Raw genomic sequence first — 115,343 nt, forward strand, 5'->3', positions numbered from 1 at the left:
ACTGCTATATCATCCGTTAAAATTTGCCATCAAAATAATGGCATCAACAAATAAACACGCTATTGAGATATCAAACAACACGCACACATCGTCATCCCACCGCGGTAGCGGCGTGAGTCAGAGGCTCGGATGCGCCGGTCGGTAGTAACCGTCCTGCGACTTCGTACTTCGTCGGTCCGGCGCGAGTCACCACTCTAGCAGTTCTTCGCGACCCTGTCCAACTCCGCAGTCCGTGTCCTGCGTCTCGTGCAGATCGCCAGGCGATCGTTCCGGTGACGTGGTCACGGCCGGTCATGCGGTCTCCCGCACTCTCGGGTCCTCAGCTCTTCCGCATCCACTCCGTGCCGCTGCTCCCGGGGGAACCTCTCGGCCTTTCGTGTCTGCGTCCTCGCTGCTGACAAGAAAGAACATTACGCACTGCGAGGAGGTCTGGCAAACCGGCGAATTCAGGTCCCGTTCACCTCGAGTTGGGACCATACCTGCAGGTCAGAGGTGCTTTTCCGGGTTTCGGAAAGCGCTCATCGGGGCAACTGTGACCCACGTCTGAGAGTGGGGTCACGAGGAGTTGCTGCACCAGACGATGCCATGGCAGTGCCTCGGCACGGCCCGCTCCAGGCACGGCCGCTGCCTGCTCGACCTGCCCCGGGGGCGAACCTCGCCTGCCCTGGGGGGCACCTCGGAACGCCGAACGCCCCGACCCCTCCGGACAGGAGGGATCGGGGCGTTCGGGTGGGAAAAGGTGTCAGCCGGCCAGGCGCACCATCGCGGCGTTCTTCCGTCCGCGGCGCAGCAGCAGATGACGACCGGGCAGCAGCTGGACATCTCCGATCTCCTGGGCGAGGGCATCGGCAGAGACCTTCTCGCCGTTCACGGACAATCCGCCTTCGTCGGCCCCGCGCCGTGCTGCTCCCTTGGACGGGACGATGCCGGTCTCGACGAAGGCATCGATCAACGGAGTCGTCGCAGCGAGCTCGGCACTCGGGAGCTCCCGGGCGATCGAGACGACGGTGGCCTCGTCCAGCTCGCGCACATCCCCGCGTCCGAAGAGCACTGCCGCCGCGGCCGTGGCCTGGTCCGTCGCCTGCTGACCGTGGACCATGGTGGTGAGCTCGTCGGCCAGTGCACGCTGCGCGGCCCGCTTGTGCGAGGCCTCCTGCGTGGCCTGCTCGAGCTCGGCGATCTCTTCCCGGGTACGGAAGGTGAAGTACTTCAGGTAGTTCACGACATCCGCGTCGGCCGCGTTGAGCCAGAACTGGTGGAAGGCGTACGGACTGGTGAGCTCGGGGTCGAGCCAGATCGCGCCGCCCTCGCTCTTCCCGAACTTGGTGCCGTCCGCCTTGGTGACCAGCGGCGTGGTCAACGCATGGGCGTCGTGGCCCTCGACCTTGTGGATCAGCTCGACGCCCGAGAGCAGGTTGCCCCACTGATCGTTGCCGCCGAACTGGAGGCTGACCCCGTGCCTCCGGTGCAGCTCGAGGAAGTCGATGCCCTGGAGCACCTGGTAGCTGAACTCTGTGTAGCTGATCCCCTCATCGCTCTGCAGGCGGCGCTGAACGGTCTCCTTGCCGAGCATCGTGCCCATCCGGAAGTGCTTGCCCATGTCCCTCAGGAAGTCGAGCGCGCTCATCTGCCCGATCCAGTCGAGGTTGTTCACCATGGTCACGGCGAACTCCCCGTCCAGATCGAGGAAGCGGGAGATCTGGCCGCGCAGGCTGTCCACCCAGGTCCCCACGAGCTCGGCGTCGTTGAGCACGCGCTCCCCGGACATCCGAGGATCCCCGATCAGGCCGGTCGCCCCACCCACGAGGGCGTAGGGGTGGTGACCCGCCAGCTGCAGTCGACGCATCGTGAGCACCTGGGTCAGGTGCCCCACGTGGAGCGAGGCAGCGGTCGGGTCGAAGCCGCAATACAGGCTGATCGGTCCGTCCGCCAGAGCGCTGCCGAGCGCGTTGCGCCCGGTGGTCTGTACGACGAGTCCTCGCCAGGCGAGCTCGTCCAGGACGGAATGCATCGATCGGTTCCTCTCGGTGGGGCACGGGATGTGCCGCGTGATGTGGCGGTGCAGCGCAGTGAGGCCGACGAGGACCGTCGGCCCGTGCTCCGGACCATCGACGCCCTGAGGGCGCCAGCCTCCAGTATCCCAGATGCGCGCCCGGAGCGACCGGTCCGGCCAGGAGAGCAGCGTGGAGGACCGGCCGCAGGCAGGTCTCATGGTGCTGGGGACGCTCGCAGAACGACGCAGCGGGCGGGGGGCNGTCCCGAAGTCCCGGAATCACGGAGCCTCGGAGCCTCGGAGCCTCGGAGCCTCGGAGCCTCGGAGCCTCGAGGCTCAGCGTCCCCGGGTGAACTCCCGCAGGGAGGTGAGCGCGTCGGCGACGGCCTGCTCCTGCTCGGCGACGCGCACCGGGGCGGTCCCGCCCTTGGCGTCGCGGGATCCGATGGAGCCCTCCACGGAGAGGACCTCGCGCACAGAGGAGTCCAGGTGCTCGGAGATCTCGGCGAACTCGTCGTCCGTGAGGTCCCACAGCTCCTTGTCCTGCTCCTCGGCCATCTTCACGCAGGCGCCCGAGATCTCATGGGCGCTGCGGAAGGGCACCCCGCCACGCACCAGGTGATCGGCGATGTCGGTGGCCAGGGAGAAGCCCTGCGGCGCCAGCTCCGCCATCCGCTCGGTGTGGAAGGTGAGCGTGGCCATCATCCCGGTGAACGCCGGGAGCACCAGGCCCAGGGAGTCGACCTGGTCGAAGACCGGCTCCTTGTCCTCCTGGAGATCACGGTTGTACGCCAGGGGCAGCGCCTTGAGCGTGGTCAGCAGACCGACCAGGTCGCCGACGATGCGTCCCGCCTTGCCGCGTGCGAGCTCGGCGATGTCCGGGTTCTTCTTCTGCGGCATGATCGAGGAGCCGGTGGAGAAGGAATCGTCCAGCGTGATGAACGAGAACTCCTTGGTGTTCCACAGGATGACCTCCTCCGCCAGGCGCGAGAGATCGATGCCGATCATCGCGAGCACGAAGGAGAACTCCGCGGTCAGGTCGCGCGAGGCGGTCCCGTCGATCGAGTTCCACACCGAGTCGGAGAACCCGAGCTCGGCGGCGACGGCCTGGGGATCCAGGCCGAGGCTCGAGCCGGCGAGCGCGCCGGAGCCGTACGGCGAGCTGTCCGCGCGACGATCCAGATCCCGCAGGCGCTCCACATCGCGCAGCAGCGGCCAGGCGTGGGCCAGCAGATGATGGCTCAGCAGCAGCGGCTGGGCGTGCTGGAGATGCGTGCGTCCGGGCATCGGCACACCATGCACCTCAAGGGCGCGTGCGAGCAGCACGTCGACCAGGTCCAGCACCTGGTCGCCGACGACACGCGCCTGGTCCCGGATGAACAGCCGGATCAGGGTGGCGATCTGGTCGTTGCGGGAGCGGCCGGCGCGCAGCTTGCCACCCACCTCTCCCCCGGCCCGCTCGATGAGGCCGCGCTCGAGGGCCGTGTGCACATCCTCGTCATCCGGTGCCGCGACGAACTCCCCGGAGGCCACGTCGGCGGCGAGCTGATCCAGCGCGCCCTGCATCGTGGCGAGCTCGTCATCGCTCAGCAGGCCCGCGGTGTGCAGGACGTTCGCGTGGGCCTTGGACCCCCGCAGGTCGTACTGCGCCAGGCGCCAGTCGAAATGCGTGGACACCGACAGCGCGGCGAGCGCCGCCGCCGGGCCGGAGCCGAAGCGGCCGCCCCACAGGGAGGCACGCTCCTGCGCGGCCGACGGATCCCCGGCAGCCGAGAGGTTCGCGGCAGCGGACGGGTTCCCGGCAGGGGCGACGTGCCCCGAGGAGGGCGTCCCCGCCGAGCTGATCCCGTCCGAGCTCATGCCATCCGAGCTCATGCGTCGGCCTCGTCGGTGGTGAGGTCCTCCCCGTTGCCGAAGGCGACGTCGCGGGCCGCGGCCTGCTTGGCGGCCAGGCCGTAGATGTCGATGAAGCCGCGGGCGCTGCCCTGGTCGAAGGTGTCGCCCTCGTCGTAGGTGGCGAGGTTGAAGTCGTACAGGCCGGTCTCGCTGCGGCGACCGGTCACGGTGGCGCGGCCGCCGTGCAGGGTCATGCGGATGTCGCCGTTCACGTAGCGCTGGGTCTCGTCGATGAAGGCGTCCAGGGACTTCTTCAGCGGGGAGAACCACTGGCCGTCGTAGACCATCTCGGTCCAGCGATCGCCCACGGTGCGCTTGAAGCGGGCCTGCTCGCGCTCGAGGGTCACCCGCTCCAGCTCCTGGTGCGCGGTGATCAGGGCCATCGCGCCGGGAGCCTCGTAGACCTCTCGCGACTTGATGCCCACGAGGCGGTCCTCGACGATGTCGATGCGGCCGATGCCCTGGGCGCCGGCACGACGGTTCAGCTCCTGGATGGCCTCCAACGGGGTGACCTTCCGGCCGTCGATCGCGACGGGGATGCCGCGCTCGAAGGAGATGACGACCTCGTCGGCGACCGGCGGGAAGGCCGGGTCGTCGGTGTAGCTGAAGATGTCCTTGGTGGGCTCGTTCCAGATGTCCTCGAGGAAGCCGGTCTCGATGGCGCGGCCCCACACGTTCTGATCGATCGAGAACGGGTTGTGCTTCGTGGTCTCGATCGGCAGGCCCTTGCGCTCCGCGTACTGGATCGCCTTGTCGCGGGTCAGCGCGAGGTCGCGCACCGGGGCGATGCACTTGAGCTCGGGGGCGAGCGACGTGATCGAGACCTCGAAGCGCACCTGGTCGTTGCCCTTGCCGGTGCAGCCGTGGGCGACGGTGGTCGCGCCGAACTTCTTGGCGGCCTTCACGAGGTGCTTGGTGATCACCGGGCGGGAGATCGCCGAGACGTTCGGGTAGGCGTCCATGTACAGCGAGTTGGCCTTGAGGGCCTGCATGCAGTACTCCTCCGCGAACTCGTCGCGGGCGTCGGCCACGTAGGCCTCGACGGCGCCGCAGTCCAGGGCGCGCTGGCGGATGACCTCGAGATCCTCGCCGCCCTGGCCCACGTCCACCGCACAGGCGATGACGTCGGCGCCGGTGGCGTCGTGGATCCAGCCGATGGCCACGGAGGTGTCGAGGCCACCGGAGTAGGCGAGGACGATGCGTTCGGTCACGGGAATGCTCCTAATCGAGTTCTGCTAAGCACGTTCTATGTCTTGGGGTCTTGCTGGTCTTGCGGTGCTGCGGGTCTATCGGGTCTATCGGGTCTATCGGGTCTTCGGGATCGTGTGCTGCGGATCGGCGCGGTGCCGGCGCTCGGGGGCGGGTTCCGGCGGATCGGAGGCGTCCCGTCGGCCTTCGGCCAGATCGAGCAGGCGGGCGGCGAGCCGATCCCCGCCGTCGGGATCCCGGGCGATCAGCAGCACGGTGTCGTCACCGGCGATCGTACCCAGGACGTCGGGCATGACCGACCTGTCCAGGGCCGAGGCGAGATACTGCGCACCCCCGGGCGGGGTCCGCACGACGACGAGGTTGCCGCTCGCCTCGGCGGAGACCAGCAGGCCCTCCGCGAGGCGGGGCAGGCGGGCCTCGAGCAGCTCGTTCTCGGCCGGGGGTCCTGCCGGCCGATTCGTGCCGCCCTCCGGGGGGAGCCGGTAGACGAGGCTCCCGGCCGAGCCGCGGACCTTCTCCGCCTGCAGCTCGACGAGATCGCGCGAGAGCGTCGCCTGGGTGACCTCGGTCCCTTCGGCGGTCAGCAGCTGCGCGAGCTGGGACTGCGAGGAGACCTCCTGGTGCGTCAGCAGCTGCACGATCCGCTGCTGGCGCGAGGTCTTGGTCTGGGCCAGGGCCCGCCGCTGCTCGCTCATCGTCGCTCGCCCCGGGGCAGAGCGTGCTCCGCGGTCTCGTCGTCGGGGTGGGTGAGGAGCCAGGTGAGCAGGGCCTTCTGCGCATGCAGGCGGTTCTCCGCCTCATCCCACACCACCGAGGCGGGGCCGTCGATCACCGAGGCGGCGACCTCCTTGCCGCGGTAGGCGGGCAGGCAGTGCAGGAAGATGCCGCCGGAGAGCTCCATGAGCTCCTCGGTCACCTGGTACGGGGCGAAGGTCTCCTCGCCACGGCCGCCCTCGCCCTCCTGGCCCATCGACACCCAGGTGTCGGTGAGGACGGCGGTCGCGCCCGCCACGGCGTCGCGCGGGTCCGCGGTGACGGTGACCGCTCCCCCTGTGGTCGCGGCGATCTCCCTGGCGCGCGCCAGGATCTCGGGATCGGGCTGGTGAGTGGCGGGCGCGCCGATCCGTACATCCATGCCGGCGGTCACCCCGCCCAGCAGGTAGGAATGGGACATGTTGTTCGCGCCATCGCCGAGGTAGGCCAGCGAGCGCCCGGCCAGGGCCGCGTCGCCGTCGGCGAGACCGCCGGTGTGCTGGGCGATGGTCTGCAGGTCGGCGAGGATCTGGCAGGGATGGAACTCATCGGTCAGCGCGTTGACGACGGGGACTGTCGAGACCGACGCCATCTCCTCGATCCGCTCCTGGCCGAAGGTGCGCCACACGATGGCGGAGACCATGCGGGTGAGCACCTGGGTGGTGTCCGCGATGGACTCGCCCCGGCCCAGCTGGCTGTTTCCCGCCTCGATGACCAGCGGGCTGCCGCCGAGCTCGGCGACGCCGGTCGCGAACGAGATGCGGGTCCGGGTCGAGGACTTGTCGAACAGGATCGCGACCGTGCGGGGGCCCTCGAGCGGGCGCTGGGCGAAGCGGTCGCCGGCGAGCTCGAGCGCGAGGGCCAGGACCTCCTTCTGCTCGGCGGAGTTGAGGTCGTCGTCGCGCAGGAAGTGGCGGGGCATGTCAGTTCTCTCCTTCGGGGGCCGCGGTCTTGAGCAGTCCGGGCAGGGCGGCGACGAACTCGTCGAGGTCCGCCTGCGTGATGATGAGCGGTGGCGCGAGGCGCAGCGTGGTCGGGTTCGGCGCATTCACGATGAATCCGGCCTGCAGGGCCGCCGCGGCGAGCTGCGGGGCGATCGGGGCCGTGAGCCCGATCCCGAGCAGGAGCCCGGCTCCGCGCACCTCGGAGATCAGCGGGTCGCCGAGGGCGAGCACGTCGGCCGTGAAGCGGGCGCCGACGGTGCGCACGTGCGCGAGCACGTCGTCCTCGAGGAGGGTTCCGAGCACGGCGAGCGCCACGGCGCAGGCGAGCGGGTTGCCACCGAAGGTGGTGCCGTGCTGGCCCGGCTGGAGGAGGTCGTGGACCTCCGGGCCGTAGGTGATCACGGCTCCGATCGGGAACCCGCCGCCGAGGCCCTTGGCCAGCGTCATGACGTCGGGCTGGAGACCCTCGACCGCCTGATGCGCGAACCAGTGGCCGCTGCGGCCGATCCCGGTCTGGACCTCGTCGAGGACCAGAAGGGTGCCGTGCTCGCGGGTGAGGCGACGCAGAGCCAGCAGGTAGTCGCGGCTGAGCGGCTGCACCCCGGCCTCGCCCTGGACGGGCTCGGCGAAGACAGCGGCGACGTCCCCCGGCGCGAGCGCGTCGGCGAGGGCCTGCTCATCGCCCGCCGGGAGGAACTCGACCCCGCCCGGGAGCGGCTCGAAGGGAGCTCGGTAGGCCTCCTTCGAGGTGAGCGCGAGGGCACCCATGGTGCGGCCGTGGAAGGAGTTCGACAGCGCCAGGACGCGGGGGCGGCCGGTGCGGCGGGCGATCTTGAACGCCGCCTCGTTCGCCTCGGAGCCGGAGTTCGCGAAGAACACGGCGGACCCCTCCGGGGCCTCGGCGAGCGCGAGCAGCTTCTCGGCGAGCTCGATCTGCGGGGCGCTCGCGAAGAAGTTCGAGACGTGGCCGAGAGTGCCGGCCTGCTTGGTCAGCGCTGCGAGGATCGACGGGTGAGCATGACCCAGGGTGTTCACGGCGATCCCGGCCAGCAGGTCGAGGTACTCCGTCCCGTCGGTGTCCCAGACGCGCACACCCTCGCCGCGGGCGAGCACCTTCTGCGGGGTGCCGAACACGGGCAGCAGGGCGTCGCGATAGCGCTCCTCGAAGGTCTCCCCGGCGGCACCGTCCGCTGTCGTCGTGTCGGTTGTCGTCGTGCCGCTTGTCGTCGTGCCCGTCATCTCGTCCTCAGACATAGTCGTCCCTCCTCACCATCGTGCCCACACCCTTGGTCGTGAAGACCTCCAGCAGCACCGCGTGCTCGATCCGGCCGTCGATCATGGCGGCGGTGCGCACCCCGGCGTCGACCGCGCCCAGCAGCGCCTCCGCCTTCGGGATCATCCCGGCGGTGAGGGAGGGCAGCATCTCGCGCAGCTCGGTCGCGGAGATCTCGGGGATCAGCGAGCTGCGGTCGGGCCAGTCGCGGTACAGCCCCTCGACGTCGGTGAGCATCACGAGCTTCTCGGCGTCCAGACCCTCGGCGAGGGCCGCGGCCGCGAGGTCGGCGTTGATGTTCAGCACCTCCCCGGTGGGGTTACCGTCGGCGTCGACCTCGGGGGCGATCGAGGAGATCACCGGGATCCGGCCGCTGGCCAGGAGGTCGCTGATGCCGTCGATGTTGACGCCGTTGACGGCGCCCACGTGCCCGAGGTCCACGTCCTCGCCGTCCACGACGGTGCCGCGACGGGTGGCGGTGAACAGCCGTGCGTCCTCACCGGACATCCCGACCGCGAACGGCCCGTGATGGTTGATGAGGCCCACGAGCTGCCGGCCCACCTGGCCCACCAGGACCATGCGCACCACGTCCATCGTGTCGGTGTCGGTGACGCGCAGCCCGCCCTGGAAGGTGGAGTCGATGCCGACGCGCTCGAGCATCGTGTTGATCTGGGGGCCGCCGCCGTGGACGACGACGACGTGGATGCCGGCCAGCCGCATGAAGACCATGTCCGCCGCGAAACCGCGACGCAGCTCGTCATCGACCATGGCGTTGCCGCCGTACTTGACCACGACGATCTTCCCGCGGAAGCGCTGCATCCAGGGCATCGCCTCGATGAGCACCTCGGACTTCTCGCGCGCCTCGGTGCGGGCGGCGTCGAGCTGCGCGAGCGGGTTCTTGCCGACCAGCTGGCCCTCGGCGGTGTCGGCCTCGGGCCCTGCGGCGGGCTGGGGAGTGTTCTGCGGAGAGGTCATGAGGAGTAGGCGCTGTTCTCTTCGACGTAGTCGTGGGTGAGGTCGTTGGTCCAGATGTCACCGGTGGCCTCCCCGGCGCCGAGATCGACCTCGATGAGGGTCTCGCGCGGGGTCATGTCCACCTCGGAGCGGTCGCGGTGGGCCCCGCCGCCACGGCACACCTCGATCCCGTTGACGGTGACGCTGAGATCGGCGACGTCGAAGGGTGCGACCGCCTCGGGCACGCAGCCGGCCGCGGAGACGATCCGGCCCCAGTTGGGGTCGTTGCCGAAGATCGCGGCCTTGACCAGGTTGGAGCGGGCGATCTCGCGGGCCACCGCGAGGGCGGACTGCTCGGAGGTCGCCGAGCGGACCACGACGTGGACGTCATGGCTCGCGCCCTCGGCGTCCGCCACCAGCTGCCGGGCGAGGTCCGCGCTGACGGCCCGGATCGCCTCGGTGAGCTCGTCGGCCGCGACCATCACGCCGCTGGCCCCGGAGGCGAGCAGGATGACGGTGTCGTTGGTGGACATGCAGGCGTCGGAATCCACCCGGTCGAAGGTGGTCGAGGTGGCCGCCTTCAGGGCCTCCTGCGCGATGGTGGCGTCGACGTCCGCATCGGTGGTGAGCACCACGAGCATCGTCGCGAGCTGCGGGGCGAGCATGCCCGCCCCCTTCGCCATGCCGCCGACGATCGCTCCGGACGCAGTCGTGACCTCTGCGGTCTTCGGCACCGAGTCGGTGGTCATGATCGCGCGGGAGGCGGCCGCATCCGAGTCCGCCCCGGCGGCGAGCTGCTCGCTGGCGGCGGCGACGCCGGCCAGCAGTGGCTCCATCGGCAGCCGCTCCCCGATCAGTCCGGTCGAGCAGACCAGCACGTCCTGGGCGGAGACGTCGAGCAGGCTCGCGAGGTGCTCCGCGGTGCGATGGGTGTCGGCGAAGCCCTCGGGCCCGGTGCAGGCGTTCGCGCCGCCGGAGTTCAGCACGACCGCGCGGGCGCGGCCGTCGGCCACGGCCTCGCGGGACCAGAGGACAGGGGCGGCCTGGACCCGGTTCGAGGTGAACACGGCGGCGGCGACGTCACGCGGGCCGTCGTTGACGACGAGGGCGAGATCGGCGGCGCCGGTGGACTTGATGCCGGCGGCGAGTCCGGCTGCGCGGAAGCCGCGAGGGCGGGTGATCGTCATGAGGAACTCCTCGGGGAGGGTCGAGAACGGGAGGGGCCGACGGGACCGGGCCGACGGCGGGGGGCACGGTCGGGCCGGACGCGTGCGGTGCGGACGGCCGGCCCTCAGGGGGCGAGTGCGGTGCGGGTGAGGCCGGTGGCCTCGGGCAGGCCGAGCGCGAGGTTGAGCGACTGGATCGCCGCACCCGCGGTGCCCTTGACCAGGTTGTCGATCGCGGCGATCACGGTGGCCTGGCCGCTGCGATGGTCCACGGCGGCACCCAGACGGATCGTGTTGGCCCCGGTGACCTCGCCGGTCGTGGGGAAGACGCCCTCGGGCAGCACGGTCACGAAATGCTCGTGCGCATAGTCGGCGGTCAGGGCGGCGAGGAGGTCCGCCGTGGTGGCGGATCCCGTGACCGGGGCGTTGAGCACCGCGAGGATGCCGCGGCTCATCGGCACCAGCACCGGAGTGAAGGTGAGTCGCAGGCCGTCCTTCCCGGAGGAGCGACGGAGGTTCTGCAGCACCTCGGGCACGTGGCGGTGACTGCCTCCGACGGCGTACGGTGCGGCGCTGCCGGAGGCTTCTGCGAACATCAGGTGCTGCTTGGCCGAGCGGCCGGCCCCGGAGTAGCCCACGGGCAGAACGGCGCTGAGCTGGGTGTGGTCGATCAGGCCGGCGCGCACGAGCGGTGCCAGCGCGAGGGATACGGCCGTCGCGTTGCAGCCGGGCACGGCGATCTCTCGGGCGCCGACGATCTGATCGCGCTGCCGGGTGCCGTCGGCCAGCGGCAGCTCGGGCATGCCGTAGGTCCAGGTGCCGGAGTGCTCGGACCGGTAGTACTCGGCCCAGTCCTCGGCGCTCTCGAGCCGATGATCGGCGCCGAGATCCAGCACCAGCACGTCCGGATCCTTCTCGCGCAGTGCGGCCGCGATCTGCCCGGACTGGCCGTGAGGCAGTGCGAGGACGACGACGTCGTGACCGCTGAGCGACTCGACGGAGGTCTCCGTTAGGACCGGGTCATGACCGAGGTCGATGTGCGGCGCGACCTCGCTCAGCCGCTTGCCCGCACTTGAATGCGCGGCGACCGTCGCGATCTCGACCCCGGGATGCACGGACAGCAGTCGCAGCGTCTCTCCCCCGGCGTACCCGGAAGCGCCGACGACGGCGACGCGCGGCAGGCGCGCCGACGCGTCGCGAGGCGCAGCAGAGACAGGGGAAGCAGAGGCGGGGGTGCCCGATGCGGAAGTCATACCGGAAGTATATACAGCAGAGTGCATGAACAGCCAATCGAGTTCACACGCTCGATCCGACCCTCTCGACCCCTGGGCGAGACGACCAGCGGAGCGCCCCCACCTGCACCGGCATGCCCTGCGCGCAGTCTCTGCCGGTCACGAAAACGACACGATGCCCATCTGTTGACCGATTCACTGCTGGAGCGGTTAAGCTCAGGTTCAGCGCTTAAGCGACACGGGTCACACAGGCATGGTGACCCCTTCCCGTCGATGTGCCACCGTCGGTGCACCACCAGGAGAAGAAGTGACAAGCAGTACGACACAGGAGTCGACCTCGGGAGAGACTCCCGGGCACGACAGCTCGACACACGCACCTCGGCCCTCCGGCCCGCGGCTGCCACCGAACCTGGTGTACCTGGCCAAACGGGCAGGTACCTACTTGGTGGTGTTCCTCGTGTCCCTCGTGCTCAACTTCGCGCTGCCTCGGTTGATGCCCAACGATCCGGCGCAGTCGATGATCCGCGACATCTACGAGAAGACGGGCCAGCGTCCGTCGGAATACCAGATGTCGATCATCCACAACATGTACGGGGACCCGGACACTCCTGTCTGGGAGCAGTTCTGGAACTACCTGGTCCAGCTGGCGCATCTCGATCTCGGGCGCTCGATCATGTATTACCCGATGAAGGTCACCGACCTCATCCTCCAGGCCCTGCCCTGGACGGTCTACCTGGGGCTGGTCTCCACCCTGCTCGGGTGGCTGATCGGCACCTACCTCGGTGCCCGTCTCGGCTGGAAGCCGGGTCGCCTGCTGGACTCGATCATCACGCCCTTCGCGATGTTCTTCTCCTCCATCCCTCCGTTCTGGCTCGGGCTCCTGGCGGTCTGGTACCTCTCCTACAGCAAGGGACTCTTCCCTGCCCAGGGCGCGGTCAACCAGCGCATGCAACCGGCATCGCTGACGAATTCGGACTGGGTGCTGAGCGTTCTGTACCACTCCGTGCTGCCCCTCATCGCCTTGACTGTCGTGGGGTTCACGAGCTGGCTCTTCAGCATGAGGAACATGATGATCACGACCGTCAACGAGGACTACGTGCATCTTGCCCGCGCCAAGGGACTCTCCCCCGAACGGGTGCGGAACTCCTATGCGGCCCGGAACGCCCTGCTCCCCAACATCACCGGCCTGGCGATGTCGATGGGCGGCATCCTCATGGCGGTGGTGCTCGCCGAGGCGGTCTTCATCTATCCCGGTCTCGGCGGTCTGATCGGAGCATCGACCGCTGTGCGCGACTACCCGCTGATGCAGGCTCTTCTGCTGATCGTCATCGTGCTGAGCCTGATCTTCAACTTCATCGCGGACAGCGTCTACGTGCTGCTGGATCCCCGGACCAGAGAGGGGAGCTGAGCGATGATCCGTCGTTTCCTGTCCAATCCGAAGGTCATCATCGGCCTCTCCATCATCGGCTTCTTCACGCTCGTAGCCGTCCTCGGAAAGCCGTTCTCGACCCATGTGCTGGGTCGGACACCGCAGTCGATCTTCCCGGAGGCGATGGGGGTCGGTCCGTCCTGGTCCCATCCGCTCGGGACGACCGTCTCGGGTCAGGACGTCCTGACCTGGATGATGCACGGAACTTACAACTCGATGTTCGTCGGGTTCGCGTCCGCCATCATCGCGTCCTTCATCGCCATCGCGATGGGAACGGCCGCCGGGTTCCTCGGCGGAATCACGGATCGTCTGCTCAACGGACTGATCCTGATCTTCCAGAACCTCCCCTCGTTCCCCGTCCTGATCATCGCGGCGACCTTCTGGCGCGAGATGCCTCTGATCGTCGTCTCCCTCCTGATCGGACTCTTCGAGTGGACCGGCGGCGCGAGACGCATCCGGGCCCAGGCGCTCAGCCTGCGCGGGCGCGACTTCACCACGGCCCTGCGAACGGTCGGCGAGTCCAAGCTCCGCATCGTCTTCGTCGAGGTGATGCCCCACATGTTCGGGATCATCTCTCCGATCTTCCTCACCCTCATCGCGGCAGGCGTCGGGATGCAGGCCTCCATGGCGATGCTCGGGATCGGCAGCGCCGCCGAGCCCAGCTGGGGGCTGATCATCAACTATGCCTTCGGCATGAACGCGCTCTTCCGCGGCATGTGGTGGTGGTTCGTGCCGCCGGGGCTGTGCCTCGCACTCCTCGGATTCGCGACCACGATGGTGAATTTCGGGCTGGATGAGATCACCAATCCGACCCTCAGCTCGAAGCGGCTGTCCCTCATGCGCAAGTTCCTCAAGCGCAACCGCCGCCGTTCCACACCGAGCACGCCCGACAAGGTCCCCGCGGGAGCTACCTCATGAGCATCACTGCCAGCACACTCAGCGGACCCGAGGTCCTCGGGGCATCCCAGGTCCCGGTCGAGACCACGGCGCAGATCGCCCGGCGGCTCGAGGAGTCGCCTCTGCTCCTCGAAGCCAAGGGACTGGACGTCACCTACGTGACCGAGAGCGGGGAGGTGCCGGCCTGCCGGGACATCGACATCCAGCTGCGCCGCGGGGAGATCCTCGGTATCGCCGGAGAATCCGCCTCGGGGAAGTCGACTCTGCTGAATGCCCTGTCACGCCTCCAGCGAGCCCCAGCCGTCACCAGCGCCGGCACCGTCACCTTCCATCCCGACGTCGGCAGCCCCGTCGACCTGACCGCGCTGTCCGAGGACGAGCTGCGCAGCTACAGGTGGACGTCGCTCTCCATCGTCATGCAGTCCGCGATGGCGTCCCTCAACCCGGTCATGAGGCTCGAGACCCAGTTCATCGACGTGATCCTGGAGCACGATCGATCGGCGACGAAGGCCTCTGCAACGGCGCGAGCCGGAGAGCTGCTCGAGATGGTCGGGATCCCGTCGGCCCGATTGCAGTCGTACTCCTACCAGCTCTCCGGCGGGATGCAGCAGCGTGCGCTGATCGCGCTCTCCCTCGCCTCGGACCCCGAGATCGTGTTCATGGACGAGCCGACCACTGCGGTGGATGTCGTCATGCAGCGTCAGATCCTCACGCAGATCCTCCAGCTGCAGGCCACTCTGGGTTTCGCCATCGTGTTCGTCACCCATGACCTCTCTCTGCTGCTCGAGATCTCCGACCGCATCGCGATCATGTACGGGGGTCGCATCGTGGAGATCGGGATGCCCGAACAGCTCTACGAGGACGCCCAGCACCCGTACACACGCGGGCTGCGGGCATCGTTCCCACCCCTGTCCGAGCCCGTCCGGCGCATGTCCGGAATTCCCGGGACTCCGCCTGACCTGCTCAACCTGCCCCAGGGATGCTCATTCGTCTCTCGCTGCCCGCTCGCACTCGACATCTGCCGCACCGAGCGGCCTGAGCTGGAACCCACCGAGACCGGCGTCGCGGCCTGTCATCGGTCAGGAAGCAGCAACCGCGACTCCGCCGCGGACCCTAAGGAGCCGATCTCATGAGCACGAACCACGACCTCGACCAGAACCAGGGGCCCGATCAGGGATCAGACTCCCGCGCCCCGGTTTTCGAGACCCGGGACCTCTCGGTGCACTTCCGCGTCGACAGCCCCGAGGGGAAGGTGACGGTACGCGCACTCGACGGCATCGACTTCACGCTGCATCCCGGGGAGATCGCCGCCCTCGTCGGCGAATCCGGATCAGGCAAGACCACCCTCGCACGCGTGTTCTCCCTGATCTATCCGCCGACGGGCGGCGAAGTCCTGGTGGGCGGGGTCCCGCTGGCCCGCGCCGCGAAGGATGAGCGTCGTTACTACCGCGATACGCAACTGATCTTCCAGGACCCCTTCGCCTCCCTGAACGCGCTGAAGAAGATCCGGCACATCGTCGAGCGCCCTCTGCGCATCCACCGCATCGTCAAGAGCCGCCGCGCCGTCGCCGACAAGGTCATCGAGCTCCTCGAACGGGTCAACCTCACGCCCGCCTCGCGATATATCGACCAGTACCCCACGGATCTCTCAGGAGGGCAGCGACAACGAGTGGCGATCGCCAAGTCGCTGGCCGTGAACCCGAAGGTGCTGCTGGCCGACGAACCGACCTCGATGCTCGACGCCTCCATCCGACTAGAGGTGCTGAACCTCCTGGCTGATCTGAGGGACTCCGAGGGACTCGCGGTCCTCTACATCACCCATGACATCGCCAGCGCGCGGTACCTGTCGGATCGGATCAACGTCATGTACGGCGGTCGGATCATCGAATCCGGGCCCACCGAGAAGATCGTCAGCGACCCGGTTCATCCCTATACACGGCTGCTCCTCGACGCGGCGCCCGACCCGGCGCACTTCAAGGGCTCCGGACATTCCGCCGCGTTGGATACCTCCACCGCGGCCCCCGTCGACAACTCGGTCGAGGTCCTCGGCTGCCGATTCGCGAACCGGTGCCCGCTCGCACGTCCCGAGTGCACCAGCGCCCCCATCCCGCGCTACACCAGCCCTGACGGACGAGACGTCCTGTGCGTCCTGGCCGATCAGCGATCCGACTTCACCCCCACCACCCCCACCCCCGCCGTCACCTCGGCACGTTGAGAAAGAGCGATCAATGAAGATCTCACCCCAGTTCACCCGCCGCAGCGCACTCGGCGCACTCGGCATCGGTTCGATCGCCGCCACGGCGGCAGCGTGCTCCAGCGGCAGCGGCAGCGGCGGCGGGCCCGACAGCGGAGGCGGCGGCGGCGCCGGCGCCTTGTTCGTCGTCGGCACGATGGTCACGGCGACCAATCAGTTCGCCAAGAACTTCAACCGGTACGGCGGAGGTGACACCGCACCCGGCCTCGACCTCGTCTACGAACCGCTCTTCCGCCTCTCCTCCAAGGACGGCGGCCAGCTCCTGCCGATGCTCGCCGAATCCGCCGATCACTCGGAGGACGGCAAGGAAGTCACCTACCACCTGCGCAAGGACGTGACCTGGTCCGATGGCGAGCCCTTCACCGCGAAGGACGTGCTGTTCACCCTGGGCTCGATCTACGGGACCCCGAACCCCGAACCGGCGGAGGACGAGTTCGTGTGGCTCTCGGCCCCGATCGAGACCCCGGACGACCATACGGTGACGGTGAAGTACAACGACGACCAGCGCCAGCAGGAGGTGAACCTCGCGCTCTACTACCCGATCGTCCCGTCGCACATCTATCAGGACGGCGACAAGCTCGAGTTCCCTCAGGACATCATGGACGATCCGATCGGCACCGGGCCGGCAAGTCTGAAGGCCTTCGACACGCAGCTGGTCACCTACGCGATGCGGGACGACTACTGGGGCGGGACGTCCGAGGTCGGGGAGGTGCAGTTCGTGCCCTCCGGTCAGGCTGGCAACATCGAGACCCAGATCTCACAGGGCAACGTCGACTTCGCCGAGGGTGGGGCGCCGGGCGTCGTCAAGGGCTTCGTGGGCATGGCAGAGACGAACCATTACTCGTGGATCGCCGACGGCGCGTCGGAGGGCATCGCCTTCATGACCGCGAATCCCGACTCCCCGATGGCCGACGCGAATATCCGCAAGGCATTCCGCGCCGCGATCGACTACAGCGCTGTGATGGAGGCCTCCGGCATTGCGTACACGCTGCCGAATGCCGCCGGTGTGGACCCGGTGCTCAACGAGTCGTTGCAGCAGCCCGAGTTCAATGAGCCGATGGCGATGGACACCGACGCCGCCACGAAAGCCCTCGAGGCGTCCGACTGGTCCGTCAACGCTGCCGGCAACCTCGAGAAGGATGGCAAGGAGCACCCTCTGAGCCTGCAGATCCAGAACGACAACGCGACGTTCATGGTGACCATGCCGATCGTCGTCTCGACCTGGGAGAAGAACCTCGGGGTCACGGTCACCTTCGACCCGAAGCCGAAGGATGTCATGGACACCATCCTCTCGACCGGGGAGTTCGACGTGGTCGCCACCGGCCTGGGCTACCCCGGCTCCCCCTGGTCGAACTACACGATGTACGACCAGCCCATCCTGCCTCTCGAGGAAGAGACCAACAACGGCAACTGGGGACGGTGGGCATGGGGCGACGAAGCCGAGGAGAAGATGCAGATCCTCGTCTCCACGCTCAATACCCCGGAGACCCAGGATCAGATCGCGGAGGGGGTCCAAGGGGTGCAGCAGGCCTTCCTCGAGCAGGCGCCGCACGCACCCGTGCAAGGAGGCGGTACGGGCATCATGTACACCGAACTCAACTGGACCGGCATCCCGGACCCTGCTGATGTCGACTACTTCCCGAGGATCAATGGGATGGGCAACATGACCCAGCTGCTCATGGCCATCGAACCGGCCTGATCCGATCGTCCGGGAGGCGCCTCGCTGTCCACCGGCACCAGACCGCGACGGCCAACGGGCCCGGTTCCTGAGCTCTCCCGCCCAGGATCCGGGCCCGTCGGCCTTTCCTCACCGCCACGGCCGCGCCACGGTCCCCAGAGCGCTGCGGGGAACTGCATTGCATTGCGCTGCGCTGCGTTGCGTTGCAGAAGGTTCACGCGTCCCCGCGGTGCAGACGCTCCGAAAGACGGTTCACGCGTCGCCGCGGTGCAGACGCTCCGAAAGGCGGCGAGTCCAGGTGTAGCCCGTTTCCGTGATCCTGTCGTCGAGGAACTCCACTCCGTCGCGGTCGACCGCGTAGGAGAACACCCCCGCCTTGGTGGCGCCGTCCGGCTGCCAGTCCGCATAGTCGACTGCCCGTGACGTCTCGAAGGGTTCCGAGGTGTCGTCCCACCGGTTGAGGTCAAACTCCTCGTAGAAGGAGAACCCGATGAGGTAGCGCTCCGCCGGGATCAGCGGAGCAAAACTGTCCCAGGTCTCCTGCAGGCTCTCGACCGTGCGACCGTAGGACTGCACCAGGACGTAGTCGTAGAGATCAGCGGTGTGCTGGAAGACCTGCTCGTCACCGCCGAGATTCGTGTCGTAGATCAGCAGGGAGTCCGTTCCGGACTCCTTGCCGACGAGCCGCGCCAGCTCGTGGAAGACGCCCGCGGCGCGTTCGGCCTGCTCCGCATCGAGATAGCTCTCCATGTCGATATCCAGTCCATCGAGACCGTGCTCGTGGACCAGCTCGGTCACGAGCTTCTCCGCCAGGTCCCGGTGGCCGGTCGCGGTGTCGGGGAAGGACGGATCGAGCAGGGCGCTGATGTCGGTCGTGCGCACGACACGAGTCCCTCTCTCATGCAGCGCCGGCACATACTCCTCGCGCAGAGTGCGCCAGAAAGGGTTCTGCGGCGGGGTGAAATCCGGGAAGACGAAGGCGACATCCACCTCGGCCGGGATGTCTCCGAAGCTGTTGGGCTTCGTCGGGTCAGCGACCCTGTCATGCCATGTCCTGAAATACGCCATCTGCAGGGCGGTACGCGGATAAGGGCTGGCGACCACGATGTCTCCTCGGTACTCAATCGGTTGAGCGCCCATCGTTCCATGCCTCGGAGCTCTCTGCCAGGCCAGTGGCCGCCATGATCCGCGCGAAGGGCACGATCCAGGTGTCGAGGCGCTCCAGGAGCTCCCGCTCCCCCATCACGTCCGGGGCGTCGCACCACACGGACAGGGACGCCCCGAGCACGGGGTCGGGCGTTCCCGCGGAAACGGCTGGGACCTCGAGATGCACGTCCTCAGCAGCGAGGCCCATGAACCGTCGGGGCGAGAAGGTGTCGGTGAGCAGGCCGAAACGCCGCGCACCATGGGGCGCGAAGGGCCCGTCCTCGGAGAGCACGGCGTAGAGCTGGTCGCCGTGGGAGTTGATCACCCGATACCCGGAACGCAGGTAATCCTCGACCGACGGGGTCCAGTCCCGCCAGCGGATCCACACGTCGAGCACCACGTCGGTGCTGATCGGCGCGAGGGGTTCGTCGGAGGCAGGCACCACATGGTCGTTCCACAGCAGCGGAGTGCGGCCGAGCTCGATCGCTCGAGCTGCGAGGGTGTTGACGAAGAGGGCGTAGGAGTCCAGAGCCGTCGCCGCCGGCCCCACGAGTGACCGGGCGTGCGCGAGAAGGCTCGGGAAGCGCTCGGGGTTCTGGGCGTCCTCGTCCTCCCAGGGCGCCGCGAAGAACTCGTCCCCTCCCAGGTGGATCGCGTCGCCGGGGAACAGTCCGGCGACGGCCTCCATCAGGTCGAGAGCGAGCTCGAGGGCCTCGGGCCGGGAGATGTCGAGGCGGTCCTCGTGGACGTGGCCGTGGCGATCCACGAGCTGGAGATGCTCCCGCCCCACGAGCAGTGCCGCGGCGTGGGAGGGCAGATCGATCTCGGGCAGGAGCGCGATGCCGGCCGCCTCGGCCGCGGCCACGATCTGCGCCACGTCCTCCGTGCCCCAGGCGTCGTCGGCCGCGAGCTCCTCGAAGCCCGGGAGCCGCACCCCCACACGATGGGTCTCGGTGAGATGGAGGTGCAGGGCGGTGAAGCCCAGCTCACCGAGCCGGCCGATGAGCTGCACGACGGCGTCGGCGGTGAAGGACTTGCGCCCGACGTCGAGGCTCAGGCCGCGGTAGTCCGCGGCCCCGAGCCCGCTGGGCGCCGTCGGCCCCGACGCAGACGGCACGGGCCGCCGGTCCGTCGGGAGCCGGCGGCCCGCGCCGCTGTCGGAGGAGGTCACGCGCGCAGCACGCCGCCCACGGCCGAATCGACCGCCGCGATGCAGCGCGAGCGCGCCGCGCCGATCTGCTCCGCGGTCAGGGTGGCCTCGGCGGACCGCAGACGCACCGCGAACGCGAGCGACTTCTTGCCCTCACCGATCTGCTCACCGGTGAAGACATCGAACAGGTGGACGCTCTCGGCGAGGTCGCCGATGCCCACCACGATCGCCGCCTCGACGGCCGCGGCCGGCACGCTCTGGTCGACCACGAAGGCGAAGTCCTCCTTCGCCACCGGGTACGTCGGCACCGGCGCCGCCGCGATCACTGCCGGGGCGGAGGCGATCAGCGCCTCGAGGTCGAGCTCGAGGGCGCTGGTGCGCGCGGGCAGCCCGAACTCCGTGACCACGGCGGGGTGCAGCTCACCGGCGTGGCCGATGACCGTGCTCGTCCCGTCGGCCGCGGTGACCCGCAGCTCGCCGGCGCGACCGGGGTGGAAGGGCGCGCGCTCGGTCTGTCGCACCTCGAGATCCGCGCCGACGGCGGCGGCCGCGCGACGGGCCAGGTCGAAGGCATCGGCCCAGCCCCACGGGGCGACCTCGCCTTGCCACGATCCCGGACCGGACGCGCCGCCGACCACGGCTGCCAGGGTGCGGGTCTGGAGCGGGAGCGCCCCCAGGATGGCCTCGAGCTCGGCGTCGGAGGGTCGCTGCGCAGCGGCGGGGACCGGCGAGCGGGAGCCCTCTCCGCGGGAGAGGGACGTGGTGCCGAGCTGGAAGATCGCCACCGATTCCTCGCCGCGGCCGAGGTTGCGTCGCGCCACGGGCAGCAGGGTCTGCAGCAGCGACGTGCGCAGCAGGGGTTCGTCGTCGGCCAGCGGGTTCAGCAGGCGCACCGCGCCACGGCGGGCATCGTCTTGCGCGTACCGCAGGGCGTCGAAGATGCCCTCGCCGACGAACGGGTACGAGGTGACCTCGACGAGCCCGGCCTCGGCGAGTGCACGGTTCGCGGCGCGGCGAGCTCTCTGAGCGCGCGTGAGGCCGCGACCACCGGGGGCTGTGGGCAGCACGGAGGGGATGGTCTCGTAGCCGACCAGGCGGGCGATCTCCTCGATCAGGTCCTCGCGGATGACGAGGTCCGGGCGCCAGGACGGCGGGGTGACGGCGAGCGTGCCCTCGGCACCGTCGCCCGTCCCGTCCTCCACGGTGCAGCCGATCATCTCGAGGCTGCTGCGCACCTGCTGCGGGGTGTAGGCGATGCCGACCACGCGCTCGGCGTCGCCGAGCGGCAGCGCGATCGGTGCGGCCGCGGGCCCCGCGATGCCGCCCTCGTCGGTGATGCGGGACGCGATCTCACCGCCGCCGTACTCCACGATCAGCTGGGCGGCCCGGTAGGCGGCCACGCGGGGCAGCTGCGGGTCCACGCCGCGCTCGAAGCGCTTGGAGGCCTCCGAGGGGAGACGGTGGCGTCGCGCGGAGCGGGCCACCGAGATCGGGTGGAAGGTCGCCGCCTCGAGCACGATGTTCGCGGTGCCCTCGGAGACCTCGGTGGACTCCCCGCCCATCACGCCGGCGATGCCGAGCACGCGAGCGCCCTCGCCGCCCTCGCTGTCGGTGATCAGCAGGTCCTCGGCGTCGAGCGTGCGGGTGACGTCGTCCAGGGTGGTGAGCTTCTCGCCCTTCTGGGCGCGGCGCACCACGATCGGGGCGACGACCTCGTCCGCATCGTACGCATGCAGCGGCTGGCCGAGGTCGAGCATCACGTAGTTGGTGACATCCACGATCAGCGAGATCGGGCGCATGCCGGCCAGGGTCAGCCGACGCGCCATCCAGCGCGGGGTCTGCGCAGCGGGGTCCACGCCGCGGACCTCGAGAGCCACGAAGCGCGAGCAGCCCTCGACGTCCCGGATGGGGGCGTCGTCGCGCAGCCGGACGGCGAGCCCGCCGTCCTCGGCGGAGGGGATCTCGACGGTGGAGGCCGGATCGGTGTAGGCGACACCGGTGGCGTGGGAGTACTCCCGGGCCACGCCGCGCATCGAGAAGCAGTATCCGCGGTCCGGGGTCACGTTGATCTCGACGACCTCGTCGGCCAGGCCGAGCAGGGCGATCGCGTCGTCACCGGGCTCGCCGGTCAGGCCCTCGGCGTGGCCGCGGCCCAGCACGATGATGCCGTCCTCGCCGGTGGGGTCCTCGCCCAGGCCCAGCTCGTCGCCGGAGCAGATCATGCCGTCGGAGACGTGGCCGTAGGTCTTGCGGGCAGCGATCGCGAAGTCGCCGGGCAGCACGGTGCCGGGCAGGGAGACGACGACGAGATCTCCCTCGACGAAGTTGTGCGCGCCGCAGATGATGCCGCGGCTGGGTCGCTCCTCGCCGGGCTGCGGGTCCTTGGGGTTGTCGAGGTCCTCGTTGTGCTCGGGGCCGACGTCCACGCGCACCCAGTTGATCGTCTTGCCGTTCTTCTGGGGCTCCTTGACGAGCTCCAGCACGCGGCCGACGACGAGCGGTCCGGTCACCTGGGCGCCGAAGATCGCCTCCTCCTCGAGGCCGACGCGGGAGAGGTCGGTGGCGACCTGCAGGGCGGAGGTTCCGGCGGGCAGCTCGGTGTGCTCGGCGAGCCAGGTCAGGGGAATGCGGGGCATCTCAGATCTCCGTACCGTAGTGCTGGGAGAAGCGGACGTCGCCCTCCACGATGTCGCGCATGTCCGACACTCCGTTGCGGAGCATGAGGATGCGCTCGATCCCGAGGCCGAAGGCGAAGCCCTGGTACTCCTCGGGGTCCACCCCGGCCGCGCGCAGCACGTTCGGGTGGACCATGCCGCAGCCGCCCATCTCGATCCAGCCGGTGCCGCCGCACACCCGGCAGTTCGGGTCCGCGTCGTGGTCGAGCCCCTCGCGGGCCCCGCAGCTGAAGCAGCGGAAGTCCATCTCGGCGCTGGGCTCGGTGAAGGGGAAGTGGTTGGGGCGCAGGCGCGTGATCGGCGCCCCGCCGAAGATGTGCGCGGCGAAGGCGTCCAGGGTGCCCACGAGGTTCGCCATGGTCAGGCCCTTGTCGATGGCGAGGCCCTCGACCTGGGTGAACATCGGCGAGTGCGTCGCGTCGATCTCGTCGGCGCGGTACACGGTGCCGGGGCAGGCGACGTACAGCGGGGCGCCGCGCTCGAGCATCGAGCGGATCTGCACCGGGGAGGTCTGCGTGCGCAGCAGCATCCCCGAGCCCTCGGGCGCCACGTACAGGGTGTCCTGCAGGGAGCGGGAGGGATGCTCGGGGTCGGCGTTGAGCGCGTCGAAGTTCAGCCATTGGGACTCGATCTCCGGGCCCTCGGCGATCTCCCAGCCGATCCCGACGAAGAAGTCGTTGATGCGGTCCTGGAGCACGGTCAGCGGGTGGGAGGCGCCGCGGGGTCGCAGGTCGGTGGGGAGGGTGACGTCGACGGTCTCCGCGGCGAGCGCTGCCTCCTCCTCGGCGGCGGCGAGCTCGCCCTGGCGTGCGGCCAGTGCCTTCTGGACCCGGCCCTTGCCCTGGCCCACGAGCTTCCCGGCGGCGGCCTTCTGGTCCTTGGGGAGGTCCTTGATGGCGCGGTTCGCGGAGGTCAGCACGCTCGCATCGCCCACGTGCTCGATGCGCACCTGCTTCAGCGCGGCGGTATCGGGGGCAGCGGCGATCGCAGCGAGCGCGGCATCGATCGCCGCGGTGATCGCCGCCTCGTCGATCGAGGGCGCCTCGGGCGCAGGGGATGTGTCGGACACGGGTATCGCTTTCGTCCTGAGAAGTCCTGAGTGGTCACGGGCGCCGCGCCGGAGCGACGTCCGGAGCGGGGGCACCGCGGACCATTCTAGGAGGGATCGGCGACGGACCTCCGCACGAGGCAATCCACGCCACATCGCTTAGCCTGGAGGGGACAACGTCTACCCTCGCCCCGAGGAGTCAGGAGGCCCCCATGTCCACGACGGTCCAGGGTGTCGTCGCCCGTGCCGCCAGGCAGCCCGCCGAGCTCGTCGACATCGTGATCCCCGATCCGGGTCCGCACGACGTCATCGTCGACATCGAGGCCACCGGTGTGTGCCACACCGACCTCGCGTACCGCGACGGCGACATCAACGATGACTTCCCCTTCCTGCTGGGTCACGAGTCCGCCGGTCGCGTCTCCGTGATCGGCGAGTCCGTCACCCATGTGGAGGTCGGCGACTACGTGGTGCTGAACTGGCGTGCCGTGTGCGGTGAGTGCCGCGCCTGCACGAAGGGCGTCCAGCAGTACTGCTTCGACACCCACAACGCCTCGAAGCCCATGACCCTCAGCGACGGCACCGAGCTGACCGCCGCGCTCGGCATCGGCTCCTTCGCGGAGAAGACCCTGGTCCACGAAGGCCAGTGCACGAAGGTCTCCGAGGAGGCCCCGGCCGAGGTCGCCGGGCTGCTGGGCTGCGGCGTCATGGCCGGCATCGGCGCCGCGATCAACACCGGCGCGGTGCAGCGCGGCGAATCCGTCGCTGTGATCGGCCTGGGCGGCGTGGGCTGCGCGGCGATCGCCGGCGCGAAGCTCGCCGGCGCGACCACCATCATCGGCCTCGACGTCGACGAGAAGAAGCTCGCCGCCGCTCAGGAGCTCGGGGCCACCCACACCCTCGCGACGAAGGGTCTTTCCCCGCAGGAGGTCGCCGAGAAGGTCCAGGAGCTCACCGGCGGTTTCGGAGCGGATCTGGTCGTCGACGCGGTCGGGATCCCCCAGACCTACGAGACGGCGTTCTACGCCCGTGACCTCGCCGGTCGCGTGGTGCTGGTGGGGGTCCCCCGCCCGGACGTCGAGCTCACGCTGCCGATGCTGGACATCTTCGGCCGGGGCGGCTCGCTGAAGTCCTCCTGGTACGGCGACTGCCTGCCCGAACGGGACTTCCCCTATCTCATCGACCTGTTCCTCCAGGGTCGCCTCCCGCTGGACCGGTTCGTCACCGGGCGCACCGATCTCGCCGGGGTCGACGGGGCGCTGGACGCCCTGCACGACGGGAACACCCTGCGCACCGTGGCGGAGGTCGGCCGATGACCGCGCGACTCGCCCACGCCGTCACGGCGGGCACCTTCAGCCTCGACGGCGAGACCCACGAGGTCGAGAACAACGTGTGGGTGCTCGGTGACGAGGAGCAGTGCGTCGTGTTCGACGCACCGCACGATGTGAAGACCGTGCTGGAGCTGGTGGGTGATCGGGAGTGCGTCGGCATCCTGCTCACCCATGCCCATGACGACCACGTGCGCATGGCCCCCGAGCTCTCCGAGAAGCTCGAGGCGCCCATCCTGCTCAACCCTGCGGACCGCGAGGTCTGGCAGCTCACCCACGGTGACCTGCCCTGGGACGACGATGTGCAGGACGGCGACATGTTCACGATCGCCGGCGTGGACCTCGAGGCGCTCCACACCCCGGGCCACTCCCCCGGGGCGACCTGCTACTACGTCGAGGATCTCGGCGCCGTGTTCAGCGGCGACACGCTGTTCCAGGGCGGTCCGGGGGCGACCGGTCGCTCGTTCTCCTCGCGGGAGACCATCGAGGAGTCGATCAGGGAGCGTCTGTTCGCGCTGCCGGACGACACCGTCGTGCATACCGGCCACGGCCCGGACACCACGATCGGGACCGAGAAGGCGGCAGCTCGCGGCGACTGGCTGTGAGCGGCCCGGGGTCGGGTCCCGAGGGATCCGACCCCGCGAGCTCGTCGCCTCGTCAGGTCGGCGGCGGCGACTCGTCCTCGCGCGGGGACGCCCCCTGCGCGGGCTCCTCGTCGGCCGCTCCCGAGACTGAGGGAGCGGCCGACGGCGCGCCGGCCCTGCCCTGCAGGCTGGCGAGGTAGGCGTTGTACGCCTCGAGCTCGGCACCGCCGTCGCGCTCGGCCTTGCGGTCGTACTGGCGGGCCCGGCGGTCGTCGGACTTCATCCACATCGCGGCGACGATGATCGCGTAGCCGACGGTGGGGACCTCGGAGATCGCCCACATGATCGTGCCGCCGCGCACCTGGATCAGCATCAGCTGCTCATCGGTGTACATCGCCAGCTGGTGGTACCAGTCCGGGGCGATCAGCCAGGTCGCCGAGACCATCGCGACGCCGAAGAAGGCGTGGAAGGCGAGCGTCACCAGCAGGGTGATCAGCTTCAGGATCGGGTTGATCGGCTTCGTCGAGGGGTCCACCCCGATCAGCACCCAGGCGAAGAGGTAGCCCGAGGCCAGGAAGTGCACCGTCATGAGCACGTGCCCGAGGTGGGAGTACATCGCGGCCTCGAAGAGGGGCGAGAAGTAGAAGATCACCAGGGAGCCGGCGAAGATCAGGCCCGCGAGCGGCGGGGAGGAGAGGATCTGCGCGTACCGGGAGTGCAGCGCGGCGAGCACCCATTCGCGGATCCCCCGGGACCCGTCGGTGCGCGGGGCGACGGCGCGGGAGAGCAGCGTGACCGGCCCGCCCAGCACCCACAGCGGCGGCGCGATCATCATCATCGCCATGTGCTGGACCATGTGGGCGTCGAAGCGGAACCGGCCCCAGGCCGCCGCTCCCCCGCTGAGCACCCAGGCGAAGGCCACGCAGCCGGCCAGGAAGGCGAGCGTGCGGATCCACGGCCAGGTGTCCCCACGTCGCACCAGGCGCACGACGCCCGTCACGTAGAGCGCGGCCATCGCCGCAGCCAGCAGGAGCGCGATCCAGTCGGGCTGGATCACCGTGAACATGGTTCCCGGGCCGAAGGCCTTCGCGGGCGGCAGGTAGCCGACCAGCGAGAGGGTCTTCAGATCGCCGACGGCGGGGACCACCTGCGGCACGGGCGGGGCGGACCTGCCCAGGGCGATCGAGGCGCCGATCACGGCGGCCATCACGATCCCCTCGGTCGCGGCCAGGTGCCGGAAGCGCAGCCGGTCCCCGAGCCGTCGACGCTGGGCGGCACCGATCCCGGCCAGGACCAGCAGCCCCACGGCCTTCACGAGCACGACGCGGCCGTACCCGGTGGTGAGCAGGTCGCTCCAGCCCGAGAGGCGGATGACGGCGCTCAGCACCCCGCTGACCGCGAGCGACGCCACGGCCGCCAGGGCCCAGGGCGAGAAGCGGCGCACGGTCGTGGCGAGCTGCGCGTCCTCCAGGCGTGGAGCGATCAGTGCGATCACCAGCAGGCCGCCGGCCCAGACCGACACGGCCACGAGGTGCAGCGCCATCGCGTTGACCGCGTTCGTGTGGTCCAGGCTCGCCCCGGCGTGGCCGGCCAGACCGAGGGCGCCCACCCCGATCCCGGCGAAGGCGAGCCCCCAGCAGGCCAGAGTGGTGGACCGCGCGAGCGCATAGGCCAGCGCCGAGATCGTCGCGGCGATCCCCACGGAGAGCTGGAGCTTGCCGAGATCGGTGCCGAGCGCGATGTCCCAGACATTCAGTCCGGAGCCCGATCCCGCGGCCTCCAGCCCTCCCAGCGGGATCTGGGCGATCGCGGCGACGGCCCACAGCAGAGCACCGACGGCGCCGAGGCGGACGGTGGCGCGTCGCGCAGGATCCAGCGTCGTGACCTCGCGCCGGGACGGGCCGGGCTGGAGGAGCACGGCGGTGCCGCCGGCTCCGATCGCGAGCAGCAGCCCCAGATGGTGCAGGGCTCGGACGACGGGCAGACCCCAGGTGACCAGCGGTGACGCGGGCACCAGGGTCGCCGGGGTGGCGGCGCCGGTGGCGAGCAGCCCGACCAGCGCGGAGGCGACGGTGAGAACCAGCAGCATCGGCACGACGGCCGCCCCGATGCGCAGGGCACGTGAGGTCATTCCCGGGCCTGCCTGCGGCGGAGCGTCTCGAACAGGCATACCGTCGCGGCGGTGTGGACGTTCAGGGATTCGGCGTGCCCGGCCAGGGGGATGCGCACCGCCAGGGGCGCCGCCTCGAGGGTGTGCTCGTCCAGTCCGTGCGCCTCGTTCCCGAGGATCCACGCGATCCGGGAGGGCAGCTCCGCCGTGAACAGCTCCGCCTCCGCGTAGCCGCTGGTCGCGGCGGCGGTGACCTGCGCGCCGTGCAGAGCCTCCAGCACGTCGTCGATCTCGGCGCCGGTGACGACCGGCAGATGGAAGAGGCTTCCCACGGAGGCACGCACGGCCTTCGGGGCATAGGGATCGGCGCAGGTGCGGGTGAGCACGACCAGGTCCGCTCCGGCGGCGTCGGCCGTACGGATCAGCGTGCCCACGTTGCCGGGGTCACGCACTTCGTGCAGGACGACCACCGTGACCGGCTGCTGCTGCGGCAGGGCGGCGATCGCCGCGACGGCGGCCGACGGGTCCTCCGCGGGCAGATGTCCGAGGGCCAGCACGCCTTGAGGGCTCGTCAGGGTGCCGCTGGCCGCGCCGTCCGGCTGCGCGCCGTCAGGGCTCGGCCCGGTGGCGTCCTCGCGCACCATGGCGCGGATGATCTGGTCCTCCACCTCGTGCACCGTGATCCCGGCCTCGCGGGCAAGGTCCGCCAGCTCGGGATGGGCGGCGTCGGCTCGGGCGGTGGTGAACACCTCGCGCGCGAGATCGGCGCGATGGGCGAGCAGCGAACGGATCGACTGCGGCCCCTCCACGCGGAACATCTGCTGCTTGCGACGAGCAGAGCGCCCGGCCAGTGCCGCCACCTTCCGCACCCGCTCGGAGCGGGGGGAGGTGATCGGGGACTGATCCGGGCGCTCGGTCATCGCGTCGTGTGGCGCGATGTCAGGCTGCCGGGGCGTTGACGTCCTCGGGGAGGGCGTTCTTGGCGATCTCGACGAGCGCGGCGAAGGCCGGGGCGTCGTTGACCGCGAGCTCGGCGAGCATGCGGCGATCGACCTCGACGCCGGCCAGGCCGAGGCCCTGGATGAGGCGGTTGTAGGTCAGGCCGTTGGCGCGGGATGCCGCGTTGATGCGCTGGATCCAGAGCTGACGGAAGGAACCCTGGCGCTTCTTGCGGTCGCGGAAGTTGTAGGTCTGCGAGTGCAGGACCTGCTCCTTCGCCTTGCGGTACAGACGCGAGCGCTGGCCGCGGTAGCCGCTGGCCTGCTCAAGGATTTCCCGACGCTTCTTATGGGCGTTTACCGCCCGCTTCACGCGTGCCACGTGATACTCCTTCGATCGTAAATTCAGGGGCGCGGGAGCAGGGCTCCCACGTGGGCGATCAGCGGCCCAGCAGCTTCTTCATGCGCTTGACGTCGGCCTTGGCGACAGTGGTGTCGGTGCCGAGGCGGCGCTTGCGGGTGGAGGACTTGTGCTCCAGGAGGTGGCGAGCGTTCGCCTTCTCCCGCATGAGCTTGCCCGACCCGGTCACCCGGATGCGCTTCTTGGTCCCCGAATGGGTCTTGTTCTTCGGCATGGTGCCTGTTCTCCTTCGTACGTTCTCAGGACTCGGAGCCGGGCTCGGCGTCGGCCTCGGGCTGGGACGACTCGTCCCCGCCACGGGCAACAGCCTTCTCGGCGTCAGTCTTGCGCTTGCGGGCCTCGGCCATGGCCTGGGCCTTCTTCTTGTGCGGTCCGAAGACCATCACCATGTTGCGACCGTCCTGTCGCGGGTGCGACTCGACGAAGCCGTACTCGGCGACGTCCTCGGCCATACGACCGAGAAGCTTGACGCCCCTCTCGGGACGGGACTGCTCACGACCACGGAAGCGGATGATGACCTTGACCTTGTCGCCACCATCGAGGAACTTCTCCACGTTGCGACGCTTGGTCTCGTAGTCGTGCACGTCGATCTTCAGGCCCATACGGATTTCCTTCTGGACCGTATTCGCCTGGTTCTTCCGCGCCTCACGGGCCTTCAGGTTGGCTTCGTACTTGTACTTGCCGTAATCCATGAGACGCGCGACCGGCGGGTTCGCGCCGGGTGCGACCTCGACAAGATCGAGATCGGCTTCCGCGGCGAGACGCAGTGCGTCCTCGACACGGACCTCACCGACCTGCTCGCCGGCGGGCCCGACCAGAAGGACCTTCGGGACCCTGATCTGACCATTGATGCGCTGTTCGCTGATGTTGGCTCCTCACCTTGGTTCGAGTCGGACAAGACGAAAGGCCCCCGCTTCATGCGGAGGCCCCAAGGTGCGCGACGCCGGAGCGCCTGCCGGGCATTGCGGCCCGACGATCGGGCGTTGCCGCCCGACTGCGATACTGACCTGGCAACGGTTCGCGCCGAGCTCGAGAGCTGCGGGCTGTTTGCTACGAGGTGGGAAGGGACTCCACTTGAGGAACGATGTGACGAGGGTTTCGACCTGTTCCGATCCCCTATCCTAGCAGGAGCGCTCGCGCAGTCCAGGTGATGTGCGTCGCGTCCCTGACCAGTGATGAACGAGGAGTTCCGTGGAGAGCGACCGCAGCCCTGTCGGAGACCCTGAGCGCGAGGGCGACGCCCCTCCCGGCAGCACCCCTCCTGATCCGCGGCGCAGACGGGACATCATCATCTCACTGGTGGTCGTCGCGGTCCTGGTGCTGGTGGTCGCCATCGGCGGCAGCATCCTGGCCTATCGCGCACTGCGCCCCGAGCCCGGTGCAGCAGTGGGTGCGATCATCGAGGAGAGCACGATCCTGGAGACTGCAGGAGGGACGATCCACGACCCTCTCGCGGACGCCGCGGCGCGATGCGCTGCGGGCCCGGACCGCTCCGCCCGCACTCTCGACCCCCTGGTCGCCACCGACGACCTTGCCCCCTCCACGACGAAGGACAACACCCTGTGAACGACAACCAGACCCCCGCACCTGCCCCCGCGGACGAGAGCTCCGACGATGCGCTGCGCGACATCTCCGAGGTCGCCGCGGTCGAGATCATCACGTCGGCCTGCGTGCATCTCATGAGCGCCGCCGCCGTGAAGGTGGGGCTCGCGGAGGACGAGGCGACCGGGCAGTACCAGGACCTCGCCGAGGCGCGGAAGCTGATCACTGCCCTGGCCGGCCTGGTGACCGCCTCGGCTCCGGAGATCGGCAACGAGCATGCCCGGTCCCTGCGTGACGGCCTGCGCTCGCTGCAGCTGGCCTTCGCCGAGGCGCTGCCGTTCCCCGATGGCCCGGGCGAGGCCCCGGGCGAGAAGTACACCGGCCGCGTCTCCTGAGGACCGAGCGGCTCATGAGTGCCGTACGGCTCATCCGGGCCGCACGGCTCCCGCAGCTCGACCGGCTCCCGCAGCTCGTACGGTCAGGACCCCAGCACGAGACGCAGTGAGCTGATCCGCTCGGCGACGAGCGTCTCCGCGCCGAGACGGGCGGAGACCTCGTCGACCACCGCGCGCACCTGAGGCGCCGTGAGTCCGGGGCGCAGCTGCAGATGGAGGTCGACCTCGCTGCGCTGCCCTGCACGCGCCGAGAGGCCCTCGACCTGATCCGTCGCGTCCGCGACGGCGTCCAGGACGGCGGAGAGCTCCGGATCCAGATGCGGAGGGACCCATTCGCGTCCCTGGGCGAGCGCCCAGAGCACTGATCGCGGGAGCAGGATCGGCCCGCCCACGTCCGGCGAGGTCGCCGCGTCCACCAGCAGTGCGGTGCAGCCTTCCTGCACCGCGGCCTGTGCGGCCTGCGGGGCCACCACGGGGACCGGGCGGGCGTCGGACCGCCAGGCGCTCAGGGCATCGGCGGCGGTGAAGATCGGCAGCACCCGGATGCCGTCGGGCGCGGTGATCGACACCATCGCCATATCGGCGCCGTTGTCACCGGTCAGCCCGTGCGCGGTGGTGCCGGTCTCGGTGGCGACCGCCATGATCGGCACCAGCACGCGGCTCCGCGCCAAGGCCGCCACGAACGCCTGACGGTGAGGATCCTGACCGGCACGGTGGGCCGTCAGCGCACGGCCGAGCTCCTCCGGGATCGCCCCGGAATCCTCCGGGAAGGGGCTGACGGTGTAGTCGCGCCCTTCCCACGAGACACCCGCGGTGTCCGTGAGCGGTGACTTCTCGCGGAAGTGCGCGGGCAGCGCCTTCGCGACCGCCTCCGCACGGGTCTCGTGAGCGTCGGCGGGCCGCCGTTCCGAGGGGTCCGGGGTCTCTGGTGCCCCTGTCATCGGCGACCTGCGACGTCCAGCGCCTCACCCATCGTGAACGCCTGGGCGTAGAGGGCCTTGCCCACGATCGCGCCCTCGACCCCGGCGGGGACCAGCTCGCGCAGGGCACGCAGGTCCTCGAGCGAGGAGATGCCGCCGGAGGCGACGACGGCGGCGTCGGTACGGGAGCAGACGTCGCGCAGGAGGTCGACGTTGGGACCGCGCAGGGTGCCGTCCTTCGTGACGTCGGTGACGACGTAGCGCTGGCAGCCGGCTTCGTCGAGGCGCTCGAGGGTCTCCCACAGGTCGCCTCCCTCGCGGGTCCAGCCGCGGGCGGCGAGGGTCGTGCCGCGCACGTCGAGGCCGACGGCGATGCGGTCGCCGTGCTCGGCGAGGATCTCCGCGGTCCACTCGGGGTTCTCGAGGGCGGCCGTGCCGAGGTTGACACGGCGGCAGCCCGTGGCGAGCGCGGCGGCGAGGGAGTCGTCGTCACGGATGCCGCCGGAGAGCTCCACGTTCATGTCGACCGCGGCGACGACCTCGGCGAGCAGGGCGGCGTTGCTGCCGCGCCCGAAGGCCGCGTCGAGGTCCACCAGGTGCAGCCACTGCGCACCGCCCTCCTGGAAGGCGAGGGCGGCGTCCAGCGGGGCGCCGTAGGAGGTCTCGGAGCCGGCTTCACCCTGCACGAGACGGACTGCCTGGCCGGACTGCACATCGACGGCGGGCAGCAGCTCGAGGATCGGAGCGGTCATAGGGGTGCCTCCTGGAAGCGGGTTGTCTCGGGGTCGTCGCCCTGCAGGGGCTCGAGATCACTGGTGGGGACTGCAGAGAATGCACGGACTGCACGGGATGCAGGAAGTGCGGGGATTGCAAGGAGTACGGAGAATGCTCGGGAACCGAGGAACTCAGGGAGGGGCGAATGGGCGGGAACGGACGGAGCCGGCGACAGGTCGTGCCGGTCAGCCGGTCCGCAGCCGCCAGAACGAGATGCCGATGAAGACCAGGCCCAGCACGAGCAGTCCCAGGGTGGCCCACCATGGCTTCTTGGAGCGGTAGAAGGACCAGGCTCCGCCGAGCGTCATGCCGCCGGCGAAGAGCAGGATGAAGGCGTAGATCACGGTGACGCCTCCTGCTGGGCACCTGCTGCGGCGCCCTCAGCCCCGGGTCGGCGGCGCGGCAGCGTGCCGAGCCAGTTCGCCAGGAGCTTGGCCCCGGCGTCCCCGGACTTCTCGGGGTGGAACTGGGTCGCCGTGAGCGCGTCGTTCTCGACGGCCGCGACGAAGCGGTCCCCGTCGTGCTCGGCCCAGGTGACCTTCGGGGCGGCGAGCGAGCCGATCTGCTCCATGGTCCATTCGCGCGCGGCGTAGGAGTGCACGAAGTAGAAGCGCTCGGACTCGACGCCCCGGAACAGCTGGGTGCCGTCGGCGGCCTCCACGGTGTTCCACCCCATGTGGGGCACCACGGATGCCTGGAGGCCGGTGATCTCGCCCGGCCACTGCGCGAGCCCCGCGCTACGCTGGCCGTGCTCGGTACCGGCGTCGAACATGATCTGCAGGCCCACGCAGATGCCGAGGACGGGCAGGCCGCCGGCCAGCCGTCGTTCGATGATGCGGTCCCCGCCCACAGCGAGCACCTGCTCGATGGTGGCGGCGAAGGCGCCGACGCCGGGCACGACGAGACCGTCGGCCGCGAGCGCGAGATCGCGATCGGCGGTGAGCTCGACGGCGGCGCCGGCTGCCTCGAGGGCGCGCACCACGGAGCGGACATTGCCCGAGCCGTGATCCAGGACCACGACGCGCGGGGTGGCGGCGGCGTCGCCGGCACCCGGCTCGGCAGAGGGTTCGGCGATGCTCTCGGGGAGGGGATCGGCCTCGGTCACTTGCGCTTCCCCTTACCGGCGATCCAGGCCAGGGCCTCGGCCCGGGTGACCGTCGAGGGGTCGATGCCCTCTTCCAGCTCGTCCACTGCCGTCGTCCCGAGGAGCAGCTCCTCCACGACGTCGTCCACCGCGCCGAGCACGATCGCGGGCGAGATGTCCTCGCCGCGCTCCCCGCCCTTGTACCGGGTGGCGGTCATGCGGTCGCCCCGGCGCCAGAACAGCACGATGCCGTTGCGCTGCAGCGCGGTCGAGGCGATCGCCGCGAGATCATGGGCGGCGGTCTCCTCGAGCTCCCCCACGGCGATCGCGCCGGTGCGGGTCTCCAGGGTGCGGCTGCCGGTGGGGATGTCGATCCCGTCGGTGCGCGCCTCCCGGCCCAGCCGGATCGCGCCGGCGAGTGCCTGGCTGGTCGCGACGGAGGTGGCGACCACGGCGATCGTGGGTTCCTTCTCCTCGGCAGGGGTCTCGGACAGGACGTCCTCGACGGTCAGCGGGGTCTCATCGAGGGAGTCGAGGGAGAGACCCTCGGTGAGCCGGGCGAACTCGGCATCGATGTCGTCGGAGCCGTGGCCGGAGCCGTCGGACGGATCCTGATCCGGGTCACGCGGGTCGGCGGTGCTCACAGGGCTCCCTTCGTGGAGGGCACGTCCAGGACGCGCTCGTCGTAGGCGCAGGCCGCGCGCAGCGCGCGGGCGAGCGCCTTGAACTGGGCCTCGACGATGTGGTGCGGGTCGCGGCCCTCGATCAGGCGGATGTGCAGGCAGATCGCGGCGTGGTGGGCGATCGACTCGAACACGTGGCGGGTCAGCGACCCGGTGAAGTGGCCGCCGATGAGGTGCGTGGCCTGGGCCTCGCTCTCGCCGGAGTGCACGCAGTAAGGGCGGCCGGAGAGGTCCACGACGGCCTGGGCGAGGGACTCGTCCAGCGGGACCAGGGCGTCGCCGAAGCGGGCGATGCCCTTCTTGTCGCCGAGGGCCTCGCGCAGCGCCTGACCGAGCACGATCGAGGTGTCCTCGACGGTGTGGTGCGCATCGATGTGGGTGTCGCCGGTCGCGCGCACCGTGAGGTCGAAGCGGGCGTGGGTGCCCAGGGCCGTGAGCATGTGGTCGAAGAACGGCACGGAGGTCGACACCTCGACCTGGCCGGTGCCGTCGACGTCGAGGGTGACCTCGACGGAGGACTCGCGGGTGGAACGGGTGATGCTCGCCGTGCGCGACGGGCGCGCGCTGGTGGTGTCGGTCATCGGGGGTCGGCCTCCTCGAGGGCGGTGCGGAATGCGGTGTTGTTCTCGGGCGTGCCGATGGACACGCGCAGCCAGCCGGCGGGGCCGACGGCTCGGACGAGGACGCTGCGGTCGAGGAGCGCCTCGAACACCGCGTCGCGATCGGAGAAGGTGCGGAACAGGATGAAGTTCGCGTCGGACGGGGCCACGTCGTGGCCGCGGGCCACCAGGTGCTCGGCGAGGGCGTCGCGCTCGCTGCGCAGCAGGGCCACCTTGCCCAGCAGCTCCTCGCGGTGGGCGAGGGCGGCACGGGCGACGGCCTGGGTGACGGCCGACAGATGGTACGGAAGGCGCACGACGCGCACGGCGTCGACGATCGCCGGATGGGCGACCAGGTAGCCGAGCCGTGCTCCCGCCAGGGCGAAGGCCTTGGACATGGTGCGGGTGACCACGATGTTGGGGTGGCGGTCCAGGAGGGTGAGGGCGCTGGGCACCCCGTCGCGGCGGAACTCGCCATAGGCCTCGTCGACCACGAGCAGTCCCCGGCTCGGTGCCAGCGCCGCGGCGGCCGCCTCGACCACGTCGAGGGTGAGCGCCGTGCCGGTGGGGTTGTTCGGGCTGGTCAGCACCACGATGTTCGGTTCGTGTGCGGCGATCGCGGCGGTGACCGCCTCCGCGGTGAGCGCGAACTCGGGCTCCGGGCCCCGCTCCGCGGTGACCCACCGCGTGTAGGTGTCGCGGGCGTACTCGGGGTACATCGAGTAGTGCGGGGTGAAGCCGAGCGCGGTGCGGCCGGGGCCGCCGAACGCCAGCAGCAGCTGGTGCATGATCTCGTTCGAGCCGTTGGCCGCCCAGACCGACTCGAGCGGCGGCGCGGCGATGCCGGACTCCGCCGCGAGATACTCGCCGAGGTCGGTGCGCAGGTCCAGGGCCTCACGGTCCGGGTACCGGTTCAGGCCGACGGCGGCGTCCGCCGCGGCTCGGCCGATGGACGCCGCGAGCTCGGGCGAGGGCCCATAGGGGTTCTCGTTCACGTTGAGCGCATGCTCGACCTCGAGCTGCGGGGCGCCGTAGGGGGCGGCACCCGCGATGCCGTCGCGCGGCTGCGGCAGCGCGTCGGTGGCCAGGGTCGGAGCAGAGTTCTCGGGCATGGGGCCCATCGTAGTTCGGCCGCGGCGCCGACGACCCGGCCGCCCACCGTGCAGACGGCCATCCAGAGCGGCCCGGTGCTCCCCGACAGGCACGTCGACCGTCGCGAGCAGGCAGGCCAGCAGGTCGGGAGCACGTCGACCGGAGGGGCGCGGCGACCGCCTCCAGGGAGGACGAGGTGGCGCCGTTCACAGAGACCCCTGCAGGGGCCGCCGGCTGAGAGGACGGCGGCCTGTCCGCCAGTACGCTGAGAGGATGTTCCGTTCTCTGGGTGCCCTGATCGGCGACCTGCTGGTCGTCATCCTCTTCGTCGCCATCGGTTTCCTGCAGCACGGGACGCCGCTGACCTCGCAGAACCTGTTCCTGGTGGGCTGGCCGTTCGCCGTGGGCGTGCTGCTGGGCCATCTCGCGATCCGCGCCTGGCGCGCGCCTTTCCGCGTGTGGCCGCACGGGGTGTTCGTGTGGGCGATCACGATCGCCGCCGCGATGGCGATCCGCACCCTCTTCTCGGCCGGCACCGAGGTGGCCTTCATCCTCACCACGGCGATCTTCACCGGCGTGCTGATGCTCGGCTGGCGCGCGGTGGCGATGTACCTCACCCGCGGGGTGCGCAGGGTGCCCCTCGCCGGAGCCGGGGGCGAGGCCGGCAACGAGTCCGCTGCCACAGCCGGAGCCGAGGCCGGAGTGGGCAACGGGACCGCGGCCGCGACCCGAGCTGGAGTCGCGACCACCGGCAACGACGACGACAACGACGGCACCGACGACACAGCCGCCGGGCCCGCGCGGCGCTGAACGCCCACGCAGCGAGCTCCACCCTGCACTACGTGTCGGTGAGGAGGCTCTCACCGACACGTGGTGCAGGCTCGACGACCAGACGGAGCGACCACCAGGCGGATCGGTGACCGGCCGGATCGACGACCAGCACGGCCGGCGACCGGGCGGCCCGGCGGCCCGACCGCATCACCGCCTGCTGCTGATCACCTGGTCGATGTCGAGGCCGTGCCCGTAGGGGTACAGCGGCTCCGCCGTGCCGCCGGGGACATCCTCGTGAGCCTCCCGCACCGCCTTCATCGACCGCGGCAGCTCGATCGGGAGTCGACCCCGGGCCGGGACCACGCCCGTGATCGCGTCCGCCCAGGCGGCGGCGGAGACCCCGAAGCTGCCGGTGAGTGCGTCGCACTCCCCCGCGATGTCGGTGAGCACGGCGGCCCGGTCGAGGTCCACGTCGAGGATCAGCGGGCACGCGGCGCGGAGACGGGCGAGACGGTGGGCGAGCCCGGGCGGGAACTCCAGGTCGCCCTGGTGGAACCACGATTCCAGGAAGAGGTCGTCGCGGGGCTGGAACGGGGCGCCGATCCGCAGCAGCGCGACGTCGGCCTCCGCCGGGGTGGCGACCTGCTCCCCCAGCTGGGCGATGACGTCGGCAGGCAGCCCTTCGGCATAGATGCGGGTGCTGCCGCGCACGGTGTGCAGCGGCAGCACGTGACCGTCGTCGTGCAGGACCACGACGCTGCCGGCCTGCGCCTCATGGCCCTGGCGGCGGCTCTCCTCGCTGCCCACCAGGGCGTCGGCCGCGGACTCGTCGACATAGGGGTCGTCGAACAGCCCGAGCCGGAACTTCACCCGCAGCAGCCGACGGGCCGAGTCGGTCACCCGTTCCTCCTCGACCAGGTCATCGCGCACCAGGCCCAGGAGCAGCTCGGTGCACTCCTCGCCGCCGAGCTGATCGGCCCCTGCCTCGAGGATCCGCTGGAGGCGCTGGGCGGGGATGAGCTCCTCGACGCCCCAGGCGCGCGCCGGGAGCACCTGGTCGCCGACGTGGTTGTCGTTCACCAGCTCCCAGTCGCTGACGATGACGCCGTCGAAGCCGAGCTCGTTTCGCAGCAGGCCGGTGAGCACCTGCTCGTTGAAGCCGAAGCCGACGGACTCGATCTCGTGCCCGTCGATCTGGAGGCCGACGGGCCGGCCGTAGTAGGGCATGATCGCGTCGGCCCCCGCGGCGATGGCTTCGCGGAAGGGCAGCAGGTGGTCCTCGAAGCGACCCCCGGGGTAGACCTGGTCGCGGCCGTAGGGGAAGTGCGCATCCTCGCCGTCCTTCTGCGGACCGGCGCCGGGGAAGTGCTTGACCGTGGACTGCACCGGAATCTCGCCCTCAGCCCCGCGCAGACCGTCGAGCGCCGCGGTGACGAGGCGGGCCACGAGCTGCGGGTCCTGGCTGAAGCACTCGCGCTGACGGGCCCAGCGCGGTTCGGTGGCGAGATCGGCGACGGGGTGCAGCGCGGCCCGGATCCCGACTGCGGTGTACTCGCGGCGCACGGTGCCCGCCCAGGTGCGCACCAGCTCCGGATCGCCGAGAGCGCCGAGCCCGAGCGGCTCGGGCCACAGGGAGAAGAACGACGTCACCCAGGAGGTGCCCGCGTTCTGGGCACCGCCGTGGCGGGGGTCGGTGGAGATCGTGACGGGGATGCCGTGGGGAGTCTGCTCGGCGAGCTCCTGGAGCCGGTTGTGCCAGCGGGCCGCGGCCCGGGCATCGTCCAGTCCGTGCACGTTGAAGTGACTCATGCGCTTGTCCAGCACGACCGTGGAGGTGGGCGACTTGGAGATCGCGCCCGGGGTCTCCAGGAGAGTGCCGTCCTGGCCGGTCTCGATGACCGTGTGGAACATGAGCCCCACCTTCTCCTCGAGGGAGAGGCGGGCCAGCAGGTCCTCGGTGCGCTCCTCCGGGCTGAGGCGAGGGTCCTCGAAGGGGTCCATCACCCCGTTGCGGTTCAGGTCGCGGAAGCGGGTTCCGTCGGGCGCGGAGGAGAGGTGGGGAAGGGTGCGGTCAGCCGTGGGCACGGAAGGTCTCCTGCTCGAGGACGGGACGGAGGCGGGCGGCGACCTCGTCGGTGCCGAACCAGCGGTGCAGCTGCTCCTCGAGCAGCACGTTGCCGAGGGCGCCGAGCACCATCGACTGGTCCAGGGAGAGGTGGCGCCGGGCGATGACTCCCGAGCCGACGGCGACGGCGTCGTGGAAGCCGCCGGGTCCGTAGGCGCCGAGCTCGGTCTCGATCCGGGAGAGGTTCTCGATCGCCTCGGCGCGCTCGTACTGCATCGCGAGCGCCGCGGCGTGCGGGGTGACGACGCCGTCGAGCCCCTGCGGGTAGGGCTCTCCCTGATGCCAGTCGGTGGCCGCGGCGTCGGAGAAGTAGCCCTCGGGGTTCAGTCCCAGGGCATCGACGCCGTACTCGCGGTACTGGCCGTGCGGGTCGGAGCTCGGGGAGAAGCCCCAGTAGCCGTAGCCGGCCTCCTCGAGTCCGTGCTCGCGCTGGGCGCGCACATGGAGCGGATGGTTCCTGCCCCAGCTGTCCGGGCCCCAGGCGGCCTCGGGCACGAACAGGTCCGGCATCAGCTCCTCGAACATGGAGCCGCCCCAGCCGGGGACGATCTCCAGGCCGCGGTAGGTGTGGGCTCCCTCGAACACGGCGACCCCCTCGTGCTCGGCCCAGTCGCCCACCGGCGGCATCTCGGCCCAGTCCCACTGGGGCGGGAAGGTGCGGAAGGTCGTGAAGTAGGCGGCGGCCGGGATCTGCTCGGTCATGATCCCGAGGTAGGTGACCATGCGGGCCTCGGAGACGGCCGTGTCGTAGTGATGCTCCGTGTGGTACCAGACCTCTGCCCCGGGGATGTCCTGGAACAGGGGAAGCAGCTCGACGCCGTCCCGGTGCGGGTCCTCGACCCAGAAGCCGCCGATGGTCTGGCCGGGCTGGACGTCGACGTCGCGGTCGAAGAACACGTCCCAGCGCATCGCGTCGAACAGGCGCTTCGCCCGACGGCGGTTGGAGGGATCGGCCTGGGCGACCACGTGCAGGGCGGCGCCGAGCCAGCCCATGTCGACGCTGGAGACGAAGGGGACCACGGGGTCGCCGGTGCCGGGCCAGCTGCGCAGCACGGAGCCGTCGGTCTCGTCGTACCAGTTGTAGTACATGCCCGAGGGCTCGTGATGCTCCATCGTCTCGAGCGAGTCCAGGGTGCGGGAGATCCGGTTGCGGGCCTCCCCCGGCGTGATCAGGCGCAGCTCTCGGGCCAGGAGCGTGGACCAGAGATAGCCGCCGATGTTGGTGGGCGACGTGTGGCGCGAATGCCCCGTCAGGTCCGCGTCGATGTTGTCGGAGACGAGTCCGGTGCTGCGCACGGTCATCGCGTCCAGGGAACGCCAGGTGTCCTTCGCCCAGCGTCGCAGCAGGCGCTCGTCGCGCCCTCCCCCGGCGGTGCCGACGAGGGCCGGGAGACCGGCCGACGACAGCCCGGCCCCCGAGAGCGTCGGGGCGGGAGCCGCCGGAGCGGGTGCGGCCAGGGCGGGACCTGCCGCGGCGACGGCCCCGAGTGCGGCGCCGGCTCCGAGCAGCGGGACGGTGAGCAGGGTGCGGCGAGGGATGGAGTTCACGATGCCTCCTCGAGGCGATGGGTACGACGTCGGACCGGTCTCGTGCGGGGTGGTGCTGGGTCATGCGGGGCAGTGCCCGATGGAGATGGGTGGTGGCGGGTTCTCGTGACGGGTGGTTGCGGCAGGTGGCGGTGACGGGCGGCGCCGATCAGCGGACGCGGGTCAGCGGGCGCCGATCATTTGATGCCGGAGGTGGCGATGCCCTGGATGAAGTAGCGCTGGAAGAAGAGGAAGACGAGGAGGATCGGCAGGACCACGAGCGTGGCGCCGGCCAGGAGCAGCCCGTAATCCGTCTGGTTCTGTCCGGTCGAGATCAGGGCGAGCGCGACGGGCAGGGTGTAGGTCGACTCGCTCGAGGAGACGACGAGCGGCCACAGGAAGTTGTTCCAGGAGCCGAGGAAGGTGAGGATGCCGAGGGTCGCGAAGGCGGGGCCCGCGAGCGGCAGGTAGATCCGGAAGAAGATCGCGACCTCGCCGACGCCGTCGATACGGCCGGCCTCGAGCAGCTCCCGGGGCAGTCCCAGGAAGAACTGGCGCATCAGGAAGACGCTGAACGGCTGCACCAGGAACGGCAGGATGAGCGCGGGGATGGTGTTGGCCAGCCCCATGTTCACCACCAGCACGTACTGCGGGATGAAGGTGACCAGTCCGGGGATCATCAGGCACACCAGGACCAGCACGAACAGCACCCGCTTGAAGGGGAAGGTGAGGTGCGCGAGCGCGTAGCCGAACATCGAGCTGAAGATCAGGTTCCCCAGCGTCACCGCGATCGCCACCACGGTCGAATTGCGGAAGTAGTGGCCGAAGGGCCGATCGAAGAGACGGCGGAAGTTGTCCCAGGTGGGTTCCTCGGGCAGCCAGGTGGGCGGGACGCGCAGGAGCTCTCCCTGGGTCTTCACGCTGCCGAGGATCATCCACACGAAGGGCGTGATGACCAGCAGCAGGAAGGCAGTGAGGATGACATAGGTCAGGACGGGACTGCGACGTTCGATCATCACTTCTCCCTCATCAGGCGGAACTGCGCGAGGGTGACGATGCCGATCACGATGAACGTCAGGTACGCCATCGCCCCGGCCATGCCGTAGTTGCCGAATCCGAACTGGTTGTAGGTGTACATGGAGGCGGAGATCGTGGAGTTCAACGGACCGCCGCCCGTCATGACGAAGGGCTCCTCGAAGAACTGCAGGTAGCCGATCGACGTGGTGACCAGCACGAACAGCAGCGTCGGCCGAATGGACGGGATGGTGATGTTCCGGAACCTCTGCCAGGCGTTCGCCCCGTCGAGCGCGGCTGCCTCGTGCAGCCCGCGGTCCACGGCCTGCAGGCCGGCCAGGAAGATCACCATCGAGGTGCCGAAGTTGCGCCAGACCGCCATCACGATGAGCGACAGCAGGGCGGTGCGCTCATCACCCAGCCAGTTGGGCCCGTCGATCCCCACCCAGCCCAGGACGGTGTTCACCAAGCCGTTCTCGGGCTGCAGCAGGAACCTCCAGACCACGGCGACGGCCACGATGGAGGTGACCACGGGGGTGTAGAAGCCCATCCGGAACAGTCCGCGCAGCTTCAGCGCGCCCCGGTTCAGGGCGATCGCGGCGCTGAGCCCCGCGATGATCGTCAGCGGCACCCCGACCAGCACGAACACTCCGGTGTTCAGGGCTGCCCGCCGGAAGACGGGGTCGTGGAAGGCAGCGATGTAGTTGTCCAGACCCACGAAGTCCACCGCGAACGGCGACCGGATGTCGGTGATGCGCATGTCCGTGAAGGACATGAACATCGACTGCAGCACGGGCCAGGCGATGAAGATCCCGAAGAGCACCACGAAGGGCAGGGAGAGCAGCAGCCCGGCGCGGGCCTCCGCGGCGGCGCGGTGGCCGCGGCGGCGCCCGGGCCGGGAGGCACTGCCCCTGCCCCTGTGGCTCCCTCTGCTCCCACTGGGCGACGGCGGCGGGAGAGCCGCGGCCGAGGAGGCGGACTGCGTGGTCATCTCAGGCGCCGGTCCCGATGCCCTGCGCCTCGGACTGCGTGGCCTCGAGGGCGTCGGCCGGGGCGAGGTCCTGCTTGCAGACCTGCTCGATCTGGGCGTCGAACTTCGCGGCGACCTGCTCCCAGGTGGCGATCGTGGGAGGGGCGAGGGCGGTCTCGAGCTGGGTGTGGAAGGCCTCGAACTTCTCGTTGGAGGAGACCTTCTCGTCCTCCCACGCCGACTGCAGCGCGGGCATGTCGGTGACCTGCTCGAACCACTGGATCTGGACCTCCGGGCGGGAGAGGTACTCCACCAGCTTCCAGGCGGAGTCGCGGTTCTTCGACCCCTGGAGGACGCCGATGTTGGCGCCGCCCAGGAAGCTCGAGCTGGTCTCCTTCACAGGCATCACGAACACGCCGTACTTGTCGGCGAAGCCGTCCCCGCCCACGCCCTCGACAGCGGCCATCATCCAGGGCCCGGAGATGAACATCGGGACCGCACCGGAGACGAAGTCCTGCTCGGTGGTGCCCTCGGCAGGAGCCGGGTCGGCGATCCCGTCGGTGAAGTAGGACTGGTAGTAGGCCAGCGCCTCCTCGTTCTGCGGGGTCTCGAAGGTGAACTCGTCCCCGGCCTCGGAGACGACGTCGCCGCCGTTGGACCAGCACAGCGGGAGCACGGTCTGCCAGGAGCCGTCCCCGCCGGGCTGCAGGGCGATGCCCCACTTCCCGTCGGGCTGGCCCTGGAGCGCCTTCGCCATGGCGGCCAGGCCCTCCCAGTCGGTCGGCGGCTCGGAGATCCCGGCGGCCTCGGCGATGTCCTTGCGGTAGTAGACCAGGCGGGTCTCGACGTACCACGGGACGCCGTAGGCGGTGTCGCCGACGGTGACACCCTCGACGGCGCCGGGGAAGAAGTCGTCCAGGGCGATGGACTCCGGGGTGGGCTCCAGAGCATCCAGGCTCACGAACTCCGCCATCCAGGTCGAGCCGACCTGGGCGACGTCCGGGGCGGTGCCGGCGGCGATCGCCGAGGTGAACTTGTCATGGGCCGAGTCCCAGGGCAGCGGGGTGACCTCGAGCGTGACGTCGGGGTTCTCCTCCTCGAAGCCCGTGAGCAGCTCGGGGAGGGCCTCGCCCTCGGCGCCCATGGCCCAGATCGTGAGGGAGCCGGTGGCGGGTCCCTCGGCGACCGGGGCGGCGGGGTCTGCAGCACCGCCGCCGTCCTCCTCGGGGCGGCCGCAGGCGGCGAGGGCGGACAGGGCGCCGGCAGCGCCCAATCCGCCGAGGGTGCGGCGGGAGATGCGGGGAATGCTGGTCATGATGACTCCTTCGTCCATGAGGCGGTCGGGGGATCTGTGCGGTTCTGGTCGGATCGTGAGCGGGCGCGCTACGCCAGGGCCGGGACCGGGTCGGGGGCGCAGCCGCAGGACTGCCGGAGCACGACGTTGGAGTCGACCGTGACCGGCGACTGCGACGTGTCCCCGTCGATGAGGGCCGCGAGTCGCTGTGCGGCGAGGGCCCCGAGCTCTGCGACGTCCTGCCGGACGGTGGTCAGGCCGGGGGTCAGGTAGCGGGCGGTGACGGTGTCGTCCCATCCGGTGACGGCGAGGCGACCGGGGACGTCCACGCCTGCCGCGGTGAGGCGGGAGATGATCGCCATCGCGAGCTCGTCGTTGCCGCAGACGAGTGCGTCGAGACCGGCGATCCCGGTCGCATCGTCCGCTCCGGCCGCACCGGCGTCCGCGTCGTTCCGCTCGCGCTCGACGGCCAGCAGCATCTCGGCGATCTCGAGTCCGGAGGCCTCGACCGGGTCCTTCTCGAACCGCTCTGCGGGCGCGAGGCCGGCTTCCTCGAGGGCTTCGAGGTAGCCGACGTGGCGCTGCCCGATGTCGGACCCCTCCTCGAGGCGCCCGACGAAGCCGATGCGGCGTCGGCCGTGCTCGATGAGGTGCTCGGTGAGCTGACGGGCCGCCGCGCGGTTCTCGGCGTAGAAGGCGTCGACGCCCTCGACCTGGCCGCGGGCGACGCTCACGGTGGGTCGCACATCGGCGACCTGCCGCACGGTGTCGTCCTGCGCGCCGCTGCGGGCCATGAAGGCGACGCCATCGACGCGGCCCAGGAGGTCGAGCACGGAGAGATGCCGCGGCTCCTGCGGGTTCAGGAGCGCCAGCACCACGGACAGCCCGAGCTCGGAGGCCGCGACCTCGAACCCGACCAGGAGCTCCGCGTAATACGGGCCGTCGATGTGCGGGAGCACGACGCCGAGCGCCTTGCTGCGCCGGACGGCGAGCGCCCGGGCCGCAGCGGCCGGGACGTACCGCAGGACGCGGGCCGCCTCGAGGACGGCATCCAGCGTGCGGGGTGCCACCTTGGAGGGGTCCGAGAACGCGCGGCTGACCGTCGCGATCGAGACGCCCGCGCGCTCAGCGACCTGGTAGATCGTAGGTACGGGCGAGGATGCGCCGTTGGCCATCATCCGGTCTCCTCCAGCTCATCCAGCTCGTCATCGATTCCTGCTCAGCAGCGCTGCGCGCACTCCCGGACCTGCCGTCCGTCGGAGCCGGAAGCCCCCATCAGAGCTGGAAGCGCTTACAGCGTGACACGGACTGTATGCGCTTACATCGGTGTGCGCAAGAGGCGCAGGCACGTTCCTGGATCACGGCACGGCCGACGAGTCGACGGGTCTACGGCCAAGGGCCGAGGCCGACAGGCCGACGGGCGACCCCGCCCGTCGGCCCGCGCCCGCGCAGGTCAGTCCGCGAAGCGGATGTCGATCGCCGCACCGTGCGCCGGGAGCCCCTCGGCGTCGGCCAACGTGGTGGCCGCCGCACGGGCACCGGCCAGCGCCTCCCGGTCGTAGTGCACGACGTGGATGCCGCGCAGGAAGGTCTGCACGCCGAGGCCGCCGTTGAACCGGGAGCTGCCGCCGGTGGGCAGCACGTGATTGGAGCCGGCGGCGTAGTCGCCGAGGCTCACCGGGCTGTGGGAGCCGACGAAGACGGCGCCCGCGTTGGTGACCCGGGCGGCGACCGCGGCGGCGTCGGCCGTCTGGATCTCGAGGTGCTCCGCACCGTAGGCATCGACCACCGACAGGCCCTGGTCCATCCCGTCGACCATCACCACGCCGCTCTGCTCTCCGCGCAGCGCCTCCTCGATGAGCTCGCGGTGCCGGGCGAGGGGCACCTGACGGGCGAGCTCCGTCTCGACACCCGCGACGAGCTGCTCGTCGTCGGTGACCAGGATGCTCGCGGCGAGCGGGTCATGCTCGGCCTGCGAGATGAGATCAGCGGCGACGAAGGCGGGGTCGGCGGTGGCGTCGGCGAGGATCGCGATCTCGGTGGGGCCGGCCTCGGCATCGATGCCGACGGTCCCGCGGACCAGGCGCTTCGCGGCGACGACGTAGACGTTGCCGGGACCGGTGACGAGATCGACCGGGTCGAGGTGCTTCCCGTCACCGAGGTCGTCGGCGCCGTGCGCGAGCAGCGCGATGGCCTGGGCACCGCCGGCGGCGATCACCTCGGTCACCCCGAGCAGCGCGCAGGCGGCGAGGATCGTGGGGTGCGGCAGCCCGCCGAACTCCTTCTGCGGCGGCGAGGCGAGCACGATCTGCTCGACGCCGGCGACCTGCGCGGGCACCACGTTCATCACCACGGAGCTGGGCAGCACCGCACGCCCGCCGGGCACGTACAGGCCCACCCGACGCACCGGCACCCAGCGCTGCGAGACCGTGCCGCCGGGGACGACCTCGACGCTCTCCTCCCGGCGGCTCTGGGCGGAGTCCACGCGGCGCACCCGCGCCGCCGACTCCCCCAGAGCGGCTCGAATCTCCGGATCGAGCTCGTCCAGCGCCCGCTGCAGCTCGGCCTGCGGCACCCGCAGATGCTCCGGGCGCACTCCGTCGAAGCGCTCCGAGGCATCGAGCACGGCGGCCGCGCCTCGCGCGGCGACGTCGTCGACCACGGGACGCACAGCGGCGGTCGCGGCCTCGACGTCGAGCTCGGCGCGCGGCAGGGCCGCCGTGAGCTCGGCGGTGCTGAGGATGCGCGAGCGCAGGTCGGTCACGGCGAGGAACGGGGCAGGATCAGGCATGGGGTCAGTCTAGGAGCTGGCCGAGCAGACGGACCTCGTCCGCCGTGGAGTGGTCCTTCCAGGTGATGCCCCCGGGCCACTCCCCCGTCTCCTCGTCGGCGGAGGTCACCCGCCGCCCGGTCACGAGCAGGATCCATCCTCGGGAGCGCAGATGCCGGACGGCTTCGCGGTTCCAGGACACCCTGGCGCGGCGGTAGCGCTCCTCCCAGTCCATCTCGCCCCCTGTCGTCGCTCGGGTCACCGTACTGTCCGTCCGCCTCGCACTGTCCGTCGGCTCCGTCTCGCACAGTTCATCGGCTCTGTCTCGCCCGGTTCGTCGGCTCCGCCGCGCCGGAGCCGACGACGAGGCCCTGGGCGGCTAGTGTCGTCCTCGTGCTCGCCGCCTTCCTCCTCACCCTCGTCGCCGGTGGTGCCACCAGCATCGGCGCCGCACTCGGAGTGCTCGGTCGGGGCACGAACCCGAAGATGCTGGCAGGCGGCCTCGGCCTCTCGGCGGGCGTGATGCTGTACGTGTCCTTCGTGGAGCTGCTCCCCGAGGGCGCCCATGTGCTCTCCGGCGGCGGCGCGATCACAGCCCGCGGCACGGCGATCGCCACCCTCTCCTTCTTCGTGGGGATCGCGCTGATCGCGGTGCTGGACCGTCTGGTGCCCGAAGCGGTCAGCCCCCATGAGTTCTCCGGGAGGATGACCGGCTCACACGGCGACCCCGAGGTGCGCGAGCCCGATGAGCAGGCGGCGGATCGGGCGCTGCGCGCACGGCTCCTGCGCACCGGCACGGTGACCGCCGCGGCCCTCGCCTTCCACAACGTCCCCGAGGGCTTCGCGACCTTCGTGGCCGCACTGCAGGCACCGGAGATCGCGATCCCTGTGGTCGCGGCGATCGCCCTGCACAACATCCCGGAGGGGCTCGCGGTGGCGGTCCCGGTGCGCCGCGCGACCGGCTCGCGATCCAAGGCGTTCTGGCTCGCCTCGATGACGGGGCTGGCGGAGCCCGTGGGCGCCGTGCTCGGGTATCTGCTGCTCGCCCCGCTGCTCTCCGGCGACGCGATGGGCGCGATCCTCGCGGGCGTGGCCGGGGTGATGGTGTTCGTCTCGCTCGATGAGCTGCTGCCTGCGGCCGAGGAGACCGGCGAGCACCACACGGTCATCTACTCCCTGATCGCGGGCATGGCGATCATGGCGCTCACCCTGCTGATCCTCTGAGCCGACGAGGAGCTGACGAGGAGGCGACGGGGAGGGACTCGTCACGTACCGTGGGGGCATCCGGATCAACACTCCAGGCTCGTGCCTGACGTCGATTAGTCTTGACGTCAAGACAAATGCCGCACCGACCCGAGGGAGCCCCGCGACACATGGCGCGCATCATCTACACCCACACCGACGAGGCACCGATGCTGGCGACCGCATCATTCCTGCCGATCCTCGACGCCTTCTCCGACACCGCCGGGATCGACGTCACCACCCGTGACATCTCCCTGGCCGGCCGCATCGTCGCGACCTTCTCCGATCTCCTGCCCGAAGAGCAGCGCGAGGCCGACGCCCTCGCCGAGCTGGGCGAGCTGGCGAAGTCCCCCGAGGCCAACATCATCAAGCTCCCCAACATCTCCGCCTCGGTGCCGCAGCTGAAGGCCGCCATCGCCGAGCTGCAGGGCCAGGGCATCGCCCTGCCGGACTACCCGGAGTCCCCCGAGACCGACGCGGAGAAGGACGTCCGTGCCCGCTACGACTCGATCAAGGGTTCGGCCGTGAACCCCGTCCTGCGCGAGGGCAACTCGGACCGTCGGGCGCCTGCCGCGGTGAAGAACTTCGCCAAGGCGCACCCGCACCGCATGGGCGAGTGGTCCGCGGACTCCAAGACCTCCGTCGCCACGATGGAGGCGGACGACTTCCGCGCCAACGAGCAGTCCGTGGTCCTCGAGGCCGAGGACACCCTGTCGATCGTGCATGTCGCCACCGATGGCACCGAGACCGTGCTCAAGGCGTCCCTGCCGGTGCTCGCGGGCGAGGTCGTGGACTCCACGGTCATGCGCGCCGCTGCGCTGGATGCCTTCCTGCGCGAGCAGATCGCCGCCGCCAAGGAGCAGGGCGTCCTGTTCTCCCTGCACCTCAAGGCCACCATGATGAAGGTGTCCGACCCGATCCTGTTCGGCCACGCGGTGCGCGCCTTCCTGCCCACCGTGTTCACCCAGTTCGGCGAGCAGCTCGAGCAGGCCGGCCTGTCCCCGAACAACGGCCTGGGCGGCATCCTCGCCGGGGTCGACGCGCTGGACGCCGAGCAGCGCGACGGGATCCGCGCCGCGATCGACACGGACCTGGCCGCAGGCCCGGACCTCGCGATGGTGAACTCCCACAAGGGCATCACCAACCTCCACGTCCCCTCCGACGTCATCATCGACGCCTCCATGCCCGCGATGATCCGCACCTCGGGCCACATGTGGAACGCGGATGACGCCGAGCAGGACACCCTCGCGGTGATCCCCGACTCCTCCTACGCCGGCGTGTACTCCGCGACGGTGGAGGACTGCCAGAAGAACGGCGCCTTCGATCCGACCACGATGGGCACCGTCCCGAACGTCGGCCTCATGGCGCAGAAGGCCGAGGAGTACGGCTCCCACGACAAGACCTTCGAGATCGCGGCCGACGGCCGGGTCGAGGTGCGCGACGCCTCCGGCACGGCGCTCATGACCCAGGAGGTCGCCGCAGGCGACATCTTCCGCGCCTGCCAGGCCAAGGACGCCCCGATCCGCGACTGGGTGCAGCTGGCCGTGCGTCGCTCGCGCGAGTCCGGCATGCCCGCGGTGTTCTGGCTCGACGACTCCCGCGCCCACGACCGCAACGTCGCCGCGAAGGTCGAGGCGTACCTCGCCGAGGAGGACACCGACGGTCTGGACATCCAGATCCTCGCCCCCATCGAGGCCACCAAGCACACGCTGGAGCGCGTGCGCCGCGGCGAGGACACCATCTCGGTGACCGGCAACGTGCTGCGTGACTACCTCACCGACCTGTTCCCGATCATGGAGCTGGGCACCAGCGCCAAGATGCTCTCGGTGGTCCCGCTGATGAACGGCGGCGGCCTGTTCGAGACCGGTGCCGGCGGCAGCGCCCCCAAGCACGTGCAGCAGCTCGTCGAGGAGGACTACCTGCGCTGGGACTCCCTCGGCGAGTTCCTGGCCCTGGCCGAGTCGCTGCGTCACCTCGCCCGCACCGCGAGCAACGAGCGCGCCCGCGTGCTCGCCGACGCCCTGGACCGCGCCACCGAGACGCTGCTGACCGAGGGCAAGTCCCCGCAGCGCAAGCTCGGCAGCATCGACAACCGCGGCAGCCACTTCTACCTCGCGATGTACTGGGCGCAGGAGCTGGCCCAGCAGAGCGAGGACACCGAGCTCGCCACCGCCTTTGGCCCGATCGCGAAGGAGCTCACCGACGGTGAGCAGACCATCGCCGACGAGCTGCTCGCGGTGCAGGGCAAGCCGGCGGACATCGGCGGCTACTACCGCCCCGATCTCGAGAAGATCTCGGCCGTGATGCGTCCGTCCGCGACGTTCAACCGCATCCTCGAGGAGATCTCCGCAGCGCTGTGAGCCCGCGATGAGGACGGCCGGAGGGCCGCTCCTCGTGCGACCGACGCCCTGGACAGCTGCACGGACGGGCCGCTGGTGATCCGAGCTGGCGATATCGCCAGCTGACATCACCGGCGGCCCGTCCGCTCCCTCCGGCGGGCGGAGCTGCCCTCCGCCCGCCGCGGAGCAGAGCCGACGACCGCACGCCGCGCAGCAGGGTCGGCATCCGTATCCTGCCGATCAGGGTCGGCATCCGTATCCTGCCTGGCGGCTCCCGTTCCGGGTGCTGCTCCCCGGGCGACCGACCGAAAGGACCAGGCCGTGCCCGTCATCCCCTCCCCCGTGGACGGCATCGACCTGCGCTACGACGTCACGGGCTCCGGGCCCGCCCTGGTGCTGCTGCACGGCTCCGTGCTCTCGCGCGCGATCTGGCGGGGGCTGGGGTATCTCGAGCCGCTCGCGGCTGAGCACACCGTGATCAGGGTGGACCTGCGCGGGCATGGCCGGTCGGGCACCCCGCACGATCCCGCCGCCTACACGCAGGATGTGTTCGTCGCCGATCTGCTCGCGGTGCTCGATGCCGAGGGCATCGGCCGGGCCGCGCTGATGGGCTACTCGCTGGGGGCCCGGATCGCGCTGACCGCGGCGCTCGAGCATCCTGCGCGGGTGACGCGCCTGGTCAGCCTGGGAGGTTCCGCTGCTGAGCAGCAGGGCCAGATCGACTCGGTCTTCTTCCCGGAGGTCATCGATGCGATCCGGGAGGGCGGGATGGAGGCGTTCTGCGACGGCCAGGGCCTCGGCCCCGGCATCACCGGACGCCGCGACCGCGCCACGCGCACCGCGTTCCTGGCCGCCGATCCGCTCGCCGTCGCCGCTCTGCTCACGGCGACCGACGCCACCGCCGGAATTCCCGACCACGTGCTCGCGGACTGCACGGTCCCGGCGCTGTGGATGGCGGGCACCGAGGATCATCCGCGGTACGAGGACTCCGTGCGGGCCGCATCGTTGATGCCGGACGCGGAGTTCGTCCCGCTGCCCGGGCGCACCCATGGCGCCACCCTGTTCCCCTCGGACGACGTGCTCGACCAGGTCCTGCCGTTCCTGCGCTGACGCTGCGGGCGGCCCGCCCTGCGAGACCTGCTCCTGCTCCTGCTCCTGCTCCTGCTCCTGCTCCTGCTCCTGCTCAGACGAACTGGCGCACGAGGGCGATCAGCGCGACGACGACGATGATGCCGCGCAGCAGCCACTCGGGCATCAGCTTGGCGAGATGTGCGCCGAAGTAGCCGCCGATCAGGGCGCCCACGGCGATCGCGGCGGTCGCGAGCCACACGATCTCCACCCCGAACACGAAGTGCGCGATGACGTAGACGGTTGCGGCGCAGAGGTTCACGACCAGGCTCAGCAGATTCTTCACGCTGTTCACCGAGCCCATCGTGCGACCGGTGAACGTGCCCAGGATCCCGAGGTAGAGGATGCCCTGCGCGGCGGTGAAGTAGCCGCCGTAGATCGAGGCGGCACCCATCGAGCCCAGGAGCGCCGGCGAGCGCAGCGGGCTGCGCTCCGCGGTGTCGGAGGCCGGTGAGAGCTGCCCCTGGGCGGCTTTGCGTCGGTCGGAACGGGCGCGCAGCGCCGTGGTGATCCGCTTCTGGAACACGACCATCGCCAGGGCGACCACGATGAGCACGGGCACCACGACGTCGAGCGCCGAGGCCGGGGAGACCAGCAGCAGGAGCGAGCCGAGGACCGCTCCGCCGGCGGCGGTGAGGACCAGCGGCGGGAGGTCGTGCTTCTCCGCGTCGATCTCCTTGCGGTAGCCGACGACGGAGCCGATCGTCGAGAAGAGCATGCCCACGGTGTTCGTGCGCACGGCGACGCCCGGGGGGATGCCGAGGGCCATCAGCACGGGAAGGGTGAGCAGCGAGCCTGAGCCGACGGCCGCATTGATCGCGCCGGCGAGGGTGCCCATCACGAGCAGGACGATGAGCGAGAGCGGTTCCACGATCGACGACCCTACTGCCCGGAGGGGCGGAGCGGGCGGATGTCCGCGCCGGAGCCGTGCTCAGCGCACGAGGTCCTGCAGCGCGTCCTGCAGCACCTGGGCGTGGTTGTGCTCGGTGTCCTTCGCGGAGAACAGGAGCACGATCCGGTGCGCTCCGGCGTCCCGTGCCCGGTCCAGGAGCGCCTGGGGGGCGTCGCTGTCGTCGAGCTCATGGCGGTACCGGCCCGAGAACTCCTGGAAGTCCAGGTCGTCGTCGTGGAAGGACGTCCGGAGATCGGAGCTGGGGGCTACGTCCTTGTCCCAGTCGTCGTGGGCGAGCCGCTCCTTCGTGATGCCGCGCGGCCACAGCCGGTCCACCAGCACGCGGTACTCGTCGGCGCCGGAGCCGTCATCGTCCAGCACGTCGTGGACGCGGTCGGTGGTGATCTCGATGCTGCTCATGATCTGTCCTTCCGATGGGTTTCGTCCCGGGTACGGGACAGGGCCCGATCCGCGCGGGAGGCGGATCGGGCCCTGGTCAGGGGTGGCAACGGCTGCCGCGGAGGGTCGCTGCTCTGGTGAATGCCTCTCAGGCCAGAGCGGCCTTCGCGCCCTCGTAGTCGGGCTCCTCGGAGACCTCGCCGACCTGCTCGGTGTAGACGACCTTGCCGGTCTCGTCGGTGATGACGACGGCGCGCGAGAGCAGGCCCGCCAGCGGGCCGTCGCTCATGGTCACGCCGTAGTCCTCGCCGAAGGAGGAGCGGAAGGCGGAGCCGGTGACGACGTTCTCGATGCCCTCGGCGCCGCAGAAGCGCGCCTGCGCGAACGGCAGGTCCTTCGAGACGCAGACGACGACGGTGTTCTCGAGGCCAGCGGCGAGCTCGTTGAACGTGCGCACGCTCATCGCGCAGGTGCCGGTGTCCAGCGAGGGGAAGATGTTCAGCACGACGCGCTTGCCGGCGAGGTCGGAGCTCGCGACCGGCGAGAGGTCCTGACCGACGAGCTCGAACGCCGGCAGGGCAGAGCCCTGGGCGGGAAGCTCGCCGACGGTCGAGATGGGGGTGTTCTTGAAGGTGATGGAAGCCATGGCTCCATCATCATCCGCCGAGCTGAACGGCACAAGCCGACTCCTGGGAGTCGGCGGGGGCCGGCAGGCGCCCCGTTCCCGGCGCCGGATCAGTCCATGGTCTCCTGGAGCCGGGCGGTCTGCTCGGCGACGTCGAACTCCGCCTCGGGCCACTGCGGGTCGATGCCGCGCAGCGCGTCCAGCAGGAGCTGCTGCACCGCGAGGCGGGCGTACCACTTGCGATCCGCCGGGACCACGGTCCACGGGGCACCGACGGTGGAGGTGGCCCGCAGCGCCTTCGTATAGGCCTCCTGGTAGGCGTCCCAGTGCGCGCGCTCGTCGACGTCCCCGGGGTGGAACTTCCAGTGCTTGTCGGGCCGCTCGAGCCGCTCCATGAGCCGTTCGCCCTGCTCCTGGCGGGAGATGTGCAGCATGACCTTCACGATCACGGTCCCCGCCTCGGTGAGCTCACGCTCGAAGGCGTTGATCGCGGTGTACCGGCTGCGGACCTCCTTCGCGTCGGCCCAGCCGTGCACGCGATGGATCAGCACGTCCTCGTACTGGGAGCGGTCGAAGACGCCGATCATCCCGGGCTCCGGGGCGTGCTTGCGGATGCGCCACAGGAAGTCGTGGCGCTTCTCGGCGCGGGTGGGGGCCTTGAACGCGGTGATGTCCACGCCCTGGGGATCCACGTTCCCCACCACGTGGCGCATGATGCCGCCCTTGCCGGAGGTGTCCATGCCCTGCACGATCAGCAGCACCGAGCGGCCTCCCTCGACACCGTGGTTCTCCGCGTACAGCCGCTCCTGGAGCTCGTCGAGGGTGCTGTCCCGGGCGGCGAGCTGCTCCTTGCCGTCGGCCTTCTTCCCGGTGAAGCCGGGAGTGGCGTGCGGATCGAGCTCGGAGAGATCCTCCGTCCAGTCCGACGGGATCGCGAAGCCGCGAGGCTCCTGGGCTGCGGGGTCGCTCTTCTTCTGCTTCTTCGACATAGGGGCAGGCTAACCCGCACAGTCCGCCCGCACGGCGTTCTGCCCGCACTTGACTCCACCGATCGGTCGGGCGAGTGTCGGGGCATGACGATCACCGCCCTCACCAACGCCCACGTCCTCCCCATCTCCTCCCCCGCCCTCGACGGCACCGTCCTGGTCGAGGACGGCCGCATCACCGCGGTCGGGCCCCACGTCGAGATCCCCGAGGACGCGCTGGTCGTCGACGCGGGCGGCGGCTGGCTGCTGCCAGGCTTCATCGACGCCCACGTGCACCTCGGGGTCGACGAGGAGGGCGAGGGATGGGCCGGCCAGGACACCAACGAGATGACCGACCCGGTGATGGCGGCGGCGCGGGCGATCGATGCGATCAATCCCGTGGAGATCGGCTTCGACGACGCGATCATCGGCGGCGTCACCGCGGTGAACGTGAATCCCGGCTCCGGCAACCCCATCGGCGGGCTCGCCGTGGCGATCCGCACCCACGGCCGGATCGTGGACGACATGGTGCTGCGCAGCCCCTCGGGGTTGAAGGCCGCGCTCGGTGAGAATCCCAAGCGGATCTACGGCGAGCGCAAGCAGACCCCGTCGACGCGTCTCGGGGTGGCCCTCACGATCCGGCAGGCCTTCGCGAAGGCCCAGGTGTGGATGGCGAAGGACAAGTCGGATCGCGAGGCCGATCTGATGAGCGAGGCGCTCGCCCGCGTGCTGCGCCGCGAGATCCCGTGGCGCCAGCACTCCCATCGGGCCGACGACATCGCCACCGCGCTGCGGATCGCCGAGGAGTTCGGCTTCGAGCTCGTGCTGGACCATGGCACCGAGTCGTACCTGATCGCCGACAGGGTCGCCGCCGCCGGGGTGCCCGTGCTGTACGGCCCGCTGATCGTGTCCCGCTCGAAGGTGGAGGTGCGTCACCGCACCCCGAAGGCGCCCGGCCTGCTCGCCGCCGCCGGCGTGAAGGTCTCGATCATCACCGACCACCCGGTGGTGCCCATCGAGTTCCTCGTCCACCAGGCGGCTCTCGCCGTCAAGCACGGCATGGATCCGGCCGACGCCCTTCGCGCGATCACCCTGAACCCGGCCGAGGTGCTCGGCGTCGAGGACCGGCTCGGCTCGATCGAGGTCGGCAAGGATGCGGACCTGGTGCTCTGGGAGGGCGATCCGCTGGACACCCGGAACCGCTCGCTGCGGGTGTGGCAGCACGGGCGTGAGGTGATGCACCGGGACGAGGCCGGGGAGCCGGTGATCGCGTCGCGATGAAAGCTGACCGTCCTGCCCCTGATGCGATAGCCCGATGAGCGATCGGCAGGCCCCGGCGACTCCGGCCGTCGAGATGCTGTGGGAGGCCGCTTCTCCGGATGTCGTGCTGCGCGACCGGTTCGGGTTCGCGGGTGCCGGCGAAGCTACTGCCTGGATCACCGGAACCGTCCGTTCGCTCTGGGGAATCGAGGTCTTCTCCTGCGCACGGATCGTGATGTCGGACAGCAACGCCCTGACGTGGCTCGGGACGTCGGCAGGAACGCTGGTCGCGAAATGGTCGATCGCGACCGACAGGTTCGTGCGGCTGGGGGCGTTGTCGAACGTGCTCGCCGAGCTGGCCCACCGGGAGGTCCCGGTCTCGGCTCCGTTGACCTCCTGTGATGGTCGACGACAGGTCGAGGTCGATGGCGTCTCCCTCGCGCTGCAACGGGAGATCCCCGGACAGATCCTCGACACGGCGGATCCGACTCAGGTGCACGGCGCCGGTGCTCAGCTCGCCCGGCTGCACCATGCACTCGCCGAGATCACGCAGGACGTTCCGGTTCTGGGTTCGTCTGACGCGGTCCCGAGCGTGCGGGCGCGGATCGAGGAGTGGCTCAGCGGTGATTGCTCCCACCTTCCGGCGCCAGCGCTGCGCACGCTCGCGGACTCCCTGGACGCCGAGGACGATGGCCTGCCGGTGCAGCTGCTGCATGGCGACTACCGCTCCACCAACATCCTGTGGTCGGGGAACAAGGTGGCCGCTGTGCTGGACTTCGATGAGGCGAGGGTCGACCTCCGCGTGGATGAGGTCGGACGGTCCGCCGTGCTCCTCGGCACGAGGTTCACCGACTGGGAGCCGGTCACTCTGGCGGTGCGCGAAGAGTTCTTCCGGGGATACGACGCAGTCAACCGGCCGAGCGACTCGGAGCGGCGATGGCGGCGGATCCTCGTGCTGTGGTACTCACTCGCGACGGTTCCTGAGTCCGACGGGCGATCCAGCTGGTCGCGCGCTGCAGCAGAGGAGCTTGAGGCGGAGCACTGGCGCATCTGACGTCTACGATGAGGTCGGGCCGCATGCCGTGATCAGGCAGTTCCGCAGTGCTGCACACTCTCGAGCGCCGGCTCACTCCGCGATCTTCGCGTGCGTGTGCATGTCATGCCATCCGTCGGCGTGCAGGACGCTCTGGCGACGTGTCCCCTCTGCGGCGAACCCGGCTCTGATCGCGACGCGGCACGAGCCCGGATTCCTCGTCGAGTGCTCGAGCTCGACGCGATGCATCCCGACGGAGAACGCCCAGCGTGCCGCCGAGTCGAGCGCTCGGGCCGCGACCCCTCGGCCTCGGACGTCAGGTCGTACCCAGTACGCGGCCGTCGCGATGCCGTCGGTCTTCTCGACCCTGAGCGTCATCCGTGCTGCCAGTGCACCGTCGACGTCCACGGCCCAGCTGACTCCCGTCTCCAGCGTCCACGCCTCATGAGCCCCCGAGATCCAGGTGCTCGCTTCCTCGCACGACATGGATCGTGCATGCCAACGCCGGATCTCGGGGTCCGAGTACGCAGCAGACACTGCTGGGATGTCGCCTTCGGTCCACGGCCTCAAGATCATCGGTCCGGCCCGGAGCACTGGCTGGGCGGCGGACGAGAGGGAGCCCTCGGCGATGGTCGGCTGCACGAGGGAGGCCATGCCAGGAGCATCTCAGACGCGCACGGTGTCGACAACGCCCGTACGAGCGCACACCGCGTCGAGCAGTGCAGCTCCTGCTCGTGCTCCTGCGACGGATCAGTCCTCGACCCGTACCTCACCGGTCTCGACGTCGACCTCGATCTCGGTGTCGTCGCCGCCGGACCGCTCGAGGTCGATCTGGTAGCGGATCGTGCCGTCGTCGGAGTCGAGGTCCCAGCTGGAGACCCGGCCGTCGTGCTTCTGCAGGGCGAGATCGATCGCCTCGGCGGGAGTCATGGGCGAGGTGACGTCCACGGCCGGCTCGTCGACCCTGTCGTCGTCCTCCTCGTGCTGGAGGACCTCACCGGTGGCGGCGTCGATGTCGATCTCGTGCTCGCGGCCGTCCAGGGCCACCTCGATCTCCCACACCCAGTCGCGGTCGTCGTCGTGGTCGATCGAGACCGACACCGTCTCCCCGCCGCCTGCGGTCTCCAGCGCGATCGCGACGGCGTCCTCCACGGGAACCGGCAGCTGCTCGGTGGCGAGGTCGGCGCTCTCGGGGAGCGGTGCGCCGCCGGCCGCCGCGTCGTCACCGGCGCCATCGCCTGCCGTGCCGCCGTCCGAGGGCGCCCCGTCGGCGCCACCTGCATCCGAGGCGCCAACCGCTTCCGAGGTGTCGCCGCCTGCGGAGCCGTCGCCGCCGGAGGCGTCGTCGCCCGTCGCCTCCCCACCGTCGCTCACGGAGGGGTCGGAGTCCCCGTCGGCCGGAGAGCCGTCGTCCCCGGAGGTGTCCCCGCACCCGGCGGCGAGGGCGATGACGAGGGCGCCGAGGGCGGCGGCCCGCGTGGTGCTGCGGAGGGTGGAGCGTGAGCGCATCGTGCGGATCATGGCGGTCCTTGTCCTGCCGGGGCGGGCCCGGCATACGTCGTGAAGATACCCCCAGGCTACGAGGCACTTCCCAGGAGATCCAGCACTCTGAGAACACTCTCATCGGGCTCTCACCGGCCCCACTGCCACCACGTGTCGCAGGGCGCGTGCGGGGCAGGGGTCTCCGGGCGGCACAGATCCGTTGATCGGGACCTCCGGCCTTCCCCGTCCGCCACCGACGACCTACGGTGGGAAGCAGCCCCCAGGGGACCCTGATGTCCGATGCAGCAGGAAGGCGCCATGACCTCTACGAGGACCACCGCGAACACCACCACGAGCACCTGGCCGGACTCCCCCGCGCAGTCCCCCACCGAGGAGGAGCTGCACCGGATCCACGCCTGGTGGCGGGCCGCGAACTACCTCTCGGTCGGGCAGATCTACCTCAAGGACAACCCGCTGCTGCGCATCCCTCTGCAGCGCGAGCACGTCAAACCCCGCCTGCTCGGCCACTGGGGCACCACCCCGGGGCTGACCTTCCTCTACGCCCATGCGAACCGGGCGATCCGGCAGCGGGGCCTGCACGCCATGTACATCACCGGGCCCGGCCATGGCGGGCCGGGTCTGGTGGCGGCGAGCTACCTCGAGGGCACCTATTCCGAGGTGTATCCCGCCGTGAGCCCGGACGAGGACGGCCTGAAGCGGCTGTTCACGCAGTTCTCCTTCCCCGGCGGCATCCCCTCGCATGTCGCTCCGGAGACCCCCGGCTCGATCCACGAGGGCGGCGAGCTCGGCTATGCCCTCTCCCACGCCTACGGCGCCATGTTCGACCGCCCCGACCAGATCGCCTTCACCGTGGTGGGCGACGGCGAGGCGGAGACCGGTCCGCTGGCGACCTCCTGGCACTCCAACAAGTTCACGAACCCCCAGCAGGACGGGGTGGTGCTGCCGATCCTGCACCTGAACGGCTACAAGATCGCCAACCCCACCGTGCTGGCCCGCATCGGCGACGAGGAGCTCGAGGCGCTGATGCGCGGCTACGGGCACACCCCGCTGTTCTTCACCGGCGGGTTCCAGGACGAGGATCCGATGGCGGCGCACGAGCGCTTCGCCGCGGTGCTCGACACGGCGCTGGACCAGATCGCAGAGATCAAGCAGCAGGCGCAGGCCGATGCCGCGGCCGGCCGCGAGACGGAGCGGCCCGCGTGGCCGATGATCATCTTCCGCACCCCCAAGGGATGGACCGGGCCGAAGACCATCGACGGGCAGGTCACGGAGGGGTCCTGGCGCTCCCATCAGGTGCCGCTCGCGAGCGCCCGGGACACCGAGGAGCACCTCGCCGACCTCGACACCTGGCTCCGCTCCTACCGCCCCGAGGAGCTGTTCGACGAGGAGGGTCACCTGCTCGAGGACATCGCGGCCGCCGCTCCGAGCGAGCTGCAGCGGATGTCCGCGAACCCGGCCACCAATGGCGGCTCCGTGCTGATCCCGCTGCGCCTTCCGGACTTCCGCGACCACGCCGTCGAGGTGCAGCATCCGGGAGCCTCGGTCTCCGAAGCCACCAGGGTGCTGGGCGGCTGGCTGCGGGACGTGGTGACCGAGAATCCCGAGAACTTCCGGATCTTCGGGCCCGATGAGACAGCCTCGAACCGTCTGCAATCGGTGTACGAGGTGACCGACAAGCAGTGGAACGCGGACTTCGAGCCGCACGACCGCGAGGAGCACCTGGCGCGATCCGGCCGCGTCATGGAGGTGCTCTCGGAGCATCAGTGCCAGGGCTGGCTCGAGGGATACCTGCTCACCGGCCGCCACGGCCTGTTCTCCTCCTACGAGGCGTTCATCCACATCGTCGACTCGATGGTCAATCAGCACGCCAAGTGGTTGAAGGTCACCAACGAGCTGGAGTGGCGCCGGCCGATCGCCTCGCTGAACTACTTGCTCAGCTCGCACGTGTGGCGACAGGACCACAACGGTTTCAGCCATCAGGATCCCGGGTTCATCGATCACCTGGTCAACAAGAAGGCCGAGATCGTGCGGGTGTACCTGCCGCCGGATGCGAACACGCTGCTGTCCACCTACGACCACTGCCTGCGCTCGCGCCAGTACGTGAACGTGGTGGTGGCCGGGAAGCAGCCCAACCCGAACTGGCTGAGCATGGACGAGGCCGTGGTGCACTGCGCGCGCGGGCTCGGGATCTGGGAATGGGCCGGCACCGAGGTGGACGGCGAGGAGCCGGACGTGGTGCTGGGCTGCGCCGGCGACATCCCCACCATCGAGACTCTCGCGGCTGCGAAGATCCTGCGCGAAGCGATCCCCGGCCTGAAGGTCCGGGTGATCAACGTCGTGGACCTCATGCGCCTGCAGGAGGACACCGAGCATCCCCATGGCCTCTCCCCGGAGGACTTCGACGGGCTGTTCGGCGAGGACATCCCGGTGATCTTCGCGTACCACGGGTATCCCTGGCTGATCCACCGCCTGGCCTACCGCCACGATCGCAGCTCCCGGATCCACGTGCGCGGCTACAAGGAGGAGGGCACCACGACCACTCCCTTCGACATGCTCATGCTCAACGACTCCGACCGCTATCACCTGGTGATGGACGTGATCGACCGGGTCGAGGGCCTCGCCACCCGGTATGCGGGACTGCGCCAGCGGATGGTCGACGCACGGCTCCAGGCACGAGCCCACGCGTACGAGCACGGCGAGGATCCGGCGCACATCGCGCAGTGGCAGTGGGACGACAACGCGGACGAGGCGGGCGACGGCGCCCCCGCGCAGGCCCAGGACACCGGGGGCGACAACTGAGGCGGCCCGCCGCTGGGACGGGGGGGGTCGGCAGGTCGGAGAGGACGAGATGAGCACGCAGCGGAACCCCGAGCTGGCGAGCGGATCAGCAGAGGCGCAGCGCAGGATCGTCCGGGTGCGCGGGCAGGTCCAGGGCGTCGGCTTCCGGATGGCGGCCGCCTCGGAGGCGGCGCGGCTCGGTGTGGCCGGCACCGTGCGCAATCTGTGGGACGGCACGGTCGAGGCCGACATCGAAGGGGCGCAGCACGCGGTCGACGCGATGCTCGCCTGGCTGCGTCAGGGGCCGACGAGCGCGCACGTGAGCGGGATCGACGTGCGCCCGGAGACGCCGCGCGGGGCGGACTCGTTCCGGATCACCGGCTGACTCGCCGGCCGATTCAGGCACCGACGTGCGCGCGCGGCGTGGTGCGCAGGTAGTTCACCGCGACCAGCACGCCGGCGACGATCATCACCGTGGAGGTCACGATCAGCGCGGTCTGGCCGGCCGAGTCGATGATCAGGCCACCCACGAGGGCGCCCCCGGCGATGGCGGTGTTGAACACGGCGCTGTTCAGTGCGGTGCCCTCCTCGATCACCTCCGTGGCCTGAGTGTTGACGAACGCCTGGATCGCCACCGAGATCGCGCCGACGAACAGGCCCCACAGCGGCATGATCGCGAGGGCCGAGGCGGGGCTGCGCATCAGCACGAGCACGGCCAGCAGCGCGACGCCCATGCCGGCCGAGACCACGAGCACGCCCCAGGGGGCGCTGCGGCTCAGCAGCGCGGCGACCGCGAAATTGCCGATCAGCCCGGCGATGCCGAACACCAGCAGCATCAGCCCGACCTGAGTGACCGGGACCCCAGCCCGCTCCAGGAGGATGGGGCTGACATACGCATAGGTGATGAACTGTGCGACCACCACCAGCGAGGTGAGCGCCACGGCGTAGCGCACGCCGCGGGTGCGGGCGGCGGCGAGCATCATCGACGGCGTCACCTTCACCGGCGAGCGCACCGGCTTCACGAGGACCAGGATCAGCACCGCGACCACTGCCGCCGCGACGCCCACCACCACGAACGCGGTGCGCCAGCCCACGTGCGTGCCGATCCAGGCGGCGACGGGGACGCCCAGCACCAGGGCCGCGCCCGCGCCGCCGAAGGCGACGGTCAGGGCCCGGGAGGTGTGCTCCCGAGAGACCTGGCCGATCGCGACGATGGCCAGCACGGCCCAGTACAGACCGATCGAGACCCCGGCGAAGAGCCGGGCGATCAGGAGCACCGCGAAGGTGGGTGCCACGGCGCTCAGCAGACTGGAGAGCACCACCGAGGCCAGGGCGATCACCAGCACGAGGCGGCGATCGAGTCCGCGCACGATCACCGGGGTGAGCACGGCGACGATGCCGGCGAGCACTCCGGGGACGGTCACGGCGAGGCCTGCCACGCCGGCGCTGACCCCGAGATCCGGTGCCATCACGCTGAGGACGCCGATGGGCAGCTCCTCGATCGTGATGAGGATGAAGATCCCCAGGGCGAGGGCGACGACCCCGCCCCACCGTCGTGCGCTGTCCACTGCTTCTCCTCTGTCCGGGCCCGGCGATCGGCCGGGCAAACTCCCTCACGATAGGGCATGACCCCGGACAGCCGACGGCCCCGGCAGGTGAGTGCGAGCACTCACCTGCCGGGACCGATCAGAAGACCGCGTCGTTCAGAAGTCGGCGTCGTTCAGACGGGACCGTCGTCCAGAGGGACCGTCGATCAGACGGCGGCGTCGAAGGCCGCGCCGATCTCCTGCTCACCGTCGTTGTAGGTCAGGAACTTCCCGACGGTTCCGGGGCGATCGAGTGCCGCCACGATGGTGCGGGCCACGTTCCCGCGCGAGACGGTGCTGCTCTCGGAGGTGGTGGCGTCGATCCGCCCGGTGGGCTCCTCGAGGGTGAGACCGGAGGGGCCGAGGATGGTCCACTCCAGGTCCGTGCCCTGCAGGTGCGCGTCCGCCTGGGCCTTGGACTCGGCGTAGGCGAAGAACGGCTCATCCTCGGGCACGCCGTGCTCGAGGCTCGCGCCGAAGTAGCTGACCATCACGTAGCGAGTGGCGCCGACGCGCCGGGCCGACTCCATCGACGCGATCGCCGCGTCCCGGTCCACTGCCCAGGTGCGCTGCGGGCTTCCGCCGCCGGCGCCGGCCGACCACACCACCGCGTCCTTGCCGCGCAGCAGCTCGTCCCAGCCATCCGCGTCGAGCGATTCGATGTCCGCCACGACGGCCTTCGCCCCGGTGGCCTCGATCTCCGCCGTCTGCTCCGGATCGCGGATCACCGCGTGGACGGTGTGGCCCGCCTCCACGAGCAGCGGCTCAGCGAGCAGCGCGACCTTGCCATGTCCTCCGATAAGTGCAATATCCATGTGCCCACCTTTGCACCGTCATCAGCGCACGTCGAGACCGTGCCGTCCAGGTTCACTCCTGGTGGAATGCGTCGTGATCCGCGTGGCGCTCTCCGCCGTCGACACCCTCGATGCGCGCGCCCGTGCACCGCGCTCGTGCACCGCGCTCGTGCCGCGACCGATATCCTGACCGCGGTCGCCGTCGGGCGTCCGATCCCTCGGGGGAAGGAACCTCGCATGGCCGGTGGACTCGCCGCACTCCTCGACGACGTCGCAGCGCTCGCGCGGCTCGCCGCCGCCAGCACCGACGATGTCGCCGCAGCCTCCGCCAAGGCGGGCTCCAAAGCCATGGGTGTCGTCATCGACGACGCGGCCGTGACACCGCAGTACGTGAAAGGGCTCGAGCCTAAGCGCGAGCTGCCGATCATCTGGCGGATCACCAAGGGCTCCTTCCGCAACAAGCTGATCTTCATCCTTCCGGTCCTGCTGCTGCTCAGCGCTTTCGCCCCCTGGGCGCTGACTCCGATCCTCATGCTCGGTGGCCTCTACCTCAGCTTCGAGGGCGCCGAGAAGATCTGGGAGCTGGTCAGCGGGAAGCCCAAGAAGGCCCCGGCGGCCGCCGAGGGTGCCGGCGCCGAGGACAAGATCGTCTCGAGCGCGGTGCGCACCGACCTCATCCTCTCCGCCGAGATCATGGTCATCTCCATGAATTCGATCGACGCAGACTCGCTGTGGGCACGCGCGATCGTGCTCGTGGTCGTGGCCATCGGCATCACCGTCCTCGTCTACGGGGCCGTGGGCGTCCTGGTGAAGATGGATGACGTCGGGCTGGCCATGGCGGCTGACCACGACTCCGAGTTCAAGCAGAAGTTCGGCCGCGGTCTGGTCGGCGCGATGCCGAAGGTCATGAACGTCATCAGCTACGTGGGCATGGTCGCGATGCTGTGGGTGGGTGGACACATCCTGCTGGTCGGCACCCATGACCTCGGCCTCGCCCAGCCCTACGGGTTCGTGCACCACCTCGAAGGCGCCGTCGCCGGCATCGCCGGGGTCGGTGCGATCCTCGGCTGGCTGATCAACACTGCTTTCTCCTTCGTGTTCGGCCTGATCATCGGCGGCGTCATCGCCGTGATCATGCACTTCCTGCCCTTCGGGCATCACGACGAGGGCGGGCACGCCGAGAGCGGGCACGCCGGCGACAGCGCCGACCAGCACGAAGCAGGCCAGGGCAGTGCCTCGCAGAGCGCCGGGAAACCCGAGGCCGGTTCCCTCGGTCCCGACGCGAAGGGCTGACGCCCGCGCACCCGACGTCCCGGCAGCGCCACCGGGCGTCGCGGCTGTCCTTACCGACGTCACGGCACTGTCTCCGGGCGTCGTGGCTGTCCTTGCCGACGTCACGGCGCAGCCTCCGGGTGTCGTGGCGATGCTTGCCCGGCCTCCTCGGTCGTGCGACGGTTGGTGACCACCGTCACCGACCGAGGAGTCCACAGCGCCGTGCATTCAGTCGATCGCCGTTCCTTCCTGTCCCTGTCCACCCGGGCCGCCGTCGGCGGAACCGCCGTCACCGCCGCGGCGGCAGCGTCGGCGGTACCGGCTGTTGCCGCCTCCGCGCCCGCCGCCCCCGGGGCGGACCCCGCTCCCCCGCCCTCCCGGGAGTTCCGCGCCATGTGGCTCTCCTCCGTGGTCAACATCGACTGGCCCTCGAAGCCGGGGCTCAGCGTCGAGGAGCAGAAGGCCGAGTACATCGCCTGGCTGGACCGTGCGCAGTCGCTCGGCCTGAACGCGATCATCGCCCAGGTGCGGCCCACGGCGGATGCCTTCTGGCCCTCCCGCGTCGAGCCCTGGTCGATGTACCTCACCGGTACTCAGGGGCAGGACCCCGGCTACGATCCGCTGGCCTTCCAGATCGACGCCGCCCATGAGCGCAACATCGAGTTCCACGCCTGGTTCAACCCCTACCGGGTTGCGATGAGCGAGACGCCTGATCTGGTCGAGGACCATCCGGCGCGGGTGCACCCCGACTGGGTCTGGCCCTTCGGCGGGAAGCTCTACTACGACCCGGGCCTGCCCGAGGTGCGCGCCTTCGTGCAGGACGCGATGATGGATGCGATCTCGCGGTACGACGTGGACGGCGCCCACTTCGACGACTACTTCTACCCCTACGCGATCGCCGGGAAGACCTATCCGGACCAGGCTACGTACGAGGCCCAGTCCGATGGCGCCACCGGGATCGAGGACTGGCGCCGTGAGAACATCAACCTGCTGGTCAGCGAGATGCAGGAGCGGATCCATGCGGAGAAGCCGTGGGTGCGCTTCGGGATCAGCCCGTTCGGGATCTGGCGGAACTCCACGAGCGATCCGGAGGGGTCGGACACCTCGGGCTCGGAGAGCTACGAGATCATCTGCGCGGATTCGCTGCGCTGGGTGCGCGAGGGTTGGGTCGACTACATCACCCCGCAGATCTACTGGCAGTTCGGCCACCCCGCCGCGGACTACGAGACGCTCGTGCACTGGTGGGCCGAGAAGGTCGAGGGGACCAACGTGGGGCTGTACATCGGCGAAGCCGCGTACAAGGCGATCACCGGGGTGTTCCCCGAGGTCACGGAGCTGGGCGATCACGTCGACCTGACCCGCAGCCTGGATGCCGTGGACGGCAACGTGTACTTCAGCGCGGCTAGCCTGCGCGATGACACCACCAGATCGGTCGACGACCTCGTGCAGCGCCAGTACCAGCACCCGGCGATCGTGCCCGAGCTCGAGCAGGTGCCCGGCGAGGCCCCCGATGCGCCGACCGTGCTCGTGGTGCGCCGCACGGAGGACGGGGTGCAGGTGCGCTGGCGAGGGCACGGAGCCACGAGCTATGCCCTGTGGCACCTGCCCACCGCTGAGGTGACCGAGGAGGCTCTCGCCGACGGGCGGAATCTGGTGGCGAGCGTGCGCGCGGACCGGGGCTCGCAGGCGCTCGTGCACCTCGACGCCGAGGGGGCCGACGGCAGCGGGTACTACGCGGTCACGGCCTACGACCGCACCTGGCACCAGAGTGCGCCTTCCGCCGCCGTCGGAGTCCGAAAGTAGTCGGAGTCCGAAAGAAAGGAGTCGACGCCTTGACGTAGTCGACGCCCGGACGACGAACGGCCGACGGGCCTGCGGGTGATGTCCCGCGGCCGTCGGCCGTTCGTCGTGGTGCAGGGGCTGAGCGACCCTCAGGCGGTCGGGGTCTCCGCATCGGTGTTCGCGACGACCGGCGGCTCGGCCGACCACGGGAAGACGATCCACTCGTCGGTGCGCCGCCACACGAAGTCCGGGGAGACGACGGAGGCGGACTTCGAGTAGAGCACGGCGCTGCGGGCGTCGGCGCCCTGCTCGCGCAGCAGGTCGAGCACGAGGGCGAGGGTGCGGCCGGAGTCGGCGACGTCATCGACCACGAGGAGGCGCTTGCCCTGGATCGACTCGTTGTCCAGCATCGGGGCGAGCAGCACGGGCTCGGGCAGGGTCTCGTGGACGTCGGTGTAGAACTCGACGTTGATCGCGTCGGCGAGCTTCAGCCCCAGGGCGTAGGAGAGCGACCCGGCCGGCAGCAGGCCGCCGCGGGCCACCGCGATGACGATCTCCGGCGCGAACGCCGAATCGGCGATGATCTGCGCGAGCTCCCGTGAGGCGGTGCCGAACAGCTCCCAGGTCAGGACCTCCTTGGTCGACAGCTCGGACGAGTCGGCATGGTAGGCCTGGGACATCTTTTCTCTTCTCCTCGGGGTGCGATCGACGCAGAGAGCATCGATGGTATCGGCCCGCATGCGCTCGAGCCCGTGCAGCAAGCGCCCGCGTGACGGTCGACTCCTCCGGACCGTCCGTCCACCCGCCAGTTCTCCTCCTCCTGCCCTCGACTCACCCGCCCAGCCACAGATTCCCACATAACTATTCTGTTGTTTTGTGTGGCTTTGTGGCGTAGTGTGCGGGCATCCGTGGAGCCGAGGCTCGCCCGACGCCCGCGATCTCTCCTTCGATGAGGCAGGTGACCCCATGTACGCCCGCGAACGCCAGCGACAGATCCTCGACACCCTCGCGCAGTCCGGCCGGGTCGCCGTCACGGACCTCTCCGCGCAGTTCGACGTCGCCACCGAGACCGTTCGGCGCGACCTCGACCAGCTCGCGGGGCAGGGAGCGCTGACCCGGGTCCACGGCGGCGCCGTCCCCCGGAGCACCACCGAGGTCGAGCCCGACCTCGAGTCCCGCCGGACCACCAACGTCGAGGTGAAACGACGGATCGCGACGGCCGCCGCGCGCCTGCTCCCCGCAGACCCGGGCGCCGCCGTGCTGATCGACGCCGGGAGCACCACCGCTGAGCTTCTCCCCCATCTCTCCGGCCGGCGCGGCCCCGTGATCACCAATGCTCCCGCGATCGCCCAGGGCGCTCTCGTGCACACCGATCTCGAGGTGCATGTGCTCCCGGGCCGCGTGCGCCCCACGACCCAGGCCGCCGTCGGTTCCGCGACCGTCGACGCGATGCGCCTCCTGCATCCCGAGATCGCGTTCCTGGGCTGCAACGGCCTGGACGGCGAGGGGTTCACCACCCCGGACCCCGACGAGGCCGCGGTGAAGAACGCGATGGTCCGCTCCGCCGGGCTGCGGGTCGTCCTCGCCGATTCCTCGAAGGCCGGTTCCCGGCACCTGGTGACCTTCGCGCGCGCCGCGGACATCGACACCCTCGTCACCGACGACGGCCTGCCGCCCGAGGTGCTGCGCCAGCTCACCGACGCCGGGGTCGAGGTGATCTGCGCATGATCGTCACCTTCACCGCGAACCCCTCGCTGGACCGCACGGTCGACCTGGGCGGTCCGCTCGTCCCCGGAGGGGTGCACCGCATCAGCGGCGACAGCACCCAGCCCGGCGGCAAGGGCATCAACGTCGCGCTCGGCGTGCACCGCGCCGGGATCGACGTGACCGCGATCCTGCCGGCCGCCCCGTCGGACCCCCTGCTCGCCCTCCTCGAGGCCGAAGGGCTCCCCCACCGGGCCGCTCCGATCGTCGGCCCGGTGCGCACGAACCTCACCGTGCTGTCCTCGCCGCAGGTCACCACCAAGCTCAACGAGCCCGGTGCCACGCTCGGCGAGGAGGAGATCGCGGGGCTCGAGCAGCTGCTGATCTCGAGCATCGGGGACGAGGACATCGTCATGCTCTCCGGCTCGCTCGCTCCCGGGCTCCCGGCCGACGAGTACGTGCGCCTGATCGAGCTGTTGCAGGCGCGCGGCGCCCGCGTCGGCGTCGACACCTCGGATGCGCCGCTCGGTGCCGTTGCCGCGGCACTTCCCGGCACCGCCCCGGACTTCCTCAAGCCCAATGCCGAGGAGCTCGGCCAGATCGTCGGCGTCTCCGGCGACGTGCTCGAGAGCCAGGTGAGCGACGGGAACCTCGAAGGCGTCCGCGACGCGGCTCTGAACCTCCACCACCGCGGTGTCGGAGCCGTGCTCGTGACCCTCGGCGCGGCCGGCGGACTGCTCGCCACCGAAGGAGCCGCCTGGTACTGCCCCTCGGCCTCCTCCCCCGTGGTCTCGACCGTCGGCGCCGGCGACTCCGCGACCGCCGGCTACCTGATCAGCCGCGAGCTCGGCGAGGCCCCCGGCCTGCGCCTGGCCCGCGCCCTCGCGTACGGGACCGCCGCCGTCGGCCTGCCCGGCACCACCATCCCCCGTCCCGATCAGGTCCGTATCGCTGCGGATGGCGTCGTCCGACTCTGACCCCTCTCGTCCCCTGCCTCTCTCCGTCCCGCCCCCGTGGGACAGCCCGTTCGAAGGAGCACACATGCCCGGATCACTGATGACCCCCGAGCTGGTCCGCCTGGAGGTGGACCCTCCCGGTGACAAGCACGCCGTGATCGGCCTGATGGCTGATCTGATCTCCGCCACCGGCCGCGCGGACCGCGACGGCCTCGAGGCTGGACTGCTCAAGCGCGAGGAATCCTTCGCCACCGGCATGCCCGGCGGCTTCGCGATCCCCCACTGCCGCACCGACGCGGTCCACGAGGCGGCGCTGGGCTTCCTGCGCCTGTCCGAGCCGGTCGACTTCGGATCGGCCGACGGGCCTGCGGACCTCATCATCGGCATCGCCGCCCCGGCGGGCACCGACGACCAGCACCTGAAGCTGCTCGCCCAGCTCTCCCGCGCCCTGATCCGTCCCGAGTTCCTCGCGGACCTGCGTGCCGCCCGGGAGCCCCATGAGGTCTCCGACCTGGTGATGGGCGTGATCGAGCCCGAGCCGTCGGCGCAGCCCGCCGCCGGGACGAGCGCCGGCTCCGCGACCGCTGGGAGTTCCACGGCCGACGCTCCCGCCGGGGGTTCCGCAGCCGGAGCCGTTGCCGCTGAGAGCGCTGCCGCAGGCACCGATGCTGCAGGCACCACAGAGGCGGGCGACGCGCCCGTGCTGCTCGCGATCACCTCGTGCCCGACCGGGATCGCGCACACCTACATGGCGGCCGAGTCCCTCGAGAATGCTGCGAAGGACAAGGGCGTCGAGCTGCATGTCGAGACCCAGGGCTCCGGTGGCATCACTCCGTTCACCGACGAGCAGATCGCCGCCGCGAGCGCCCTGATCATCGCTGCTGATGTGAACGTCTCCGGTCGTGAGCGCTTCGCCGGCGTCCCGCTGGTCGAGCACCCCGTCAAGCGCGCCATCTCTCATGGACCGCAGATGATCGACGAGGCCGTCGCGGCCTCCTCGGATCCCTCGGCGCGACGCGTCCCGACAGCATCGGGCAGCTCGGAGTCCGCCTCGGGGTCCGGAGGCCAGCAGTCCTGGCCCAAGCGGATCCAGGCCGCGGTCATGACGGGCGTGTCCTACATGATCCCGTTCGTCGCCGCCGGTGGCCTGCTCATGGCGCTGGGCTTCCTCATCGCCGGCTTCGACGTGGCCTTCGTGGCCCAGGACGTCGCCACCGGCTATTCGCTCACCTCGCTCCCGGACCATATGCCCTACGAGGCGGCGACGGGCCAGACGCTGACGGAGCGGTCGGGCCTCGCCCTCTACCTCGGCGCCGTGTTCTTCACCGTCGGTGACCTCGGCATGGGCTTCCTGGTCGCGGCCCTGTCCGGCTACATCGCCTACGGGCTCGCCGGCCGCCCCGGGATCGCCCCCGGGTTCATCGGCGGCGCGGTCTCCGTGCTGGTCGGCGCCGGCTTCCTGGGCGGTCTGATCACCGGTCTCCTGGCCGGTCTCGTGGCCCTGTGGTTCACGACTCTGAAGCCGCCGCGGTGGCTCGCAGGGCTCATGCCCGTCGTGATCATCCCGCTGCTCACCACCCTCGTCGTGGGCGGCCTGATGCTGATGTTCCTGGGCCGTCCGCTCGCCTCGCTGATGACTGCTCTCCAGGACGGGCTGACCGGGATGTCCGGCTCCTCCGCGGTCCTGCTCGGCGTGATCATCGGCCTGATGATGTGCTTCGACCTGGGCGGCCCGGTCAACAAGGCGGCCTACCTCTTCGCCACGGCGGGACTCTCGCAGGGCACCGAGGCCTCCTTCCAGATCATGGCCGCCGTGATGGCCGCCGGCATGGTGCCGCCGCTCGCGATGGCGCTGTCCACCGTGGTGCGCCGGAAGCTGTACACGCCGGTCGAGCGGGAGAACGGCACCACCGCCTGGCTGCTCGGCGCGGCCTTCATCACCGAGGGCTCGATCCCCTTCGCCGCGGCGGACCCGCTGCGCGTGATCCCCTCGATGATGACCGGCGGCGCCGTCACCGGTGCACTGATCATGGCGCTCGGCGTCGGCTCGCAGGCACCTCACGGCGGCATCTTCGTCGCCTTCGCGATCAGCCCGATCTGGGGCTTCATCCTGGCGATCCTCGCCGGCACCGTCGTCGCGGCCGCCGTGGTCACCCTGCTCAAGGAGAGCTCGAGCCGGAAGCAGGCCGTGGCCGCCTGACCCCGACGGGCCCCACCCGCACGCACGACCCGCTGTTCCCGTAGTTCCCGTACGACATCGCGCAGAGCGCCCCGCCATGGCGGGGCGCTCTCGTAGTCTCGGACCGGTTGTTCGCCATGACGATGATCGTGCCGGGCCATCTGCTGGCTGTCCGCGGTCGTCGATCGTCGGCAGCCGACGACGGCAAGGTCTGCCCGATGGGCACCACGCGAGGAGAGAGGACAGAGATGCCGAGAACCGACTCGAGCCAGGGCATGCTCCTCGCGGGCCCACTCGGGCAGATGCCCGCTTATGGGGGCGCACATCTGAGCGTCCTCGCCCTGATCGTGATCGCCGCACTCGCTCTGGTGGTGTGGGCCCGGCGAGCGCACCCAGCGGATGTGGACCGTTCGCTGCGAGCGGCCGGGTGGATCCTGCTGGCCAACAGCGTGCTCTGGACCGTGTGGGGCTTCCTGCCCTGGTCCTGGAACCTCGATGAGTCCCTCCCGCTGCACTTCTCCGACGCGCTGCGCTTCATCGTGCCGTTGGCTCTGATCACCCGGGCTCCCTGGGCGATCGTGGTGACGTACTTCTGGGGCCTGACGCTGAATATGCAGTCGGTGCTCACGCCGGACGTGAACTACTTCGTGTGGATCCCGCTGGAGTTCACCGAGTACTGGATCGCCCACGCGAGCGGTGTCCTGGCACCCGTCGTGCTGATCTGGGGTCTCGGCTTCCGGCCCACCTGGCGCGGCTACGGCGTCGCCTATGCGGTCACGGTGGCGTGGGCGGGGATCGCTTTCGCCGGGAACGCGCTGGCGGGCGCGAACTACGGCTATCTCAACCGCGCCCCGGCCGGCCCCAGCATCCTGGACGTGATGGGCCCCTGGCCTCAGTATCTGCTGGTCGAAGCCGTCGCGATCGCCGTGGTGTGGGCGCTGATGACCTGGCCGTGGGCCGCGCTCGACGCCCGCCGCGGGACCCCAGCCATCGCACCCGGTGCCCTGCTGCGCCGTCGCCTCCAGGATGAGTCCGGGCCGGGCCCTCGCGTCATGGACGAGCCGAGGGGGTCACAGACTGGCCCTCGTGCCACGGACCGGCGGACGGTGTCACGGACGGGCCGATGGTGACGAGCCCTGGTGATATAGCCAGCTGACCTCAGCATCGGCCCGTCCATGACGGGTCTCGGCGCCCTGCTGGGGGCCCTGCTGAGGCGACCGGTCCCCGTGAATCGCCGTGATGTGGTCGCTCATGACCTGGCCGTGGGCCGTGCGGGACCGTCGCCTGGGGACGCCCGCCGTCGGACCCGATGCGCTGCTGCGCCGCCGCTCCCGTGCCTCCTCACCGGGGGCTGTGGCCTGCTGAGCCAGCCGCCCCCAAGGGTGAGCCCGTGCCCGAGCGGGCAGGCAACTGGGTGAGCTGGCCACGGGGTGGGCCGGTCCCAGGCAGTCGAATCAGGGGTGCTCGAGTCAGGGGAAGCTCGTGGCAAGGGGCTCGTGTCGTGGACCGGCCGATGGTGACGAGCCCTGGTGATATAGCCAGCTGACCGCGCCCCCGGCCCGCCCACGACGGAGGGAGTGGTCCAAGAGCGCGGACCAGGCAGCCAGGCGAACGACCAGGCAGCCAGGCGAACGACCAGGCAGGCGGGCGTGAGGCCGGCCGGGAGTCTCGGGCGGGGCGCTGTCAGGCCAGGAGCTCCAGCTCCGCCAGGCGCAACGGCCCTTGGGCGGTGGTGATCACGAGCCGGTGATGGGTGAACCCGCGTGGCGAGGGGATCTGGAAGGGACGGGTCTGCCGACGCCAGCGGAAGCTCTGCTCCGTGCGCTCATCCAGCAGCTCCCACGACTCGCCGTCCTGCGAGCCCTCGAGCCGCCAGGCGATCGGGTCACCGCCGGTCTCCGCCGAGGAGGTCAGGGTGAGGAACCGGGTCACGAGGGGCTCGCCCAGCTCGGGCAGATCGATCACGACGCTCGAGGTGTCCCAGGTCTGCTCGGTCCGCGAGTCGTCATCCCGCAGCGGATCCGAGGGGTCCGCGCTGAAGAGGTCCCGCAACGGCTGCGGGTGGTGCCCCACAGGAGTGGCCGACGGCGGCACGGCACCCCAGTCCGAGGCCTCGGCGTCGGCCCGGGAGCCGAGCGCGACGTGCAGGCGACCGCGCAGGTCCGCGTGGTCGATCCAGGCATCGCGGTGCTCCGTGTCATCGCGGGTCATGCCCACGATGCAGTCGGCTCCCGCGTCGCCGTGCTCGGCGATCACGGTGAACGGTTCCCCGCCCAGCGGCTTGACGTGCACATGGTCGAAAAGCGGCGCCACCAGGTGGTAGCGGCCGGTGCCGAGCTGCAGCGGGTACAGGCCCAGCGCGGTCAGCAGCCACCAGGCGCTCATCTCGCCGTTGTCCTCGTCCCCCGGGTAGCCCTGTCCGATCTGCTCGCCCACGAACAGCCGACGGTGCACCTCGCGCACCACCTGCGAGGCGATCTCCGGTGCCCCAGCGTGGTGGTAGAGGAAGGGGATGTGGTGCGAAGGCTGGTTGGAGACCCCGAACTGTCCCATCCGCACCGCGCGGGCCTCATCCATCTCGTGGATGACGTGGCCGTAGGTGCCCTTGAGATCTGCCCGCTCCGGGGTGGAGAAGAACTCGTCGAGCTTCGCGCGCAGGAACTGCCGCCCGCCGTACAGGGCGGCGAGGCCCTCCCCGTCGTGCGGGACGTGGAAGGCGAAGTTCCAGCCGTCGGTCTCGGTGAAGTCCCCTCCCCAGGCACGCGGGTCGAACTCCTCGGGGCTCTGCGCGAAGGCGCCGTCGGCCCGCCGACCCTGGAAGAAGTGGATGGCCGGATCGAACAGCAGCGGGTAGTTCACGGAGCGCGACCGCAGGTAGGCGGCCTCCTCGTGGAGCTGCGCGGCGTGACGCACCTCCTCCGTCGACGCCGCCAGCAGCTCGGCCTGGGCGGCGAGCCCGAAGTCGTTGATGTGCGCCTCGAGGGCCCACGACACGGATTCCTCGGTGTCGGTATCGACGTATCCCGTGAACACGGCGCGCTCGTTGCCCCGGCGCCCCACCTCGGTCATCGGCGGTGCCACGGTCGCGTTGCGCAGGCCGGACTCGTAGGCGGCGACCGGATCAGGCAGGGCCACGCCCTTGACGGCGAGATCCGCGAAGGCGACGTCGCTGCTGGTGCCGGTCATGCAGTCCGCATAGCCGGGAGAGGACCAGCGGGCGATCCAGCCGCCCTCGCGGTACTGCTGCACGAAGCCGTCGGCGATCTCGGCGGCCACCTCCGGGTAGAGCAGCGCGTACGCCGGCCAGGCGGTGCGGTAGGTGTCCCAGAACCCGTTGTTGACATGCAGCGTCCCCGGCAGCACCTGGGCGTTGGTGCGGGAGTCGGTGGCATCACCCTTGGGCGGGCGCACCGGGCTCGCGTGCATCGGGGAGACCCGCTGCGCGGTGCCGGCGTTCTCCCACTGGGAGTTGGGGTAGAGGTTCAGGCGGTAGAGGTTCCCGTACAGGGTGCGCCGCTGGGCCGGGGTCGCGGTCCCCGGCTCGATCACCCGCAGGCGCTCGGTCCATGCGGCGTGCGCGTCCTCGCGCACCTGCTCGAGGGACCGACCCTGCACCTCCTGGGCGAAGGTGCGACGGCCCTGTTCCACACCGATGAAGCTGGTGACCAGGCGCACCGTCACGCGTTCGGTGCCCTCGGCGAAGGTCAGCACGCTGCCGGTGGACTCCCCCCGCGCGGCGGCCACCGAGATCGGTGCCGGATCCACCTCGGCCAGGACGAACATCCGGGTGGCCCCGTCGGCCCGTTCATAGCCCTCGGCCAGGCCCGAGTCGACCCAGGCGCGTATCGTGCCGTCGAACACGGCACCGGCTGCGTCGATGCGGCTGTGCTCGTCGACGCCCTCGAGCAGCAGGTGCGGGGTTCCGGCCTGGGCGGAGTAGTCGATCTCGCAGACGGCGCCGTGGTCGGTCGGTGCCAGCCGCAGTGCGGTCCCGCCGTCGAGCGCCACCTCGTAGAGGTCCGGGCGCGCGGTCTCCTCGGCATGGTCGAAGCCGAGGGCCCGGGCTCCCGGGGTGGCGTCGGGAGCATCCCCGTGCATCGGCATGAGCACGAACTGGTTGCGGTCCCCCATCCAGGGGCTGGGCTGGTGGGAGATCGCCAGGCCCTGCAGGCGGGGACGGTTGTCCTCACCGTTGCGCCGGTGGTACTCGTACAGCCAGCGCCGGGTGCGCGCATCGGTCACCGGGGTGAAGAACGCGAAGCCGTTGGGCACGGCGGTCAGCGGAAGGTTGTTGCCGCGGGAGAAGTCGCCGGAGGCGTAGGTGCCGCGCCGGGTGTCCACCCAGGCCACGTAGTCCTCGCGGGGCGGGTCCGCGGGAAGGGGGCCGACGTAGGGGCCGTCGATCCAGCCGATGAGCTCCACGGGCGCGGCGGGCTCGATCGGGGCGGCGGGCTCAATCGGGGTGGCGGGCTCGATCGGGGCGGCGTCGTCGACCGCTCCCGTGGCGGCATCTGCCGCCGCCGGTGCTGTCGGTGTCGTCGGCCCATCGTGCGCCGTGGCACCCTCATCTGTCGCAGAGATGACGGCGACACCCCTCGTGGTCAGGCCGGCGTCGTCCGCCGGGGCCTGCTCCTCCACGGGATCGTCCTCGAGATCGCTCTCGTCACCGAGGTCCCAGGACGCGATCTGCGATGCCCCGAGGGACGGATCGGCCTGTGCCAGGACCGTCCCCGACAGGTCGCTCCGCTCCAGGTCGACGTCCAGCATGCTCACTTCTGGACCAGCGGGTGCCGGATCCGCGGCGGGAGCACCCTCGGGCTGTTCGTCGTCGTCACCATCCGGGATCGCGGCCATCAGCAGCACCTCGGCGATGGTGCGGCCGACGGCGGTGTCGAGCGCGACCTGCACGTCGTTCCATTGGTCGGCGTACAGGATCTTCCCCTCGCCGATCCCGGCGGCGGTGGCCGGGGTCCCGTACTGATCGCGCGGGTCGAGCTCGGAGAGGCGCGAGCCGTCCTTGAACACGAGATCGATCGAGACGTGCGTGGCGCCCCAGGTCAGCTCCGCATCCAGCTGCGGATACACGTAGAACCGCAGCACATCGCCGCGCTCGATGGTGCGACCCACCACGGAGGCCAGGCCCTCCAGCACCGGCAGCGTCGTCTCGGAGCTCTCTGCGGCGCCGGCTTCGTAGCGCAGTGCGGAGGTCGCGAGGAAGCCTGCGGCGTCCTTGCTGGTGGGCGAGCCGACGGGTCCCGGGTCTGCGGTGACGATCATGCGCTCAAGGTTAACGACCACGGCGGGCTCGAGGCAGGTCCCGTCCGGCGCGGCGCGGCAGGACCTGCCCCCTGGGCACCCGATTGCGCAGGCTTCGTGGTCCGCCCCCTCCACCTATATCCACAGGCACCAGGTGTGCAGGCTCCGCCATATACGGCCTCCCTCATCACCTCACGCCCCTGGATACGCCTTCCCCACCTCGGGAAGGAGGCGCCCGGCGGCGGGGCGACGAGTACCTCTCCTCATCACGGGAGCCATAGGGCTCCGGCGCTATGGGCCCTCTCCTCATCACGGGAGGCACAGGGCTGCGGCGCTATGGGCACCTCTCCCCATCGGGGGAGGCACGGGGCGGCGTCCCGATGCGGAATACTGGAGGGACGACGACGCAAGCACTCGGGGGAACAACATGGCGTACGCCCAGGCATCACCGAACATGCCGCAGAAGGCTCCGACCGATCGGCCGAAGCGGCCTACCTGGCATTGGCTCGTGGTGGGCGGAGTGGCCCTGCTCGGTCTGCTGCTGGTCGCGGCGCTCGCGATATTCATCGGGTGGCGGATCCTGGACCGCGGCAATCCCGAGGACACCCTCGATGACTTCTACTCCTCGCTGCAGTCCGCCGACTGCGAGCTGTTCATGGAGTCGACCACCGACGAGTTCCAGCAGGCGACCGGTCTGACCTCCTGCGCCGTGTTCGATGAGAACATCGCCGGGGTCTCGGGCGTGGACTACGAGGTCACCGATCGCACCAACCGTCAGGGCTACGCGATCTTCGAGGTCACCGAGACGTTCACCGCGGACGGTCAGTCGGAATCCGTGGACGCGCGCTTCTACGTGCGCCGCATCGACGGCCAGTGGGACCTCGACCTCGTCGAGACCGTCGAGCCGGGCAGCGAACCGATCACCTGATCGGAGTGCCGCCGCGCGCGTCGCGGCTCATCGCACACCGCACACCGCACACCGCACACCGCACAGGGTCAGCGATGTGCTCGGCAGCGGGCCTGGTACAGCTCCGTGCCGCCGATCTGCTCGGCCGTCGCCTGCAGCGCGTCGGCGTCGGAGTCGAGCAGACGGATGTGGAAGGCGGCGTCGGCGCCGCACACGGTGCATACCGCGGTCAGCTTCACGACCTCCTCCGCCTGCGCCATCAGGGAGGGGATCGGCTCGAAGGGGCCGCCGTCATAGGTGACGCACAGACCGGCGACCTCCACCAGGATCCCGGCCACGAGGATCTCCTCGACGGCCTCGACGATGCTCGGGCCGAAGAACTGGGCCTCATCGATCGCCACCAGATCCGGGCGCTCCCCCGTGACCGCATCGCGCAGCTCCTGGGCGTTCTGGAGCATCCTCGCAGGCACCGTGCGGCCGATATGGGTGCTGAGCCTGTCCTGCCCGCCGCGGTCATCGAGCCGGTGGCCGAACACCTCGACCCGGAGCCCGGCGAGCTCGGCGCGATGCACACGACGCAGCAGCTCCTCGGTCTTGCCGGCGAACATCGGCCCGGCGATGACGTGGAGACGACCTGCCTCTGAAGGACGCATGCGATCACAGTACGCGCAGGCCGCGCGTGGACGGCCCCGGTTACAGTGCCCGCATGAGCATCCGCCGCGTCTCTCCCCTCGACGGGCGCAGGCCCACCCGTGACGATCTGGCCGCCTTCGCCGGCTCGGACGGATCCGTGCTCGAGGACGTGATGCCGGACCCCGAGCACGGGGAGCGCCTGCGACTGCTGATCGTGGGGATCAACCCTGGCCTGTGGACCGCCGCGGTCAACGCGCCCTTCGCCCGGCCCGGCAACAGGTTCTGGCCTTCCCTGCACCGCGCGGGGCTCACCTCCCGCCTCGTCGATGCCTCGCGCGGGCTGGCGGAGCAGGACGAGCGCGAGCTGCGCGCACGAGGCATCGGCATGACCAACCTCGTGGCGCGCGCGACGGCTCGCGCGGACGAGCTCAGCCGGGAGGAGCTGCGCGTCGGCGGCCGCGAGCTGGCCGCCCGCGCGGAGTCCCTGCGGCCACATGCGGTCGCAGTCGCCGGCATCACCGCGTTCCGCACCGCGTTCGGCCTGCCCCACGCCCGGATGGGTCGGCAGGACCCGGAGCTGGTCCCGGGCTGGCCCACGGAGGTCACCCTGTGGGTGATGCACCAGCCCAGCGGCCTCAACGCCCATGCGACGGTCGACTCCCTCGCCGAGACCTGGCGCGACGTCGCGCGCGATGCCGGCCTGGCCCAGGAGAACATCAGCTGACCGGTGCATGGCTCCCGCCTGCGGGCTCGATGCACAGACGGCGAACTGTGAACGGACACGGGGACAGGGCGATGGTCCTCACCTAGGGTGCCTAGCAGAACTTTGCACCTCTCGGCATGATCGCCAGGGTGCAGATCCCGTCCCCAACCGGAGGAGACAGCGGTGGCCAGCACCGATGAGCGACCTGAGTATCCCGATGACCACAAGCGGTTCTCTCTGAGCGAGGACTGGATCGCGACGATCCTGGGCCTGCTGATCTTCGCCGTCTGCCTGCTCGGCCTGATCTCCCCGGAGCTGATCCCGTGAGCACCGTCGATCCCCAGGTGAGGGACGAACCCGTCGACGCCGCGGGGACCCCGCTCGTCGATCGCCGCGTCCCCGAGCAGTCCTCCGCGGGCGAGGGAGACCCCGAGGCACCGCGCCGCGCCTCCGCGCTGTGGACCGTGCTCGGTCTGCTCGTCGTGCTCGCCCTGGCGGCCGTGGTGAAAGTGCTGACCGACCTCGTCCCGGCGGTGACCGAGGGCACCGGGGTGGGCCGCATCGCGAAGTCCGTGGAGTTCCCGGTCTACGCGATCGCGCTCGGCTTCCTCGGCAACGCGGTGCTCTCGCTGACGGGCGTGCGCGCCAGGATGACCGCCGCCTTCCGCACCGAGCTCTTCATCAAGATCGGGCTGGTCCTGCTCGGGGCCACCATCAACTTCGCGGTGGTGGTCCGGGCCGCCGGCCCCGCGGTGCTGCAGGCGGTCGCCCTGATCACGATCGTCTTCCTGTTCACCTGGTGGTTCGCCGGGCTGCTCGGGATCGATGACAAGCTGCGGGCCCTACTCGCAACCGCCCTGTCGGTCTGCGGGGTCTCGGCGGGCGTCCCGGGCGCCGGCGCCGTGCAGGCCAAGAAGGAGCAGCTCGCTTTCACCGCCACCCTCGTGATCGTGTTCGCGGTGCCCTCGATCTTCCTGCTGCCGTGGCTCGCGGGAGTGATGGGCCTGTCCCCGGCGGTCACCGGAGCCTGGATCGGAGGGAACATCGACACCACGGCGGCGGTCACCGCGGCCGGTGCGATGGCCGGTGAGCAGCCCCTGCAGATCGCCTCGATCGTGAAGGTCACGCAGAATGCGCTCCTGGGTGTGGTCGCCGTGCTGCTGACCCTGTTCTTCGCGTTCCGCGCCGCCCCGGCCGACGCCGGCTCCATCCCTGCTGGCTCGGTCGCCGCCGGCTCGGCCCCCGCGGGCTCCTCCCCGGCCGCTCCGGTCGCCGGCCGCCGTTCCCTCGGCATGCTGTGGGGTCGCTTCCCGAAGTTCGTGCTCGGATTCCTGCTCGCCTCGGTCATCGCCACGGTGCTCGCCCAGTCGCTCCCGGCCGACGTGCTCGAGCCGCGGCTCGACGCCGCCAAGGAGCTGCAGACCTGGGCCCTGACCCTCGCCTTCGTGTCCATCGGGCTGGAGTTCAACATCTCCAGCGCCAAGGAGGCGGGCTGGAAGCCCGTGGTCGTCTTCGCCGCAGCGACGGTGGTGAACCTGCTCGTCGGCCTCGGTCTCGCACTGCTGCTGTTCCGGAACTTCACGTTCTGAGCCGCCGGCGACCACCAGCGCCGATCATCGGCATCGAGAGCTACTGCTGGCCGCTCTCCTGGCCGCCGGAGCGCTTCTCCCCGGTCGACCAGAAGTACAGCAGATCGGTGCCGTTCAGCAGCCGGTCCCCGATGGCGCGCTCCTGGTAGATCACCGGGTTGTGCGAGGCCAGGGTGCGGGCGTTGCGCCAGTGACGGTCCAACGCACGCCCCCGTGAGGTCGCCGATGCCCCGCCGACCTCGAACAGCTCCGTGGTCACCGAGAGCACGTCCGCGACCGCGGTGATCTGGGCCTGGACGGTGCGCAGCTCGGCGGCATCGGTGAGGTGCTCGTGGGCCGGTGCACCGACGGACTCCTGCGCGAGGGCGAGCGCCCGCGCGGCGGCGAGCACCGCGTCCTGGGCCGAGGCCGCCTGCGCCGACAGCCGCCCGACGACCTGCTGCACGAGCGGGTCGGTCGCCGCCGTCGTCCCGCTGCCCTGCGAGTAGACCCGGGTGCGTGAGCGCACGAACTCGATCCCCTCGCGGAGCGCGGCGCGGCCGGCGCCCACCAGGGAGGCCAGGAGCACCAGCTGCAGGAAGGAGGTCTGCGTGGTCGTGGCGCCGTCCCCGCGGCTCTCGAGCACCCGCACCCGGTCGGTCGGCACGTGGACCTCGGTGAACAGGGTGGATCCGCTGCCGGTGAGGGTCTGGCCGAAGCCGTCCCAGTCGTCGCGCACGTCGACGCCGGCGTCGGCGATCCCCACGGTGACGCGGGCCCGCCGGCCCTCCGGGGTGCGGGCCGAGACGTTGATCCAGTCGGCGAAGATCGAGCCGGTGGAATAGTGCTTCTCCCCCGAGAGACGGAATCCGTCGGCCGCAGGGGTCACGGTGGTCGCGAGGTCGCCGACGGTCGCGGTGCTGCGCTCATGGCTGGCGTTGCCGAAGACCGCGCCCTGCACGATCTCGGAGAACCAGGCGTCGGGGTCCCCCTCCTCGCCGCCGATCAGGAAGTCGTTGACGAAGGCGAAATGTGCTCGCAGCAGCTGCGGGAGGTTGGAGTCCGCCTCACCGAGATCGATGAGCAGCCGGAAGAAGGTCTCGATATCCGCGCCGGAGCCGCCGTGTGCCGTGGGCACGGTGACGGCGGTGAAACCCACCTCGGCGAGCGCTCGCACCTCGGCGTGCGGCAGCCGTCGATCACGATCCCTCTCAGCCGCCCCCTCGGCGATCTGGGAGAGAACGGGGGCGAAGCGCTCCCGCAGCTCGGTGTAGGTGGGTGCGGGTCGAGTGGTGGTGGCGGTCATGCGGACTCCTCGAGTCGGGGGCGGGGCAGCGCGTCGACGAGCTGCCGGGTGTAGTCGTGCTGAGGGGTGAAGAAGACCTCGTCGGCGGACCCGGATTCCACGATGCGGCCGCCCTGCATGACGAGCACGCGGTCGCTGATGTGGTGGATGACGCCGAGGTCGTGGGAGATGAACAGGTAGGCGGTGCCCAGTGCCTGCTGGAGGTCGCCGAGCAGATCCAGGACCTGCGCCTGGATCGACACGTCGAGGGCCGAGACGGGTTCGTCGAGGACGAGGATCTCGGGATCGGTGGCGAGCGCGCGAGCGATGGACACCCGTTGTCGCTGGCCGCCCGAGAGGGACAGAGGGTGGCGTGCGGCGTGCTCGGGGGTGAGCCCGACGGAGTCCAGCAGCTCCCCGACCCGTCGTGCGCGGTCGCTGCGGGCGACGTCCGCGGGCAGGGCGTCGGCGATGATCCGGCCGACGGTCCACCGCGGGTCGAAGGAGCCGAGCGAGTCCTGATGGACGACGGAGATCCCCCGCCGGCGCGCCCGGCGTCTGCGCTCCGGGAGCTCGGACCAGGGCCGGCCGTCCAGCAGGACCGTGCCGGTCGTCGGCCGGGTCAGCGCCAGGGACATCCAGGCGGTGGTCGACTTCCCGGACCCCGATTCGCCGACGATGCCCAGGGTCTCCCCCGCATGGAGGTCGAAGGAGACGTCGTCGACCACGGTGCGATCGCGGCCGTCGGGCCCCCGAAAGCGCTTGGAGACCCCCTGGACGGACAGCACCGGGCCGGCGTCGTGGGGACGCACGGAAGACGGGGTGCGGGCTGACGTGGTGCGGGCTGGCAGGATCTGCTGCGGCGGCGCAGCAGACAGCCGCTCGCCCCGCGAGTGCGCCGAGGGCACGGCGGCGATCAGCCGCTGCGTGTAGGGATGCTGGGGGCGGGTGAGCACCTCGTGGGTGGGGCCCTGCTCGACGACCCGCCCCTCCCTCATGACCAGGACATGATCGGCCAGTCGCTCCACGACCGCGAGATCGTGGCTGATCAGGATGATCGCCCTGCCCGCGGAGAGGTTGTCCTCGAGCAGCGCGAGGATCTCGGCCTGCACGGTGACGTCGAGCGCCGTGGTGGGCTCGTCGGCGATGAGGATCTCCGGGTCCAGGGCGAGCGCGGCGGCGATCAGGGCGCGCTGGCGGAGCCCGCCGGAGAGCTCGCCGGGCAGCTGCCGCGCGCGCAGCTCCGGCTCGGGGACGCCCGCCGCGGCGAGGAGCTTGCGGACCCTCTCCGGCCGCTCGGCGCGCGGCACGCCGTGCAGCCGCAGCGGCTCCGCGATCTCGGCGCCCACCGTGCGGATGGGGTCCAGCGAGACCAGGGCGTCCTGGAGGACGTAGCCGATCCGGCTCCCGCGCAGGCGGCGGAACTGCTCCTCTGTGGCGGTCAGCAGATCAGTCGCGGTCAGTGGATCGTCGCCGACCTCGAGCCTGGTCCCGGTGACCGTGGCGTTCGAGCTGTTCAGACCCAGCAGGCTGCGGGCGGTGACCGACTTCCCGGAGCCCGATTCGCCCACGATCCCCAGGCAGCTGCCGGCACGCAGGGTGAAGGAGACGTCGTGGACGACGGGCGTGCCGTCGAAGGCGATCGCCAGGTTCTCGGCGGTGATCAGCGGGGTCGGGGAGGTCGGCGGGGTCATCGGGCGGCTCCGGAATCGGTGGCGCGCTGGAGGTGACGGCCGATCACGGTCAGCGACAGGGTGAACAGGACGATCGTGATGCCCGGGAAGAAGTCCATCCACCAGGCCATCTGGATGTAGTTGCGGCCGGCGTTGAGCATCGCTCCCCATTCGGCGGTGGGCGGCTGGACACCCATGCCGAGGAAGCCGAGCGCTGCGGCCCAGACGATCGCCTGGCCGATGCCCAGCGTGATCAGCACGGTCAGCGGTCGGAAGGTGTTGGGGAGGATCGTGCGCAGCAGGATCCTCAGCGGCGAGTGCCCGAGGGAGCGGGCGGCCTCGACATACAGGGACCCCTTCACCGACAGCACCTGGCCGCGCACCATCCGCGCATAGCCGGGCATCGACGCCACGCCGACCGCGACCATCTGGGTCATCGCACTGTTGCCGTAGACGGCGATGAGGATCAGGGCGAGCAGTATCCCGGGGAAGGCGTAGAGGACCTCGATCACCCGCGTCACGGCGACGTCCGCGAACCGACCGCCCAGGCCGCCGGCCAGTCCCAGGGCGAGCGCGCCGAGCAGTCCGATCGCGGTGGCCCCCAGGCCGATGACCAACGACTGCCCGGCACCGTGGACCACCCGGCTGTACACGTCGCGACCGGACTGATCGGTGCCGAAGGGGTGCTGGAGGCTCGGGGCGTCGAAGCTCTCCGCGAGGTGGATCTCGAGCGGGTCCTGGTGCGCGAGCAGACCGGGGGCGACCGCCGCGAGCGCGACGACTGCGACCGCACCGAGGGCCAGGCAGAAGCCGGGGCTGTGCAGCGGGGTGCGGCGAGCGGGCCGGAATGCCGCCTGCGGGGCCTGGGCGGGGGCGGTGTCCTCGGGAGCGGGGGCGAGGATCGTCATGAGGCACGTCCGATCGAGGCGCGCAGTCTGGGGTCGACCGCGACATAGGCGAGATCCGTGAGGAGGTTGGCGACCACGTAGACCAGGGCGACCACGAAGGTCACGCCGACCACGAGTGGCAGGTCCTGGGAGGTGACCGCGGAGACCAGCACCTGGCCGATGCCCTGACGCGAGAAGATCACCTCGACCACGACGGCGCCGGAGATCAGCGAGCCGAGCCCCCAGCCGGACAGCGCGATGCCGGGCAGGGCCGCGTGGCGCAGGACGTGGCGCCAGCGCACGTCGTGCAGCGTCGCGCCGCGGGAGCGGGCCGAGAGCACGAACGGCTGGCGCAGCGCGGCGTCGAACTCGTCCCGGGTGACCTGGGCGAGAAACCCGCCCAGCGGAATGCCGAGGGTCGCCGCGGGCAGGATCAGACCCAGCGGGCCGCCGTCCACGACCGGCAGCCACTGCAGCACGACGGCGAAGACCACGAGCAGGACGACTCCGAGCCAGAAGTGGGGCAGGGCCGCGAAGACGACCTCGATCGAGGAGCCGATCCGGCCCGCGAGGCCCGAGCGGCCGGCGCTGACCAGGGTCAGCGTCAGGGCGATGACCCAGGCGAGCACGAGCGCGGAGGCGGTCAGCTGGAGCGTCGGCACGATCTGCTCGCCGATGACCGTGACCACGGATTCCTTCATCGTGTACGACTCCCCGAGATCCAGCTGCACGAGCCCACCGAGGAAGGCGGCGTACTGCACGAGGAGCGGCTGGTCGAAGCCGTACTGCTCCCGGACTGCCTGGACGGTCTCCGGGGGCGGGTTCGACGAGGCGCCGCCGAGGATGGCGAGCGCCGGGTCGCCGGGGACCATGTGCTGGAGGAAGAACACGATGGTCGCGACCGCCCACAGCAGGAGGACCGCCGATCCCAGCTGTGAGGCCGCGCGCCGTGCCAGAGCGCGCCATCGGGAACCGGGACGCTGCGTGCCCGCGCCGGATCCCGGCGCGGGGTCGGATCCGGGCGCTGGGTCGGATCCTGCGGTGGGGTCGAGCGGGGGTACGACACCGGGTGCCGTCGCGGGCGCGGCACCGCCCACGGCCGACGCCGGCGCTGTCTCATCACGGGTGTGCACGGTCATCTCAGAGCCCTTCTCGCAGGAGGTAGGCGTCGTGGAGGACGGGCTCGCCCTCGCTCGGCTCGATCCAGATGCCCTCGACCAGGTCGGAGCGGGTGGCCAGGCGGGTCTGGATCGGATACAGCGGGATGTGCCAGGCCTGCGCGGTGAGGCGCTCCTGGGCCGCGGTGTAGAGGGCGTCCTGCTCCGCGGGGTCCGTGGTGGCGGCGGCCTCGAGCAGGGTCTCGTCGAGCTCCTCGTCGGCGACCCGCGACACGTTCTGCCCGTTGTCGATGTCCAGGGTCTCCTGGGAGTACTTGATGTACATGACGTTGGGGGTGGGGCTGTTCCAGTAGCGGCCCTGGATGTCGTACTTGGTCGGGTCCTGCTTCACCGCCGTCATGGTCGCGGCGTCCGCCGGGATGAGCTCGACCTCCACGCCGACGCGCTTCTCCATCGCCTGGAAGTTCTGATAGATGGTGAGGTCGGCCGGAGGGGTCTCGCCCGGATCGGAGTTGTACGGCAGGCGGAGGGTGAGGGTCTTCCCGTCCTTCGTGCGGTATCCCTCCTCGTCGCGGCCGGTCCATCCCGCGTCGTCCAGCAGCGCGTTCGCGGTGTCCTCGTCGTAGGGGTAGGGCTCCTGAAGGGTCTCGTCGTAGGTGGGGGTCCCCGAGGAGATCGAGTTGCCCTCGTACGGGAACACGCCGGCGTAGGCGCTCTCGACGATCCCGCGCGCGTCGGAGGCGTGGACGACCGCCTTGCGCACCCGGACGTCGGACAGCGCCGGCCCTTCGGTGTTGAGGTCGAGGGAGAAGGGCACGCCGGCGTGGACGAAGTCGTCGGTGGCGATCGTCGGATCAGCGGTGGCCGTGGGCACGGACTCGGGCGGGACGTTGAAGATCGCGTGCGCCCGGCCCGACTGCAGGGCGCCGAAGCGCGCGGTGTTGTCCTTGAGGAACCGCCAGGTCACCTTCTCCAGGTAAGCGGGCCCCTGGTGCTTCGCATCGGCCGGCGCCGAGGTGTAGTTCTCGTTGCGGTGCATGACGACCTCGCGGCCGCGCTTCCACTCGCTGACGACGAACGGTCCGGTGCCGACCGGGGACTGGCAGTTCTCCTCGAGCCCCCGCGCCATGGCCTTCGGGGACTCGATCCCGAAGAAGGCCTGGGAGAGGACGGTCAGCAGCGGCGAGTAGGGGCGCTTGAGATGGATCCGCACGACATGCTCCGAGACGGCCTCGGCGGAGTCGAAGTACGGCGAGAGGTACAGCAGGTCGGTCGAGGACTGCGTGGCAGGATCCATGATCTGCTCGAAGTTCGCGACCACCGCCTCGGCGTCGAACGGCTCGCCGTCCGTGAACTCGACACCCTGCTTGAGGGTGAAGTCATAGGTCCGCCCGTCCTCGGAGATCTCCCACGAATCGGCGAGCCAGGGGACCACGCTGCCGTCGGCCTGCATGGACACGAGCGAATCGAGGTACTGGCGTGCGATGTAGGTCTGCGGCATGTCCCCGTTGTTGTGCGGGTCCAGGCAGGTCGGCTCACGATCGGTCGCGTAGACCAGCTCGCCGCCCTCCTTCGTGCCTGCAGGCAGCGAGTCGGTGGCCCCCGCCGCACCGCACGCGGCGAGCAGCGTGCCCGCGCAGGCAGCGGCGAGCGCTGCGGCCAGTGGTCGTCGTCGCACAGTCGTCTCCTCGGTCGGATCGGTCTCCTTGGACCATAAGCGCGCCCTTGGGGCAGCCAAAGAAGTGTGAACCCCCGCGAACTCGACCGCGCTGTCCGGAGCGCCGTCGGCGTCGTCGCGTCACGCTGGTTCACGGGAGATGCGCACCTCGGCCCCGAGCGCGGATCGTGCGGGATGACATCGACCACCCCATGATCGGAGTTCCCGTGGCCCCCAAGCCGCTGATCCTCAACCTGTTCGAGATGAACTGCGTCGGCCACATCACCCATGGCCTCTGGCGGCTGCCCGGGAACAACCGGCACCGCTACACGGACGTCACCTACTGGACCGAGCTCGCGCGCCTCGCCGAGGACGGAGGCTTCACCGCGATCTTCATCGCCGACGTGGTCGGTGCCTACGACGTGTACGGCGGCTCCGCCGAGACCGCGCTGCGCGAGGGGATGCAGATCCCCAACAACGATCCGATGATGGTCGTGCCGGCCATGGCCGCGGTCACCGAGCGCCTCGGCTTCGGGATCACCTTCTCCACCAGCTACGAGCCGCCCTTCTCCTTCGCGCGGCGGATGTCCACACTCGACCATCTCACCGGCGGCCGTGTGGGCTGGAACATCGTCACCTCGTACCTGCCCAACGCCGCCCGGAACTTCGGGCTCGCCGAGGAGATCGACCACGATCACCGCTACGAGATCGCCGACGAGTACCTCGAGGTCCTCTACAAGCTGTGGGAAGGCTCCTGGGACGACGGGGCCGTGCTGCGCGACGCCGAGCACAACGTCTACACCGACCCCTCCAAGGTGCACCGCATCAACCACCAGGGCACGAACTTCTCGGTGGCGGGCCCTCACCTCTCCGAGCCGTCGCCGCAGCGCACCCCCACGCTGATCCTCGCCACGGCCTCCCCCGCCGGTGCCGTCCGGGCGGGGCAGAACGCCGAGGTGGTGTTCACCCACGGGCCGCTGCTGGAGCGGACGGTCCCCGCCGTGCGCGCGGCCGCGGAGGAGGCGGGCCGGGACCCCGCGGACCCGAAGTTCGTCGTGCAGGCCGCAGTGATCACGGGACGCACCCAGCAGGAGGTCGACGAGAAGCTCGCGCAGTACCAGGAGCACCGCTCCGCCGAGGGGATGCTCGTGCACCAGTCGGTGCCGATCCGCGCCCTGGACCATCCCCGCGACCGAACCATCGCCGAGGCGCTCGAGATCGAGGGGCTGCCCGCCGACACCCCCGTCGGCCGCAAGGGCGGAGCCTCCACCATCGGTGAGCTGCTCGACGCCGTGGACGAGGCCTGGCAGGACCGCTTCTTCGTCGCCGGGACCCCGGAGGTCGTGGCCGACGCGATCGAGCACTGGCTGGACGTGGACGGCATCGACGGCATCAACCTGCGCCAGTACCACTCCTACGACACCGTGAAGGACTTCGCCGAGCTGGTCTCACCGATCCTCCGCGAACGCGGCCGCCTGCCGGAGCGGAACGGCACGCTGCGCAGCCAGCTGACCGGCACCGACACGCTGCCCGCGACGCATCCCGCGGCTCGTTTCCGGGGCGCTTTCGCCGACGTCGGCGTCTGAGGCCCGCACTGGACGGACGGACCTCTCACCGCCCGGGTCGAGCCGGGGTCCGAACCCCGGTTCGAGACCCGGCTCGAGCCCGGGGCCGCAGTGCGCCTCGAGCCGCCGCTCGAGGCGCCGTGGGACCGCTGCGCCCGGTGACCCCCGGTACGGTGTCCCCATGGTGAGGACCGGGCCGCGCGCTCGTGCAGGAGACCCCGACGCGGGCGCCGTGCCCGGCGAGCCGGGCACGAGCCCGACACGCTCCCGGGACGACGGGGCGGCCGCTTCCTCGGGCGCCGCTGCACGATGGTCCTCCGCGGTCGCCGCCTCGCGCGCCGCGGAGAGCCGCCGGCTCCCGAGCTATGCGGCGGGGAGCGTCGACGTCCCGTACACGATCCTCGGCGGGCAGGAGATCATCGCCCGCGACACCTTCTGGGCCGAGCACTCCCACCCCACGCATGAGCTGCTGTGGAACGAGCGCGGGGTCTCGACGGCGACCATCGGCCGCCGGGTCTGGACGATCACGCCCGGGGTCGGGCTCTGGATCCCGGCCGGGATGCCGCACAGCGGCTTCACCCCCGCGGGCGTATGGCACCGGGCTGCGCAGTTCTCGACGGCACGCGTCGATCCTCCGTCGACCGCTCCGGTAGCGGTGGACATCACGCCCCTGCTGCGCCTGCTGCTGGATCGCCTGATCTCCGAGCACCTCAGGCCCCGCTCCCGGGAGGTCACCGACGCGATGATCCTCGACGTGCTCGCCCCGTCGGAGCACGAGCTGCTGCTCCCGGTGCCGGACCATCCGCTGCTGGCCCCGATCATCGACGCACTGAGCACGGACCCGGCCGATGCGACCACGCTCGAGCAGTGGGCCGGGCGACTGGGAGTGAGCTCGCGCACAGTCACCCGCACCTTCGAGGCCGCCACCGGCATGAGCTTCCGAGCCTGGGTGTCGACCGCCCGGGCCCAGCGCGCCGTCGCGCTGCTCGCCGCAGGGGAGACGATCGAGGAGGTCGCGCTCCGGGTCGGGTTCCGCTCGACGAGCGCCTTCACGGCGGCATTCCGGCGGGTCACAGGGCTGACGCCGGGCCAGCACCGCCGTGAGTCCCCGCCGCTCGGCGCGAGCACGCCGGAGCCGGCCGCACCCTCGCACGCCCCCTGAACCGCATCGACCGCGCCCGGGCACTCCTGGGCGCAACAGCTCACACGGCGTCCGAGCCGGCCCGCTCTTGTCCGATCTGCGCCAGGATCTGTCGGTTCTGCGCGATTGCGGACACGAACCCTTCCCGCTTAGTTTGGTGAGGCAATCCTTAGCGCATCGAGGTGCCCGCGGAGTGGCAGTCCGTCGGCAGCACTCGAGCCGGGCTCTCCGCGGAGCCCGACCCCGCCGCGGATCGCTCCGAGCACACCGCGGGCTACGGCCCGCCCTGCACCCTGCGCAGGACCTCCTGAAAGGCCACCATGCCCCGCTTCTCACGCCGCACGTTCGCCGGCTCCGCCGCCGTCCTCGCCGCCGTCCTGGCCGGCTGCTCCTCGAACGAGGCGACCGATGCCGTCTCCGGCGCCTCCGACGCAGGCGGCACCGACGGCGAGATCTCCATCGACCACGCTTTCGGCACCACCACCATCCCGGCGAAGCCCGAGGTCGTCACCACCGTTGCCTGGGCGAACCACGAGGTGCCGCTGGCCCTCGACGTGGCGCCCGCCGGCATGGCGGCCGCGACGTTCGGCGACGATGACACCGACGGTCTGCTCCCGTGGGTGAGCGAGAAGCTCGAAGAGCTCGGCGCGGAGATCCCGGTGCTGTTCGACGAATCCGACGGCATCGACTTCGAGGGCGTCGCGGACACCGCCCCGGACGTGATCCTGGCGGCCTACTCCGGCCTCACGCAGGAGGATTACGACACCCTCTCCCAGATCGCGCCGACCGTCCCGTTCCCCGAGATCGCCTGGGGCACGTCCTGGCGCGACATGATCACGACCAATGCCACCGGCATGGGCATGGCCTCCGAGGGCGAAGCGCTGATCGCCGAGCTCGAGGGGCAGATCGAGGAGGCCGTGGCCGCACATCCCGCGATCGCCGGGAAGAACGTCATGTTCCTGACCCACGTGGACACCACGGACCTCTCGGAGGTCAGCTTCTACACCGCCCACGACACCCGCACCATGTTCTTCGAGGACCTCGGCATGACCATCGCCCCGAGCGTGGTCGCCGCCTCCGAGGAGACCGACGAGTTCTCCTCGACGGTGAGCGCCGAGCAGGCCGACACCTTCTCGGACGTCGAGATCATCGTGACCTACGGCGACGACTCGCTGCTCGAGGCGCTCGCGGCCGATCCGCTGCTCTCGCAGATGCCTGCCGTCCAGCACGGCGCCGTGGTGAACCTCGCCGGCGACAGCCCCCTGGGCACGGCGGCGAATCCGACGCCGCTGGCGATCTCCTACATCCTCGAGGACTACCTGGCCGAGCTGGACCGCGCGGCCTCGGCCAGCGCCTGATCGGGCCTCTCCGTCGTCCCTGACGCTCCTGCCATGACACGTACCGCGACCGCCGTGCCCGGGACCACCGCCGCTCTGCTGCGGCGGGGGTCCCGGATTCGCACGCTCTGGCTGCTCATCACCCTGGTGGCCCTCACCGCCCTCCTGGCGCTCTCGGTGACCATCGGCTCGCGCGACGTGGGCCTCGACGACATCCTCGCCGCGCTCGGCGGCTCGACCGACGGCTTCGGCCCGGCAGCGGTCGCCAAGCGCATCCCCCGCACCCTGCTCGCCGTGGCCGCCGGGGCCGCCCTCGGCGTCTCCGGGGCCGTCATGCAGGGCGTGACCCGCAACCCGCTCGCGGATCCGGGGATCCTCGGCATCAACACCGGGGCTTCGCTCGCCGTGGTGATCGGCATCGCCCACTTCGGGCTCACCGCCGCCTCGAGCTACATCTGGGTCGCGATCGTCGGCGCCGCGGCCACCGCGGTGCTGGTGTACGTGCTGGGCTCCCTCGGCCGGGGCGGCGCCACCCCGCTCAAGCTCGCCCTGGCCGGAGCCGCCACCGGAGCGGCCCTGACCTCCTTCATCAGTGCCGTCGTGCTTCCACGCTCCGACATCGGCGACAGCGTGCGCTCGTGGCAGATCGGCGGCGTCGGCGGCGGCACCTATGCCTCGCTGCAGCAGGTGGCGCCGTTCCTCCTCGCCGGGCTCGCCCTGGCCCTGCTCAGCGCCCGCGGGTTGAACACCCTGGCCCTCGGCGACGAGCTCGCCGCCGGTCTCGGCGAGCGCGTGGGGCTCACCCGGGCGGTCGCTGCGCTCGGCGCCGTGGTGCTCTGCGGCGCAGCGACCGCGGTGACCGGGCCGATCGGATTCGTCGGCCTCGTGGTCCCGCACGCCTGCCGACTGCTGATCGGTGTGGACCACCGGTGGCTGCTGCCCTTCAGCGCCGTCACCGGTGCTGCTCTGCTGACAGCGGCCGACGTGCTCGGTCGGATCGTCTCGCGACCCGCCGAGCTCGACGTCGGCATCGTCACCGCGCTCCTCGGTGCCCCGTTCTTCCTCGCCATCGTGCGCCGGCAGAAGCTGACGGGCCTATGAGCACCACCACCCGCGACGCCACCGCCGCGAGCTCATCCGCGCCCTCGCCCTCAACCCTGCCCTCGACCTCGACCGTGCCCGCCGGGCGGACCCTCGACCGGGTGCGCACGGTCCGACGCCGTCGCCGTGCCCGTGCGCTCGCCACGATCGGCGTGCTCTCGCTGCTCATCCTCGCCGTGTTCTGCCTCTCCCTCATGGTCGGGCGCACCGTCTACCCGGCGAGCGATGTGGTGCGGGTGCTCGCCGGCCAGGACGTGCCGGGCGCATCCTTCACCGTGGGCACCCTGCGCCTGCCCCGAGCGGTGCTCGCGGCGCTCGCCGGAGCCTGCTTCGGGCTGGGCGGGGTGACTTTCCAGACCATGCTGCGGAACCCCCTCGCCAGCCCGGACATCATCGGGATCTCCTCCGGGGCGAGCGCCGCCGCGGCCTTCGGCATCGTCATCCTGGGGCTCTCGGGCACGGCCGTGTCCCTGCTCGCGATCCTCGCCGGGCTCGGCGTGGCCGTGCTGATCTATGCCCTGTCGTATCGCGGAGGGGTGGCCGGGACCCGGCTGATCCTGGTCGGGATCGGTATCGCGGCGATGCTGCAGTCGGTCACGGACTGGGTGCTGTCCAAGGCCGGGCAATGGGATCTGCAGGAAGCGCTGCGCTGGCTCACCGGCAGCCTGAACAACACCTCCTGGGACCAGGCGCTGCCGGTGCTCGGCGCTCTCGTGGTGCTCTCCCCCGTGCTGCTGTCGCGCGCGAAGGAACTGCGCGTCACCGAGCTCGGGGACGACGCCGCGCAGGCGCTCGGCGTGCGGGTCGACCGCACCCGGTTGATCGTCGTCGTGTCCGCCGTCGGCCTCATCGCCTTCGCCACCGCGGCGTGCGGGCCGATCGCGTTCGTCGCGTTCCTGTCCGGGCCGATCGCCGCGAGGATCGTCGGCCCGGGCTCCTCCGCCCTGGTGCCCGCCGCGCTGGTCGGCGCACTGCTGGTGCTGAGCGCGGACCTCGTGGGCCAGTACGCCACCGGCACCCGCTATCCGGTCGGCGTCGTCACCGGCGTGCTCGGAGCGCCGTACCTGATCTATCTCATCATCCGCGTGAACCGTCGAGGGAGCTCCCTATGACCACCGACCACACCCTGCGCGTGGAGGACTTGACCCTCGGCTACGGCGACCGCACCGTGATCGAGGGCCTCGACCTGTCGGTGCTGCCCGGCAGGGTCACCTCGATCGTGGGAGCCAACGCGTCGGGCAAATCCACCCTGCTGCGCTCCATGTCGCGCCTGCTCACCCCGCGCAGCGGACAGGTGCTCCTGGACGGGGAGCAGGTGCACCGCATGCCCGCCAAGCAGCTGGCACGCACCCTGGGCCTGCTCCCGCAGTCCCCGATCACTCCCGAGGGGATCACCGTCGCGGATCTCGTGGGCAGGGGGCGCCACCCCCACCAGGGGATCTTCTCCCGCTGGAGCGCTGCGGACGACGAGGCCGTGGCGGCGGCGCTGGACACGACCCGCTCCGCCGAGCTCGCGGACCGCCCGGTCGACGAGCTCTCGGGCGGCCAGCGCCAGCGGGTCTGGATCGCCATGGCCCTCGCCCAGGACACCGATGTGCTGCTGCTGGACGAACCCACCACCTTCCTGGACGTCAGTCATCAGGTCGAGGTGCTGGATCTGCTGACGGACCTGAACAGCGCGCGCGGGATCACGATCGTCATGGTGCTGCACGACCTGAATCTCGCCGCACGGTACAGCGACCAGCTGGTCATGATCTCCGCGGGCGCAGTCCGAGCCAGCGGCCCGCCCGCCGAGGTCCTCACCGAGGAGGGCGTCCAGGAGGTGTTCGGTCTGACCAGCCGGGTCATCGACGACCCCGTCTCCGGGCTCCCCCTGGTGCTCCCCATCGGCCGTCACCGCGTCCGACCCGCACCGCAGAGCAGCCGATGACCGGAACGCCGGGGCGCGGGGACACCGCGACCCCAGCGGCCTCGAGCGCAGCAGCTGCCCCCTCCCTCCGCGGCACGTCTCGGCGCGCTGGGCGGGCCATCGGGGCTCCTGCCGCGCTCGACCCCTCGGGCCACTAGGCTGATAGTCCGCCTTCTGAAGCCCCCAAGGAGAACTGATGTCCAGCTCGTCCGCCGCCGTGCACGTGCTGCACGACAACCCGGAGTGGATCCCGCCGTTCCGTCGCGCCTTCGAGGCCGAGGGGGTCCCGCTCGTGGAATGGCACCTCGGCGACGGAACCCTCGACCTGGACGCGGAACCGCCGCGCGGCGTGATCTGGTCCCGGCTCAGCGCCTCCTCGCACACCCGCGGCGCTCCCCTCGCGAAGGACGCGGCGCGGTCGATCACCGCCTGGGCCGCCTCCTGGGGCCGACGCGTGGTCAATGGGCAGCATGTCGCCGATCTCGAGGTCAGCAAGGTCATCCAGCATGCGACCCTGCGACGCGCCGGCTTCGACGTGCCCCGCACCATCGCGGTGTTCGGCCGCGACGGCCTGATCGGCGCCGCGCAGGACATCGAGGCGCCCTTCATCACCAAGCACAACCAGGGCGGCAAGGGCCTCGGGGTGCGTCGCTTCGATGACCACGGGTCCTTCGCCGCCTATGTGCGTGGGGAGGACTTCGAGCAGGCGGCCGACGGCATCACCCTGCTGCAGGAGCTGCTGGTCGCCTCCGAGCCCGCCATCACGCGCGCCGAGTTCGTGGGCGGGCAGTTCGTCTGCGCGGTCCGCGTGGACACCTCGGCCGGCGGGTTCGAGCTGTGCCCCGCCGAGGCCTGCGCCCTGCCCGGCGCAGGAGACGACGGCGTCGCCCCCGAGCCGATGTTCCGACTCCGCCCCGAGGTCAGTGCCGAGGACCCGCTGATCCAGCGATACGCAGCCCTGCTGACGGACCTCGGGATCGAGATCGCCGGCATCGAGTACATGACGACGACCGATGGGCGCACCGTCACGTACGACGTCAACACGAACACCAACTACAACCCGGACGTCGAAGCGGGTCTCGAGGTCTCCGCCGCACGTCGCATCGCCCGTTACCTCGGCGGCCTTCTGCACGAGGCGGAGCAGGCCCGCTGACGGCGCGAGCACCCCACCGCCCGGGAGCTGGTGCCTGACATCGGGCTCGCCGGTCGGCTCACCGGTCGCGTCGTCGGTCGGGTCATCCGTCGAGTCGTCGGTCGGGTCGTCGGACGAATCGTCGGACGCTTCGCCGTTGCGCTTGCGGCTGACCCTCCCGCATGGAAAGGTGACATGACCCACGCGGCGCAATGAGGCCGAGCTGGGAGCTCGGTCCCCGCACGTCCAGCACGCAGGAGGTCATCCGTGAAACTGCCCTGGCTGAAGTCGGCCCTCGAAACCCCCGGCCCGATCACATCGGTCCACCTGGACACGACCCGCACCGATCCGAACGCCGCCGGCGAGCTGGAGGCCCGCTGGGCCCGGATGCGCTCGGAGCTCTCCTCCTCCGGCACGCCGGACGTGATCCTGGAGCAGATCGAGGAGACCGTCCTGGCCCCGTCGCCCGTCGGCGGACGGAACGGTCGCACCGTCCTGGCCACCGATGCGGAGATCCTCGTGGATCGCGTGCTGGCGGCACCGCCGCTGCAGGAATCCGCGCACCGAGGCGACCACCCCCAGCTGCTGCCCCTGATGCAGCTGATCCCCTTCGCCGTCAGCCAGCTCCTGATCGTCGTGGACCGCGCCGGAGCGGATCTCCACCTGCGCGCCCCGGACAACCCCTCGATCGCGCACGGACCGAACGACCTCGGTGAGGACGCCCACGTCGAGGGCGGCCACGACGAGCTGCACAAGGCGCATGCCGGCGGAGGCACCCAGCACGGGTGGCGCGGCAGCAACTTCGAGGCACGGGTCGAGGACTCCTGGGAGCGCAATGCCGATGCCGTGGCCTCGACCGTCGAGAGGCTGCTGCGCGAGCACTCCCCCGACATGCTCATGCTCAGCGGCGACGTCCGGGCGGTGGGTCTGCTCAAGGACGCGCTGGGCCGGGAGAGCCGGGAGCGGGTGATCGAGGTCCCCGGCGGCACCCGCGGCGTCGCCTTCGACCGCGGCTCGTTCCGCGAGGAGCTGGTGCGCGCCACCGAGCAGTTCGTCGCCGACCGTCAGCAGGATCTGGCGGAGCGGTTCCATGAGAGCCAGGCCCGCGACGGAGCGTCCGTCGGCGGCTCCGCCGAAGTGGCCCAGGCCCTGGGCAGAGGCCAGGTGGAGGAGCTGATCTTCGTCACCGGGAACGCCCCCGCCGGTATCGAGGAGCTGCTGCGACAGTCGCTGCTCACCGATGCCGCCGTCTCCGCCCTCCCGGAGGATGCGGCCGGGATCCCCGAAGGCGTCGGGGCGCTGCTGCGCTGGCGCGATGACAGCACGCCCTCCAACAGCATCGGCAGCATGACGGGAGACTCCCGACGGGAGTGACGGCGCGGCAGGACCGTCCGGTCCGACTCCTCGACGGGCCGCACGTCGCCGCCCACGATGGAGGAGCAGGATCCGCGCGGATGCTGCGCACGCCGGGACCACGGATCGAGAGAGGTGGGACGACATGCCGGAAGCATGGAACGCCAAGCGAGAGCGTCAGTACGACCACGTCAAGAAGAGCCAGATCGATCAGGGACGATCGGAGGATGAGGCCGAGGAGATCGCCGCCCGGACGGTCAACAAGACGCGTGCCCAGGAGGGTGAGTCCGAGGAGTCGAGCAAGACCTCCACACAGGACAAGTCCCCGTCGGAGCGCGGCGGGGAGCGTTCCCACTCGGGCCCGCAGGGCCGCACCAAGGACCAGCTCTACGAGGACGCCAAGCGACAGGGCGTCGAGGGCCGCTCGACCATGGACAAGGACGAGCTGAAGGACGCGGTCGAGGACCGCTGACGCCGGGACCGGACCGGCAGCAGAGCCCGTAGGACCGGCGCGTGGATGCTCCCACGCCCGGATCTGCGGGCTCTGCTGCTTGCTCTACGGCGCCGACGGGGCCTTCAGACGCTCTCGAGGCGGCTGTGTAGACTCTTCGATGGCAACGGGGGAGTATCCGCCACGCTGTGCACGTCATCACGAGGGCCGCCGTCGGCACTCCGGGCGCAGCGGCCTGTCGGGGGTCTCGGCAGGTGGAGAGACCCGGGTCCATTCCGCGACCCGAAAGCAGCACTATGTCCGTCCCCCCTGTCATCTGGATCCTGACGATCGTCCTGATCCTCGGTCTCCTGGCCTTCGACTACGTCTTCCACGTCCGCAAGGCGCACATCCCCACGATCGGCGAGGCCGCACTCTGGACCGGGATCTACCAAGGCATCGCGCTCCTGTTCGGGATCACGGTGTTCGTCGTCGGGGGCCCCACGATGGGCACCGAGTTCTTCGCCGGCTGGGTCACCGAGCTGGCGCTCTCGGTCGACAACCTCTTCGTCTTCCTCATCATCCTGGGCGCCTTCGCGGTGCCCCGTCAGGATCAGCAGAAGGTGCTGCTGTTCGGCATCGCGTTCGCGATCATCGCCCGTGGCGGCATGATCGCCATCGGCGCCGTGGCGATCGATCGTCTGTCGTTCGCGTTCTACATCTTCGGAGCGTTCCTGCTGTACACAGCGGTCAAGATGATCATCGACGAGGTCAGCGGGGACGCCGACGAGGACGAGGAGCAGAAGGACGGCATCTTCGTCCGCCTGGTCAAGAAGGTTCTGCCGGCGAGCGACGAGTTCGATGGCGACAAGCTGTTCACCATCGAGAACGGCAAGCGCGTCCTCACTCCGATGCTGCTGGTCATGGTCGCCATCGGCGGCACCGACCTGCTGTTCGCCCTCGACTCGATCCCGGCGATCTTCGGCCTCACCCAGACCACGTTCATCGTGTTCACCGCGACGGCATTCTCGCTGCTGGGCCTGCGCCAGATGTTCTTCCTCATCGACGGCCTGCTGGACCGGCTCGTCTATCTCTCCTACGGCCTCTCGATCATCCTCGCCTTCATCGGCGTGAAGCTGGTCCTGCACGCCCTGCACGAGAACGAGCTGCCGTTCATCAACGGCGGCGAGCCGCTGAACGTCCCCGAGGTCACCACGGGCCTCTCCCTGAGCGTCATCATCGTGACCCTCGCGGTGACCGTCCTCATCTCCCTGGTGTCCCCCAAGGGACGCGCGCAGGCCGCGGTCAACAACGCGCATCGCGAGGCCGTCGCCTACCAGGAGATGACCTACGAGAGCTTCGAGAGCCGGCGCGATGAGATGTACGAGCGGATGCTCGAGCACGAGCGGATCATCGAGGGGCTCCCTGCGAAGTTCCAGGACCTGGTGGTCTCTGAGCGCAACGTGACAGAGCTGCTGTCCGACGCCCACGCGGTCCATGCGCAGCGGGTGCGCTTCAACGAGCGGGGAGAGCGGTCCGATGAGCAGCCCGACGGCCTGCTCGTCACCCGGGAGGACGGCACGGTCGCGACCGATCCCAACGGCAACGTCATCACCGTCGCCGAGGAGGAGAGGGTCCGCGCGACCAAGAAGGCCAAGCGCCTTGAGCGCGAGCAGGCTCGCGCCGAGCGCGTGAGCTGACCCCGCACGGCTTCGACGGCTCCTCACGGATCATCCGTGGGGAGCCGTCCTCGTCCCCCAGGGAGCCGCGCACTCACCCGGTGCGTGCCACCCGGGTCGGACGGGGCTCTGCGGCGACGCGACGCACCGAGAGCACCAGCAGCAGCTGGGCGAGCATGTAGGTGCTCATCACCCAGAACCCCTGGACGGGCAGGGTGAGCACCCCGAAGGCGTCCAGGGCGATCAGGGAATCGGAGACGACGAAGACGGCGCCCCCGATGCCGGCGCGCGCGCCGAGGCCCGTCGCGAGCACGGCCATGATCACGATCGCCGCCGCATAGACGATGATCGCGGGCAGCAACGGCCCAGCCTGCCCCGCACACAGCGCGCAGATCAGCACGGCAGCGGCGACATACGGGACCAGCAGCGAAGGCCGCGCGAGCACCGAACGGTGGCGCCTGGGCCAGAAAGCCGCCGCATACAGCAGGTGCGCGACCAGGAAAGCCGCCAGCATCCCGACGAAGGACTGGCTCTCCGGCAGGAGACGGGGCACGGCATCCCCCACCCAGGACAGACCCAGAGCTCCCAGCGTCAGGACCACCAGACGGCCCCGCGGGGCCGTCGTGCCCGTCCAGAGCACCATGGCGAGGGCGGGCATCAGCAGGACCTGCGTGACGCCCGAGATCATCACCGCACCGAGCAGCTGGGCGCCAAGATGTACGGACGACACCACGGCGACGACGAGCAGAGCGAGCCTCATGGACGAAGCGTAGAGGGAGCCGGACGCGGTGGCCCAGGCCGACGGGGTGCGGAATACGGGGCGCGGGGAAGGGGTCAGTCGCCGGGCGCGCTCGGCCCGTCCCAGGTCCAGGTGTGGACGGGAGCATCGGAGGGAACGGCCACCGACGCAGCGGGATACCGGTTCAGAACGTCACGGGTCATCCAGGTCCAGTACTCCACGATCGCGGTGGCCGCAGGGTCGGGGATGCCTGCCTGGGCCACGGCGCGTGCGAAGACGGCGATTCCCGCCTCGTCGAAATCCTCGTGGATGCCGTTCCCCGCATGGAGGCGATCCATGTGTGCGGGCGCACCGTAGGACTCGGTGTAGGCAGAGGGGCCTCCGAGCGCCTGGGCCAGGTAGGTCGCCAGCCGCTCCTCATGGTCCGCGGCATACCCGTGGGAGAACGCGTGAGCCACCACCGGGTCGGTCACCGCCAGATCGTGCCAGCACCTCGCGATGCTCCTCATGGCGTCCATCCCGCCAGCGGCGTCGAAGATGTTCTGCTCCATGCGCCCAGGATATTCCTGCCGGGCAGGTCGGAGCGAAGAGACCGGGGCATCGGGGCCCGGCACCTGCGCGCGCGCTGCCCGTTCCGGCCCGCCTCCGAGGCCTGGCTCACGATCGTCGTGACCATCCCGTGACCTACCAGACACCGGGTGACTCAGGTCCCATCCCCGCTCCCACGTGCAGGAAGAGCATCATCGCCGCAGGTCAGCGGATCAGTCGAGCGAGCGAAGAAAGGTCATCCCTGCTTCCGGTCTATGTAAAGGCTCGGTCAGTTCGGGCCGACACCCTTGCTTCGAGGGGGGACCGCCCCCGTACGGTGGCCATCGTTCAGCAGACGCGAGATACGCGACGCGACGACCGTGCTATCCACGGGAGGCGCGACCCCCGCGAGATATGTGAAAGGACGTGTCTATGTCCCCGCACAACACACACGCCATTCGGACCCCGAAGACCGCCACGCTCCGCCGCAGCATGACCCGCACGGCTGTCGGCCTCGCCGGGGGCGCACTCGTCGCCACCGGCATGCTCGCCACCGGCGGCGCCGCGAACGCTGCCGGCGGCTGGGACAGCGTCGCCGCCTGCGAGTCCGGCGGCAACTGGTCGATCAACACCGGCAACGGCTACTACGGCGGCCTGCAGTTCTCCCAGTCGACCTGGGAGGGCTTCGGCGGCACGCAGTACGCCTCGACCGCCGACCAGGCCTCGAAGAGCCAGCAGATCGCCATCGCCGAGAAGGTGCTCGCCACGCAGGGCAAGGGCGCCTGGCCCACCTGCGGCGTCAGCCTCACGGGGGGCGCGGACACCTCCAACGCCCCGTCTGCGGACAGCGGCAGCTCCGACTCCACCTCGAACCGCGACTCCGAGCGCAAGGCCGATCGTTCCAACGATCGCAAGCCCGCCGAGAAGCAGGGCGACTGGAGCTGCAACGGCGACGGCATCGCGGACAACTGCGATGACAACGGCTTCACCAAGGAGACCGAGAAGAAGCAGCAGGCTCCGAAGCAGACCGAGCAGAAGCAGCAGGAGGCCCCGAAGCAGCAGGAGGCTCCGAAGCAGAAGGCTCAGAAGCCCGCCGCTCCGGCCGAGAAGCAGGGCGACTGGAGCTGCAACGGCGACGGCATCGCGGACAACTGCGACGACAACGGCTTCACCAAGGAGACCGAGAAGAAGCAGCAGGCCGAGAAGCCCGCCGCTCAGGCCGAGGCTCCCAAGCAGTCCGACGCCGGCTCGCATGCCTCCGCGGATCTCTCCGTGGCCGGCACGCTCGATGTCGACGGCAAGATGGGCACCAACACCATCACCGCCCTCCAGGATTGGCTGGGCGTGGAGCAGACCGGTGACATGAACGAGGAGACCACCCTCGCGCTCCAGGGCTGGGCCAAGACCGACCAGGACGGCAAGATCGGCGAGAACACCGTGGCCGGCCTGCAGCACGAGATCGGCGCCACCCAGAACGGCTCCGACGAGATCGATGGGGACACCGTGAAGGTCCTGCAGACCTTCCTGAACCTCTACTGATCCTTCCGCGGCGCACGCGCCGCACCTGCGGTCACACCGCACTCCCCCGGACGGCCGGGTCACCCTCAGGGTGGCCCGGCCGTCCGTCGTCGTGCCTCCTGACTCTGGGATCCGGGTTCCTGATTCCAGGTCCCGGGCGCCGAGCGCCGTGCTCCGGGTTCCGGGTTCCGGATCGATCAACGGTCGACGCGCTCCTCGAGCACCACTGCACTCCACGCAGGGGTGCACACCCAGCCCGCGCGGCAACCAATGGCAACTTGGGCCATTCCACAACGTGCAACACACATCACTATTGAGATGACGACACCTCCGCCTTGCAGATGCACAGGTGAGAGACCCGCGATACGCGATATACCGTCTGCGCATCTCCTTGGCACCCGTTCCATCACCGTGCAACTCGTGGCAAGAAGCACCAGCTTTCACCCGTCGCGGCCAGACTCGAATCACTCGTTCCGTACGGCTGCCTCAGCCACGGCGACCATGGCGACCCAGAGCCTTCATCCGCACCGTGATGCGTGTGATCGCCGCGCCACTCAAGGATGAGACTGAAGGAGCACAACGATGAGCACCAATCACACGGGGACGCCGTTGCCGTCCGTATCGCCGCCGCCCGTCGGATCCACCGCCGTGGCGAAGCGCCCGTTCAGCCTCCGGGACAAGATCGGCTACATGTTCGGAGACTTCGGGAACGACTTCACGTTCATCCTGCAGTCCACGTTCTTCCTGATCTTCTACACCAACGTGATGGGCATCAGCGCCGCCCACGTCGGCACCCTGCTGTTCGCCGCACGCATCCTCGACGCCTTCACCGACATCGGCTCCGGCCGCCTGGTCGACACCCTGCGACCCGGGCGGAGCGGCCGCTTCAAGCCCTGGTTGCTGCGCATCATGATCCCGGTCGCTGGGGCCTCCTTCCTCATGTTCTCCCCGTTCCTGCAGGACGGCAGCTACGGCATGCGCCTGGCCTGGATGGTCGTCACCTATGTCCTGTGGGGCTCAGTCTTCTACACCCTGATCAACATCCCCTACGGCTCGATGGCCTCGGTCATCTCCAACAAGGCCGGCGAGCGCGCTTCACTGTCCGTGTTCCGCTCGCTCGGTGCGACGCTGGCGAATCTCGCCATCTCCGTGGTCCTGCCGCTGATCGTGTTCGTCCAGATCGACGGCCAGTCCGAACTCTCCGGCACCCGAATGATGCTGGCCGCCGCCGGCTGCGGCGTACTCGCCATCGTCTGCTACCTGATGTGCTTCGCCAACGTCGAGGAGCGCATCACGACCCCGCCGAAGCCCAAGGAGGAGCGCATGGGTTTCGCGAAGACGATGGGCACCTTGGTCACGAACCGCGCCCTGACCGGCATGATCGCCAGCTCGCTGTTTATGCTGGTCGCCTTCATGACGCTCGGTACGATCATGCCTTTCCTGTTCAACGAATACTTCAACGACGGCCAGCTGCTCAGCGCCGTGAATTTTGTGGGCCTCGCTCCGACCCTGCTGATGGTCCCCGTCGCGGCCAGGCTTGCCGGGGCCGTCGGTAAGAAGGAGATCGGCATGGTCGGCTTGCTGCTCGCCGTCGTCGCCGGCCTGGTGCTGTTCGTCGTGCGCACAGACAGTCCATATTTCTTCATGTTCGGCTACGCGGTGCTCATGCTCGGCGTCGCCTGCCTGAACATCTGATCTGGGCGTTCATCACCGATGTGATCGACTTCCAGGAGATTCGCACCGGGGAGCGCAATGACGCGACCGTGTACGCCACCTACTCCTGGGCCCGTAAGCTCGGCCAGGCCGTCGCCGGCGGCCTCACCGGGTGGGCGCTGACGTGGATCGGCTACGTATCCACCGCCGGTGAGCACATCATCCAGACGGATCAGGTGCTCGACGGGATCTACTCCCTCGCCACACTGCTTCCGGCGCTGCTGCTGCTGGTCTCCCTGTTGGCGCTGATCTTCTGGTACCCGCTGTCCAAGAAGCGCGTCGACGAGAATGTTGCGACACTGGCGGCCAAGCACGAGTCCCAGAGCTCGCACTCCTGAACCCCGTCGTCGGCGGTCCTTTCGAGGGGTCAGCGACGACCTCGTACCCCCGATACCGCCAGCGCGGCACAACCACCGATTTCCTCGGCCCGCCCCGCGGGTCAGAACCTTTCACCGTAGACAGGAGACACCATGTCGGAGAAGACAGAGAAGTCAGTACGGCTCGGCATCATCGGACTGGGCGCCCAGGGCGGCATGTACGCCGGGCTGCTCGCCGACGGCAAGATCGAGGGCATGACCCTCGGCGCGATCGCCGATATCGACCCGGCCAAGAAGGACCTCGCCGCGGAGAAGCACGCGGGAATCCCCTTCTTCGACGACTACATCGCGATGCTCGACTCTGGCGACGTCGACGCCGTCGTCACCACCGTGCCGCACTTCCTGCACTCGGAGATGACCATCACCGCGATCGGCAAGGGCATCCACACCCTCACTGAGAAGCCGGCCGGCGTCTACACCAAGCAGGTCGAGGAGATGAACGACTTCGCGGCCGCTCACCCCGAGACCACCTTCGCCATCATGTTCAACCAGCGCACCAACCCCGTCTACACGGATCTGAAGGCGCTGATCGACTCCGGCGAGCTGGGCACGCTGCGCCACACCTCGTGGATCATCACCACCTGGTGGCGTCCGCAGGGCTACTACGACCAGTCGGCCTGGCGTGCGACCTGGGGCGGCGAGGGCGGCGGCGTGCTCGTGAACCAGGCTCCCCACCAGCTGGACCTGTGGCAGTGGCTGTGCGGCACCCCGAAGAAGGTCTTCGCGAAGCTCGCCTTCGGCTTCCAGCGCGACATCGCCACCGAGGACGAGGTCAACGCTCTCGTCGACTTCGGCGACGGCGCCACCGGGCACTTCATGACCTCCACGAACGACATCATCGGCACCGACCGCCTGGAGATGCTGTTCGACAAGGGCAAGGTCATCGTGGACGCCTCGAAGAAGGTGACCATCACCCGCCTCCAGGAGGACGAGCGCTCCCTGAGCGACAAGATGACGATGCAGGACGTCGCCAAGCTCTTCCGCGGCGAGATGGACCCCTCCGAGGTCTACACCGTCGAGGAGAAGGACTACGAGTCGGCCTGGGGCCAGCAGCACATCAGCGTGCTGACCAACTTCGCCGCGCACGTCAACGACGGCACCCCGCTGATCGCCGACGGCGCCGAGGGCATCAACGGCGTGCGCCTGGCCTCGGGCATGCAGCTGTCGGCCTGGACCGGACGCGAGATCGACCTGGTCGACTACCCGGCCGACGAGTACCTCGCCGAGCTCAACAAGCGCATCGAGGCCGAGGGCGAGTTCCCCGTCCGCTCCTGATCGCGCAGCGGGCCCGGGGAGGCGAGCACCAGCACGCCTCCCCGGGCCCGCACCGACTGCACACGGCCGACCGCGAATGACGCCCGTCGGCCGCACGACCACCGCACCACCCGGACCGCGCGTCCCAGGCGCCGCCCGATGACTCCAAGGAGAACACCTATGCCCGTGCTCGGACTCCAGCTCATGATGCTCAAGGACCAGATCAACGAGAAGGGGATGTACGAGGTGCTGCGCGATGTGCGCGAGCTCGACATCGACGCCGTCGAGGTCTCCCAGGTGGAGATGACCGACGAGCTCATCGACGACCTCGTGCGCGGCAAGGCGGACTTCGGCGTCGAGACCGCCGCCATGAGCGCCTCGATCGCCCCCGGTGGCAACGGCTTCGCCCTCGAGACCGAGTTCGAGCGCGCCGTCGAGGCCTGCACGAAGACCGGCTCGCGCTTCCTGCGCATCGGCATGATGCCCTTCGAGGCCATGACCTCGAAGCAGGCCTGCGAGGAGTGGGCAGCCTCGGTCGAGCCCTACGCCGCCCGCCTCGCCGAGCAGGGCGTGACGCTGTGCTATCACAACCACCACGTGGATCTCATCCAGTTCGAGGGTGAGCGGATATTCGACATCGTGCGTCGGGTGGCCCCGTCCCTGCTGTTCGAGGTGGACCTCCACTGGGTCCAGCGCGGCGGCATGGCTCCGCTGGACATGCTGGCCGCCTACTCAGGCGCCTGCAAGCTCATCCACGTCAAGGACTTCCGGGTAGCCCCTCTGGACGCGGAGGTCTACCGAAAGTTCGAGGCGAAGGAGATCGACATGAAGGAGTTCTACAGCGCCTTCCTGTCCCTCGGTCAGTTCGCCGAGGTGGGCCAGGGCAACATGAACTGGCCGGAGCTGCTGCCGGCGGCCGAGAAGGCCGGCGCCGAGTACTTCCTCATCGAGCAGGACGACACCTACGGGCGCGACCCGATGGACTGCATCCGCGACTCCCGCGAGTACCTGAAGTCCATCGGGTACTGATCCGGCCCGACGCCACAGGCCACGATGCCCGGCACCTCCCTCTCGACGGGCGGTGCCGGGCATCGTGCTGTCCTGCTCTCTCCGCGTCGTCGCGTCGTCGCGTCGTCACGTCGTCACGTCGTCACGTCGTCGCCTCGTGGCGTCTCCACCTCATCGCGCCGCCGCCTCATGGCGTCGTCGGCTCTTCACGTCGTCGGCCTCAGGCGGCAGGCAGCAGGTAGGTGCGGATCTCGCGGATCTTCGCCGTCTTCGTGGCGCCCGCGAAGCGGATCACGTGGCAGAAGTCCACGCGTTCCTCACCACGCACGAGATAGCCGTCGCAGGCGGCGTGCCGACCGTGACTGAGGACGGTGAGGATCTCGCCGTGGTCGGCGTCGAACGGCGGCGGGACGATCGCGCCCTTCGGGCTGTCACTGGCGCTGTCGTTGGTGCTGGTGTTCTTGGTGTCGCCGTTGCTGTCACTGCCGGCAGTGTCCCCGTCAGCGCTGCTCGCGGCGTCCCCCGGATCCTGCGCACCGACCAGGATCCAGCGGGCGTCGACGGCGAGCCACTCCTGCACAAGGGCGTCATCCCCCGATGCCCAGGCCGTGATGACCTCGGCGACGAGCGCCATCCGTGGCGAGTTGCCGCAATCCGTCGCTGTCCTCAGATCCATGCCTGACACCCTAGGTGGGCTCTGCATCCGCGTCCCGGCCTTATGAGAAACGGAGCCGGAAGCCCGCGCTCCTTCCCCGCGAGCAACTCCAGCCGTTACCCTTTCGTGACACTACCCACGGAACGCGAGTTCCTGACCGGTCTCTGAGCGGTCCTGCAACGCGATGTCAGGTTTCGGGGCGTAGCGTCGCCCGCGCCGCTCAATCTCAGGAGGCACAGTGAAGGTCCCCAGCACCTCGAAGCTCCGCAACTCTTTCGTCGCCATCTCGTTCGCCGCCGTCCTCGCCCTCACCGGGTGCAGCGACGACAAGGCTGCCCCGTCGGGCGCCAGCGACGGCGGCGGCGAGCAGCCAGCCGCCGCTAGTGATGGCGGAGGCGCCCCTCAGCCCGGCGGCGAGCAGGCGATGCCCGAGGCCGACACCTCCGACGTCCCCGACGTCGTCGCCGAGGTCAACGGGGAGAAGATCTCCAAGGACGAGTTCGTCAAGGCCTACGAGCCCCAGTTCCAGCAGGCCTCGATGCAGCAGCAGTCCACCGGCCAGGAGATCAACCAGGCCGACCTGAAGAAGCAGGTCGCCGGCCAGCTGGTCGACAACCGCCTTCTGCTGCAGGCAGCCTCGGACGCCGGCATCAAGGCCTCCGACAAGGACATCGACGCCACGCTCGAGGACATCGCCGCACAGAACGGCATGGGCTCCGCCGACGAGGTCGTCAAGGCCCTGGAGCAGCAGGGCATGAGCGAGGACGACGTGCGCAAGGACGCCGCCTCCCAGTTCACCCTGACGACGTACATCGAGCAGGAAGCCGATATCAAGAAGCCGAGCGACGAGGAGCTCAAGACGCAGTACGACCAGCTCGTCGCCCAGCAGGAGCAGTCCGGCGGCCAGCAGGGCGAGGTCCCGCCCTTCGAGGACGTCAAGGACCAGCTGGCCGATCAGGCGACCTCCCAGCAGCAGGGCGAGGCGGCGACGACGATGGCGAAGGATCTGCGCGAGAAGGGCGACGTCACGATCAACCTCTGAGAGCGCGTTCGAGGACACGATCACGCTCTGAGGAACGAACCTCTCGCTCCTGACCCACAAGCCAGCAGTATCCGCTGACTCCCCCGACCGGTGCCGCCGCCCTCGCCAGGGCTGCGGCACCGGTCTGGGGAGTGCGTCGTGCCTGCGTGCCATGTCACCCGGGCACCGCACAATGCCACACGCTCGGCGAGATAGTTGCAGTGGATGCAAGATCGGCCCTAGTGTGCGAAAGGACGGCTCGCCGCAGCTCAGCCTGCGACGGGCCGCATCGAGCGAGAGAACCGAGACGGAGAGGCGTCGATGTGACAAGGGAGAGCGGCGCACCCGCCCCGTTCAACCGGAACGTCGTGCTCGCGACGCTGGTCTCAGGAGCGTTCATCGTCATCCTGAACCAGACGTTACTGAACACTGCACTGCCGGAATTCATGCGCGACTTCGACATCACCGCGAACTCCGCGCAGTGGGTCACCACGATCTTCATGCTGGTCAACGGCATCATGATCCCGATCACCGCGTTCCTGATCCAGAAGTTCACCACCCGGTCGCTGTTCTTCGCGGCGATGGGCCTGTTCACGATCGGTACGGTGATCTGCGCCCTCGCGCCGGCCTTCTCGGTGCTGCTGATCGGCCGTGTCGTCCAGGCGGCCGGCGGCGGCATCATCATGCCGCTGATGCAGACGATCCTGTTCGCCGTGTTCCCGCTCGAGAAGCGCGGCTCGGCGATGGGCACCTTCGGCCTCGTGATCGCCTTCGCCCCGGCGATCGGCCCCAGCCTCTCGGGCTGGATCGTGGATCACCTGCCCTGGCAGACGCTGTTCATCATGCTGGTGCCGATCGCGATCATCGACATCATCGTCGCGTCGTTCATCCTCAAGAACGTCACCGAGCGCACCCACCCGCGGCTGGACGTGCTGTCGATCGTCCTGTCCACGTTCGGTTTCGGTGGCCTGCTCTTCGGCCTCGGCACCGCGGGGAACACCGGATGGGGCAGTCCCGAGGTGCTCATCTCCCTCGCGGTCGGCGTGGTCTCGCTGGTGTGGTTCATCCGCCGCCAGGGACGCCTCGAGCAGCCGATCCTCGAGTTCCGCGTTCTGCGCTTCCGCATGTTCACCCTCGGCACCGTGCTGGGCATGCTCGTGTTCATGGCGATGATCGGCGGGATGCTGATGATCCCGCTGTACATGCAGAACATGACCGAGCACAGTGCGATGGACTCCGGTCTCGTGCTGCTGCCCGGCGCCGTGGCGATGGGCCTGATGTCCCCAGTGACGGGGCGGATCTTCGACCGCTTCGGGGCCAAGTGGCTGGCCATCATCGGCTTCGCCCTGGTGACGGTCACGACGTTCCTGCTCGCCACTCTCACCCCGACCACCACGTTCGCCTACATCGCGATCGTCAACGCCTTCCGCATGTTCGGCACGGCCATGGTGATCATGCCGGTCACCACCGCCGCCCTGAACCAGCTGCCGCAGCACCTCATCCCCCACGGCACGGCCCTGAACAACACGCTGCGCCAGATCGCCGCGTCCGTGGGAACCGCCGTGCTGGTCACCGTGATGACCTCTGCCGCGCTGGACCCCGCGACCCATGGGGCACAGGGTCCGATCCACGGCGTGAACGTCGCGTTCATCGTGGCCGGCGGCTTCAGCCTGCTGGGACTCATCGGAGCCTTCTTCATCCGCGCCTTGACCCCGCAGACGATCCACTCCGGGCACTCCGATCCCGGCGACACGGGCCTCACGGAGGACTGATCACCGGCCGAGGGCAACTCCTCGGCACCGCGATCGCCCGGGCGATCGCGGTGGCCGGAGGCGTTCCTGCCCTGCGAGAATGGCTCTATCGGCCTGGTTGCGGGACAGGCAGGCCGCCCCACTCATCTCTTCGTCCCGGAAGGACCTGATCATGATCCTCATCAACGTGAAGTTCCCCGTGAAGCCCGAGTTCGCGGACCAGTGGCCCGAGCTCTCCCGCGAGTTCACCGAGACCACGCTCGCCGAGCCGGGCAACCTGTGGTTCGAGTGGTCGCGCAGCGTCAAGGAGCCCAACACCTATGTGCTCATCGAGGCGTTCACCGACGAGGGCGCCGGACCCCACGTGAACTCCCCGCACTTCGCCACGATGCAGCAGGAGTTCCCGCAGTACCTCGAGGCCACGCCGCAGATCATCTCCCAGCAGATCGAGAGCGACGGCTGGGGTCCCATGGGAGAGATCCAGGTCGACTGATTCGCCGGTCCGGCGCGTCTCGGCACTCCCCGGCGCGTCTCGGCCCTTCCCTGCGCGACTCGGCACTCCGCGGCGCAGCCCGGGGCTGACATCGCAGCGCGGCAACGGTCAGTGGGCCCCATGCCGGCCGAGCGTCGTCACGGGGGCGGCGCCGGGCCGGGTCCACTGCGGCACGGGCCGGCTGGTCCCTCCCCCGGTGGAGTTCCCCTCGGCGTCGGTGCGCCAGGACCAGCAGGCATGGCGACCCTCCGGCCAGCCCTCGGGGGTGTCCTCCCAGCTCTCGCCGCGCCCGTAGGTGGTCATGTCGAGCAGGCCCATGGCGACGTTGACGCGTTCGTTGCCCCGACCGGTGGTGCGGTAGGTGAGGAACACGCGATCCCCGTCGCGCAGGAAGCTCGCGAGGTAGCCCATCTCGCCGCCGACGGGTTCGTCGAGCGTGCGCACCGAGTACCAGGGCACCTGGGTGTATCCCATGAACTCGGTGTACGGCGCGACCTCCTCCCATGGCCCCGTGGTGAGGATCGCCAGGGAGACGTCATGGGCGTGGAGATAGGTGACGTCCTGCAGGTGCCAAGCCGTGGTGGTGCAGCCTTCGCACTGGCCCTGATGCGGGGCTCCGTCGTGCCACATGTGCTGGTAGACCACGAGCCGATCGCGGCCCTCGAACAGGTCCCGGAAGGGCACCGGGCCGTCCTGGCCCACCACCTCGACGCCGCCGTCGATCTCCACCATGGGCAGCCATCGTCTCGCCGCCGCGATCGCATCCCCCTCGTGGGTATGCGCCTTCTCGCGCACCAGCAGCTCGTCCCGGACCTCCTGCCAGGTGGTCATGTCCACCACCGGCGGTCGTCCTGCGTTCCCGGCAGCATCCGTCGTCATCGCTCAGCGCTCCCAGGCGGTGCCGGGAGGTTCCGGCAGATAGGTCGGTACGTACTCGAGCAGCTGGAGACCGCCGGCGAAGGTGCGCGCCTCCGTGAGCTCCAGGCCGAAGTCCTCGAAGCGGTCCCAGATGCGCTCGAGGCCGGTGCGGCCCGTGATCACGGGGAACAGGATCACCCGGAACCGGTCCACGAGACCGGCCTTCATCAAGGAGTGGCTGAGGCGGATGCTGCCCACGGTGGTCAGCGGGAGGGACGAGGTCTGCTTCAGCTCCCGCACCGCCTCGACCGCGTCGGCGCTGATCAAGGTGGTGTTCGGCCAGGCGAGCGGCTCCTGGAGCGTCGAGGAGAAGACCACCTTCGGCAGCTGAGCCATCTCCTCGAAGCTTGCCTTCTCCTCCTCGGAGATCTCGATCTGCTCGGCCTGCTGCCCCATCTCGGACATCAGCCGGTAGGTGGTCGCTCCCATCAAGGAGACGTAGTCGGGCTCCCCGGCGAGCCAGTCGAGGTACTCGTCGCTCTGGAGTCCCCACCAGCCCGGCCAGCCCTCGCCGGCGGCGCAGCCGTCCAGCGAGAGGATGAAGTCGACGAGCAGCGGCTGTGCGGTGCGTGGTGCAGGGTTATCATCCATGAGTGGTCCTCGACGTCGAGAGATCCGGCCCGGGCGCGTGCAGGAACCAGGCTACGCCGCCAGGGCAGGCACCGCCATCGTGCGGCGCCCGACATCGAGGGCGTCGGCGGCCGACCGGTCGTCAGCGGAACGGGACGCCATCGGGACGGGACCTCAGCGTCCGACGGGACCACGCCGTGCCCCTCGTCCGATCGTCACGGCGAGACCCGCAGCGACCAGCAGCCAGGCGAGCAGGGCGACAACGAGGAACCCCGCCCCGATCGTCTCGACCGCCGGCATGTGCTCCACGCGCCCCAGCCGCATCGAGGCGACGGCGAACATGCCCAGCGGGAACACCATCGACCACAGGGCCGGGGTGTAGCGCAGCGGGATGCGATGGTTCAGGTGGCGCCAGATCCCGGCACCGACCAGCAGGGGCACCAGCCACGCCGCGAAGCACCAGAAGACGACGACGGTGCCGCCGATGAGCCCCCGGGCGGCGTCGACCATCGGCACCGAGCCCATGCCCACGATGCTCGCCCCGGCGACCACGGAGATCGCCAGCGCACCCATCGCCACCCAGTACGGCGGCTCGAACTGCTGCGGGGTGATGCCGTGGTGCACCACCCGCAGGATCACCAGCACGGCGATCCCGACGTAGAGGATCGTGCCCACCGACCAGGCCATCACGGTGGCGATGCCGAGCAGGTCGGCGAGGCGCGGCGTGGTGGGATGCAGGCCGGAGAGGCCGACGGCGAGGGACTGCGAGGCCACGGACCAGATGAACCAGGTGCCGTTGGTGCGGGCGAGGATCGGCTCGCCGTCCCGCATCATGAGCACCTGCCAGGGCAGCACATAGCCCAGCACCAGCCAGATCGCGGCCGCCACGATCAGCAGACCGATGGAGAGGCCCCCCAGACCATTGCCCTGAAGACCGGCCGCCAGCACCCCGGTGGCGGCGACGACCGTGAAGAACCCGAAGGCCGTCTCGGGATTCCTGGCATCGCCGAGCATCCGTCGGCCGTGGCGGATCGCGCGGGCCACGAAGAGAGCCACGAGCACCAGGTATGCCACCACGGCGAGCGCGAGCGCGACCTGTGAGGGACCCAGGAGCCCGGCTTCATGCAACGCGACCGACAGGATTCCGGTCGCCATCACCAGGGCGAAATAGCCTGGGGAGAGCCCGGAGATCGCACTGTCTGCTCGTACGGCGAGGCGGGAAGGCGTCCTGGTCACGCTCCATTGTGCCCACATGATCGGGCCCATGATGCCGCCCCGTGATCGCAGCCGTCGGCCGTGCGAGGAGATGAATTGTGCGACGGAAACGCGCGACGGACCGCGGAGAATTCCCGGACACCACCGGCAGGAATCACCTTGCGAATGCAACTCCCGCGCTCTGCGACAATCCCGGATCCACGGCAGGAGAATCCGCTCATCCCCCGGCGCCCGCCCGGCGCGGAGCCCTCACCTCGGTGCCGGCGCACCACAAGGCTCGCACCATGCTCCCGGACCTGCCTCTGGACACGGGGCCGCGACCACGGCACTCTGGGAGCCATACCGCTGGAGCCCACCACGCCGACGACGGCGTGCATTCTCGTGCGTTCCCCCTGACTGTTGTGTCACCCAGCTGGATGTCCAGTGGACCCTTTCCACCGGTGAACCTAGGGTATTAAGTTGTCCGCGGCCCGGTGGAGAGTCATCGGCCGCCGACACCGTCCCACCGCCGGGCCTGCTCGCTCGCGCGAACCGGTCCGCTCCGCTCGCACGTCGATCGAAAGGACCGTGATGGCCGAGGCCGCCAAGTCCCCTCGCCCCGCAGAATCCCCAGGCACCGGGAACGACCCCGGCGGGAGCGGAGCGGGATCTCCGACCGGCACCGGCGCTGCGGGCACCCATTCGGCCGTCAACTGGCCCGTGTTCATCGGCACCGCCACGATCATCGTCGCGTTCGTGCTGTTCGCAGCGATCTGGCCGAGCACCGCCGAGACCGTCATCTTCGGATCGATGGCCTGGATCGCGACCAACTTCGGCTGGTACTACGTCCTCACCGCCGGCATCGTCGTGGTGTTCGTGCTGATCGTCGCCTTCTCCAGGGTGGGCGGGACCCGGATGGGTCCGGACCATTCGCTGCCGAAGTACAACATGTTCACGTGGGCGGCCATGCTGTTCGCGGCCGGCATCGGCGTGGACCTCATGTTCTTCGGGATCTCCGGACCGGCCACGAACTTCCTCACCCCGCCGGACGTCCCTGCCGGCTCGGACGAGGCCGCCCGGATGGCGACGATCTGGACGATCTTCCACTACGGGATCCCCGGCTGGGCGATGTATGCGCTGATGGGAATGGCCTTCGGGCTCTTCGCCTATCGGTATCACCTGCCGCTGTCGATCCGCTCTGCCCTGGCCCCGATCTTCGGCAAGCGGATCCACGGCGCCGTGGGCCACGTCGCCGAGATCGGCGCGACGATCGGCACCATCTTCGGCATCTCGGTGTCGCTCGGCATCGGCGTCGTGTTCCTGAACTTCGGTCTCTCCGCCCTGTTCGGCATCCCGAACTCGATGGCGGTGCAGATCGCGCTCATGGCGCTGGCCGTGTTCATCACGATCCTCTCGACCGTCTCCGGCGTGGACAAGGGGATCCGTCGGCTCTCCGAGCTCAACGTGATCCTGGCCCTGGTGCTGATGCTCTGGGTGCTGTTCTCGGGCAGCACGCACGAGCTGCTCAACGCCCTGGTGCAGAACATCGGCGACTTCTTCTCGCGGTTCCCCTCGATGCTGATGAACACCTTCGCCTACAGCGAGGGGGCGACCGACTACCCCTCCGATCAGTGGATGGCCGACTGGACGCTGTTCTTCTGGGCGTGGTGGATCGCCTGGGCGCCCTTCGTGAGCCTGTTCCTCGCGCGCATCTCCCGCGGCCGCACGCTGCGCCAGTTCGTGGTGGGCGTGCTGCTGATCCCCTTCGCCTTCATCCTGCTGTGGGTCTCGATCTTCGGCAACGCGGCCCTGAGCTTCTTCGGGGATGCAGAGTTCCTCGATCTTGCCGTGAACCAGCCCGAATCCGGCTTCTTCAACCTGCTCGAGCAGTACCCGGGGGCGACCTTCACCGTCTCCCTCGCTCTGCTCACAGGTCTGTTCTTCTACACCACCTCGGCGGATTCCGGCTCGCTGGTGATGGCGAACATGACGTCCAAGGCCTCGATGAATGATTCGGACGGTCCGCCGTGGCTGCGCATCGTGTGGGCCGTGATCACCGGCGCACTGACTCTGGTGATGCTGTTCATCAACGGCGTCTACACGCTGCAGGCCGCGACCGTGGTGGTCGGGCTGCCGCTGTCGGTGATGCTGTACCTGGTCATGTACAGCCTGTGGAAGGTGCTGAAGACGGAGAGCATGAACCTCGAGTCCCGTCGGGCCGCACTGCCCGCGCTGCTCACCAGCCGCGTGCGGGAGGCCGACGGGGGCGATCGTGGATCCTGGCGCCAGCGCCTGTCCCATCGCATGTCCTACGCGGACGAGGAGAAGGCCCGCAGCTTCGTGGAGACCGTCGCCGCGCCCGCCATCGAGGAGGTCGCCGCGGAGCTCACCAAGCTCGGTGCCGACGTCTCCTGCCACCGCGGTGACCACCCCGACAGCACGGTCCCGTTCGTGGACCTGGTGGTCACCTTCCCCGACGCGGAGGACTTCAAGTACCAGGCCTATCCCGTCGCCTACTCGGTGCCGAGCTTCGCCGCGAACCTCGCCACCGTGCGCGACGTCTACTTCCGCCTCGAGATCTTCTCGATGCTGGGCTCCCGCGGCCGCGACATCATGGGGTACACCAAGGATCAGGTCATATCCGACGTCCTGGACTCCTACGATGCCCACATCATGTACCTCACCATGAGCCAGGAGATCGGCACCGCGACCGGCACCATCGCGGTCAGCGCACCCGACACCTGGCTCGACACGGATCAGATCGACCACTCTGATCAGCACGATCCGACGAACACGCACGATCACCCGACCGATCCCACACCCGTCACCGACGAGCCCGGGACGACGACCACGACGACGAAGACCACGAAGGAGAGCAATGACTGACAGCATCGCCACCCTGTTCATCGACGGGAAGTGGGTGCCCTCGTCCACCGGCGAGACCCGCACCGTCATCTGCCCCGCGGACCAGTCCGAGGTCGGCGTCGTCTCCGAGGCGAGCGCCGAGGACGTCGACCGCGCGATCCTCGCGGCCCGTGCGGCCTTCGAGTCCCGCGTGTGGGCCGACAAGCCGGCCTCCGAGCGCGGCGACTTCCTGCTGCAGGTCGCCGACCAGCTCCAGGAGCGCAAGGCGGAGTTCGCCCGCGCCGAGGCCTTCGACACCGGCAAGCGCCTGGTCGAGGCCGAGGGCGACATGGA

General features: G+C 70.0%; 103 protein-coding genes (1 of these 103 running past the window's edge). 48 read left to right on the forward strand and 55 right to left on the reverse strand.

Annotated features, from left to right (window positions below; translation table 11 throughout):
* Positions 1-742: 742 nt before the first annotated feature.
* The 9 genes from tyrS to argC form a co-directional block, all read right to left on the reverse strand.
* A complete protein-coding gene (gene tyrS / locus ABD093_RS06825; RefSeq protein WP_193117992.1) occupies positions 743-2,011 on the reverse strand; it encodes a tyrosine--tRNA ligase in 1,269 nt (422 codons plus the stop codon).
* A gap of 318 nt (positions 2,012-2,329) precedes the next feature.
* On the reverse strand, positions 2,330-3,868 hold the full coding sequence (gene argH / locus ABD093_RS06830) for an argininosuccinate lyase (RefSeq protein ID WP_343923331.1): 1,539 nt from the start codon (positions 3,866-3,868) through the stop codon (positions 2,330-2,332).
* Entirely contained in the window at positions 3,865-5,100 is a 1,236-nt protein-coding gene (locus ABD093_RS06835; protein ID WP_343923333.1) for an argininosuccinate synthase, read from the reverse strand. The genes argH and ABD093_RS06835 overlap by 4 nt, the downstream gene beginning before the upstream one ends.
* Before the next feature lie 93 nt (positions 5,101-5,193).
* Positions 5,194-5,793: an arginine repressor gene (locus tag ABD093_RS06840; RefSeq protein ID WP_343923335.1), complete on the reverse strand. Its 600-nt coding sequence runs from the start codon at positions 5,791-5,793 to the stop codon at positions 5,194-5,196.
* Positions 5,790-6,773 (reverse strand): ornithine carbamoyltransferase, encoded by a 984-nt coding sequence (gene argF / locus ABD093_RS06845; RefSeq protein WP_343923337.1) that lies wholly within the window; start codon positions 6,771-6,773, stop codon positions 5,790-5,792. The genes ABD093_RS06840 and argF overlap by 4 nt, the downstream gene beginning before the upstream one ends.
* Before the next feature lies 1 nt (position 6,774).
* Positions 6,775-8,049, reverse strand: a complete 1,275-nt coding sequence (locus ABD093_RS06850; protein ID WP_343923339.1) for an acetylornithine transaminase — start codon at positions 8,047-8,049, stop codon at positions 6,775-6,777.
* Positions 8,042-9,043, reverse strand: a complete 1,002-nt coding sequence (gene argB / locus ABD093_RS06855; RefSeq protein ID WP_226850379.1) for an acetylglutamate kinase — start codon at positions 9,041-9,043, stop codon at positions 8,042-8,044. Before argB ends, ABD093_RS06850 begins: the two co-directional genes overlap by 8 nt.
* The gene (gene argJ / locus ABD093_RS06860) at positions 9,040-10,209 is read right to left on the reverse strand and encodes a bifunctional glutamate N-acetyltransferase/amino-acid acetyltransferase ArgJ (RefSeq protein WP_193117988.1); all 1,170 of its coding nucleotides are present in this window, start codon (positions 10,207-10,209) and stop codon (positions 9,040-9,042) included. The genes argB and argJ overlap by 4 nt, the downstream gene beginning before the upstream one ends.
* Positions 10,210-10,313: 104 nt before the next feature.
* Complete coding sequence (gene argC / locus ABD093_RS06865) at positions 10,314-11,441, reverse strand: N-acetyl-gamma-glutamyl-phosphate reductase (protein WP_193117987.1); 1,128 nt, start codon at positions 11,439-11,441, stop codon at positions 10,314-10,316.
* 424 nt (positions 11,442-11,865) lie between these two features.
* Between argC and ABD093_RS06870 the strand changes: the two genes are divergently transcribed.
* From ABD093_RS06870 to ABD093_RS06890, 5 genes are read left to right on the forward strand one after another with little or no spacing between them, the layout of a single operon-like run.
* A complete protein-coding gene (locus ABD093_RS06870; protein ID WP_343923345.1) occupies positions 11,866-12,828 on the forward strand; it encodes an ABC transporter permease in 963 nt (320 codons plus the stop codon).
* A gap of 3 nt (positions 12,829-12,831) precedes the next feature.
* Positions 12,832-13,767: an ABC transporter permease gene (locus ABD093_RS06875; RefSeq protein ID WP_193117985.1), complete on the forward strand. Its 936-nt coding sequence runs from the start codon at positions 12,832-12,834 to the stop codon at positions 13,765-13,767.
* Positions 13,764-14,879, forward strand: a complete 1,116-nt coding sequence (locus ABD093_RS06880) for an ABC transporter ATP-binding protein (RefSeq protein ID WP_343923348.1) — start codon at positions 13,764-13,766, stop codon at positions 14,877-14,879. The genes ABD093_RS06875 and ABD093_RS06880 overlap by 4 nt, the downstream gene beginning before the upstream one ends.
* Entirely contained in the window at positions 14,876-15,961 is a 1,086-nt protein-coding gene (locus ABD093_RS06885; RefSeq protein ID WP_193117983.1) for an ABC transporter ATP-binding protein, read from the forward strand. Before ABD093_RS06880 ends, ABD093_RS06885 begins: the two co-directional genes overlap by 4 nt.
* A gap of 13 nt (positions 15,962-15,974) precedes the next feature.
* Positions 15,975-17,699 carry an ABC transporter substrate-binding protein gene (locus ABD093_RS06890; protein ID WP_193117982.1) on the forward strand — a complete coding sequence of 575 codons (1,725 nt, stop codon included), beginning with the start codon at positions 15,975-15,977 and terminating at the stop codon, positions 17,697-17,699.
* Positions 17,700-17,930: 231 nt separating this feature from the next.
* Here ABD093_RS06890 and ABD093_RS06895 read toward each other — a convergent pair whose 3' ends face one another.
* The 4 genes from ABD093_RS06895 to pheS are packed head-to-tail and all read right to left on the reverse strand — an operon-like array spanning position 17,931 to position 23,718.
* Positions 17,931-18,782 carry an EndoS/ChiA family endoglycosidase gene (locus ABD093_RS06895; protein WP_193117981.1) on the reverse strand — a complete coding sequence of 284 codons (852 nt, stop codon included), beginning with the start codon at positions 18,780-18,782 and terminating at the stop codon, positions 17,931-17,933.
* 16 nt (positions 18,783-18,798) lie between these two features.
* Positions 18,799-19,995, reverse strand: a complete 1,197-nt coding sequence (locus ABD093_RS06900) for a family 20 glycosylhydrolase (RefSeq protein ID WP_193117980.1) — start codon at positions 19,993-19,995, stop codon at positions 18,799-18,801.
* On the reverse strand, positions 19,992-22,610 hold the full coding sequence (gene pheT / locus ABD093_RS06905) for a phenylalanine--tRNA ligase subunit beta (protein ID WP_193117979.1): 2,619 nt from the start codon (positions 22,608-22,610) through the stop codon (positions 19,992-19,994). Before pheT ends, ABD093_RS06900 begins: the two co-directional genes overlap by 4 nt.
* Position 22,611: 1 nt before the next feature.
* Positions 22,612-23,718 carry a phenylalanine--tRNA ligase subunit alpha gene (pheS, locus tag ABD093_RS06910; RefSeq protein ID WP_193117978.1) on the reverse strand — a complete coding sequence of 369 codons (1,107 nt, stop codon included), beginning with the start codon at positions 23,716-23,718 and terminating at the stop codon, positions 22,612-22,614.
* Positions 23,719-23,909: 191 nt separating this feature from the next.
* Between pheS and ABD093_RS06915 the strand changes: the two genes are divergently transcribed.
* Complete coding sequence (locus tag ABD093_RS06915) at positions 23,910-25,010, forward strand: S-(hydroxymethyl)mycothiol dehydrogenase (protein ID WP_193117977.1); 1,101 nt, start codon at positions 23,910-23,912, stop codon at positions 25,008-25,010.
* Complete coding sequence (locus ABD093_RS06920) at positions 25,007-25,627, forward strand: MBL fold metallo-hydrolase (RefSeq protein ID WP_193117976.1); 621 nt, start codon at positions 25,007-25,009, stop codon at positions 25,625-25,627. Before ABD093_RS06915 ends, ABD093_RS06920 begins: the two co-directional genes overlap by 4 nt.
* A 52-nt stretch (positions 25,628-25,679) precedes the next feature.
* Here ABD093_RS06920 and ABD093_RS06925 read toward each other — a convergent pair whose 3' ends face one another.
* From ABD093_RS06925 to infC, 5 genes are read right to left on the reverse strand one after another with little or no spacing between them, the layout of a single operon-like run.
* Positions 25,680-27,737, reverse strand: coding sequence for a bifunctional copper resistance protein CopD/cytochrome c oxidase assembly protein (locus ABD093_RS06925; protein ID WP_193117975.1), 2,058 nt, complete (start codon positions 27,735-27,737; stop codon positions 25,680-25,682).
* Complete coding sequence (locus tag ABD093_RS06930) at positions 27,734-28,636, reverse strand: TrmH family RNA methyltransferase (RefSeq protein WP_193117974.1); 903 nt, start codon at positions 28,634-28,636, stop codon at positions 27,734-27,736. The genes ABD093_RS06925 and ABD093_RS06930 overlap by 4 nt, the downstream gene beginning before the upstream one ends.
* Before the next feature lie 19 nt (positions 28,637-28,655).
* On the reverse strand, positions 28,656-29,036 hold the full coding sequence (rplT, locus tag ABD093_RS06935; protein ID WP_193117973.1) for a 50S ribosomal protein L20: 381 nt from the start codon (positions 29,034-29,036) through the stop codon (positions 28,656-28,658).
* Positions 29,037-29,094: 58 nt separating this feature from the next.
* Positions 29,095-29,289 carry a 50S ribosomal protein L35 gene (gene rpmI, locus ABD093_RS06940; protein WP_193117972.1) on the reverse strand — a complete coding sequence of 65 codons (195 nt, stop codon included), beginning with the start codon at positions 29,287-29,289 and terminating at the stop codon, positions 29,095-29,097.
* Between the two features lie 25 nt (positions 29,290-29,314).
* Positions 29,315-29,941 (reverse strand): translation initiation factor IF-3, encoded by a 627-nt coding sequence (gene infC, locus ABD093_RS06945; protein WP_193118005.1) that lies wholly within the window; start codon positions 29,939-29,941, stop codon positions 29,315-29,317.
* A 325-nt stretch (positions 29,942-30,266) separates the two neighbouring features.
* Here infC and ABD093_RS06950 point away from each other — a divergent pair, with 325 nt between their 5' ends.
* The gene (locus tag ABD093_RS06950; RefSeq protein ID WP_193117971.1) at positions 30,267-30,641 is read left to right on the forward strand and encodes a hypothetical protein; all 375 of its coding nucleotides are present in this window, start codon (positions 30,267-30,269) and stop codon (positions 30,639-30,641) included.
* Complete coding sequence (locus ABD093_RS06955; protein ID WP_343923355.1) at positions 30,638-31,012, forward strand: DUF1844 domain-containing protein; 375 nt, start codon at positions 30,638-30,640, stop codon at positions 31,010-31,012. The genes ABD093_RS06950 and ABD093_RS06955 overlap by 4 nt, the downstream gene beginning before the upstream one ends.
* A gap of 83 nt (positions 31,013-31,095) precedes the next feature.
* On the opposite strand, the gene ABD093_RS06960 is transcribed toward ABD093_RS06955, so the two are convergent.
* From ABD093_RS06960 to ABD093_RS06990, 7 genes are all read right to left on the reverse strand, one after another.
* Positions 31,096-31,953, reverse strand: coding sequence for an SseB family protein (locus tag ABD093_RS06960; protein ID WP_193117969.1), 858 nt, complete (start codon positions 31,951-31,953; stop codon positions 31,096-31,098).
* Positions 31,950-32,684, reverse strand: coding sequence for a bifunctional 1-(5-phosphoribosyl)-5-((5-phosphoribosylamino)methylideneamino)imidazole-4-carboxamide isomerase/phosphoribosylanthranilate isomerase PriA (gene priA / locus ABD093_RS06965; RefSeq protein ID WP_193117968.1), 735 nt, complete (start codon positions 32,682-32,684; stop codon positions 31,950-31,952). The genes ABD093_RS06960 and priA overlap by 4 nt, the downstream gene beginning before the upstream one ends.
* Positions 32,685-32,891: 207 nt before the next feature.
* Positions 32,892-33,050, reverse strand: coding sequence for a hypothetical protein (locus tag ABD093_RS06970; protein ID WP_193117967.1), 159 nt, complete (start codon positions 33,048-33,050; stop codon positions 32,892-32,894).
* Entirely contained in the window at positions 33,047-33,781 is a 735-nt protein-coding gene (gene hisH, locus ABD093_RS06975; protein ID WP_193118004.1) for an imidazole glycerol phosphate synthase subunit HisH, read from the reverse strand. The genes ABD093_RS06970 and hisH overlap by 4 nt, the downstream gene beginning before the upstream one ends.
* 26 nt (positions 33,782-33,807) lie before the next feature.
* Positions 33,808-34,434, reverse strand: a complete 627-nt coding sequence (locus tag ABD093_RS06980) for a hypothetical protein (RefSeq protein ID WP_193117966.1) — start codon at positions 34,432-34,434, stop codon at positions 33,808-33,810.
* Positions 34,431-35,054: an imidazoleglycerol-phosphate dehydratase HisB gene (hisB, locus tag ABD093_RS06985; RefSeq protein ID WP_193117965.1), complete on the reverse strand. Its 624-nt coding sequence runs from the start codon at positions 35,052-35,054 to the stop codon at positions 34,431-34,433. Before hisB ends, ABD093_RS06980 begins: the two co-directional genes overlap by 4 nt.
* Positions 35,051-36,193, reverse strand: coding sequence for a histidinol-phosphate transaminase (locus ABD093_RS06990; RefSeq protein WP_377802483.1), 1,143 nt, complete (start codon positions 36,191-36,193; stop codon positions 35,051-35,053). Before ABD093_RS06990 ends, hisB begins: the two co-directional genes overlap by 4 nt.
* A gap of 244 nt (positions 36,194-36,437) precedes the next feature.
* On the opposite strand from ABD093_RS06990, the gene ABD093_RS06995 reads away from it, so the two are divergent.
* Entirely contained in the window at positions 36,438-36,974 is a 537-nt protein-coding gene (locus ABD093_RS06995) for a DUF3054 domain-containing protein (RefSeq protein WP_193117963.1), read from the forward strand.
* Positions 36,975-37,142: 168 nt separating this feature from the next.
* Here ABD093_RS06995 and ABD093_RS07000 read toward each other — a convergent pair whose 3' ends face one another.
* The 8 genes from ABD093_RS07000 to ABD093_RS07035 form a co-directional block, all read right to left on the reverse strand.
* On the reverse strand, positions 37,143-39,020 hold the full coding sequence (locus ABD093_RS07000; RefSeq protein WP_319021601.1) for a glycoside hydrolase family 3 protein: 1,878 nt from the start codon (positions 39,018-39,020) through the stop codon (positions 37,143-37,145).
* Positions 39,007-40,608 (reverse strand): glucoamylase family protein, encoded by a 1,602-nt coding sequence (locus tag ABD093_RS07005; RefSeq protein WP_343923362.1) that lies wholly within the window; start codon positions 40,606-40,608, stop codon positions 39,007-39,009. Before ABD093_RS07005 ends, ABD093_RS07000 begins: the two co-directional genes overlap by 14 nt.
* A gap of 176 nt (positions 40,609-40,784) precedes the next feature.
* Complete coding sequence (locus ABD093_RS07010; RefSeq protein ID WP_193117962.1) at positions 40,785-41,603, reverse strand: carbohydrate ABC transporter permease; 819 nt, start codon at positions 41,601-41,603, stop codon at positions 40,785-40,787.
* Positions 41,603-42,592, reverse strand: a complete 990-nt coding sequence (locus ABD093_RS07015; protein ID WP_343923364.1) for a carbohydrate ABC transporter permease — start codon at positions 42,590-42,592, stop codon at positions 41,603-41,605. The genes ABD093_RS07010 and ABD093_RS07015 overlap by 1 nt, the downstream gene beginning before the upstream one ends.
* A 1-nt stretch (position 42,593) precedes the next feature.
* Positions 42,594-43,886, reverse strand: coding sequence for a sugar ABC transporter substrate-binding protein (locus tag ABD093_RS07020; RefSeq protein WP_343923366.1), 1,293 nt, complete (start codon positions 43,884-43,886; stop codon positions 42,594-42,596).
* 68 nt (positions 43,887-43,954) lie between these two features.
* Positions 43,955-45,043: a LacI family DNA-binding transcriptional regulator gene (locus ABD093_RS07025; protein WP_193117960.1), complete on the reverse strand. Its 1,089-nt coding sequence runs from the start codon at positions 45,041-45,043 to the stop codon at positions 43,955-43,957.
* A 275-nt stretch (positions 45,044-45,318) separates the two neighbouring features.
* The gene (gene hisD, locus ABD093_RS07030; protein WP_343923368.1) at positions 45,319-46,656 is read right to left on the reverse strand and encodes a histidinol dehydrogenase; all 1,338 of its coding nucleotides are present in this window, start codon (positions 46,654-46,656) and stop codon (positions 45,319-45,321) included.
* Between the two features lie 4 nt (positions 46,657-46,660).
* Positions 46,661-46,897, reverse strand: a complete 237-nt coding sequence (locus ABD093_RS07035; RefSeq protein WP_193117958.1) for a hypothetical protein — start codon at positions 46,895-46,897, stop codon at positions 46,661-46,663.
* Between the two features lie 131 nt (positions 46,898-47,028).
* Here ABD093_RS07035 and zupT point away from each other — a divergent pair, with 131 nt between their 5' ends.
* The 3 genes from zupT to ABD093_RS07050 all read left to right on the forward strand — a co-directional run bounded on the left by zupT (position 47,029) and on the right by ABD093_RS07050 (position 51,326).
* Entirely contained in the window at positions 47,029-47,859 is an 831-nt protein-coding gene (zupT, locus tag ABD093_RS07040) for a zinc transporter ZupT (protein ID WP_343923370.1), read from the forward strand.
* Between the two features lie 149 nt (positions 47,860-48,008).
* On the forward strand, positions 48,009-50,237 hold the full coding sequence (locus tag ABD093_RS07045) for an NADP-dependent isocitrate dehydrogenase (protein WP_343923372.1): 2,229 nt from the start codon (positions 48,009-48,011) through the stop codon (positions 50,235-50,237).
* A 300-nt stretch (positions 50,238-50,537) separates the two neighbouring features.
* A complete protein-coding gene (locus tag ABD093_RS07050) occupies positions 50,538-51,326 on the forward strand; it encodes an alpha/beta fold hydrolase (protein WP_343923374.1) in 789 nt (262 codons plus the stop codon).
* 73 nt (positions 51,327-51,399) lie between these two features.
* Here the strand turns inward: ABD093_RS07050 and ABD093_RS07055 are convergent, their stop codons facing one another.
* The 4 genes from ABD093_RS07055 to ABD093_RS07070 form a co-directional block, all read right to left on the reverse strand.
* Complete coding sequence (locus tag ABD093_RS07055; protein ID WP_343923376.1) at positions 51,400-52,215, reverse strand: sulfite exporter TauE/SafE family protein; 816 nt, start codon at positions 52,213-52,215, stop codon at positions 51,400-51,402.
* 60 nt (positions 52,216-52,275) lie between these two features.
* The gene (locus ABD093_RS07060) at positions 52,276-52,656 is read right to left on the reverse strand and encodes a DUF488 domain-containing protein (RefSeq protein WP_343923378.1); all 381 of its coding nucleotides are present in this window, start codon (positions 52,654-52,656) and stop codon (positions 52,276-52,278) included.
* Between the two features lie 127 nt (positions 52,657-52,783).
* Complete coding sequence (gene tpx, locus ABD093_RS07065; RefSeq protein WP_193117952.1) at positions 52,784-53,281, reverse strand: thiol peroxidase; 498 nt, start codon at positions 53,279-53,281, stop codon at positions 52,784-52,786.
* A gap of 89 nt (positions 53,282-53,370) precedes the next feature.
* The gene (locus ABD093_RS07070) at positions 53,371-54,249 is read right to left on the reverse strand and encodes a polyphosphate kinase 2 family protein (RefSeq protein ID WP_343923381.1); all 879 of its coding nucleotides are present in this window, start codon (positions 54,247-54,249) and stop codon (positions 53,371-53,373) included.
* Positions 54,250-54,333: 84 nt separating this feature from the next.
* On the opposite strand from ABD093_RS07070, the gene ABD093_RS07075 reads away from it, so the two are divergent.
* Positions 54,334-55,506 carry an amidohydrolase gene (locus tag ABD093_RS07075; RefSeq protein WP_193117950.1) on the forward strand — a complete coding sequence of 391 codons (1,173 nt, stop codon included), beginning with the start codon at positions 54,334-54,336 and terminating at the stop codon, positions 55,504-55,506.
* A gap of 34 nt (positions 55,507-55,540) precedes the next feature.
* Positions 55,541-56,539, forward strand: coding sequence for a phosphotransferase enzyme family protein (locus tag ABD093_RS07080; protein WP_193117949.1), 999 nt, complete (start codon positions 55,541-55,543; stop codon positions 56,537-56,539).
* Positions 56,540-56,611: 72 nt separating this feature from the next.
* Here ABD093_RS07080 and ABD093_RS07085 read toward each other — a convergent pair whose 3' ends face one another.
* Both ABD093_RS07085 and ABD093_RS07090 read right to left on the reverse strand, forming a co-directional pair.
* Positions 56,612-57,172 (reverse strand): GNAT family N-acetyltransferase, encoded by a 561-nt coding sequence (locus ABD093_RS07085; RefSeq protein ID WP_193117948.1) that lies wholly within the window; start codon positions 57,170-57,172, stop codon positions 56,612-56,614.
* Between the two features lie 96 nt (positions 57,173-57,268).
* On the reverse strand, positions 57,269-58,039 hold the full coding sequence (locus tag ABD093_RS07090) for a PepSY domain-containing protein (RefSeq protein WP_226850375.1): 771 nt from the start codon (positions 58,037-58,039) through the stop codon (positions 57,269-57,271).
* Between the two features lie 279 nt (positions 58,040-58,318).
* Here ABD093_RS07090 and ABD093_RS07095 point away from each other — a divergent pair, with 279 nt between their 5' ends.
* Both ABD093_RS07095 and ABD093_RS07100 read left to right on the forward strand, forming a co-directional pair.
* Positions 58,319-60,820 (forward strand): phosphoketolase family protein, encoded by a 2,502-nt coding sequence (locus ABD093_RS07095; RefSeq protein ID WP_343923385.1) that lies wholly within the window; start codon positions 58,319-58,321, stop codon positions 60,818-60,820.
* Between the two features lie 49 nt (positions 60,821-60,869).
* Positions 60,870-61,184, forward strand: a complete 315-nt coding sequence (locus tag ABD093_RS07100) for an acylphosphatase (RefSeq protein WP_343923387.1) — start codon at positions 60,870-60,872, stop codon at positions 61,182-61,184.
* A gap of 13 nt (positions 61,185-61,197) precedes the next feature.
* On the opposite strand, the gene ABD093_RS07105 is transcribed toward ABD093_RS07100, so the two are convergent.
* Positions 61,198-62,367 (reverse strand): MFS transporter, encoded by a 1,170-nt coding sequence (locus tag ABD093_RS07105; protein ID WP_343923389.1) that lies wholly within the window; start codon positions 62,365-62,367, stop codon positions 61,198-61,200.
* A gap of 185 nt (positions 62,368-62,552) precedes the next feature.
* Positions 62,553-63,200 (reverse strand): SDR family oxidoreductase, encoded by a 648-nt coding sequence (locus tag ABD093_RS07110; protein WP_343923391.1) that lies wholly within the window; start codon positions 63,198-63,200, stop codon positions 62,553-62,555.
* A 216-nt stretch (positions 63,201-63,416) separates the two neighbouring features.
* Here ABD093_RS07110 and ABD093_RS07115 point away from each other — a divergent pair, with 216 nt between their 5' ends.
* Both ABD093_RS07115 and ABD093_RS07120 read left to right on the forward strand, forming a co-directional pair.
* On the forward strand, positions 63,417-64,472 hold the full coding sequence (locus tag ABD093_RS07115; RefSeq protein ID WP_343923392.1) for a DUF808 domain-containing protein: 1,056 nt from the start codon (positions 63,417-63,419) through the stop codon (positions 64,470-64,472).
* Positions 64,473-64,673: 201 nt separating this feature from the next.
* Positions 64,674-66,254 (forward strand): glycoside hydrolase family 10-like protein, encoded by a 1,581-nt coding sequence (locus ABD093_RS07120; RefSeq protein WP_343923393.1) that lies wholly within the window; start codon positions 64,674-64,676, stop codon positions 66,252-66,254.
* 128 nt (positions 66,255-66,382) lie between these two features.
* Here ABD093_RS07120 and ABD093_RS07125 read toward each other — a convergent pair whose 3' ends face one another.
* The gene (locus ABD093_RS07125) at positions 66,383-66,913 is read right to left on the reverse strand and encodes a phosphoribosyltransferase (RefSeq protein ID WP_343923394.1); all 531 of its coding nucleotides are present in this window, start codon (positions 66,911-66,913) and stop codon (positions 66,383-66,385) included.
* 286 nt (positions 66,914-67,199) lie between these two features.
* On the opposite strand from ABD093_RS07125, the gene ABD093_RS07130 reads away from it, so the two are divergent.
* From ABD093_RS07130 to ABD093_RS07145, 4 genes are all read left to right on the forward strand, one after another.
* Positions 67,200-67,961 (forward strand): DeoR/GlpR family DNA-binding transcription regulator, encoded by a 762-nt coding sequence (locus ABD093_RS07130; RefSeq protein WP_343923395.1) that lies wholly within the window; start codon positions 67,200-67,202, stop codon positions 67,959-67,961.
* Positions 67,958-68,914, forward strand: coding sequence for a 1-phosphofructokinase family hexose kinase (locus ABD093_RS07135; protein WP_343923396.1), 957 nt, complete (start codon positions 67,958-67,960; stop codon positions 68,912-68,914). Before ABD093_RS07130 ends, ABD093_RS07135 begins: the two co-directional genes overlap by 4 nt.
* Positions 68,915-68,978: 64 nt before the next feature.
* Positions 68,979-71,093, forward strand: a complete 2,115-nt coding sequence (locus ABD093_RS07140; RefSeq protein ID WP_343923397.1) for a PTS fructose transporter subunit IIABC — start codon at positions 68,979-68,981, stop codon at positions 71,091-71,093.
* A 227-nt stretch (positions 71,094-71,320) separates the two neighbouring features.
* Complete coding sequence (locus ABD093_RS07145; RefSeq protein WP_343923398.1) at positions 71,321-72,202, forward strand: YwaF family protein; 882 nt, start codon at positions 71,321-71,323, stop codon at positions 72,200-72,202.
* 553 nt (positions 72,203-72,755) lie between these two features.
* On the opposite strand, the gene ABD093_RS07150 is transcribed toward ABD093_RS07145, so the two are convergent.
* Positions 72,756-76,349, reverse strand: a complete 3,594-nt coding sequence (locus tag ABD093_RS07150; RefSeq protein WP_343923399.1) for a GH92 family glycosyl hydrolase — start codon at positions 76,347-76,349, stop codon at positions 72,756-72,758.
* Positions 76,350-76,755: 406 nt separating this feature from the next.
* On the opposite strand from ABD093_RS07150, the gene ABD093_RS07155 reads away from it, so the two are divergent.
* Entirely contained in the window at positions 76,756-77,256 is a 501-nt protein-coding gene (locus ABD093_RS07155) for a hypothetical protein (RefSeq protein ID WP_193117932.1), read from the forward strand.
* Between the two features lie 68 nt (positions 77,257-77,324).
* Here the strand turns inward: ABD093_RS07155 and ABD093_RS07160 are convergent, their stop codons facing one another.
* A complete protein-coding gene (locus ABD093_RS07160; RefSeq protein WP_193117931.1) occupies positions 77,325-77,888 on the reverse strand; it encodes a thymidine kinase in 564 nt (187 codons plus the stop codon).
* 53 nt (positions 77,889-77,941) lie between these two features.
* Between ABD093_RS07160 and ABD093_RS07165 the strand changes: the two genes are divergently transcribed.
* From ABD093_RS07165 to ABD093_RS07175, 3 genes are all read left to right on the forward strand, one after another.
* The gene (locus ABD093_RS07165) at positions 77,942-78,592 is read left to right on the forward strand and encodes a mismatch-specific DNA-glycosylase (protein WP_193117930.1); all 651 of its coding nucleotides are present in this window, start codon (positions 77,942-77,944) and stop codon (positions 78,590-78,592) included.
* Between the two features lie 162 nt (positions 78,593-78,754).
* Positions 78,755-78,898 (forward strand): hypothetical protein, encoded by a 144-nt coding sequence (locus tag ABD093_RS07170; RefSeq protein WP_193117929.1) that lies wholly within the window; start codon positions 78,755-78,757, stop codon positions 78,896-78,898.
* Positions 78,895-80,160 carry a YeiH family protein gene (locus ABD093_RS07175; protein WP_343923400.1) on the forward strand — a complete coding sequence of 422 codons (1,266 nt, stop codon included), beginning with the start codon at positions 78,895-78,897 and terminating at the stop codon, positions 80,158-80,160. The genes ABD093_RS07170 and ABD093_RS07175 overlap by 4 nt, the downstream gene beginning before the upstream one ends.
* A gap of 40 nt (positions 80,161-80,200) precedes the next feature.
* Here ABD093_RS07175 and ABD093_RS07180 read toward each other — a convergent pair whose 3' ends face one another.
* Genes ABD093_RS07180 through ABD093_RS07200 form a run of 5 tightly spaced genes read right to left on the reverse strand, consistent with a single transcriptional unit; the run spans position 80,201 to position 86,780 of the window.
* Positions 80,201-81,445: an acyl-CoA dehydrogenase family protein gene (locus ABD093_RS07180; protein WP_343923401.1), complete on the reverse strand. Its 1,245-nt coding sequence runs from the start codon at positions 81,443-81,445 to the stop codon at positions 80,201-80,203.
* The gene (locus ABD093_RS07185) at positions 81,442-83,118 is read right to left on the reverse strand and encodes a dipeptide ABC transporter ATP-binding protein (protein ID WP_343923402.1); all 1,677 of its coding nucleotides are present in this window, start codon (positions 83,116-83,118) and stop codon (positions 81,442-81,444) included. Before ABD093_RS07185 ends, ABD093_RS07180 begins: the two co-directional genes overlap by 4 nt.
* Positions 83,115-84,005 (reverse strand): ABC transporter permease, encoded by an 891-nt coding sequence (locus ABD093_RS07190; RefSeq protein ID WP_096197000.1) that lies wholly within the window; start codon positions 84,003-84,005, stop codon positions 83,115-83,117. Before ABD093_RS07190 ends, ABD093_RS07185 begins: the two co-directional genes overlap by 4 nt.
* Positions 84,002-85,123 carry an ABC transporter permease gene (locus ABD093_RS07195; RefSeq protein ID WP_343923403.1) on the reverse strand — a complete coding sequence of 374 codons (1,122 nt, stop codon included), beginning with the start codon at positions 85,121-85,123 and terminating at the stop codon, positions 84,002-84,004. The genes ABD093_RS07190 and ABD093_RS07195 overlap by 4 nt, the downstream gene beginning before the upstream one ends.
* Before the next feature lies 1 nt (position 85,124).
* The gene (locus ABD093_RS07200; RefSeq protein WP_241964079.1) at positions 85,125-86,780 is read right to left on the reverse strand and encodes an ABC transporter substrate-binding protein; all 1,656 of its coding nucleotides are present in this window, start codon (positions 86,778-86,780) and stop codon (positions 85,125-85,127) included.
* 191 nt (positions 86,781-86,971) lie between these two features.
* On the opposite strand from ABD093_RS07200, the gene ABD093_RS07205 reads away from it, so the two are divergent.
* From ABD093_RS07205 to ABD093_RS07255, 11 genes are all read left to right on the forward strand, one after another.
* Positions 86,972-88,345 (forward strand): NtaA/DmoA family FMN-dependent monooxygenase, encoded by a 1,374-nt coding sequence (locus tag ABD093_RS07205; RefSeq protein ID WP_096164491.1) that lies wholly within the window; start codon positions 86,972-86,974, stop codon positions 88,343-88,345.
* Positions 88,346-88,505: 160 nt separating this feature from the next.
* The gene (locus ABD093_RS07210) at positions 88,506-89,486 is read left to right on the forward strand and encodes a helix-turn-helix domain-containing protein (RefSeq protein ID WP_096164478.1); all 981 of its coding nucleotides are present in this window, start codon (positions 88,506-88,508) and stop codon (positions 89,484-89,486) included.
* A 161-nt stretch (positions 89,487-89,647) separates the two neighbouring features.
* Positions 89,648-89,776, forward strand: a complete 129-nt coding sequence (locus tag ABD093_RS07215; RefSeq protein ID WP_343923404.1) for a hypothetical protein — start codon at positions 89,648-89,650, stop codon at positions 89,774-89,776.
* Positions 89,777-89,785: 9 nt separating this feature from the next.
* Entirely contained in the window at positions 89,786-90,823 is a 1,038-nt protein-coding gene (locus tag ABD093_RS07220) for an iron-siderophore ABC transporter substrate-binding protein (RefSeq protein WP_343923405.1), read from the forward strand.
* 33 nt (positions 90,824-90,856) lie between these two features.
* Positions 90,857-91,903 (forward strand): FecCD family ABC transporter permease, encoded by a 1,047-nt coding sequence (locus ABD093_RS07225; RefSeq protein ID WP_096197001.1) that lies wholly within the window; start codon positions 90,857-90,859, stop codon positions 91,901-91,903.
* On the forward strand, positions 91,900-93,015 hold the full coding sequence (locus ABD093_RS07230; protein ID WP_096164475.1) for a FecCD family ABC transporter permease: 1,116 nt from the start codon (positions 91,900-91,902) through the stop codon (positions 93,013-93,015). The genes ABD093_RS07225 and ABD093_RS07230 overlap by 4 nt, the downstream gene beginning before the upstream one ends.
* Positions 93,012-93,833: an ABC transporter ATP-binding protein gene (locus ABD093_RS07235; protein ID WP_096164474.1), complete on the forward strand. Its 822-nt coding sequence runs from the start codon at positions 93,012-93,014 to the stop codon at positions 93,831-93,833. Before ABD093_RS07230 ends, ABD093_RS07235 begins: the two co-directional genes overlap by 4 nt.
* A gap of 175 nt (positions 93,834-94,008) precedes the next feature.
* Entirely contained in the window at positions 94,009-94,965 is a 957-nt protein-coding gene (locus tag ABD093_RS07240; protein WP_096164473.1) for an ATP-grasp domain-containing protein, read from the forward strand.
* Positions 94,966-95,211: 246 nt separating this feature from the next.
* Positions 95,212-96,318: a baeRF2 domain-containing protein gene (locus ABD093_RS07245; RefSeq protein ID WP_096164472.1), complete on the forward strand. Its 1,107-nt coding sequence runs from the start codon at positions 95,212-95,214 to the stop codon at positions 96,316-96,318.
* Between the two features lie 124 nt (positions 96,319-96,442).
* Positions 96,443-96,769 (forward strand): plasmid stabilization protein, encoded by a 327-nt coding sequence (locus tag ABD093_RS07250; protein ID WP_096164471.1) that lies wholly within the window; start codon positions 96,443-96,445, stop codon positions 96,767-96,769.
* A 275-nt stretch (positions 96,770-97,044) separates the two neighbouring features.
* Positions 97,045-98,427, forward strand: a complete 1,383-nt coding sequence (locus ABD093_RS07255) for a TerC family protein (RefSeq protein ID WP_343923406.1) — start codon at positions 97,045-97,047, stop codon at positions 98,425-98,427.
* A gap of 73 nt (positions 98,428-98,500) precedes the next feature.
* Here ABD093_RS07255 and ABD093_RS07260 read toward each other — a convergent pair whose 3' ends face one another.
* A complete protein-coding gene (locus ABD093_RS07260; protein WP_193117921.1) occupies positions 98,501-99,166 on the reverse strand; it encodes a lysoplasmalogenase in 666 nt (221 codons plus the stop codon).
* A gap of 74 nt (positions 99,167-99,240) precedes the next feature.
* On the reverse strand, positions 99,241-99,696 hold the full coding sequence (locus tag ABD093_RS07265) for a globin domain-containing protein (RefSeq protein ID WP_193117920.1): 456 nt from the start codon (positions 99,694-99,696) through the stop codon (positions 99,241-99,243).
* A gap of 469 nt (positions 99,697-100,165) precedes the next feature.
* Here ABD093_RS07265 and ABD093_RS07270 point away from each other — a divergent pair, with 469 nt between their 5' ends.
* From ABD093_RS07270 to ABD093_RS07290, 5 genes are all read left to right on the forward strand, one after another.
* Positions 100,166-101,212 carry a transglycosylase family protein gene (locus tag ABD093_RS07270; protein ID WP_226850359.1) on the forward strand — a complete coding sequence of 349 codons (1,047 nt, stop codon included), beginning with the start codon at positions 100,166-100,168 and terminating at the stop codon, positions 101,210-101,212.
* A gap of 561 nt (positions 101,213-101,773) precedes the next feature.
* Positions 101,774-102,886 (forward strand): MFS transporter, encoded by a 1,113-nt coding sequence (locus ABD093_RS07275; RefSeq protein WP_343923407.1) that lies wholly within the window; start codon positions 101,774-101,776, stop codon positions 102,884-102,886.
* A 20-nt stretch (positions 102,887-102,906) separates the two neighbouring features.
* Complete coding sequence (locus ABD093_RS07280; RefSeq protein ID WP_343923408.1) at positions 102,907-103,242, forward strand: MFS transporter; 336 nt, start codon at positions 102,907-102,909, stop codon at positions 103,240-103,242.
* 132 nt (positions 103,243-103,374) lie between these two features.
* Entirely contained in the window at positions 103,375-104,556 is a 1,182-nt protein-coding gene (locus ABD093_RS07285; RefSeq protein WP_343923409.1) for a Gfo/Idh/MocA family protein, read from the forward strand.
* Positions 104,557-104,715: 159 nt separating this feature from the next.
* A complete protein-coding gene (locus ABD093_RS07290; RefSeq protein WP_343923410.1) occupies positions 104,716-105,564 on the forward strand; it encodes a sugar phosphate isomerase/epimerase family protein in 849 nt (282 codons plus the stop codon).
* 199 nt (positions 105,565-105,763) lie between these two features.
* Here ABD093_RS07290 and ABD093_RS07295 read toward each other — a convergent pair whose 3' ends face one another.
* Entirely contained in the window at positions 105,764-106,219 is a 456-nt protein-coding gene (locus ABD093_RS07295) for a hypothetical protein (protein WP_193117915.1), read from the reverse strand.
* A gap of 217 nt (positions 106,220-106,436) precedes the next feature.
* On the opposite strand from ABD093_RS07295, the gene ABD093_RS07300 reads away from it, so the two are divergent.
* The 3 genes from ABD093_RS07300 (at position 106,437) to ABD093_RS07310 (ending at position 109,463) form a co-directional block, all read left to right on the forward strand.
* On the forward strand, positions 106,437-107,240 hold the full coding sequence (locus ABD093_RS07300) for a SurA N-terminal domain-containing protein (RefSeq protein ID WP_193117914.1): 804 nt from the start codon (positions 106,437-106,439) through the stop codon (positions 107,238-107,240).
* Between the two features lie 302 nt (positions 107,241-107,542).
* A complete protein-coding gene (locus tag ABD093_RS07305) occupies positions 107,543-108,991 on the forward strand; it encodes an MDR family MFS transporter (protein WP_193117913.1) in 1,449 nt (482 codons plus the stop codon).
* A 151-nt stretch (positions 108,992-109,142) separates the two neighbouring features.
* The gene (locus tag ABD093_RS07310; RefSeq protein WP_193117912.1) at positions 109,143-109,463 is read left to right on the forward strand and encodes a putative quinol monooxygenase; all 321 of its coding nucleotides are present in this window, start codon (positions 109,143-109,145) and stop codon (positions 109,461-109,463) included.
* 108 nt (positions 109,464-109,571) lie between these two features.
* On the opposite strand, the gene ABD093_RS07315 is transcribed toward ABD093_RS07310, so the two are convergent.
* The 3 genes from ABD093_RS07315 to ABD093_RS07325 all read right to left on the reverse strand — a co-directional run bounded on the left by ABD093_RS07315 (position 109,572) and on the right by ABD093_RS07325 (position 112,187).
* Positions 109,572-110,342, reverse strand: a complete 771-nt coding sequence (locus ABD093_RS07315) for a DUF899 family protein (RefSeq protein ID WP_343923411.1) — start codon at positions 110,340-110,342, stop codon at positions 109,572-109,574.
* Between the two features lie 3 nt (positions 110,343-110,345).
* Positions 110,346-110,972, reverse strand: coding sequence for a dihydrofolate reductase family protein (locus tag ABD093_RS07320; RefSeq protein WP_193117910.1), 627 nt, complete (start codon positions 110,970-110,972; stop codon positions 110,346-110,348).
* Between the two features lie 153 nt (positions 110,973-111,125).
* Positions 111,126-112,187 (reverse strand): tellurite resistance/C4-dicarboxylate transporter family protein, encoded by a 1,062-nt coding sequence (locus ABD093_RS07325; protein ID WP_343923412.1) that lies wholly within the window; start codon positions 112,185-112,187, stop codon positions 111,126-111,128.
* A 549-nt stretch (positions 112,188-112,736) separates the two neighbouring features.
* Between ABD093_RS07325 and betT the strand changes: the two genes are divergently transcribed.
* Positions 112,737-115,031, forward strand: coding sequence for a choline BCCT transporter BetT (gene betT / locus ABD093_RS07330; RefSeq protein ID WP_343923413.1), 2,295 nt, complete (start codon positions 112,737-112,739; stop codon positions 115,029-115,031).
* Positions 115,024-115,343 carry the beginning of an aldehyde dehydrogenase family protein gene (locus tag ABD093_RS07335; protein WP_343923414.1) on the forward strand. The gene runs 1,165 nt beyond the window's last position, so the window shows 320 of its 1,485 coding nt (coding positions 1-320); the start codon lies at positions 115,024-115,026; its stop codon lies off the right edge, out of view. The genes betT and ABD093_RS07335 overlap by 8 nt, the downstream gene beginning before the upstream one ends.

The sequence above is a fragment of the Brachybacterium tyrofermentans genome (assembly GCF_039526165.1).
Lineage (GTDB): Bacteria > Actinomycetota > Actinomycetes > Actinomycetales > Dermabacteraceae > Brachybacterium > Brachybacterium tyrofermentans.

Bases quoted from the DNA above. Each gene is read 5' to 3' on its own strand.
- tyrS (WP_193117992.1), bottom strand. From the start codon at position 2,011: ATGCATTCCGTCCTGGACGAGCTCGCCTGGCGAGGACTCGTCGTACAG.
- argH (WP_343923331.1), bottom strand. From the start codon at position 3,868: ATGAGCTCGGATGGCATGAGCTCGGACGGGATCAGCTCGGCGGGGACG.
- ABD093_RS06840 (WP_343923335.1), bottom strand. From the start codon at position 5,793: ATGAGCGAGCAGCGGCGGGCCCTGGCCCAGACCAAGACCTCGCGCCAG.
- argF (WP_343923337.1), bottom strand. From the start codon at position 6,773: ATGCCCCGCCACTTCCTGCGCGACGACGACCTCAACTCCGCCGAGCAG.
- ABD093_RS06850 (WP_343923339.1), bottom strand. From the start codon at position 8,049: ATGTCTGAGGACGAGATGACGGGCACGACGACAAGCGGCACGACGACA.
- argB (WP_226850379.1), bottom strand. From the start codon at position 9,043: ATGACCTCTCCGCAGAACACTCCCCAGCCCGCCGCAGGGCCCGAGGCC.
- argJ (WP_193117988.1), bottom strand. From the start codon at position 10,209: ATGACGATCACCCGCCCTCGCGGCTTCCGCGCAGCCGGACTCGCCGCC.
- argC (WP_193117987.1), bottom strand. From the start codon at position 11,441: ATGACTTCCGCATCGGGCACCCCCGCCTCTGCTTCCCCTGTCTCTGCT.
- ABD093_RS06875 (WP_193117985.1), top strand. From the start codon at position 12,832: ATGATCCGTCGTTTCCTGTCCAATCCGAAGGTCATCATCGGCCTCTCC.
- ABD093_RS06880 (WP_343923348.1), top strand. From the start codon at position 13,764: ATGAGCATCACTGCCAGCACACTCAGCGGACCCGAGGTCCTCGGGGCA.
- ABD093_RS06885 (WP_193117983.1), top strand. From the start codon at position 14,876: ATGAGCACGAACCACGACCTCGACCAGAACCAGGGGCCCGATCAGGGA.
- ABD093_RS06890 (WP_193117982.1), top strand. From the start codon at position 15,975: ATGAAGATCTCACCCCAGTTCACCCGCCGCAGCGCACTCGGCGCACTC.
- pheT (WP_193117979.1), bottom strand. From the start codon at position 22,610: ATGCCCCGCATTCCCCTGACCTGGCTCGCCGAGCACACCGAGCTGCCC.
- ABD093_RS06915 (WP_193117977.1), top strand. From the start codon at position 23,910: ATGTCCACGACGGTCCAGGGTGTCGTCGCCCGTGCCGCCAGGCAGCCC.
- ABD093_RS06920 (WP_193117976.1), top strand. From the start codon at position 25,007: ATGACCGCGCGACTCGCCCACGCCGTCACGGCGGGCACCTTCAGCCTC.
- ABD093_RS06925 (WP_193117975.1), bottom strand. From the start codon at position 27,737: ATGACCTCACGTGCCCTGCGCATCGGGGCGGCCGTCGTGCCGATGCTG.
- ABD093_RS06930 (WP_193117974.1), bottom strand. From the start codon at position 28,636: ATGACCGAGCGCCCGGATCAGTCCCCGATCACCTCCCCCCGCTCCGAG.
- rpmI (WP_193117972.1), bottom strand. From the start codon at position 29,289: ATGCCGAAGAACAAGACCCATTCGGGGACCAAGAAGCGCATCCGGGTG.
- ABD093_RS06960 (WP_193117969.1), bottom strand. From the start codon at position 31,953: ATGACAGGGGCACCAGAGACCCCGGACCCCTCGGAACGGCGGCCCGCC.
- priA (WP_193117968.1), bottom strand. From the start codon at position 32,684: ATGACCGCTCCGATCCTCGAGCTGCTGCCCGCCGTCGATGTGCAGTCC.
- hisB (WP_193117965.1), bottom strand. From the start codon at position 35,054: ATGACCGACACCACCAGCGCGCGCCCGTCGCGCACGGCGAGCATCACC.
- ABD093_RS06990 (WP_377802483.1), bottom strand. From the start codon at position 36,193: ATGGGCCCCATGCCCGAGAACTCTGCTCCGACCCTGGCCACCGACGCG.
- ABD093_RS06995 (WP_193117963.1), top strand. From the start codon at position 36,438: ATGTTCCGTTCTCTGGGTGCCCTGATCGGCGACCTGCTGGTCGTCATC.
- ABD093_RS07010 (WP_193117962.1), bottom strand. From the start codon at position 41,603: ATGATCGAACGTCGCAGTCCCGTCCTGACCTATGTCATCCTCACTGCC.
- ABD093_RS07015 (WP_343923364.1), bottom strand. From the start codon at position 42,592: ATGACCACGCAGTCCGCCTCCTCGGCCGCGGCTCTCCCGCCGCCGTCG.
- ABD093_RS07020 (WP_343923366.1), bottom strand. From the start codon at position 43,886: ATGACCAGCATTCCCCGCATCTCCCGCCGCACCCTCGGCGGATTGGGC.
- ABD093_RS07025 (WP_193117960.1), bottom strand. From the start codon at position 45,043: ATGATGGCCAACGGCGCATCCTCGCCCGTACCTACGATCTACCAGGTC.
- hisD (WP_343923368.1), bottom strand. From the start codon at position 46,656: ATGCCTGATCCTGCCCCGTTCCTCGCCGTGACCGACCTGCGCTCGCGC.
- ABD093_RS07045 (WP_343923372.1), top strand. From the start codon at position 48,009: ATGGCGCGCATCATCTACACCCACACCGACGAGGCACCGATGCTGGCG.
- ABD093_RS07060 (WP_343923378.1), bottom strand. From the start codon at position 52,656: ATGAGCAGCATCGAGATCACCACCGACCGCGTCCACGACGTGCTGGAC.
- tpx (WP_193117952.1), bottom strand. From the start codon at position 53,281: ATGGCTTCCATCACCTTCAAGAACACCCCCATCTCGACCGTCGGCGAG.
- ABD093_RS07070 (WP_343923381.1), bottom strand. From the start codon at position 54,249: ATGTCGAAGAAGCAGAAGAAGAGCGACCCCGCAGCCCAGGAGCCTCGC.
- ABD093_RS07075 (WP_193117950.1), top strand. From the start codon at position 54,334: ATGACGATCACCGCCCTCACCAACGCCCACGTCCTCCCCATCTCCTCC.
- ABD093_RS07080 (WP_193117949.1), top strand. From the start codon at position 55,541: ATGAGCGATCGGCAGGCCCCGGCGACTCCGGCCGTCGAGATGCTGTGG.
- ABD093_RS07085 (WP_193117948.1), bottom strand. From the start codon at position 57,172: ATGGCCTCCCTCGTGCAGCCGACCATCGCCGAGGGCTCCCTCTCGTCC.
- ABD093_RS07090 (WP_226850375.1), bottom strand. From the start codon at position 58,039: ATGATCCGCACGATGCGCTCACGCTCCACCCTCCGCAGCACCACGCGG.
- ABD093_RS07095 (WP_343923385.1), top strand. From the start codon at position 58,319: ATGACCTCTACGAGGACCACCGCGAACACCACCACGAGCACCTGGCCG.
- ABD093_RS07100 (WP_343923387.1), top strand. From the start codon at position 60,870: ATGAGCACGCAGCGGAACCCCGAGCTGGCGAGCGGATCAGCAGAGGCG.
- ABD093_RS07110 (WP_343923391.1), bottom strand. From the start codon at position 63,200: ATGGATATTGCACTTATCGGAGGACATGGCAAGGTCGCGCTGCTCGCT.
- ABD093_RS07115 (WP_343923392.1), top strand. From the start codon at position 63,417: ATGGCCGGTGGACTCGCCGCACTCCTCGACGACGTCGCAGCGCTCGCG.
- ABD093_RS07125 (WP_343923394.1), bottom strand. From the start codon at position 66,913: ATGTCCCAGGCCTACCATGCCGACTCGTCCGAGCTGTCGACCAAGGAG.
- ABD093_RS07130 (WP_343923395.1), top strand. From the start codon at position 67,200: ATGTACGCCCGCGAACGCCAGCGACAGATCCTCGACACCCTCGCGCAG.
- ABD093_RS07135 (WP_343923396.1), top strand. From the start codon at position 67,958: ATGATCGTCACCTTCACCGCGAACCCCTCGCTGGACCGCACGGTCGAC.
- ABD093_RS07140 (WP_343923397.1), top strand. From the start codon at position 68,979: ATGCCCGGATCACTGATGACCCCCGAGCTGGTCCGCCTGGAGGTGGAC.
- ABD093_RS07145 (WP_343923398.1), top strand. From the start codon at position 71,321: ATGCCGAGAACCGACTCGAGCCAGGGCATGCTCCTCGCGGGCCCACTC.
- ABD093_RS07150 (WP_343923399.1), bottom strand. From the start codon at position 76,349: ATGATCGTCACCGCAGACCCGGGACCCGTCGGCTCGCCCACCAGCAAG.
- ABD093_RS07155 (WP_193117932.1), top strand. From the start codon at position 76,756: ATGGCGTACGCCCAGGCATCACCGAACATGCCGCAGAAGGCTCCGACC.
- ABD093_RS07160 (WP_193117931.1), bottom strand. From the start codon at position 77,888: ATGCGTCCTTCAGAGGCAGGTCGTCTCCACGTCATCGCCGGGCCGATG.
- ABD093_RS07165 (WP_193117930.1), top strand. From the start codon at position 77,942: ATGAGCATCCGCCGCGTCTCTCCCCTCGACGGGCGCAGGCCCACCCGT.
- ABD093_RS07180 (WP_343923401.1), bottom strand. From the start codon at position 81,445: ATGACCGCCACCACCACTCGACCCGCACCCACCTACACCGAGCTGCGG.
- ABD093_RS07185 (WP_343923402.1), bottom strand. From the start codon at position 83,118: ATGACCCCGCCGACCTCCCCGACCCCGCTGATCACCGCCGAGAACCTG.
- ABD093_RS07190 (WP_096197000.1), bottom strand. From the start codon at position 84,005: ATGACGATCCTCGCCCCCGCTCCCGAGGACACCGCCCCCGCCCAGGCC.
- ABD093_RS07195 (WP_343923403.1), bottom strand. From the start codon at position 85,123: ATGACCGTGCACACCCGTGATGAGACAGCGCCGGCGTCGGCCGTGGGC.
- ABD093_RS07205 (WP_096164491.1), top strand. From the start codon at position 86,972: ATGATCGGAGTTCCCGTGGCCCCCAAGCCGCTGATCCTCAACCTGTTC.
- ABD093_RS07210 (WP_096164478.1), top strand. From the start codon at position 88,506: ATGGTGAGGACCGGGCCGCGCGCTCGTGCAGGAGACCCCGACGCGGGC.
- ABD093_RS07220 (WP_343923405.1), top strand. From the start codon at position 89,786: ATGCCCCGCTTCTCACGCCGCACGTTCGCCGGCTCCGCCGCCGTCCTC.
- ABD093_RS07225 (WP_096197001.1), top strand. From the start codon at position 90,857: ATGACACGTACCGCGACCGCCGTGCCCGGGACCACCGCCGCTCTGCTG.
- ABD093_RS07230 (WP_096164475.1), top strand. From the start codon at position 91,900: ATGAGCACCACCACCCGCGACGCCACCGCCGCGAGCTCATCCGCGCCC.
- ABD093_RS07235 (WP_096164474.1), top strand. From the start codon at position 93,012: ATGACCACCGACCACACCCTGCGCGTGGAGGACTTGACCCTCGGCTAC.
- ABD093_RS07240 (WP_096164473.1), top strand. From the start codon at position 94,009: ATGTCCAGCTCGTCCGCCGCCGTGCACGTGCTGCACGACAACCCGGAG.
- ABD093_RS07250 (WP_096164471.1), top strand. From the start codon at position 96,443: ATGCCGGAAGCATGGAACGCCAAGCGAGAGCGTCAGTACGACCACGTC.
- ABD093_RS07255 (WP_343923406.1), top strand. From the start codon at position 97,045: ATGTCCGTCCCCCCTGTCATCTGGATCCTGACGATCGTCCTGATCCTC.
- ABD093_RS07260 (WP_193117921.1), bottom strand. From the start codon at position 99,166: ATGAGGCTCGCTCTGCTCGTCGTCGCCGTGGTGTCGTCCGTACATCTT.
- ABD093_RS07265 (WP_193117920.1), bottom strand. From the start codon at position 99,696: ATGGAGCAGAACATCTTCGACGCCGCTGGCGGGATGGACGCCATGAGG.
- ABD093_RS07270 (WP_226850359.1), top strand. From the start codon at position 100,166: ATGACCCGCACGGCTGTCGGCCTCGCCGGGGGCGCACTCGTCGCCACC.
- ABD093_RS07275 (WP_343923407.1), top strand. From the start codon at position 101,774: ATGAGCACCAATCACACGGGGACGCCGTTGCCGTCCGTATCGCCGCCG.
- ABD093_RS07285 (WP_343923409.1), top strand. From the start codon at position 103,375: ATGTCGGAGAAGACAGAGAAGTCAGTACGGCTCGGCATCATCGGACTG.
- ABD093_RS07290 (WP_343923410.1), top strand. From the start codon at position 104,716: ATGCCCGTGCTCGGACTCCAGCTCATGATGCTCAAGGACCAGATCAAC.
- ABD093_RS07295 (WP_193117915.1), bottom strand. From the start codon at position 106,219: ATGGATCTGAGGACAGCGACGGATTGCGGCAACTCGCCACGGATGGCG.
- ABD093_RS07310 (WP_193117912.1), top strand. From the start codon at position 109,143: ATGATCCTCATCAACGTGAAGTTCCCCGTGAAGCCCGAGTTCGCGGAC.
- ABD093_RS07315 (WP_343923411.1), bottom strand. From the start codon at position 110,342: ATGACGACGGATGCTGCCGGGAACGCAGGACGACCGCCGGTGGTGGAC.
- ABD093_RS07320 (WP_193117910.1), bottom strand. From the start codon at position 110,972: ATGGATGATAACCCTGCACCACGCACCGCACAGCCGCTGCTCGTCGAC.
- betT (WP_343923413.1), top strand. From the start codon at position 112,737: ATGGCCGAGGCCGCCAAGTCCCCTCGCCCCGCAGAATCCCCAGGCACC.